The 115,343-nt window shown below is 43.1% G+C and carries 65 protein-coding genes, 2 pseudogenes and 1 riboswitch (2 of these 68 running past the window's edge); of the genes and pseudogenes, 28 read left to right on the top strand and 39 right to left on the bottom strand.

Translation table 11 applies throughout. The features are described 5' to 3' along the window. The 4 genes from HMPREF9447_RS27490 to HMPREF9447_RS21690 form a co-directional block, all read left to right on the top strand. Nucleotides 1–1,976: the 3' portion of a hypothetical protein gene (locus HMPREF9447_RS27490; protein ID WP_009131931.1), read on the top strand. 1,348 nt of this gene lie to the left of the window's left edge; the window shows 1,976 of its 3,324 coding nt (coding positions 1,349–3,324); its start codon lies beyond the left edge, outside the window; its stop codon occupies nucleotides 1,974–1,976. Nucleotides 1,977–2,169: 193 nt separating this feature from the next. Beyond that, nucleotides 2,170–2,967 (top strand): DUF4469 domain-containing protein, encoded by a 798-nt coding sequence (locus HMPREF9447_RS21680; RefSeq protein ID WP_009131932.1) that lies wholly within the window; start codon nucleotides 2,170–2,172, stop codon nucleotides 2,965–2,967. 148 nt (nucleotides 2,968–3,115) lie between these two features. Further along, a complete protein-coding gene (locus HMPREF9447_RS21685; protein ID WP_009131933.1) occupies nucleotides 3,116–5,317 on the top strand; it encodes a hypothetical protein in 2,202 nt (733 codons plus the stop codon). 60 nt (nucleotides 5,318–5,377) lie between these two features. Further along, nucleotides 5,378–7,312: a fimbrial protein gene (locus tag HMPREF9447_RS21690; protein WP_009131934.1), complete on the top strand. Its 1,935-nt coding sequence runs from the start codon at nucleotides 5,378–5,380 to the stop codon at nucleotides 7,310–7,312. Nucleotides 7,313–7,647: 335 nt separating this feature from the next. On the opposite strand, the gene HMPREF9447_RS21695 is transcribed toward HMPREF9447_RS21690, so the two are convergent. From HMPREF9447_RS21695 to HMPREF9447_RS21710, 4 genes are all read right to left on the bottom strand, one after another. Beyond that, the gene (locus HMPREF9447_RS21695) at nucleotides 7,648–8,628 is read right to left on the bottom strand and encodes an IS30 family transposase (protein WP_009128829.1); all 981 of its coding nucleotides are present in this window, start codon (nucleotides 8,626–8,628) and stop codon (nucleotides 7,648–7,650) included. A 94-nt stretch (nucleotides 8,629–8,722) separates the two neighbouring features. Then, nucleotides 8,723–10,318 (bottom strand): zinc-ribbon domain-containing protein, encoded by a 1,596-nt coding sequence (locus HMPREF9447_RS21700; RefSeq protein WP_009131935.1) that lies wholly within the window; start codon nucleotides 10,316–10,318, stop codon nucleotides 8,723–8,725. Beyond that, on the bottom strand, nucleotides 10,281–10,514 hold the full coding sequence (locus HMPREF9447_RS21705; protein ID WP_009131936.1) for a helix-turn-helix domain-containing protein: 234 nt from the start codon (nucleotides 10,512–10,514) through the stop codon (nucleotides 10,281–10,283). Before HMPREF9447_RS21705 ends, HMPREF9447_RS21700 begins: the two co-directional genes overlap by 38 nt. 110 nt (nucleotides 10,515–10,624) lie before the next feature. Next, the gene (locus tag HMPREF9447_RS21710; protein WP_009131937.1) at nucleotides 10,625–11,977 is read right to left on the bottom strand and encodes an MATE family efflux transporter; all 1,353 of its coding nucleotides are present in this window, start codon (nucleotides 11,975–11,977) and stop codon (nucleotides 10,625–10,627) included. Between the two features lie 123 nt (nucleotides 11,978–12,100). Here HMPREF9447_RS21710 and HMPREF9447_RS21715 point away from each other — a divergent pair, with 123 nt between their 5' ends. Both HMPREF9447_RS21715 and HMPREF9447_RS21720 read left to right on the top strand, forming a co-directional pair. Beyond that, complete coding sequence (locus HMPREF9447_RS21715; RefSeq protein ID WP_044138576.1) at nucleotides 12,101–13,252, top strand: GyrI-like domain-containing protein; 1,152 nt, start codon at nucleotides 12,101–12,103, stop codon at nucleotides 13,250–13,252. A 30-nt stretch (nucleotides 13,253–13,282) separates the two neighbouring features. Next, nucleotides 13,283–13,753: a GyrI-like domain-containing protein gene (locus HMPREF9447_RS21720; protein ID WP_009131939.1), complete on the top strand. Its 471-nt coding sequence runs from the start codon at nucleotides 13,283–13,285 to the stop codon at nucleotides 13,751–13,753. 11 nt (nucleotides 13,754–13,764) lie between these two features. On the opposite strand, the gene HMPREF9447_RS21725 is transcribed toward HMPREF9447_RS21720, so the two are convergent. After that, nucleotides 13,765–14,343: a DJ-1/PfpI family protein gene (locus HMPREF9447_RS21725; protein WP_009131940.1), complete on the bottom strand. Its 579-nt coding sequence runs from the start codon at nucleotides 14,341–14,343 to the stop codon at nucleotides 13,765–13,767. A 369-nt stretch (nucleotides 14,344–14,712) separates the two neighbouring features. On the opposite strand from HMPREF9447_RS21725, the gene HMPREF9447_RS21730 reads away from it, so the two are divergent. Then, nucleotides 14,713–14,931, top strand: coding sequence for a hypothetical protein (locus HMPREF9447_RS21730; protein ID WP_009131941.1), 219 nt, complete (start codon nucleotides 14,713–14,715; stop codon nucleotides 14,929–14,931). Nucleotides 14,932–14,937: 6 nt separating this feature from the next. On the opposite strand, the gene HMPREF9447_RS21735 is transcribed toward HMPREF9447_RS21730, so the two are convergent. The 10 genes and pseudogenes from HMPREF9447_RS21735 to HMPREF9447_RS21780 all read right to left on the bottom strand — a co-directional run bounded on the left by HMPREF9447_RS21735 (nucleotide 14,938) and on the right by HMPREF9447_RS21780 (nucleotide 35,911). Further along, entirely contained in the window at nucleotides 14,938–17,301 is a 2,364-nt protein-coding gene (locus HMPREF9447_RS21735) for a glycosyl hydrolase 115 family protein (RefSeq protein ID WP_009131942.1), read from the bottom strand. Between the two features lie 351 nt (nucleotides 17,302–17,652). Further along, complete coding sequence (locus tag HMPREF9447_RS21740) at nucleotides 17,653–20,094, bottom strand: glycoside hydrolase family 2 TIM barrel-domain containing protein (RefSeq protein WP_009131943.1); 2,442 nt, start codon at nucleotides 20,092–20,094, stop codon at nucleotides 17,653–17,655. A gap of 25 nt (nucleotides 20,095–20,119) precedes the next feature. After that, on the bottom strand, nucleotides 20,120–21,421 hold the full coding sequence (locus HMPREF9447_RS29165) for a rhamnogalacturonidase (protein WP_044138579.1): 1,302 nt from the start codon (nucleotides 21,419–21,421) through the stop codon (nucleotides 20,120–20,122). Nucleotides 21,422–21,805: 384 nt separating this feature from the next. Next, nucleotides 21,806–22,924 (bottom strand): annotated as a pseudogene (locus tag HMPREF9447_RS29170) (glycoside hydrolase family 28 protein); the annotation flags it as partial. Nucleotides 22,925–22,974: 50 nt separating this feature from the next. Further along, complete coding sequence (locus HMPREF9447_RS21755) at nucleotides 22,975–25,743, bottom strand: glycoside hydrolase family 2 protein (RefSeq protein WP_009131945.1); 2,769 nt, start codon at nucleotides 25,741–25,743, stop codon at nucleotides 22,975–22,977. A gap of 51 nt (nucleotides 25,744–25,794) precedes the next feature. Continuing rightward, the gene (locus HMPREF9447_RS21760; RefSeq protein ID WP_009131946.1) at nucleotides 25,795–29,094 is read right to left on the bottom strand and encodes a glycosyl hydrolase; all 3,300 of its coding nucleotides are present in this window, start codon (nucleotides 29,092–29,094) and stop codon (nucleotides 25,795–25,797) included. Between the two features lie 180 nt (nucleotides 29,095–29,274). Beyond that, the gene (locus tag HMPREF9447_RS21765; RefSeq protein WP_009131947.1) at nucleotides 29,275–30,759 is read right to left on the bottom strand and encodes a RagB/SusD family nutrient uptake outer membrane protein; all 1,485 of its coding nucleotides are present in this window, start codon (nucleotides 30,757–30,759) and stop codon (nucleotides 29,275–29,277) included. Nucleotides 30,760–30,771: 12 nt separating this feature from the next. Next, the gene (locus tag HMPREF9447_RS21770) at nucleotides 30,772–34,122 is read right to left on the bottom strand and encodes a SusC/RagA family TonB-linked outer membrane protein (protein WP_044138583.1); all 3,351 of its coding nucleotides are present in this window, start codon (nucleotides 34,120–34,122) and stop codon (nucleotides 30,772–30,774) included. A 151-nt stretch (nucleotides 34,123–34,273) separates the two neighbouring features. Then, nucleotides 34,274–35,266, bottom strand: a complete 993-nt coding sequence (locus tag HMPREF9447_RS21775; RefSeq protein ID WP_009131949.1) for a FecR family protein — start codon at nucleotides 35,264–35,266, stop codon at nucleotides 34,274–34,276. 75 nt (nucleotides 35,267–35,341) lie between these two features. After that, entirely contained in the window at nucleotides 35,342–35,911 is a 570-nt protein-coding gene (locus HMPREF9447_RS21780) for an RNA polymerase sigma factor (protein ID WP_009131950.1), read from the bottom strand. Nucleotides 35,912–36,134: 223 nt separating this feature from the next. Here HMPREF9447_RS21780 and HMPREF9447_RS21785 point away from each other — a divergent pair, with 223 nt between their 5' ends. From HMPREF9447_RS21785 to HMPREF9447_RS21800, 4 genes are all read left to right on the top strand, one after another. Continuing rightward, the gene (locus tag HMPREF9447_RS21785) at nucleotides 36,135–37,124 is read left to right on the top strand and encodes a hypothetical protein (RefSeq protein WP_009131951.1); all 990 of its coding nucleotides are present in this window, start codon (nucleotides 36,135–36,137) and stop codon (nucleotides 37,122–37,124) included. Between the two features lie 551 nt (nucleotides 37,125–37,675). Further along, entirely contained in the window at nucleotides 37,676–38,515 is an 840-nt protein-coding gene (locus tag HMPREF9447_RS21790; RefSeq protein ID WP_009131952.1) for an RteC domain-containing protein, read from the top strand. A 112-nt stretch (nucleotides 38,516–38,627) separates the two neighbouring features. Further along, nucleotides 38,628–39,242, top strand: a complete 615-nt coding sequence (locus tag HMPREF9447_RS21795; RefSeq protein ID WP_009131953.1) for a DUF1062 domain-containing protein — start codon at nucleotides 38,628–38,630, stop codon at nucleotides 39,240–39,242. Nucleotides 39,243–39,308: 66 nt separating this feature from the next. After that, nucleotides 39,309–40,244 (top strand): DMT family transporter, encoded by a 936-nt coding sequence (locus HMPREF9447_RS21800; RefSeq protein ID WP_009131954.1) that lies wholly within the window; start codon nucleotides 39,309–39,311, stop codon nucleotides 40,242–40,244. Nucleotides 40,245–40,268: 24 nt separating this feature from the next. On the opposite strand, the gene HMPREF9447_RS21805 is transcribed toward HMPREF9447_RS21800, so the two are convergent. The 17 genes from HMPREF9447_RS21805 to HMPREF9447_RS21885 all read right to left on the bottom strand — a co-directional run bounded on the left by HMPREF9447_RS21805 (nucleotide 40,269) and on the right by HMPREF9447_RS21885 (nucleotide 85,743). Beyond that, nucleotides 40,269–42,629, bottom strand: a complete 2,361-nt coding sequence (locus HMPREF9447_RS21805; RefSeq protein WP_009131955.1) for a glycoside hydrolase family 3 N-terminal domain-containing protein — start codon at nucleotides 42,627–42,629, stop codon at nucleotides 40,269–40,271. Between the two features lie 7 nt (nucleotides 42,630–42,636). Further along, on the bottom strand, nucleotides 42,637–44,898 hold the full coding sequence (locus tag HMPREF9447_RS21810; RefSeq protein ID WP_009131956.1) for a GH92 family glycosyl hydrolase: 2,262 nt from the start codon (nucleotides 44,896–44,898) through the stop codon (nucleotides 42,637–42,639). 32 nt (nucleotides 44,899–44,930) lie between these two features. Beyond that, entirely contained in the window at nucleotides 44,931–48,587 is a 3,657-nt protein-coding gene (locus HMPREF9447_RS21815; RefSeq protein WP_009131957.1) for a heparinase II/III domain-containing protein, read from the bottom strand. Nucleotides 48,588–48,599: 12 nt separating this feature from the next. After that, on the bottom strand, nucleotides 48,600–49,997 hold the full coding sequence (locus HMPREF9447_RS21820; protein ID WP_009131958.1) for a sialate O-acetylesterase: 1,398 nt from the start codon (nucleotides 49,995–49,997) through the stop codon (nucleotides 48,600–48,602). 3 nt (nucleotides 49,998–50,000) lie between these two features. Beyond that, the gene (locus HMPREF9447_RS21825) at nucleotides 50,001–51,293 is read right to left on the bottom strand and encodes a glycoside hydrolase family 71/99-like protein (RefSeq protein ID WP_009131959.1); all 1,293 of its coding nucleotides are present in this window, start codon (nucleotides 51,291–51,293) and stop codon (nucleotides 50,001–50,003) included. A 156-nt stretch (nucleotides 51,294–51,449) separates the two neighbouring features. Further along, nucleotides 51,450–54,350: a glycoside hydrolase family 2 protein gene (locus HMPREF9447_RS21830; RefSeq protein WP_009131960.1), complete on the bottom strand. Its 2,901-nt coding sequence runs from the start codon at nucleotides 54,348–54,350 to the stop codon at nucleotides 51,450–51,452. Nucleotides 54,351–54,515: 165 nt separating this feature from the next. Continuing rightward, entirely contained in the window at nucleotides 54,516–57,341 is a 2,826-nt protein-coding gene (locus tag HMPREF9447_RS21835; protein ID WP_009131961.1) for a glycosyl hydrolase family 28-related protein, read from the bottom strand. Continuing rightward, entirely contained in the window at nucleotides 57,325–60,729 is a 3,405-nt protein-coding gene (locus tag HMPREF9447_RS21840; RefSeq protein ID WP_009131962.1) for a glycoside hydrolase family 2, read from the bottom strand. The genes HMPREF9447_RS21835 and HMPREF9447_RS21840 overlap by 17 nt, the downstream gene beginning before the upstream one ends. A 185-nt stretch (nucleotides 60,730–60,914) precedes the next feature. After that, the gene (gene xyl3A, locus HMPREF9447_RS21845; protein WP_009131963.1) at nucleotides 60,915–63,512 is read right to left on the bottom strand and encodes a xylan 1,4-beta-xylosidase; all 2,598 of its coding nucleotides are present in this window, start codon (nucleotides 63,510–63,512) and stop codon (nucleotides 60,915–60,917) included. Nucleotides 63,513–63,566: 54 nt separating this feature from the next. Continuing rightward, the gene (locus HMPREF9447_RS21850) at nucleotides 63,567–67,256 is read right to left on the bottom strand and encodes a glycoside hydrolase family 2 protein (RefSeq protein WP_009131964.1); all 3,690 of its coding nucleotides are present in this window, start codon (nucleotides 67,254–67,256) and stop codon (nucleotides 63,567–63,569) included. Between the two features lie 485 nt (nucleotides 67,257–67,741). Then, nucleotides 67,742–68,512 carry a DUF3823 domain-containing protein gene (locus HMPREF9447_RS21855; protein ID WP_009131965.1) on the bottom strand — a complete coding sequence of 257 codons (771 nt, stop codon included), beginning with the start codon at nucleotides 68,510–68,512 and terminating at the stop codon, nucleotides 67,742–67,744. Between the two features lie 17 nt (nucleotides 68,513–68,529). Beyond that, nucleotides 68,530–70,659: a RagB/SusD family nutrient uptake outer membrane protein gene (locus HMPREF9447_RS21860; RefSeq protein ID WP_009131966.1), complete on the bottom strand. Its 2,130-nt coding sequence runs from the start codon at nucleotides 70,657–70,659 to the stop codon at nucleotides 68,530–68,532. Nucleotides 70,660–70,695: 36 nt separating this feature from the next. Continuing rightward, a complete protein-coding gene (locus tag HMPREF9447_RS21865) occupies nucleotides 70,696–73,875 on the bottom strand; it encodes a SusC/RagA family TonB-linked outer membrane protein (protein ID WP_009131967.1) in 3,180 nt (1,059 codons plus the stop codon). 393 nt (nucleotides 73,876–74,268) lie between these two features. Continuing rightward, on the bottom strand, nucleotides 74,269–78,318 hold the full coding sequence (locus tag HMPREF9447_RS28940; protein WP_009131968.1) for a hypothetical protein: 4,050 nt from the start codon (nucleotides 78,316–78,318) through the stop codon (nucleotides 74,269–74,271). Beyond that, a complete protein-coding gene (locus HMPREF9447_RS21875; RefSeq protein WP_009131969.1) occupies nucleotides 78,315–81,122 on the bottom strand; it encodes a glycoside hydrolase family 31 protein in 2,808 nt (935 codons plus the stop codon). Before HMPREF9447_RS21875 ends, HMPREF9447_RS28940 begins: the two co-directional genes overlap by 4 nt. A gap of 9 nt (nucleotides 81,123–81,131) precedes the next feature. Beyond that, nucleotides 81,132–83,045 (bottom strand): MGH1-like glycoside hydrolase domain-containing protein, encoded by a 1,914-nt coding sequence (locus HMPREF9447_RS21880; protein ID WP_009131970.1) that lies wholly within the window; start codon nucleotides 83,043–83,045, stop codon nucleotides 81,132–81,134. Between the two features lie 178 nt (nucleotides 83,046–83,223). After that, nucleotides 83,224–85,743 (bottom strand): AfsR/SARP family transcriptional regulator, encoded by a 2,520-nt coding sequence (locus HMPREF9447_RS21885; RefSeq protein WP_009131971.1) that lies wholly within the window; start codon nucleotides 85,741–85,743, stop codon nucleotides 83,224–83,226. Between the two features lie 202 nt (nucleotides 85,744–85,945). On the opposite strand from HMPREF9447_RS21885, the gene HMPREF9447_RS21890 reads away from it, so the two are divergent. Genes HMPREF9447_RS21890 through HMPREF9447_RS21900 form a run of 3 tightly spaced genes read left to right on the top strand, consistent with a single transcriptional unit; the run spans nucleotide 85,946 to nucleotide 90,804 of the window. Further along, a complete protein-coding gene (locus tag HMPREF9447_RS21890; protein ID WP_009131972.1) occupies nucleotides 85,946–87,421 on the top strand; it encodes a sialate O-acetylesterase in 1,476 nt (491 codons plus the stop codon). A 22-nt stretch (nucleotides 87,422–87,443) separates the two neighbouring features. Next, a complete protein-coding gene (locus HMPREF9447_RS21895) occupies nucleotides 87,444–88,739 on the top strand; it encodes an alpha-l-rhamnosidase (protein WP_009131973.1) in 1,296 nt (431 codons plus the stop codon). A gap of 1 nt (nucleotide 88,740) precedes the next feature. Next, nucleotides 88,741–90,804 carry an alginate lyase family protein gene (locus HMPREF9447_RS21900; RefSeq protein WP_009131974.1) on the top strand — a complete coding sequence of 688 codons (2,064 nt, stop codon included), beginning with the start codon at nucleotides 88,741–88,743 and terminating at the stop codon, nucleotides 90,802–90,804. Between the two features lie 117 nt (nucleotides 90,805–90,921). Here the strand turns inward: HMPREF9447_RS21900 and HMPREF9447_RS21905 are convergent, their stop codons facing one another. Next, on the bottom strand, nucleotides 90,922–94,149 hold the full coding sequence (locus HMPREF9447_RS21905; RefSeq protein ID WP_009131975.1) for a glycoside hydrolase family 2 protein: 3,228 nt from the start codon (nucleotides 94,147–94,149) through the stop codon (nucleotides 90,922–90,924). Nucleotides 94,150–94,380: 231 nt separating this feature from the next. Here HMPREF9447_RS21905 and HMPREF9447_RS21910 point away from each other — a divergent pair, with 231 nt between their 5' ends. Next, nucleotides 94,381–95,235 (top strand): 23S rRNA (adenine(2030)-N(6))-methyltransferase RlmJ, encoded by an 855-nt coding sequence (locus HMPREF9447_RS21910; protein ID WP_009131976.1) that lies wholly within the window; start codon nucleotides 94,381–94,383, stop codon nucleotides 95,233–95,235. Between the two features lie 240 nt (nucleotides 95,236–95,475). On the opposite strand, the gene HMPREF9447_RS21915 is transcribed toward HMPREF9447_RS21910, so the two are convergent. Continuing rightward, nucleotides 95,476–95,826: a DUF1622 domain-containing protein gene (locus tag HMPREF9447_RS21915; RefSeq protein WP_009131977.1), complete on the bottom strand. Its 351-nt coding sequence runs from the start codon at nucleotides 95,824–95,826 to the stop codon at nucleotides 95,476–95,478. Between the two features lie 173 nt (nucleotides 95,827–95,999). Between HMPREF9447_RS21915 and HMPREF9447_RS21920 the strand changes: the two genes are divergently transcribed. The 4 genes from HMPREF9447_RS21920 (at nucleotide 96,000) to HMPREF9447_RS21935 (ending at nucleotide 99,697) form a co-directional block, all read left to right on the top strand. Next, nucleotides 96,000–96,608 (top strand): TetR/AcrR family transcriptional regulator, encoded by a 609-nt coding sequence (locus HMPREF9447_RS21920; RefSeq protein ID WP_009131978.1) that lies wholly within the window; start codon nucleotides 96,000–96,002, stop codon nucleotides 96,606–96,608. Nucleotides 96,609–96,706: 98 nt separating this feature from the next. Next, on the top strand, nucleotides 96,707–97,429 hold the full coding sequence (locus HMPREF9447_RS21925) for a hypothetical protein (protein WP_044138528.1): 723 nt from the start codon (nucleotides 96,707–96,709) through the stop codon (nucleotides 97,427–97,429). Further along, nucleotides 97,426–97,950, top strand: coding sequence for a hypothetical protein (locus HMPREF9447_RS21930; RefSeq protein ID WP_009131980.1), 525 nt, complete (start codon nucleotides 97,426–97,428; stop codon nucleotides 97,948–97,950). Before HMPREF9447_RS21925 ends, HMPREF9447_RS21930 begins: the two co-directional genes overlap by 4 nt. A gap of 109 nt (nucleotides 97,951–98,059) precedes the next feature. Next, nucleotides 98,060–99,697 (top strand): rhamnogalacturonan acetylesterase, encoded by a 1,638-nt coding sequence (locus HMPREF9447_RS21935; protein ID WP_009131981.1) that lies wholly within the window; start codon nucleotides 98,060–98,062, stop codon nucleotides 99,695–99,697. Here HMPREF9447_RS21935 and HMPREF9447_RS21940 read toward each other — a convergent pair. Next, nucleotides 99,696–100,631, bottom strand: a pseudogene (locus tag HMPREF9447_RS21940) (glycoside hydrolase family 43 protein); the annotation flags it as partial. The gene HMPREF9447_RS21935 and the pseudogene HMPREF9447_RS21940 overlap by 2 nt on opposite strands. A 175-nt stretch (nucleotides 100,632–100,806) precedes the next feature. On the opposite strand from HMPREF9447_RS21940, the gene HMPREF9447_RS21945 reads away from it, so the two are divergent. The 3 genes from HMPREF9447_RS21945 to HMPREF9447_RS21955 all read left to right on the top strand — a co-directional run bounded on the left by HMPREF9447_RS21945 (nucleotide 100,807) and on the right by HMPREF9447_RS21955 (nucleotide 105,530). Beyond that, the gene (locus HMPREF9447_RS21945) at nucleotides 100,807–101,358 is read left to right on the top strand and encodes an RNA polymerase sigma-70 factor (protein ID WP_009131983.1); all 552 of its coding nucleotides are present in this window, start codon (nucleotides 100,807–100,809) and stop codon (nucleotides 101,356–101,358) included. 371 nt (nucleotides 101,359–101,729) lie between these two features. Next, nucleotides 101,730–102,701, top strand: a complete 972-nt coding sequence (locus HMPREF9447_RS21950) for a FecR family protein (RefSeq protein ID WP_009131984.1) — start codon at nucleotides 101,730–101,732, stop codon at nucleotides 102,699–102,701. Between the two features lie 204 nt (nucleotides 102,702–102,905). After that, nucleotides 102,906–105,530 carry a carboxypeptidase-like regulatory domain-containing protein gene (locus HMPREF9447_RS21955; RefSeq protein ID WP_009131985.1) on the top strand — a complete coding sequence of 875 codons (2,625 nt, stop codon included), beginning with the start codon at nucleotides 102,906–102,908 and terminating at the stop codon, nucleotides 105,528–105,530. Between the two features lie 131 nt (nucleotides 105,531–105,661). Here the strand turns inward: HMPREF9447_RS21955 and HMPREF9447_RS21960 are convergent, their stop codons facing one another. Further along, nucleotides 105,662–106,912 (bottom strand): hypothetical protein, encoded by a 1,251-nt coding sequence (locus HMPREF9447_RS21960; protein WP_009131986.1) that lies wholly within the window; start codon nucleotides 106,910–106,912, stop codon nucleotides 105,662–105,664. Between the two features lie 49 nt (nucleotides 106,913–106,961). After that, nucleotides 106,962–108,614 (bottom strand): GH35 family beta-galactosidase, encoded by a 1,653-nt coding sequence (locus HMPREF9447_RS21965; RefSeq protein ID WP_009131987.1) that lies wholly within the window; start codon nucleotides 108,612–108,614, stop codon nucleotides 106,962–106,964. A gap of 175 nt (nucleotides 108,615–108,789) precedes the next feature. Between HMPREF9447_RS21965 and HMPREF9447_RS21970 the strand changes: the two genes are divergently transcribed. Further along, a complete protein-coding gene (locus HMPREF9447_RS21970; protein WP_009131988.1) occupies nucleotides 108,790–109,038 on the top strand; it encodes a hypothetical protein in 249 nt (82 codons plus the stop codon). Nucleotides 109,039–109,127: 89 nt separating this feature from the next. Here the strand turns inward: HMPREF9447_RS21970 and HMPREF9447_RS21975 are convergent, their stop codons facing one another. Next, a complete protein-coding gene (locus HMPREF9447_RS21975) occupies nucleotides 109,128–110,000 on the bottom strand; it encodes a mechanosensitive ion channel family protein (RefSeq protein WP_009131989.1) in 873 nt (290 codons plus the stop codon). A 141-nt stretch (nucleotides 110,001–110,141) separates the two neighbouring features. Next, a riboswitch (TPP riboswitch) is annotated at nucleotides 110,142–110,237 on the top strand. Between the two features lie 36 nt (nucleotides 110,238–110,273). On the opposite strand from HMPREF9447_RS21975, the gene HMPREF9447_RS21980 reads away from it, so the two are divergent. The 3 genes from HMPREF9447_RS21980 to HMPREF9447_RS21990 are packed head-to-tail and all read left to right on the top strand — an operon-like array spanning nucleotide 110,274 to nucleotide 113,840. After that, entirely contained in the window at nucleotides 110,274–112,568 is a 2,295-nt protein-coding gene (locus tag HMPREF9447_RS21980) for a TonB-dependent receptor (protein WP_009131990.1), read from the top strand. Nucleotides 112,569–112,571: 3 nt separating this feature from the next. Further along, the gene (gene pnuC / locus HMPREF9447_RS21985) at nucleotides 112,572–113,174 is read left to right on the top strand and encodes a nicotinamide riboside transporter PnuC (RefSeq protein WP_009131991.1); all 603 of its coding nucleotides are present in this window, start codon (nucleotides 112,572–112,574) and stop codon (nucleotides 113,172–113,174) included. A 9-nt stretch (nucleotides 113,175–113,183) separates the two neighbouring features. After that, the gene (locus HMPREF9447_RS21990) at nucleotides 113,184–113,840 is read left to right on the top strand and encodes a thiamine diphosphokinase (protein WP_009131992.1); all 657 of its coding nucleotides are present in this window, start codon (nucleotides 113,184–113,186) and stop codon (nucleotides 113,838–113,840) included. A 69-nt stretch (nucleotides 113,841–113,909) separates the two neighbouring features. On the opposite strand, the gene HMPREF9447_RS21995 is transcribed toward HMPREF9447_RS21990, so the two are convergent. Continuing rightward, entirely contained in the window at nucleotides 113,910–114,818 is a 909-nt protein-coding gene (locus HMPREF9447_RS21995; protein ID WP_009131993.1) for a DMT family transporter, read from the bottom strand. A 128-nt stretch (nucleotides 114,819–114,946) separates the two neighbouring features. Here HMPREF9447_RS21995 and HMPREF9447_RS22000 point away from each other — a divergent pair, with 128 nt between their 5' ends. Beyond that, a complete protein-coding gene (locus tag HMPREF9447_RS22000; RefSeq protein WP_009131994.1) occupies nucleotides 114,947–115,138 on the top strand; it encodes a hypothetical protein in 192 nt (63 codons plus the stop codon). Next, nucleotides 115,123–115,343, top strand: partial view of a type II toxin-antitoxin system RelE/ParE family toxin gene (locus HMPREF9447_RS22005; protein ID WP_009131995.1) — the 5' portion only. 91 nt of this gene lie beyond the right edge of the window; the window shows 221 of its 312 coding nt (coding positions 1–221); the start codon lies at nucleotides 115,123–115,125; its stop codon lies off the right edge, out of view. Before HMPREF9447_RS22000 ends, HMPREF9447_RS22005 begins: the two co-directional genes overlap by 16 nt.

Genomic DNA, 115,343 nt, shown 5'->3' on the forward strand with positions numbered 1-115,343 from the left:
GGGTAGAGGCAAAACTAAGCTATTACGGCGGAACTACGGAAACCGAATGGCTGGAATTGGAAGAAATACCCGTCACGGTTACACGTGCAGGCGGCACACAGCAAGTAAAATACAAAGTATCTTTCAAAGAGGACTACATGGGCGACAGCTATCCCCGCGGCATCCTTCGCCTGATAGACAAAGCGGGAAGCGATGAAGAAGTGATATTGATAGATACCACCTTTGGCGTACCTACCGTAGAAACCACAGCCGGTACAATGAACCCGGATGGAATAAACAACTGGGATGCGGCAGTAAATACACTCTATCTGGTACAGGCAACCGGTACTAACGTCTCTACAGGTGCGATAACCGTCAAATCCATAGGTGGCAGCAAGATAGAACTTCCCGCCGGTTCGGGCATCACCGTCAGTCCGGCTTCAAGTACAAACACCACACAGGAATACACTTTCAAGTGGGCAAGTACGGATGCCACCGACCTGACGGAGAAAGAATTGGCCATCGCTCTGAAAAACTACTCGGATGAAACAAAAATCGGGAATGTCAAAGTGAAATTGCTGCCCAACCGAATCAGTAACTTACAGTTAACAAATGCAGGGACAGGTATCAGCCTTTCGGATATAACGGCTACTACTGCCACGCTTACCATGCCTATCATCAAGGACAGGCAATTCACCATCACGATGGATAGTTATGACAAAGCCACCGTCAGTAAATGTCCGGCATGGTTGGAAAACATCACACCGCCGACCACACGTAGTACCCCAGAGAGTAAAACCACAAGTTTTACCTTCAAACTGATAGAGAATGCAGCGAATTTCGATGATACGCAAATCGTGTTTACTAATGCTGGAGGCATAGGTATGACGGTGAATATAGCACAGGTATTCCAAACACCTACAGTTACACTCGTTGGCAATCCATTACCAACAGCCAATACTTACAGTGGGACCAGAATGACTGCCAAACAAGTAAAGAGTGGGGCTACTTCCACGTATCAGATAAAGGTGTATTCGCTGGGAGGGAATGACTTTTACAGTGCTAACAGCAACTTCATATACAGTTTGGCAAGTACTGAAAGCAACTCCACTAAAATTTACCGGGTAGGAATCAGGGCAAACACTTACAGTGCTAACGGAACATTCAACTTCGACATCCGGAATCTTAGAGACGCAAACAAGAAAATTACCCATACCATAGAATATGTGTCTTCACGCCCCACTATGCGCAACAATAGTCCTTCAAATTGTATAGAATATAATGTATCCGGCGATGCATCTGCCAATTTTTATGTAAGGAATGACATTAGTGACTTGTATGGAAAGACTTCACTTTCTTTCTCCATCAATTCTCCGGGTGGATTGAAGACACCTTCTTATTTCAGTGGTAATTTTACGATAACCAATACACATGCTTGGAGCATCTCCGAGCCGTGGGATACATTTCAACTGGCTACTTCCGGAAGAATTAACATGAGCGGCGGAAATGCTGGAAACGTATCAATAGGTAGTTACACTTTCGAATCAAAAGCATCCGCTTATTTTCAAAATCTAACCATAGCGTTCTATAATAGATTGCCTATTGGATACGGAGTGTGGGCAACCAAGATAAATGGAGTGTATTGCGCAAGAGCAGCAACATATATATACTATGAATCTGCCGTTGAAGAGATTGCTAAAATGGGAAATGGTTGGTCAATGCCTGGTTGGCCAAATATACAAGGACTCTTTGGGATTGGCGACTGGTCAGAGAATAGGTCAACAACCAAAACCTATATGTCCTATTTTTCCAGTGCTTTCAGTAAAGGTAAATGTTATACTTCAGATTATTCATATACTTCAGATAATTCAAAAATACTGAGATGCGGTATAGAAATCAGTAACATAAATACGGGAAACAACACCGCCACATATAAGTGGGTATTAATGGATATATACGCGGAAGGTGACTATTACGCGGTTGCTATCCATTATTAAATGGCTTTGTCCCGTTCGTTCGTCCCGGCGGATTTGCAATTCGTACTTTGACATGTTGGAATGATTTTTTTTGTGAAATACCCTCCCCGCTTTTCTCCAAGAAATTCATTCCCTCATGCCCTAATTACCCAATTTATTAACCCGGCAGAACTACGGTTTTACCGACATTACTAATTATAAAAACATAGAGATTATGGCAAACGAAATCAAGTATCAAATCAACGGCCAGTTGGCGGACAACACCGTGACCGTGGACAACAAGGAGGATGTAATCCTCGTCCCCGTCTCCATCGGTAACGCCGATGAAAACCGCATCATTGCCGAACTGAAAGCCGAAGACTCCGGTCTGCGTGAGGAAACCATCCGTCACGTCTTCGACCTGCAGAAGCGTGTCATCAAGCGGTTGCTGATGACCGGAGTGAGTGTGAACACAGGGCTATATTACGCTTCTGTCAGCTTCCGGGGCATCATAGAGAACTCCACCTGGAACCCGGCAAAGAATTCCATCGTGGTGAACTTCAACGTAGGCGCCGACCTGCGGGAAGCCATCAAGCAAACCACGGTGGGCATCATCGGCGAGAAAGGCAGCGCCATGTACATCGGCAGTGTGCAGGACACTTCCACCCGCGCACTGGATGCCTCAGCCACCGCCGGACGTGCTTTCACCCTCACTGGCAGCAAGCTGAAAGTGGTGGGAACAGCCCCGTCGGTAGGTATCCTCCTGACGAGCAGTAAGGGTACGGAAACCAAAGTTACCGAAGACCTCTGGGTGACCAACGATCCCTCGAAACTGACATTCATCATCCCCGCCGATCTGGCCGACGGAACGTATGAACTGCAAGTAACCACACAGTTCAGCGGCAACAGCAAGACGCTGCTGAAAACCCCGCGCAGTGTAATGAAAACCATCTATATCGGCACGGCACCCTCTGGGGGAGGCAGTGGCAGCGGTAGCGGAGAGGGTGGCTTGGAAGAGGACCCGTTAGGATAGGATAGACAATGGTAATCGGCCTGTTGCAACTGACACTTACGGTCTGTTGCGACCGACGTTTACGGTCTGTTGTGACACCCGCAATAGTGCGGCCTGCCGAATACCCTTAAAAATAAGATTATTAACTTTCAAATAAAAGTATAGACAAATGATGAAAAAAAGTAACATGCTTTGGATGCCCGCACTACTGGCCCTGCTTGCAGGATGCAGCCAGAACGAGTTGGGCATTGACGACACTCCCACAGGCGGAGCGCAAGGTAAAGAGATCCGTCTCGTATTTAGTGGCGGAGGAGAGTCGCAGGAATACACCCGCGCCATCGCTTCCGAGAGTGAAAACCAGATTGATAATCTGGATATCTATGTGTTTGCCGCTACCGCCGACGGCGGAGACTACCAGTATCTGGAAAAGTGGACGGCCGCCGCGGATGACAACACCGCAGCCAAAACCTTCAAACTGAGCGGTGCAGGAACCGACCGGAAAGCATCCATCTTCCCTACGGAACTGAAAGGCATCCCCAACCTGAAACTGTATTGCGTGGCAAACAGCACCACACTCTACCAATCTGACGGAACAGCAATCGCTCCCCTGACAGCGGTGACTACCAACGCCGCCACCGGAGCCATCGAGAATCCGGGCACGAAAGCCGTGGATTTCGAAAAGTACTTCACCGCCAAACTACTCCCGACAGGCACCGCACTGGGCACCCCGTTGGTGATGACCGGAAGCGGTACAACAAAGATACTGGGCAACATCGCCACAGTGAACATCGAACTGAAACGCCGCGTGAGCCGCTTCGACATCGACAACGAATCAGCCAAGACGGGACTGATTATCGAAAGCGTCTCTCTGGGCAATGGACGAAACCAATCTACTGTGATGCCGGGCACGCTGGCCGACCTTAGCGTCCCCGATCGCGCCACCAGCCTCATCCAGTACCCCACCGCCGAAGGCAGCTACCTGATGCTGCCCAAAGCCAACCAGGGAGTGACGGAAAGCGCCCTCTATACTTATCCGCTCAAGGATACGGACAAAGCGTTCCTCATCATCAAGGGCAAATACCAGAACCCGATGCAGAAAGACCCCGTTCCGGTGGAGTACCATCTTGACATACAACGGGTGCCTGATGGAGGCGGTGATCCTAAGTTCATGGATGTAGTAGCCAATACCCGCTACACCCTTCACATCAAGGAAGTAATGGAAGCCACCATCACCGCTTTCTTCGAAATCGTGGACTGGACCAGTGGCGGCGGAGTCATCATCAAACCCGATAATGCCGCCCCCGCAGTGACTGTTCTGAATGTGGAAGGAACCGACACGCCCGTCACCACCAAGGAAATCAGCGTGACCGCCGACAATACGGAGAAAACCATCACACTGACCGCCACAGCCAGCGGCAAGGTGCAACCAAGGTTCAGCACCACAACCGGATGGGACATCAGTTGGTTGACGCATAAGGTTGCCGATTATAAGTCGGAAGTGGTGGATGGAGTGACTACCACCACCATGACCTTCAATTACACACTGACTGATGGCACCCCCTATGTCCCCGTCACGCTGACACTTGCCAATGAATCGGCTTCGCAGGATGAATCGGTATATACCAAGCTGACCATCGTGCCGCCCGCCACAGCCCCGGCATTGGACTTTGCCACACCGGATGCGGCTACGGGGAACTTCAACCTGTATGATAAGGCAAACAACAAGCTCACGATGTACAAAACGGGTAAGAGCAGCATCACACTCGGGGCAAGCTGTCCCTTCGGCACGAAGCTGGTATTGTCCAACACGCTTCCCTGGCTGGAAGTATCGAAAGCTGCCACAGGACCTACACCAAGCACATCGGGCACTCCCGCCACGGATGTATCCGTTGCCACTCCGGTAGAGGAGTATTACACGCTCACGCTGAAGGATGTGACGGCAACCAGCGATGCGGACAGCAAGTTCGAGATTATCAGTCTGGGTAATGATACCAAGAAACAGGAACTGACGGTGGAACTGCTTGACCCTGCCATTGCAAAGATTGAGCTGACGGGAACTCCGGGCGGAGCTGCTTATGCCGACAATAAGATTACCGATGTGCCCCGCACCGCCGCAGCCACCGTTGAGGTGGAAGTAACTTCTCCGCAAGGCGTGACGGCCAGTACCTTGTCCTCCTGGTTCACCGTTGCAGAAACCACTGCCTTTACAAGAACTTCCCCGACAGATGCCACCGGCAGCCAGGTATTCACCCTGACCGTGAAAGATGCCGTCACCGACTTCACCGCCGCACCGATTGTGCTGAAAAACAATATCTCGGGCATGGAAGACGTGACAGTGCTGGTAAGTCCGGCCGCACCCGTCGCTCCTTAATTCAGCAATATGAATAACTTGCTAAATATCAGTAAATAACCGATTAATAACAATAAGATCATGATTAAAAACAGAAAACAGTTTTCCGCATGGGTGATAGGCTTGCTTGCCCTCTCACTGGCGGGTTGCAACGAAGCGGAAGTGCTGCCGGCAACCACTCCCGGCGATGACCCGCTGGCCGGTGACCCCACACGCCGCGAAGTCATCCTCGGCTTCCAGAACAAGCTGAACATAAAGACAGCGGGCACCGATACCCGTGTCGCCACCCGTGCCGATGCCCCCATCGCCACCACCGAAGAGAATGAAATCACCTCACTGGACATCTATGTATTCTCCTCGGACAAGGAGGAAGGCCCGTACACCTATCAGGAACGGTTCTGCTACCGTTCGGATGGTTCCACCATCCCCAATGCGACCAAAATCGTACTGACAGTGGAAGGCAACAACGTGGCACTAGCCACCCTTCGCCCCAAGAAAGGCCTGTTCACCAAGTTCTACTGCATTGCCAACCAGCCGAAACTGCTGAAAGCCGGAGCGGAATACACCGTCTTCACCCCGCTGGAACAGAGTTCCCCGGGTGCGGATTACAACGTCGTGACGAAGGCGGGTATACCGACCGAGACGGACTTCCTCACCTTCACCACCCCGTTGCTGGACCCTGCCGAAGCCGCAGATGTATTGCTAACACCCCTGCCTATGGTAGGTTCTTACAGCCCCGCGCTCGACTTGCGGGACATCAGTATGGGTTCACGCACACGCATCAACATGACGCTGTCGCGTATCGTCTCCCGTTTCGATATTATCAATGATGAGAAATTGTCGCATCTCACCATCACCGGTGTATCGATGGGACACGGTCGCAAAGGCGTTACTTTCTTCCCGGTGGTTCCTGTGGAGGATGCAGACCCTACTAAGACGCTCATCACCTATCCCGACCGTGACTTTGACGGCGCCGATGCCAATAAAGGCACGCAGACAGGTGCTTTCTACAGTTATCCCAGCCCGATTGCGGACAAGGGGTATCTGATTATCAAGGGCAAGTATGCGCTGAACATGACGGACGTGCCGCAGGACGTGAGTTATATGGTGGATTTTGAACAGTCGGTAGCGGGTACAGGCGGTTACATCGAGGTGAAGCCCAATCACCGGTACACAGTCCGTATCACGGATGCCGACCCGTTCAAACTGGATGTGAACATCACCGTCTCGGACTGGACGGACGGAGGGGATTTCGAGTATCAGCCGGAAAACGAACTGGTTATCGGGACACTGGCGGCAGAACCGGCAGGAGCAACCGCTATTGAGAATAACAATACGGCTACCGTCTCACCGGATGAAACAAGTTATTTCAGTATCCCTTTCACCAGTAATTCGGAAGCGGAATGCAGCATTGTCTATACAAGTTCTCCGGGCGGAAGTGCCGAGTGGTTGAAGACGGAAATCACGAAGGATGTGGTGACGCGTGCCGGATCGACCGCTTATACTTGCAAGGTGTCAAAAAACACAGAGTATACAGGCAATCTGTTCCCTAAAGCCATCATTGTATTGCGCAGCAAGGCAGGACGTGAGGAGAGCCAGATTGTAGTGAAAGCCGCAGTAGGAGTGCCTACGGTTGTAGCGGCGACAGGTACGCCGTCGGAACCGGCTGGGGTTAATTCCTATGTGGCAGGAAGTGAATCGCCGGATGTGACAACCGGAGTGCTCAGTATGCAGAAACAGGAGAATGCGGGCACTATTTCGTCCATGAAACTTACCGTAACTGCCAAAGGTGGCAGCAAGCTTTCCGGCCTGCCCGCTTGGCTGAAAGCAGACAAAGTAATAGGGCATGAGACTGAAGCCGTGGACTACACCTTTACTCTGGATCAGAATGCAAAGGGATTCCCGACAGGACCATTCCCAGCCAATGCAGCGGCAACCTTTGAAATCCAGAATCTTTCGGATGCGGCTAAGAAGGTGACGGTAACGGTGAATGTGACGGAAGCTGCGGCACCGTAAAGAAAGGACAAGGAACAATGAAAAAGGTCTTTGTTACATAAGAAAAAACTTTTGAAAATAAAGAATCGGGTAGGAAGAGAACGAAGGGGTTTTCTTCCTACTTTGGTTTTAGAGATTTTTCATTGGAAAGTTTACATATGTTTCAAGGAGTATCGGAAAGTATAGTATACTCCCACTCCAATCCTCCAGCATGCTTACGCTTAGGATTATTACCACAGCACAAACAGATTGCCGAGCTGCTTATATTGTATTTTTCAGCAGCTTCCCTAAATGTACTGAATATCTCTCCTGTAGTGATACATCTTATTTTCTTACTTCTTTGTTGTATGGTGGATTCAAGTTATAAATGCAACACCTATGTTTTCGTTTAATTTTTGAGCGAAAACTTCATTGGGCGTTTTAAATCCAAATCTTTTTCGTGGTCTGTTATTTAAAATACTTATTACTCTGTCAATTTGCTTCTGAGTGATGTTTGTAAAATTAGACTTTTTTGGGAAATATTGTCTTATCAATCCATTCAAATTTTCATTTGCTCCTCTTTCCCAGCTGTGGTAGGGCTTAGCGAAAAAGTAGTCTATATCGAGCTTTTCTGCTATCTGCTGATGATTAGCAAACTCTTTTCCATTATCTGAGGTAATGGTGTGTAACAACGGTTTCCAATCTTGTAAGAGTTCAATTGTTTTAGCTTCTATTTCGATTGATTCTTTGGTCTCTACCTTACCCATAAAGAGTAACCCAGTGGCGCGATCATTAATAGTTAGCAATGCCCCTTTATGATCTTTGCCAATTACTAGATCTATCTCTAAATCCCCAACCCGTTTCTTATCCTCGACAATCCTGGGGCGCTTATCTATATCTACCCGATTGGTTATCAATCCTCTGTCATCTTTGCCTAAACCTCTTTTTCGATATTTCTTCCCCTTAGTTCTTAGGTGTTTGTAGAGCTTGCCACCACCTCGTTTATCCTTCCAGATGTATTGATATATCCGCTCATGAGAAACCATTTCTTTACCTTCCAAGGCAGCTCTTCCGACTATCTGTTCAGGACTGAAATCCTGTTTCAAATAGTGTACTACATTGGCTTCAATATGTTCGTTAAATTTACATGGTTTACGTTTGTTCTGATGCCTTTTCATTGTTTTTCGCTGCGCTAAATCGGCTTTATATAAACCACTTCTAGCATCGGCGTTCCTCTTGATTTCTCTTGAAATCACAGATTTGTCCCGACCAACATAATTGGCTATTTCTGTAATTCCTTTTCCTAGACTTTTATAAGCCTCAATTTTGTATCTTTGTTCTAACGTTAAATGTCCCATAAATTTTGTAGTGTAGGAACCACAAAATTAAGGTGATTTTTTACGCCAACCAAGGGATGTCATCCCTTGGTTATTTTAAATGCTGTTGCATTTATTAGTTGAATCTAAGTATTGTATTCTTCATTTTGCAACTTTTACAACTGCTTCCCCGCAATAAGTTCCCTGGATATGCCTGCCAAATCTTACCACATTCACTACATTGTACTAATATTGGTTTATGTCTGCTCACATAGGTTCCTATAATTTTAATTGTAGGTAACAATCGTGTGATTTCCGCAACAAAATCATCATGGCTTCTTCGTGCCTTATTAGAGCACTTCGGACAACCCGTTCTATTCAATTTCGCTAAAAGGTGATACGGTTGGGTAGCCCATATATAACCGCACACTTTACATTTGATTGTTACGCGAGCGTCAATGTTGATATATTCTGTCAGAGGAATAATATTAGGCTGTAGCAGACTTAATTTTTCAATAAATTCATTATGTGTCATTTTTAAAGTACCAGCACATTTAGGACACCCCGTACCTAAACGTAAAGAAGATGGCCGCACATGCCATTCATAATTACAAATCTTACATTGTGCTTTAATTCTAGTATTGGCTCCTGCAAAATCACCAATAATTTCAACTTTATCATTAATATTAGATAGCTCTTCTTTAAACTCCTCCGTACTCATCCTTCTCGAATCAATTTGAGCATTCCTTTTAATCTCATCCCACTCACTTGCATCAAAGTTTGAGTCTAATCCGAACTCAGAAAGAATAGTTCTTGTCATTTCAATCAATTTATCTGTATTTCGACGGGAGGCAAGATCGCACTGTGTCACCAAGCAATTTTCAAAAGGAGCAGTCTTACCATCATAGTGGTCGTATATAGTTATAAGTTTAATACCCTTATCTTTACACAAGAGATGCTTTTCCCAGTCCTTTGTAACCAGCTTCCTATGCCAATGCCACGAACCAGGCTCTACAGCAACTTTCAAATTAGGTACATATATGTCTAATTCAACCCCTATCGCAGTTTTCTCTCTTGATATTACTTTAGGCTTGCCCAAAATATGAGCAAATGAGTGATATATGAACTGCTCTAGAAAGGAGGTACAGGATCTGTGGCAGTTCGGACAGCCACGTTGGTTCAGAACATCATGAGGCGTTATTTCGTATTCATACCCACAGGCATTACAATGAAGCGGCATAAAGGTATGATTGTTTATATACGTTCCGCCTTCCCTGACAACAATATTCGGATCGATTTTATGGAGACGCTCCAAAAACATCTCCATCGTCAAGCGCTGAGACGCTCCTTTATGGGACCGCCCACATTCCGGACATCCCCTACCACTAAGAACATGTGCAGGAGTAATATCACATTCATGCCCACATTTCAAGAATCTGAATTTAGTTTTTTCGAGCGCCTTCACATACCGGCCAATTACGACAACATCATCTCTTTGTGATTTTAAGTCCTTCACAAATTCTGCATGGGATTTCAGTTTGACTCCGGCACACTTGGGACATCCATGTCCGTGCAATAGACTTGCTGCACTCGGAGACCATTCACAACCACATTTATCACATCTTACAGCAATTTTAGAGTTATACCCCTTGTATGTTCCCAAGAGAGTAATTTTAGCGTTCTGTGCTTTCAATTCACGACAGAAGTCTATATGACTTTTTTTCTTTACCATACGACTGAAACATTTCTCCTGACGATTCAAAACGCCTGTAAGAAGCCAAAGAAACTCCTGATTTCGTAGCAAGCATATTTTGCGTCCAGCCTTTTTCCAGTCGCCTCTGCTTTACCCGTTCAGCAACACCCAGCATCAACAAATCGGGCGTTTTGTTTATAAGTGACAATATATCATCATTTACTCCATTTCTCATGCAATAACTACTATTATATGAGCACTTACAAAGTTAATCATAGTTTCAATTATCAAACCAATAAGATGAAAATAATCACTTTAAGAGTGGTTGGGAAGCTTCCTCCTGCCCTATTTCATCTTTCCCAAAATCTTAGGGAACTGCCAAAAGAACAGCAACGTGCAGCAAATTGCAGCCGTAGCATCGGATATTGCCTCAGCCGCATATACTCCGGTCACTCCCATAAAACGGGGCAGTATCAGTGCCAACGGAATCAAAAGAATCGCCTTACGGAGCAAAGCGATAAAAATGGATATCTTGGCTTGTCCCAATGCCACAAACATATTCTGGCAAGCACGTTGCAATCCGAAAATGGTCATACCACCCAGAAAGACAGGCATTGTCCAACGAACCGTCTCTATCAGCCGTTCATCGCTCGTAAAAGCTGATGCAACCGTTGAAGGGAAGAGAATCATAAACAACATCAGAATCAGATTGAAGGAAAACATGGTAAACAGGGCAATACGGAAACAATCCTTCACACGCTGCCTGTCTCCATGCCCATAATTGTAACTCACAATCGGGACAAAGCCTTGCGCAAACCCCGTCAGCGGCACACTGGCAAACTGCATCGAGGTCTGTAAAATAGTCAGTGCACTGACGTAGATATCTCCAAACTCCTTCAAGCTACTATTCAGTACAAAACCTACCAGACTCTCCGTACTTGCCATAATGAACGGAGATACACCAAGAGCCAGCATTGCAGCTACAATTCCCCAATTCAATTTCATATAGCGTCGCTCAAGAGGCAGAGAAGCCTTTCGGGAAAAAAGGAAAGACAATACCCACGCAGCACTGCAAACCTGTGAAATCACCGTAGCCAAAGCCGCACCTTTTACTCCCATATCGAACCAGAAGATAAAGATAGGATCAAGAACGATATTCAATAAAGCTCCGATCAGGACAGAGTACATGGCAATGGCAGGACGCCCTTGGGCATTGATAAAAGAATTCAGTCCGGTGGAAATCTCCACAAAAATGGTTCCCAGCAAATAAATGGAGAGATAATCGACGGCATATCCCAAGGTATGCTCTGAGGCACCTGTAAAGAGGAGGATAGGCTCCATAAAGGTATAGGCTATGGAAGAGGTCAGCAAAGTGAACAGAATCAGCATGACAAAACCGTTCCCCAATATCTTCCCAGCACGCTGGCGGTCACCTTGCCCAAGGGCTATGGCAGCCAGTGGCGCACCACCTCCACCTACAATTGCCGAAAAAGAAGAAATCAGTACGACAAGAGAAATGGTTACCCCCACGCCTGCCAACGCATCGGTTCCGATGCCCGGTATGTGTCCGATATAGATACGGTCGACAATGCTATAAAGCAAATTGACGAATTGTGCTGCTACTGCCGGAAGCGCCATCTTGAAAACCAATGGCAGCATGCGCTCGGTTCCCAGACGTTCTTCATATTTATTGATCATCTTAAAGCCTCTTTCTAAAAACGGGGCAAAGGTACGAGAAATAGCTATCCGATTCTCAAAAGTAAATACTAAAATGACTATATAGGACAACTCTTTATAAGAGAAATGCCCTATTTTTGTGCCATGAGCAAAGCAAAACAGACAGTTGAATATGATATAAACAGGAGGTATTGCCAGAGTTGCGGAATGCCGCTCCGCTTTGATGTAGAAGAATGGCTGGGAACCAATTCCGATAGTTCCCGAAGTGATGAGTATTGCTATTACTGCCTGAAAGATGGAGAATATACGGTCGATGTATCCATGTCGGACATGGTGGATATATGGGTGAAATATACCGATAAATATAATGTTTATGCCAATACGGGCTATTCTCCGGAACAGTTAAGAAGTATTCTGAATAAGCGGCTGTCCACATTGAGCCGATGGAAGCAGAAGCAGGAGACAAGCAACATCCATCACCAAAGAATTCAGGATATGATCGTTCATATCAATAATCATTTATTCGATGTGCTGGATGCAGATACATTGAGTTCCATGAGCGGATTGTCTAAATTCCATTTCAGAAGGGTCTTCCGGACCGTTACAGGAGAAAGTGTCAGCAGCTATATACAGCGTTTACGACTGGAGCACATAGCCTATCTGTTGGTTTCAACAGATTATTCACTCAATCAAATTCTGGAACAGACGAATTATCAGACAAAGTTCAGCATTGCCAAAGCCTTCAAAAATCACTTTGGTGTATCAGCTTCCCAATACAGGGAGAAATATAAGCAACTGCACAGCGAGCAAGATATGAACCTCACGCCTGAAATCAGATTGATTAATCCGATTAAGATATTCTGTATTGAAGTCGGTGAGGATTATAAAGATAAACTCCGGTACAAGCTGATATGGAATAAACTCATGCACTATGCACAAGAGTATAATAAGGGGAAAACAAATTATAAATTTGTCAGCCTGAGCATGGACGATCCTTCCATTACTCCCACTGAAAAATGCCGTTTCTATCTGGGAACAACGATTCAGGATGATGAAAAAACAGGTTCAGAACCCGGAGTTATGGAAATTCCTGCCGATCGTTATGCAATATTCAAGCATACAGGAGATTATTCTCAGCTACATAACTTCTACCGGATGATTTATGGAGAATGGTTTCCCGAAAGCAAATACCGCCCCAAGACAACCTTTAGTTTTGAAATGTACATGAATCACCCGGCCTCAACCCCAAGGACGGAACTGATAACGGACATATACATACCTGTCACAAGAAAATAATAACTTACTAACATTAAAAAACAAAGTACCATGGGAAAAATTTCAGAAATCATGCTGTTGAAACAGCCGGAACATGCAGCTCTTGTAGTTGAAGTGCAAACTGACATGCAGGGAATGCCTAAAGCTATCGGAGAGAATTTCGTAGCAATAGATACCTTATTCAAAGAGCAAAACGAAATTACAACAGATATCCCCTTTGTGGAATATCCTGAATTTGAAAATCTGAATGAGCAGAATATCCGGATGATTATCGGATTGAAATCATCCGAGAAGTTGCAAGGAAAAGGGAATATCAGATCTATCATAGTCCCGGAAAGGAAAATACTCTATTGCCTGCACCGAGGAAATTATAACGAACTGGCAGCCCTGTACAATGAAATGATGGGATGGATAAAAGCAAATGGATACCAGGGTACCGGCACCTCTATCGAGTATTACTATACCGGACCGGATGTGCCCGAAGAAGAACAGGTGACAAGAGTGGAGATGCCGCTAAAATAGAAGCATTATTCTCAGAATCCCATGGCCTCTTTCACTAAAGTCATCTCACGGAAAGAGGTCAGCTTTTCCAGCAAAAGAAGGGCCACGCCATACGAGGTCTGAGGGCAATAGGAAGTTATAATATTATCATCCACCACTATAGGCTCATTAACGATAGTCACTCCAAATTCTTGAAGAACTTTCTGTTTATGCGCACCTCTGAGGTGATAGGTGGTTGCCCTCCTGCCAGTCAGAACTCCACTTTTCCCGACAGGCAAGGCTCCTACACAGACCGTTGCAATCCATTTCTTTTGAGAGTTGAATTGGCGAATCAAATCCAGGAGCTTTTCATTATAAGCTTCTTCATAAAAGCCAAATTCTTCAAAACCACCGGGTATGGCAAGAGCATCATAATCATCCGCAGAAACTTCTTCTATGGTTTTATCTACTAAAACCGAAACATTGAAAGAACCCACAACCTTACTGTTCAAACCACAGATAACGGTTTCTATATCACAGTCAAAGTCGGTCTTCGCCCAACCCATGACGTCAATAAAAGCACTGAACTCGATGGTTTCAAATCCCTTAGCAAGAAATACCAATAATCTCATAATCTTTATAGTTTCAAATTGAACGAATGATTAACGTCGCAAAGATAGGCATTAGTTTCAGAAGCAAGCGGGATATTAGCAAGAATGGACAACCTTATCTGATTATTTGGTGCTACTTTTGCAATTCAAATCATAGGGCATGAATATGTTTATGCATTCCTCCCCTATACCTTTTCACGGTATAGGGGTTCCCTGTTTTTTTAGTTCGTCTCAGCCAGGACTCATTTCGTCATAAGTAGCATGAAGTTCGTCTAATAACTCTTTATAGAAGGATATTTTGATTTACCTTTACTTCCGTAACCGGGCACTTTCAGACAGACTAAGCAGACTAAATTAAACTAAATAATAGAAAAAACATAAATCACCGCCATGCAAGATAGTATTTTAATTTTCCGAACCTCCATCACTAAGGAGCAAGACATAACAAGAATAGGGATACTGTTTACACAATATCCCCAGATTCATAAATGGAATGTAGACTTTGAAGATTGGGAAAAGGTATTAAGGATAGAATGTCGGGGCATCACTCCGGCTGATGTTTCAGATATACTACAGACCATCAATATCCGTGCAATGGAGTTGGAGTAAAACGAATCATTCAGCTTGACTATTATTATTCCATAGCTTTATCTGATCGACAACAACTCCTTCATCCAATGCCGTAATGGTCAATATATGTTTATCCAAACTTTGCAAAGCGTGTCCAGTTATCCGTATAGCCTGATTCCGCAGATTATTTTCTTTCCACTCCTCGCTTCTACCCTCGGTATGGTAATCCACTGTTTGTGCCTGTCCGTCGTCAATGGCTATGGAATATCTGATTTCTTTACCTTCCACAGGGTGATTGGGAGCCAGAGATAGCTCTACCCATACAGAATCAGCATTTTCTGCCTCAAACGTATAGCTAACCTCACTTTTAACCGGCAGACTGATTGCCTTACGTTCATAGCCCAGACCATGAACCAACGGCTTATCTCCTTTATGCGCATCATATTCCGCTCCATTGAAAAGGCAAAGCGGCGTTTGAGTCTGTGCAAACGAAGTAGTAGCTATGGTATGCGGCACACGCTCAAAAACAGGTAGTCTGCGAGGCCGGTAATCCATGATATGCCGCCACTTGCCACCGTTCAGTGAGTTATATTTGTCCGTCAACGATACAATCTCATCGTAAGCTGAATCACTGAGCTCCCAATCCGCTTTCCCATGACGCGCCAACTGTCCATACAGATGTTTCCGATTCATCTCTGCAGCAGCGCGAACGGGATATTCTACAAGTTGGAACCAGGTACCGTATTTCCCGGATGGGATATTTCGGGACATTTCCTGTACTTTATCCGAAATCACCTTATACTCCTGTATGCGCTGACGGATATATTCTTCACTCCACGGAAGGTCGGACACGACCTTATATGCAGGGTCTTTTTCTTCTGTCCGCGTATTCCCCATATACTCGGGCTTACGAATATAGGCCAAGCGGTAGTATTCATTCATAACCGGCAGCAGTTCCTTGGCATTTTCTTCTCCGAACTCACGGCTCAGCCACGTATATAGATGCTTGTCCAGTCCACCGACATTGTTTTCAATAGCTTCAATGTCCCATGCCATATCCAGAAACAGTTCCGTCAGATATTCAGCAGGCTTAATATCCCCCACATTGAGTATCCACATATCTTTTGCACCTTTATCATAGGCAAGCCTCATCTGTGTATACAGTTGAGCAGGATGATTTGTACACAACCATAAATAATCGTGCGGACGGCCCCAATATGAGACATGGTAATAGATGCCGTTCCCTCCTTTGCGAGCACGTTCTGTGGCTGTAGGGAAATGCCGGATATAGCCATAATTATCATCACACCACATCAGGCAGACGTCCTCAGGGACTTCAAGTCCCATATTATAGACATCCAGCACTTCTTTGTAGGGGATAAATACCTGCGATACTTCTTCTACATTCGGGTTGACATATTTCGCAATCATCTCCCGCTGGTCTTTAAGGATATCAATCAAGGCAGCTTTTTGTTCCTGAGTCGTATTTGCTCCCAGCATTTTACTGTCGTGCACACCACGTATGCCAAGTGTATATATATTATCCGAGCCAGACAATTCTTTTACACGCTCTTCCCAGAATTTCAATACATTCCCACGGTTGTTTACATAATCGTAGGTACCGGTGCCGACATGTCTCCACTCGGCATTGGTGTTGCGCACCATAGGTTCACAATGGGAGGTGCCAACAAATATTCCATATTTATCAGCCATTTCTTTGTTACCGGGAGTCATGTAGAAAGCTACTGAACAATCGTGCATGGCAGGCCAGAAGGTATTAGCCCGTAAACGCAGCAGTAACTCAAAAATACGTGCATGGGTATCAGGCCCAATCTGCCCTTTGATGTCAGAAGGCTCATTCGTCAGATAGCTCCACGGCGTCAATCCCCAGTCCTCATCATTGAGAAAGATGCCACGGCGGGCAACAGAAGGATATTTCATGCTATGGAAGCCATCCGCCAACACAATGGTCTTTTTCTTTTCGACAGGCGAATCGGCCCACCACTCCCAGGGAGATACACCGATGAGGCGCGACAGTTCGAGAATTCCATACGCCGTTCCGCGTTTGTCGCTTCCCAGTATATACACCCGTCCGTTCCTGACTTGAATGACGAAACCTTCCTCGTGAGAACGTAAATCCTCAATTGATTTCCGGTCTATCATTTTTTCAGCATCACTGTTATTACCGAGTGTTCCGATGAAGAGTTGTCCATTCTTTTCCCGGACGAGTTTCCCGTCAAATACATGCTGATAATCCTTTGCCAAAATATCCAGTGCCGTCTGAACGACCTGAGTTTCATCAGGGCTTATCGACACTTGCAAGTCCGTCTTACTACGAAAAACAAAATCTGTGGAAGAGCAGCCTGAAATAATCAAGCCGAATAAAAAAACGATTATTAATTTTCTCATATATAATTCATTATTTATGTAAATCAGTAGTTGAATTAGGCTCATGATTGCGCGGTAATGAAGCAAATGACATTTAGTTTGATTTTAATATTTGAAAAAGAATATTATTTTACAAAAAGCAAACACTCAATCCGGGTCGTATATTTAGGGTACCTCAGTCGTATACTTAGGGCATCTCAGTATACGACTGAGGTACCCTAAGTATACGACTGAGATAGCCCCTATTTATATGCGCTCATAATCAAATTGTTACGTTTCGCTACTCAGTCAACAATTAATTCGGACAAATAAACAAAAAACACTTCATTCATTTCGGAGCAGTTTAGAGTTAAAATCAACTACTGATTCGCATTATTTAGTATTTAGATTAATAGCAGACGTCTTTATCCCATCAGAAGCAACTGTCAGCCTCATCTTCCCGGGGTGATAGTCCGAACGGATGATAACCATCGCCCGCCCGTTAAAAAGCGTCGGAGTGAGAGACTGGAAGCTCGCCATATCATTGGGAGAGGCTGTTCCAGAAGCGATAATGCAGGCGCCGTCACCTTCGGATGCAATCTGAATTTTACGCTGAGAATCATAGACGACATTGCCTTTCTTATCAACAAGTTCAATCCATACATACGACAAATCTTGCCCATCTGCCGAGAGGCGGGTTTTATCTGCAGTTACACGCAACCCGGTAGCCTCACCGGCAGTTGCCAACACCGTTGATGCACCTTCCTTATTATCATCTACTTCAACAGCTTTCAATGTTCCCTCTTGATAGGGTACTTCGAACGAGGCTTTGTATTGTTCATTAACGATTTTCTCTTCTACAAGAACATTGTTGAGATACAGCCTTACTTTAGGGGCACGCGTATATACATTCACTTTCAACCGCCTGTTCTCCATTCCGGGAAATGTCCATGAGAGCCGTTCTTCGGGCCAGCCCCAGAAACTCACTTTGCGTATTTTACCTTCGGCAACAGGCACTTCAACAGCCATACTGATTTTCCGTTCATGCCACAGGACATCGCGGTAATAGGACTGCGGCTTCTTAACCCCTAACAAGTCAATATCCCCGCACCAACCATTAAACCAGGGCCAACTCATGAATTGATGAACATTTTCTTCAGGGTCAACTTCAAGGGAGTTCCCTATCCCCGACTCTCCCAGATAATCCATGGCCGTCCAGATGAAATCTCCGATAACATAAGGATGTTTCTCTACCATATCCCAGTTGTGGGAGGCTTCCGTTGCCACACTCTCGCTTCCGAATATAATCCGCTGCGGATACTTCGCATGGTCTTCTTCATAGAATCGCCACATATAGTTATATCCGGCAACGTCCAGATGATGGAAAGCATTATCAAGAGGAAGCATATTCTTCCGGTCCTTATCCCAATGCTTGTTCACGCCGGCGGTGACGGGACGCGTACGGTCGTATTTCAGAATCTCATTTTTCAGGTATCCTGCCGTCTCTCTTCCTTCATCGGTGATGCGTTCACGGATTTCGTTGCCAATGCTCCACATGATTACCGACGGACGATTACGGTCTCTCAGCACCAACGCCCTGATGTCCTTGGCACTCCACTCGTCAAAATACAGATGATAGTCCTGCGGATTTTTCTTCCCACGCCATTGGTCAAACGCTTCATCAATAACCAGCATACCCAAACGATCGCAAGCCGACATGAAACTCTCCGACATCGGATTGTGAGAGCCTCGAACCGCATTGTAGCCGTTCTTCTTCAGTATCTCGACTTTCCGCTCCTCCGCGCGGTCGAAGGCTGCCGAGCCCAGTAATCCGTTGTCATGATGCACACAGCCACCTTTCAATTTCGTCTTAACTCCATTAAGTTCAAAACCATTCTCAACAGAAAATGAGATTGTACGGATACCAAATGGAATGGCCACCTCATCCAAGCGGGTACCGTCTTTCCACAAACTAATTCTGGATGTATATAGGTCGGGGGTTTCCGTCGACCAGAGTCTGGGCTTTTTCACCTGGAGGTGGAAAGGTATTTCAAGGGTATCACGGCTTGCAACCTTTGTACTTTGGGTAGCCTTGGATACGGTTTTTCCTGTAGGCGAAACCAGTTCAATGCGAACCTCAAAATCCGTTGCACTATCATTTCCGTTCACCACAGTAGCAGTCAGTGAAACATCAGCCTGATTATCCGCAATACGGTTTGTGGTTATGAAAGTCCCCCAATCGTCAATGTGCGATGGAGCGGTACGTATCATCCAGACATGCCGGTAGATGCCTGAGCCGGTATACCAGCGGGAGTTTTTACCCTCATTGATAACCCGCACGACAATCACGTTTTCCTGCCCTGCCGGATTGCAATATGGAGTTATATCGAAGCGGAAAGTGGAATAACCATAAACATTACGATGAGCCTTCCGACCGTTCACCCAGATTTCGGACTGGTTGTATATACCTTCGAAATAGAGCTCATGCCGTTTACCGGCATCTTCCGGTGAAATGACAAAGGTTTTACGGTACCATCCTTCGCCTCCAAGCGTTTGTCCCGTTGCTGCCCCTCCGGGACTTTTCTTGCTGAAAGGGCCTATGGTTTCACCGGGAATCTGCTCTTTCAATGGTTCAACACTCCAATCGTGTGGAAGATTTAATAACCGCCACGAGGAATCATCATAAACAGCTTGATGGGCATTTTCCAGATTACCCAGACTAAAACGCCATCCTCGGTCAAATAATTCTTTCCGGTCTGATTCTCCGGCTTGCATAACCTGCATTACACACAGTAATAGCGTTAAATAAATAATTCTCCTTATTGTTTCAAACATGGTATAATTATAAAAGATTTAAGAATCACTCATTAATAATCACATTTTTGGCAGACAAGCCATCAATAATATCCACATCATATTTCCCATTTTTCGCTTTTATGCGCAAATCCTCAAAATGAAAGTTGGACAGCCTATACTGCTCTGATTTCTCTACGACAAAGAATCTATTACATTCCAATTCTATATTGCGCATTGCAATATTATCTGCATAAGACAATGGAACATCCTTCCGGTCTTCCAGATTGAAGAACTGCGTCCAGGGGCGAATCTGAATAAAATTCTTTGCACTGCCCTGAATATCTTCTACTAAAATATATTCATATCTTTGAGGAGTATCCGGGCGCATCTTCAGCCTCAATAAGTTTTCAGCCTTATCAATCTTAGAACGACGCAGAACTATATTGCGATTATGAATCCCCTCACTTCCACAAGTTAGCGCACCATGACAGTAGCCAAAAGTACAATCTTCAATCAAGATATTACTATTCACACCATTATTGGGGTCCCGGTCCGCCCATGGTCCCTTTCCCCCTTTTAAAGCGATGCCATCATCATCTACTGATATATAGCAATTCTTTATCAGGACATTGGTACATACATCAATGTCTACACCGTCCGTGCTGGGAGCATGCACCGGAGAGGTTGGCGAAGTGATATGCAGGTTCAATAGCCTCAACTGTTCACACTTGTAAAAATGGGTGGTCCAGAAAGGTGAGTTTATCAATCGCACTCCTGAAATCTGCACATTCTTACTATTAGATACATAAAGCAGACGAGGACGAAGTTCATCCATATTCGTACACTTAGGATTTACCTCACGACGCAGCCAGAATGATTTCCAGTATCGCATACCGTTGCCATTGATCGTTCCTTTACCGGAAACGGTGAAACCGTCAACCTCATCAGCATTGAGCAAAGCAGCAAAATATTTCAGTGACTGACCTTCCATACGGGTATCCACCACTGCAAAATCACTAATATCATCGCTCCCTTTCAGTGTGGCTTTTTCTTCCAGATATAAATGGGTTTTAGGTTTAAAGAAGAGAGAACCGCTTAAGAATGTCCCCTTAGGGATTATGACTACTCCTCCCCCATTTTTCTCGGCAGAATCGATGACTGCCTGTATCTTCTCAGTTTGCACGATGGTACTGTCATTGACTACTCCATAATCCGTTATGCAGTATTTTTTGCCGAATGCATTTATATCTGCTTCTTTACTTTGATAGAACCAGGCAGGAATAAGTGTACCGTCGGGAAATCTTTCCTGCCGCACATTAGGATATAGCTCTTCAAATAGAACACCTTTTGATTGCTCACCTTCTATATTTGCAATTACTTCCCCTTCCGGAGTGATGAATTTCACTTTTCTGAAAAGAACATCCCTACCGTCCAGAATATTGATTTTATTATCCTGAGAATGGATGGTGATATTACTCAGCGTAAACCCCTCAACATCATTCAACCTGGGAATAATCTGTTTACAATGGACTGTACCATTCTCTATGAGAACATTTCTGAGGGGGACTTCAGGAATGCAAATGGCAGTAATCATCCTGTCAGAAGATTCCACAATGAAATCTCTGACATGAATGTTTCTCACTACCGGAGTCAGGCTGTTAATAGCACGTAGAGGCATTCGGTCAGCCAGTTCACCTACCCATCGTTTGCTGCCCAGAAGTTCCCACTTGAAAGCATCTTTCACATCAATCATGCGGATACGTTCATACAAAACATTCTCGGTGCCACCACCACGGGGACGGCGTGTCTTGAACAGTATGCCTGTCATTGTACCCTTGAAAACACAATCATGAGCATAGATATTCTTTATATTCCCCGCTGTTTCGCTGCCACAGGTTATTCCGCCCGGACCGTTAGTTGCCAGCGAATGACGGATAACGACATTTGCTGTGGGCCGTCCTATATGTACACCTTCTTCTCCTCTGCCGGATTTCAGCGTAAAGCAATCGTCATGCGTATTTAAGGTGCAATATTCAATCAGTACGTTTTTAGATGATTCTATATCTATTCCATCACCACGCGGTATTTCCAATGAGTTGACTGTAATCCCACGTATTATTACATTTTCGCAATAAGTAGGAACCACATTCCAAAGGGCACTACGATTCATGGTAATGCCCTCAATAAACACATTGGTACAGTTGATGGGAGCAATCGTTCTGGGAGGCTGAAAATCCCGTCCTTCCATGCCGTCGAACAGACGTTCGTTTAAGGGCATGGTTGCAGGTACGTCAATTTCTACAACGGCAGCCGTATTGGTACGTTTTCTGACCTCCGAATCCAAAGCCGGCCCCGTTATCGTCCCTTTGCCGGTAACTGCTATATTATTCTCGCCATCGGCATAGATAAAAGCACCTGCTCCAAACAGTTCGATACCCTCGTGACGCGTAAATACAGCCGGAAGATAATCTTCAATGTCCCCGGAGAATTCAATTTCAGCACCCTCGGCAATATGAAGATTCACATTGCTTTTCAGCATAATACGCCCCGACTTCCATCGCCCTGGCGGAACAAGTACCGTTCCTCCCCCTTTTTTATTCACATCTACAATAGCCTGATTAATGATGGAAGTAACAAGAACATTTGATCTTGCTCCTCTCTCGGATATATTAATTGTAATATCAGGAAAAACAGGTCTTTTGAATTGTGGCATATCGAAAGATACTCCCTTGACAGGCTCAATATCATCGGGCATCAAAGCTGCACCAACTTCCCCTATCTCTGGAATATCCTGCTTGCTTTGTGCCCCTATAGACGTCCATGAGAGGCACAACATGATCGGTAATGCAATTATATATTGTTTTATCATTCTCTTCAATATTTTTCCGATTATAGCCCCAGAGTTCTCAATAAGCCCAATCAAGGTTCAAACTTCAAATAAAATTTCCCTTTCAGAGGTTCAGTATGATCAGAACTGATAAAAATGTTCTGCTGGCTTTGCGGTCCAACCTCAGATGCCTTCTTGAATTTAGTTCCCACAGCACTGATAGCATTCAGTATGGATAACTGACCGTCAGGAAAAATGCCGAGTGTATTATCATTGTTTCGCTTTTCCGGTTTTTCCGGCGTAAACAGATGCAAGAATAAGTTTTGCTTTTCTGCTACAATCCTCAAAGTTCCATATGTGGTAAACAAATCAGCAGCATATAAATTTGAATGAAATCCTTTGAACTCCGGATATTCCCACGATTGCCCGGTAACAGTATTATTATATTCCTTTTCCCAAATGCCGAACGTTACTCCTTTCATCCGATTCTTCCATACCCGGTAAGGACCGTTTCCCAGCCATCTGACACCTTTCACACTTTCTTCGGGAAAATCAAAAGTTACCCCTATTTGATCGTAAGATCCTCCTACATCAAATGAATAATCCACTTCAATCCACTCAGCCGGCAGCATACTAATCCTTATCTTATTCCTCAATTGTTTTTCATCTCCTTCTTGTTTAAATAAGAATTCTACCACATTCTTTCCATCACCAGATATCTCTGTCCCCGAAACTTTGAAGTTTCCAACAGTAAACCGCGGGCCGTTTTCGAGTGGCAATGTCTTACCTTTCACCTCTATCTTACTAATTATCCCCTTCTTCTTATCGACTACAAGAGTGGTATGCCCTTTGGTGTAACGAGCCTCTTCGGCAGTCTCCAGAAATTCAGGTTGAGTGCCCTCTTTCTCAACAAGTCTTTCGGCATACCGACTGGCTGATGTTATGGTGCGTGTCCATGTATAAATCTCCTTTCCATCCGGAGCAAATCCCCTCAGATAGAATGCATCATAATGAGAAATATCATCCGGTAATTCAACCTTCAATATACCAGACAATCCAGGTGCCACATCTGGGACGTCCACACTCGTTTTAATCATAGATACTTTCCCTGAGGGATAATCAATCTTAGCCCACTCAGCACTGAAAGAGCACTGATTAAGATTGGTAAAATGATAACGATTCTGAACTTTGATTTTCCCATCAAAAGAAAGAGGCAAGAAATTGGATCCTTCCGGATAAACGGGAGACCAGATTTCTTTAATAGCATAAAAACTACCTTCTTTTTCACGATAAGGACCTACTATACCGTCTGCTCCACGATGCCCGTGAGCATCCATGATTCCTCCTTTATCATTCCGGACTACTCCCTGATCTGCAAAATCCCAAAGAAACCCTCCGGCACTGAGTGGTGTATGAAGCATCAGATTCCAGTAATCGTCGAGTCCTGCACCATGCCCACCATCATAAACCCCGTGCAAGAATTCCGTAGGGAAAAAGACCTTGTTCCCCTGGAAAAAGAAATCAGTACCTACTCCATAAGAATTGTAATGATACGTATTCACATTCTCTTCTTCGAGCCAGGGATGAATAACTAAACGTTTCTGGATGTCGTAACGGGCAAATTCAGGCAACAATTCAAAGTTGAATCCTCCTTCATTACCATTAGCCCACATCACAATACAAGGGTGGTTCACATCACGTGTAATCAGCTCCTTAACCAGCTTTTTGCCCACCGGAGTTTCGTACGGAGGATACTGCCAGGCGGTTAATTCATCAATCACATACAAACCGAGAGAATCACATACTTCAAGGAAATGTTTGTCCGGTGGATAATGTGACATACGTACGGCATTCATATTCATTTCTTTAATCAACAGGGCATCGTTCAGGCTGATAGTACGGTTGCTGGCTCTGCCCGAAGTTGGCCAATGCGTATGCCGGTTGACACCTTTAAAACGTATTTTCGTACCATTCACATAAAAGCCATCCCCCGGACGCAGTTCGACTGTTCTGAAACCAAACTTCTCAGTAATGCTATGTTGTTCCTCATTATCTTTTAGCAAAGTAACCTTCACCTCATATCTGTTTGGAAATTCCGACGACCAAAGAGCAGGATTGGAATAAGCAGCTGTTAATCGCAGGGAATCTGTCTTCCCGATGTTCTGACGAATGGGGGGACCATACAATTTCCCATCCAATGTTTTTACCTGAGCAATAATCTCACCCTTTGAAACCGTTTTATCCAGAAAAACATCCATTGTGAACTTTCCATCACATTTAGCATCAATAGCAATACGTTTAATATGATTTTGAGGCAATGCTTCAAGCCACACCGGACGGAATATTCCTCCGAACACCCAGAAATCAGCCTTACGTTCGGCTTTTTCCACAGTTGCATTAGCAGAAGATTTGTGTACTGTTACCTCCAGTAAGTTTTCTTTTCCATATCTCAGTAATTTGCCGACATCGTAGCGAAAACGATAGAACGCTCCCTGATGTACCGGTCCGGCACTGCGCCCGTTTATCCTCACCTCGGTGTCAGTCATGGAGCCCTCAAAAACAATATTCACTTTCTTATTTTTCCATCCGGCTGGAACAGCAAAATTATAACGGTATTTTCCACTTTCATTAACTCGTTTTGTGTCATGTCCATAATTGAAGTGCCCGAATCCATGAAACTCCCAATTCGAAGGCACAGGTATCTGTGTCCATTTGCCACTGTTTTGTCCGGCAGTACAATAAAAATCCCACATAACAGCATCATCTGTACCCTTACCTGAAAGATAAAGAGATTCGGTAGATTGAGCTGACAGCAATATGCTGAATAACGCCATCAGAATAGTACATAGTATATTTTTCATAAGGTAAATAAGTTTTGTTTTATCGAATAAGTTCAGAATATATTAAAAGAATCACTCTACAGTAAGTATCTTCACCGGCCCCCAAAGTCCGGATTTCTGTAATGGAGAATCAGCCTTCCAATGATTATTATCAGTCTTTACAATTCTCTCTTCCGGAGCCAAACGGTGGTCACCTATCAAACGGTTCATCCAGGTGTTCACAACTTCTACTTCAAGTTTGTTTTTCCCTTTCCTCAATTTTCCGGTCACCTCAAGCTGATAAGGCGATGTCCATACGCCACCTACATATTCGCCGTTGACTTTCACTTTTGCCATAGCGCTCAGATCACCCAAATCAAGATAAAGTTTTTGGTTCTTAGGAACTTTGCCTAGAGTTAGGATTGTGCTATAAACAGCCGTTCCCGAATAGTAGCGGATGCGTTCATCATCACACTCAGTCCAGTCTTTCAACTCATGAAATATGACCGGTTCAGATGGTCCCCGTTTAATGGAATCATGCTCAAAAGTCACCATCCAGGGAGCAATTTCAACACTGAGATTCTTTTTAAGTGGAAAATTGCTTAATCCCTTCTTGTTCGAAGGCAGTCCTTCGGTGCGGAATACAATAAACATACTGCCATCTACCTCCAAGTGCAAGGGTATCCCGGTTATTTCGCCATTTTGATGAAATACAGGTAATGGGCGCGTGGTACCTGTCACAGCATCCCACAGTTCAGGTTGCATCCCTTTTATTCTGAAATCAGCGATGAAAGAAACAGGCTTATCGCTGATATTAGTCAAGAAATAAATATCCTTATCGCCTAACGAACGATGAAGATAACGAACCGACGGATTGTCAACCAGGCAATCGGGAGCAATCTCTATAATCCTGAAGACCTCTTCGAGAGATAAATCTTTCATTACCATCCCCTTTCCATACCTATGATATTTGGTAGAGGCGTCGCCCCACATTCTGCCTGCAGCTTCTTGCACTATGCGGTCGGCATCGGGATAATTCTGCAAACTGGGTGAACGATTGGGGCGCTGCCCCAACACGATGGCACCATCAGCAACCAGTTGTTCTATCTTAGCCAAAACTTCGGGACGCATCGTATCCTGAGGGGGGAGTACAAGTAGACGATAAGTAGTTCCATGAGGCAACACCAGCCTACCGTCCCTAACATACATATCACGCAAGATAACCTCCGAATTAATATAATCATAACTATATCCCTGCGGTATTTCCGGTTGCCGGATACCCGTCATTTTAGGCGTATCTTCACCAATATAGTAAGCAACGTCAGCTACATTCAGCCCCTGCTGCAACATATAATTACATCGCTTAAGATACTGTATAAACAAATCGACATGGCTAAACCAGGTATTCTTGCGATTGAATTCTGTTCCGAACCAAGCATCAACACCGGGATAGACATCCTCATAGGCCTGCTGAATGTATACATGAAGCAATGTACTGTTGATTCCTTCCGCAAAATAATAGTCGGCATACCTCTTCAAGCGCTTCGGATAGGAGCTGAAAGATTTGTTATTATCCCACGAACCGCTGGTAAAAGATTCGGCCCATACATGTTTCTTTCCATAAATATGAGCGGCAGAAGCAGCCCCACGGTTTTCATATCGACTGTTTCTTATCGGTTCATCCCAAAACTCACCACTGACTTCGTCGGCTTGTCCGCCATATTGCAGGAATTCGCCCGGAAAGCCGGAATGCCCATAGTTTTCTATCCAAGTTACCATGCCATGTTTATGGCTCGCTTCTGTTAATCCTCCCACATAATCATAAGCCACCTTATCTGCTACAAAGCGACGAACATCCCACAAGAAACGGTCGGAGACATCCGGATTCCCAATAATATGCCCTTTAAAAACAGGCAAGAAAGGGGTTGCATCATAGCCATAACGCTGTTTGAACTCATTCAGAAAACCATCTGTAAAATTTTGTCCACCTCGTTCGTAACTATCTACCACCACTACTTTCAGTGTTTTACGATCTTCTTCCGGTACCCGCCTCAACACCTCGCCAATAAACGCATCAAAATGACTTTGTATGTGTTCTTTATTTAACTTATCGGCTTCAAGCCCTTCAGCTTCAAAAGAAACCGGACCGTTTCTGACATCAATCACTCTCATACCTGTCCGCATAATAATCCATTCTCCTTCAGGCACATTCCAGTTCAAGATGCCATCAGCTGACATGAAACTTGAAATATCAATCACTTGCCGGGCCTGAGGGACATCTACCGATGCACTATAAGCAGGTTGTGGTTGCCATAAAGTTGACTTCCAAAGCGGATTTCCTCCCCATATCTTTGCCAGTTTCTTTTCTGTTAAATTTTTGAGAACAGGAGTAGAACCCAGTACAATGCGACTCATCCGGCTGTCTTCTTTTCCTATTTTATTGAATATAAGCCTAAAAAATTTACTTTTCAACTCTCCTAATGAATGAGCATAAGGAGCATAAGGTTCGAAGCCTGCACTTGCCGGATTCTCCACGCTATCCCTGCGTTCTATATTGAATTTATGCACGGTTTTGTATTCACCACCATCCTTTACCTGCACTTCTACTTTCAGATTCATATACTCAAACGGATAGAGTGTCAAACTACGCGCAGTAATAGTATCGGGCAGTTCAATATACAATGATCCTTCTCCTCCTGCTAAAATATATTTTGCCTTATCTTGATTAAAAGAGGAAGCCACTTGCAAATCGCCTGACGAAGTAATAATTGCTCCCGGCATTTCCAGAAGATTTTGCTCATAATCAGGTGCAACCGGGAAAGCCAGAACTTTCACATCTTGAAAAAGAGTATCAGGTTGTGTTAATTGCCGGGATAACTTCAGAGGTCCTTTCACCCGAAGTTCCGAAGCATCCAGATAACGCATAGCTTGTTCCGGCTTAATCCAGGGACCTCCCGACTGGCTCCATCCCGGGCAATTAAAGAGCCCGGTTTCTATATCTAACTCTGAAGCTGTTTTAAGGGCAGTATGAAGTATTTCCCACCACTCATCCGAGTTCCATTTGACATTCCCGAACCATTGTCCGGTAAGATCCCTTGACCAACTGGTACGGTTACGAATATTACTGCCGATGAATACCCGATTTATCCCTGCCGCCTTCATGGCATGCAGATCTTTAATCACTCCTTCTTGAGAAATGTGGTCATTGACCCAATACCAGTAAACAGCAGTACGGACGCTGTCCGAAGGGAAAAGAAACCCCTTTTGCAACAAATCAGATTCATGGTCAACAAAGGGTTTCTTTCGATCGAAATTAGCGGCCTGCATAACTTGTATCGCATTCCAAAGTATAAGTATGAGACAACCAAATTTCCAAATGGTATTATTATTCATGGTATAGTTTTAAATTTGAAAGACCGAGCAGATTGTTTGCCCGCAAAATTAAGCAATAGAATAAAAGCAGCCCTGTAGATTTGTACAAAGTAATGTATAAGCGTACAAGGCCTCATTGCATCAATCATAAATTGGAAGTAAAGAGATGCGGAGACGCACATTGCGCATCTCCGCAATCATCTATTTTTCATACCCCGGATTCTGTGTCAAATTAGGGTTCTCATTCATTGCACTTTGAGGTATCGGGAATAACACATGATAATCTTCTGCATTGAATCCCTTTTCCCGTACTTTTTCGATGAACTTACCAAAGCGGATAAGGTCCGGGCGACGATGCCCTTCACAATAAAGTTCGCGCCCTCTTTCATCCAGCAGAAAATCTCTCAAGGTTTCCTTTGTATAATCTTCCTGTTTAATCAGCGATGCATTTGCACGATTCCGAACTAAATTGATAAGATCAATACATTCTTTTGTTGGTCCATTGATTTCATTTAATATTTCCGCACGAGATAAGAGAACATCAGCATAACGGAAGACAATAAAATCATTTCCTTGCATAGCACCTTTTTGTTCCGGGTCTTCCGAATATTTCATTGGAGCCGCCCCAGTAGCCTTGGGATGATCAACTACACGAAAATCAACCATATTACCGTCTGTATCAGTGTAATACCGTACAATAGTTTCCAGACGTGAGTCATTCTGCTCGTATTTATCATAAAACGCCCAAGGCATTTTAAGTCCTCCCGAAATATTGATTTGTCCTCCAACCTGCGATTTATATGTAGGTGTTGCCGGCATTACAGAAGAGAAATAGGTCCAGGCATAAGCGTCAGTAGATGTGATTCGCTGTATCGCGAAAATCCGCTCAACATTGCTCGTACCTTCATTATTAATATCAAAAACTGATTTATAAGGTTGCATCAAATCATAGACTCCAAGGTCCATTATTTTCTTTGAAATATCCGCAGCATTCTGCCATTGCTTATCATTCATATAAATCTTCATAAGTAATGTCAATGCCGCCCCTTGCGAGAGCCTGCCCAGATTTTCCTGTGATTGTACAATATCAAGCAATTCATAAGATTCAAGGATTTCTTTTGTCATAAAAGAGACATATTCTTCATTAGACGGTCTTTTAGGTTTCCACTCCTTATATACATCATTAGCGATATCAGGGTCCGTAACAATAGGTACTGCCCCTACCATACTATATAGATAATTAGCATACAGCACACGCAGTACCCGTAATTCCGCTATATATTTGTTTTTCTTAGTATCTTCAACAGTAGAGTGTTGAAAGGCATCTATCACACGTGTAGCCTTGGTTATTCCTTTCTGATATTGTTCATAACATGACTTACCAGCCATATCATTAGGTGTCCAAAGAAAACGTTCTGTTTGCTGCCAAGGATTTCCCCAACTCGTATTCAGTTCATCTGTTGTAAGTGTATTTAATGTCCAACCAGCATTATTCAGCCACTGCATAATAAAGCTATTTCCCAAAGTATTATATACTCCTATGGTTGCTGCATGCAAATCAGCCTCACTCTTAGGAAAATTCTCAGAATTAATTTTGTTATAGTTCTCATAATCCAGATCAAAACATCCGGTAAACAAACATCCGGATATCAATATAGAAATAAAATTTAAAAATGTCTTTTTCATGATTTACATAGTTTAAAAGGAGAGTTCAACACCAAAAGAATATGTTCTCTGATTAGGATAGGCAGTATAGCCATCTGTTTCAGGGTCCGAGCCTGAGTAATTAGTGATTACAAACAGATTCTGCGCATCAAAATATAAACGGGCATGTTTAAAAACACCTCTGAACATCTTAGCCGGCAAAGTATAGCCCAACGTTATATTTTTAAGACGGATGAAATCAGCCTTTTCAATCCAAAAGTCTGTACTTGTCTCATACTTATTATACAAGCCCGACGGATATTTCCCATTAGGGTTTGCTGAGGACCACCTGCCAAATGAGTCCGTTGTCACATTATCACTGAAACGGAATCTATCTGCACTAAGAAAATCCCTGCGCGTCTCGTTATTCAACTGTCTACCTATCTCTCCATAGAAAAACAAACTTAAATCAAAATTCTTATATCTGAACGTATTGCCCAATCCGAAACTGAGGTCGGGAACACTACTTCGGATTATTGTTTTATCCGCATCGTCAATCACCCCGTCAGCCTCGCCGGAAAGCTGTTTTTTCCCATCTTTATCAAGTATGAAGTTTCCACTTTCATCCTTCAACCAACCATTTATGTCTTTGACCTTTATGCTTCCCGGAGGTGCGTCCTTCATGTGAGGAACAACTTCCCCTTCTTTGATTAACCCATCACTCAGATAACCATATGTGATATGAAGCGGGTCCTTTTCAGTCTGATATATAGATAAAATAGTAAATGGATTTCTCTCTTTCCAGCTATCTTTATACTTGAAAAGATTTAAATCGGTTGTCCATGTCAAGTCTTTGTTACGGATATTGACACTATTCAACTGGACTTCAAATCCCTTACTTTCCGTCTTACCCAAGTTATCAGCCACACTACTTACCGGATAATAACTTCCCACGGTACGCCAACTTAGCAAATCGGAGATTGTTTTCTGATAATATTCAAAAGTTCCTGTCAGTCGATTATTAAACAGCCCCCAGTCCAATCCAATATTAAACTCAGTTGTTGTTTCCCATTTGAGACGGGGATTAGGTAATTGACTTTCAGAAACACCTGACATCAAGGTATTCCCCAACACATAATTAGCACCGGTGGCATAAAAAGCATATGCATTACCTCCAATTTCCGCATTTCCCGTTTGCCCCAGACTTAAGCGAAATTTCAGATTAGATATCAGTTTCTGTTTCTTCATAAAATTTTCTTCACTGATTCTCCATGCAAAAGCTCCTGATGGAAAATATCCGAATTTATTATCCGAACCAAATTTATCACTACCATCGGCACGTATCGTAAAAGTGAACAAATATTTATCTGCTATATCATAGTTTACACGACCAAAATAAGACAAGTACTTTGTAATAGTCTTATCACTTTCAACAGATTTGGTCAAATCCCCTCCGGCTTGTAGATTGTTCACACCAAATATATCTGTTATAAAGCCTGAGTTTCCACCATATAACTTTTCAGTCGTGAACTTTTGATAAGCATATCCTCCCATCACTTTAAATTGATGGTTATTGAATATTGTTTTTGAATATGTCAGAGTAGCATCAAGCAAGTAATCATTTTTACGTAATTCTGTAATACCAGCTTTACCATTTGCAATCATACCTGTCAGAGTGGTTCTCGGATAATAGGAAGTAGACTTAGCAAACGAAGAGTTCATTCCCCAACTCATGCGGAAATCCAGATTTTTAGCAAGGTTTACATTCCAAAAGTTATTAATCAGAGTCCGGAATGTATTATTCTTATTCTCAACTTCTCTCCAAGATACAGGATTAGGAATACCAGAATGATCAGGATTAATTGTATAATTACCCTCTTCATCATAGATAGAGAGATATTGCGGATACATCATTGCATGTTTAATTATTCCGCCATCAGCATTTACCGAAGTAGGCTGGACTGTATTATCCTGAGTGGTTTGACTACCGGATATAGATACACCCGTAGTCAGCCATTTCGCAAGGTCAAGTTCAAAATTCAAACGTCCCATATATTTCTCCATACCACTATTTATAACAATACCTTTTTGACCGAAATGACTCAAAGAGAAAAGATAGCGTATATTTTCAGCACCTCCGTTGATAGAAACGCTTTCCTCATTAATTAGTCCGGTACGGGTAATTTCATCAAACCAGTCAGTGACGTTTGCAGCATTTGCTATTTGCCCATCTGTAAATCCGACTTTAGGACTTGAGGTTACAGAAGAAGGATCAACATTCCCATAAGGAGCTATTTTATTGTCATAAAGCCATTCTTCCCGAAAAAAAGCATTAGCCATAGTCATGTAATCACGTGCTGATACCATATCATATGGATTGGACACAGTCTGGGCTGAGACATTGGCTTTAAAGTTAACATTCATAGTACCGGTTTTACCTTTTTTGGTATTGATAAGTATTACGCCATTAGCTGCGCGGGCACCATAAATTGCAGTAGCACTCGCATCTTTCAAAACTTCTACAGACTCAATATCTCCAGGATTTATTGTATTAATATCTCCGCCCGGGAATCCATCAATGACATATAAAGGTGTGTTTCCCGCTTCTATAGATGCCGACCCACGAATTACCATATCATAACCACCACCCGGCGCTGCTGACGTTTGCCGGATAGATAGGCCAGGGACACGTCCGACAAGTAAATTGGAGACAGAAGTAGTCGCTACTTGGGGAATGTCATTCATCTTCACAGAAGATAAGGCTCCGGTTAGATTCGACTTCTTAACTGAACCATACCCCACAACCACCACTTCTTCCAGTGTTTGCAAATCATCCTGCAAACGGATGGAAAATGAATTTTTCCCTTTAACTGATATATCCTGGGAAATAAATCCAATATAGGAAATCTGGAGAGTGGCATCATCAGGAGTCTCGATTTCAAATTCTCCATTCAAATCTGTGATGACACCGTTTGTGCTTCCTTTTATCAGGACACTTGCTCCAATAACCGGCTCACTACTCATATCTGTAACTACTCCTTTTACTTTCTTTTGCCGGGTGTTTGCACTGGCTTTTGTTTTTATGGCGATTGTATTCCCCGTTTGCACATATTCCAGATTACGGGTAGGCAACAAATTATCCAATAACGTTTTAACAGGCTCATTGGTTACTTCTAAAGTTATATGCTTATAGGGTTCTATAACCTCATCAATATAGGAAAAACGGATGTCTGACTTTTTCTCGATTTCTTTCAGCAATTCTTTAAGTGTTACGTCTTTAACTGATAAGGTTACATTTGACTTCTGGGCCGAAAGTGTACTCGGAAGAAATAAAAAAAAGATTGCCGATAATAGGAATATACGGCACAATGTATTATCTTTACACAAGATATTAATTGATTTCATGTTATTATACATAGTTTAAATTGGTTAATTCATTTATAAAGACTGTTTCTCGACTGTCTGTAAGGTGAATGACCTTCTAGGCCGAAGAATATTGCCCATTCTTCGGCTTTTCTATATTTCAGGATGTATTCATAGTACTTTCTTTAGAGGGTTAATAATTCAATTTAAGATTAATCACATTTCCTATTTTATTGTATTCAAAATCATAATGTTGCTGCAGGTTAAGCAAAACTGCATTTACATCGTCTTCATGAAAGGTGCCGGTGAATAAATCCTTCGGATAATTGCCCTCCGTATTTATAGTCACCCCATAATATATTTCCAGTTGCTTGATGACTTCTTCAAATGTTTTGGAGCGGAACATCATATCACCTCTTTTCCAGGCTGTATCTTCCCACACATCAGTAGTGCTTATGTTCCAGGCACCTGTGAGTTTATTGTAGCGTATCTTCTGATTGGGTTTGAGGATTTCTTTTCTGGGAGTGGGCATCTTCAAGGTTACTTCCACTTTACCCTCTACCAGTGTCGTTTCAAACCAGTCGTCATGAGTGGTGGCGTAGAAGTTGAATACGGTTCCCAGTACTTTTACCGAAATTGCAGGATTATCTACTATAAATGGCTTCTTCTCATCACGTGCTACGTCAAAATAAGCTTCTCCGGAGAATTGTACCTTTCTTTCTTGCTGTCCGAAAGAAGCCGGATAAGATAACGCTGATTGTGCATTCAGATATACTTTCGTACCATCGGGCAATGTGACCATAGCCTTCTCACCCTTCCCTACCTGAACAAGATACTCAGAATCCAATGTTTTCTGCATTTCTCCCCGGTCTATATACAGATAAGCTGAAAGCCCGGTCATCAGGCATATAAATACGGCTGCTACACTTCGCCAAATCGTCCGATTGATATTGTAACGCGGTTTTGGCAGGAACGTTTTTCTGAGATTCCGGAAAATTTGTTCACGTACACCTTTAGGGGCTTCACCCGGAGATTCATACGCCTCCCACAACTGAGACAGAATTTCATCTATCTCCTTGCTATCAATCCGGCACATTAATTCCTTCAAAGCTACAGCTTCGTCGGGAGTTAACCGGTTATTCAGATATTTCCTTAACAGTGGTTCTATGATATTATTCTGATTCATGGCTCGTAAGTTTATAGGAGATACGATCAGAAAACAAAAACCTAATCGTCAATTTACATGTTCTAAAACATATAATTAAAAGAATATGGAAAGCAGGAAGGAAAAACGAGACATTTTTTCCCGAATGGTTTTCATGGCTTGTGATAGATGATTGTAAACGGCTTGTTCTGAAATATTGAGTTGCTGCGCCACATCAGCGGCAGTCAATCCCTGCTCTTTACAGAGTTCGAAAACTTCTGCTTGCCTGGGTGGCAACTCAGTCTTTACTCTGCAAAGCGTCTTTTTAAAGGTATCAAAGTCTAGTTCTTCCTCTTCAGTAACTGCAAGTTTCTCATCGGAGATATGAATCAAATAATCCTCAAACAGAGGAGTATGGAACTTCTTTTTTATTTCATCTAAAATTAAGTTATGGGCAATACGGTATAGCCAAGATTTAAATGATTTATCCAAATCGATATTGTGCCTGTTTATCCACACTTTAATAAAAGTATCCTGCACTATTTCTGCCGTAGTATCATGCGAGCGGGTTAAAGAAAATACGAATCCATATAAAAGATCGAAGTACCCTTCATACAATTTAGTAAAAGCATGATAAGATCCTTCCTTTAGCTGAAGCAATAATGTGTTTCTCACGTCAGTGTCCATATATTCTTTAGATTTACGACACAAACATAGCTATTTTCTCAGAGAAATCACAATAAGCCGACTTAATTATGGCAATTAGGTTTGTCTCTTATTCACCCTATTTCGTCATAAGAAACAGGAAGGTTGGTCTACAAACTCCCGATGATAAACTAATTCTGCTTACCTTCGTTGCCGGAATTAAAAGAGTGAAATAAAAAGATTAATAACGAAGAAAAACAAAAAGATGAAGAAAATTCTAGTATTAATACTATGTGCATTGGCTTATAGTACATTATCCGCCCAAACAGACGAGAACAAGAAGTCGGCCTTTCAGTTGAGCTTTGTGCCACCTCTGAGCACCAACGGAATGTATGCGTCTCAGTATACTAATCAAGTTTCCCTCAATTTATTGATAGGTGTTTCCCAAAATGAGGAATTACTCACCTGGGGAGGACTCTCGAACATTATTCTCAATAATGCAAAAGGGCTTCAATGGGCAGGACTGTCAAATTATGTAGGAAATGACGGACAAGGATTGCAAGTTGCAGGGTTAGTCAATATAAATAAGAACAGCTTTAGCGGTTTCCAACTGGGAGGATTGGCAAATACTGCATCGGAGATGAAAGGCTTCCAGTTCTCAGGGCTGACTAATATTGCAAAAGATGTGACGGGTGTTCAATTTGCAGGATTGGTCAATATTGCAAAGAACGTAAGAGGGGTTCAGTTCTCAGGGTTGGTGAATATAGCTGAGAATAGTGATTGCCCTATCGGACTGATCAACATCATTAAGAATGGTGAGATGGGAGTTGCTGTTACTTATGATGCCATAGGAAGCACGGTGGCATCATTCCGCTCGGGTGGTAAATATACTTATGGTATAATAGGTGTGGGCTATAATCATAAAACCATCAATAACTCATTGGTAACTGAAGGCGGATTTGGTGCACACATTCCTGTTACTCCCTGGTTCAGAATCAATAATGAGCTTAAATTCTCGGCTATTGGCAATGATTCGGACGAGCCTGTATTGAATGGAGGCTATTCGCTGATTCCGGCCTTCAGAATCGGAAAACACATTGAGTTATTTGCGGGAGTAGGTATCAACTATATGGAGACAAAGGATATCAATAACCATAAAATATTCCCTAATCATTCATTATGGAAGAAGGAGGGTTCTACAAGATTACAACAATTATATATAGGATACCAATTTGGGGTACAATATATATTCTGATAGGTCACAGCACTTTATGAGTGAGCACATAACACTCCGTAACTGAGCATCCAACACTCCGGGACTGAATACCCAAAACACCCGGATGTTTTCACCCAAAACATGGGGATGTTTTACCCTATAACACCCGGATGTTTTGGGGTAAAACATCCGGGTGTTTTCAGCGATAAGATGGAGATGTTTTGACCTTTCAGTCCGGGACTGATAAATGCTCAGTCCTATAGTGAAATACACTATATCCGTTAACTAAGTCCGCTCAGGAACTTTCTCCCCAACACGATACCTATTATAAAGAAAAACACTATATTTGCATCCGAATTCTAAAAGCAACGATTTTGGGCACAATTCTTAAATTTGTTATCGCTTAATATTAGCCTCACAAACCACAGGCTAATTTCTTTCGTTTGAGTATTTCTATTCAGACAGGTTTTTCATTTTATCATTTTTAGTATTAACTACATTGTCTTTTCAAGACAATTGTAATTCGCTATTCAAACTCCGGGTTTGGTTTCACCAAGACCGACCGAAAGTTATGAATGCGCTGAATACGGATGGAAAATTTCGTAAAGAAGATTAAGCAAAATATAGAACTGGAAATCTCAAGAATTGAGCAGCTGCCCATTGATGCCCTCGATAAGATCAAGCAGATAGTGGACTTTATACAAGCCTCACTCACTCTGCTAAAAAAAACTGTCGCAGACCATCCATTTGCAAATTCCCAGGAAGAGATTCTTTTCTTTAAAGTCTGGAAGCCACAAATATCCGGACTATTGATATTTTATGTCCGCCTCTATCAGATTGAGAAGAACCGAACAGGAAAATCACCATCGATTCAATGTAAATATCTGAAAGCGGAATATGAAAGTCTGAAGAAAGCCTTATCAGACAATAGCTTTTACCCCTATTATCAGTCCGGTAAAACCGATTCAGATGAACTGTACTTCATAAGAGAGCATTATGATATTCTTTCTGATACCTGCCACTTTTCATTGGACAGGGACACTACTTTTTCTACGTTACACGATTCGAGTGTCGCAGAGATTTTAGCCAATCGTCGCCTGACGCAGTATCTATCGGATGAAATAGATTCATTATCTGACGAACTGCACCTCAGATTCACTTCAATCATCGAAAGCAACCTGCTGCAATGGACGGACAGTAAAGTGGCCTTGGTAGAGTTCATCTATGCCCTCTATGCCGGTAAATGTTTTAATAACGGCGCTACCAATCTGAAAGATATAGCATTCTGCTGCGAAACCCTGTTTAATATCGAAATAGGTGATTTCTACCGGATATTCCTTGAAATCAGAAACAGGAAAAAGAACCGTACCCAGTTTCTTGATAAACTGAAAGAGAAAATAACCCGAATGATGGATGAACTGGACAGGTAAACCAGGAAAATCTGATGCCGTCTTGTGACATCTTGTGAATTCCGCCAATCGCTAATATCCAACTTTGCAGAAAAAACATTTAACCCGCAAAGAAAGAAGGAATATTAGCTTTATGGAAACTACATTTACATGGGAAATAAAGGTGAAGAACTGCCCTTTATTAATTAAGAAGTGCAGTCATTGTGACAGTGACCGCTTTTATTGCAGTGATAAGTTCAGAATGAATGCCCAGAAAAAGAACATTGATGTGTGGCTGATTTACAGGTGTGTGAAGTGTGATAATACTTGTAACCTCACATTAGTATCACGAAGCAAACCAGACTTAATAGACAAATCATTATTCCACAGCTTCTCGGTAAACGACAAGGAGGCAGCCTGGCAGTACGCCTTTTCTGCCGAACTTGAAAGGAAAAACAATATGAAGTTAGATTACGGCAGTGTTGAATATGAAGTAATAAGCAGCATTTCACCGGAAGATATACAAAATCTATCTGATGAGGTTATCAGCATCCGGATCAAATGCGATTTTGACTTTAATCTTAAGTTATCTTCATTAGTCAGAAGGTGTTTATCACTTTCGGCTAACCAAGTGAAGCGTCTCTTTGAGCAGAATGCCATCAGTACCTCAGCCAACCAACCACTGCAAAAGCAAAAAGTGAGAAACAGAGATGTTATTCTGATAGACAGAGAGCAATTTACGAAGTCATTAAAAGAAATTGCAAGATAATAACAGCACTTTCATAAAAGAAGACCTACCTTTGCAGCCCAAAAGAAAAGATCAATATCAACGCTTATGAATGCAAAAGTAAAAGGCTATATATTGGGAGCCGTTGCCGCTGCCACTTACGGAATGAATCCCCTCTTTACCCTCCCCCTTTACAAGGAAGGTATGGACCCGGATTCAGTCCTCTTTTTCAGATATTTGTTTGCCATCCCAATATTGGGTATTATGCTCAAAGCCCGGGGGAGAAGCTTCAAACTGAAACAGAAAGAAGTGTTGCCGCTCATTATACTGGGCTGGTTGGTTGCCATTTCTTCCCTGACTTTGTTTCAGAGTTATAATTATATGGAAGCCGGCATTGCGTCCACTATACTGTTTGTCTATCCTATTCTGGTAGCGCTGATTATGGCATTTGTCTTTAAGGAGAAGATAACGCTACAGACGGTTTTATGTATCTTCCTGGCGTTAAGCGGCATCGGGCTGCTCTACAAAGGTGGTGACGGTAGTACTCTTAGTTTGGTTGGTGTCAGTCTGGTTATGGCTTCGGCCCTCTCCTACGCCATTTATATTGTAGGCGTGAACCGCCCGATGCTGAAAGATGTGGCAACTCTGAAAGTGACTTTCTACGTATTGCTTTTCGGATTATCCCTCTTTTTGGTGCGTGTAGATTTCGGACAAAGCCTGCATATTGTTGATAAGTGGTATTTGTGGGGGAATCTGATAGCATTGGCAGTCTTCCCGACGGCTATATCATTTCTCTGTACCACACAGGCCATTCAGTATATAGGTTCTACCCCGACAGCTATTCTTGGGGCTTTGGAGCCTGTTACGGCTGTTTTCTTCGGAGTGACAATCTTCGGGGAAGCTCTGACTGTCCGATTAAGTTTCGGAATATTGCTGATTATCCTGGCTGTGACGTTCATTATAGCTGGAAGTAATATCACTACTCAGTTAGTGCGGTTCAGAAAACTCTTCCCAAGATTACCAATAAAAAAGAGGGGACACTAAGTCCCCTCATAATATGTTTATGAACTATTTTACTTCAAACTTGTCCTGTAACCGGATATCCTGTGAGGAACTTCCCACCATTACGGCAAATGTCCCCGGCTCTACTACAAAATGATTATCCTTATTCCACAAGCCTAACTCTTGGGGAGTAAGCACGAAATTAACAGTTTTTTCTTCTCCCGGTTCCAGATGAACACGTTCGAAACCACGTAAAACCTTCACATAAGTAGTCACAGAACTCATCTCATCATGCAGATAAAGCTGAACGACTTCATCACCGGCCACCTTACCGGTATTCTTCACTTTACAACTCAGTTTCACAGAACCTTGTACGCCTATCACCGGATTTTCTATCTTCAAATCACTATAGGCAAAAGTGGTATAACTCAGACCATATCCGAAAGGATAAAGAGTCCCCGTCACGCGAACGAAACCTTTAGAGTCAGAGCCCGGTTTAAAAGGAAAAGCGAAAGGTATCTGTCCCACCGAACGGGGGAAAGTCACTGCCAGTTTGCCTCCCGGATTATAATCACCGAAAAGAACTTTCGCTACTGCATCACCCATAAATTCTCCGGGAAACCAGGCATGTACGATGCCCGGAATATAATGTTCAGCCCAATTGATAGTGGCGGCACGTCCATCCACCAACAGCAGGACAACAGGCTTTCCGGTGGCATACACAGCCTGCAACAGTTTCTCCTGACGTCCGCACAGGTCCAGATTGGTACGGGAATACTCTTCACGCACTGTTTTCTCGTTTCCTCCCAGCACCATGATAGCTACATCCGATTCTTTAGCCAAGGCAACCGCCTCATCTATCATAGCCTGTTCATCCTTATCTAAAGGTACATCATAGAGTTCGCTTTCCGGAAAGTACTTATCAATAATGTCGGCTCCCTTTGCATAGCGAACGTCCGCATCGGGCAAATAATCCTTAATACCCTGATATACTGTTTTTATCGGAGCATTGGCAGGGCCATAACGGCAAATCAGGTTGTCAACTTCAGCAGCATTCGGACCAATCACCGCCACCTTTTTAGTACTCTTGGAGAGTGGCAGGATATTATTCTCATTCTTCAATAAGACAATGGACTCTAACGCAGCCCTCATGGATACCGCCTGATGTTCCTTGCTATGTACCACCTTTTCCGGTTTCTTTGCATCACCCTTATAAGGATTATCAAACAGACCCATCATGAATTTTACCCGCAACACATCCGCTACACGACTATCAATAGTTTGTTCCGATACTTTGCCCTCGCTGATAGCCTGGCGAAGCGGACGAATGAAATTCTCGGGCAGAGTAAAATTAGTACGTACATTCAGCCCGGCGTTTATCACCTGGGCAGCTCCATCCACAGCATTGGCAGCTACGTTATGCTTGGAATAGAGAAACTCCACCGCTTCACTATCCGAAACCACATACCCTTTAAATCCCCACTCATGGCGAAGTATCTCTGTCAGGAAATGATAACTGCCCGTAATCGGTTCGCCGTCATAATCATTATAAGAACTCATAACTCCCAATGCCCCGGCTTCACAAAAAGCCTTGCGGAAGGGTTCTATATAAAGAGTCCTCATCTCACGAGGAGCTACGTGCGGATCGGTACGGGTACCAGCATCACGTCCTCCAACAGGAATACTATATACGGCAAAATGCTTGGGAGTGGAAACAAGTCCTTCTGCCTGAAGCCCTTTGATCATCCGCTTTCCAAGTTCTCCCACCAGAAAAGGGTCTTCGCCGTAACACTCCACTACGCGTCCCCAACGGGGATCTTGTGCAATATCCAGAATAGGGGAATAGATGTTGGTATAGCCCAGCGCTTTCGCCTCTTCGGCCGTAACCTTGGCTATTTCACTGATCAGTTCCTTATTCCAGGTAGCACCCTGTCCGCACTGTGCCGGAAACATGGTAGCCCGGTCATGGCAAAGCCCACGAATACCTTCATTGGTAAAGTCAACAGGTATCCCAAGGCGGGTTTGTTCTACAAACCAGCGTTGGATGGCCTGTCGGTTCTCTACACTATTCACATAAGGATAGGACAAAGAAGAACCGAATTTCCCCAAGCCATTGGCCTGCTCGTCTATGTTCGCTATACCGTCTTTCCAGATTTCATTTTTCCATTGTTCTGTGGGCAGGGAGTCTTTCAGTACACGACCTGAGCCATACAACGTAGCCATCTGGCAAGTCTTTTCCTCCATTGTCATCTGCGACAACAAGTCTTTGACTCTTGCTTCCAAAGGTGCCGATGGGTCTTCATAGACATCCATCACCCCGTTTTTATTAAAATCAATCCAGCCTTTCTTATATATACCGGGGGGATTCCCCGCATACATGCCGGCACAAAGCGATACAGCAATACACAAAGCGATTCTTCTTTTCATAGCATTTCTATTTTTCCATTTCTAATACAAGTTCACCACCTTCCATCAGGTCAAAATGAGAAAATCTTGGTTCTCTCAATTCTTCACCGTTCAGTTTCATGGAGCGAATATACTTATTTTCTACGCTATTATTCTTAGTACGGATCACAAAATCTTTTCCGTTACTCAAATGAATGGTTACCTTATCAAACAAAGGACGGCCAATTTCATAGACCGGACGGCCCGGGCAGAATGAATAGAACCCCATAGAACTGAGTGCATACCAAGCCGACATTTGTCCCACGTCTTCATTTCCGGAGAGTCCGTTAGGATCGTTATGATAAAGCGTACGAAGAATATGATCTACCAAAGCCTGTGTCTTGCGAGGTGCACCGGCATAATTATAAAGATAAGGAATATGATGGCTCGGTTCGTTACCATGTGCATATTGCCCGATCATCCCCGTCACATCGGCAGCCGCATTCGGATCACCGGTCAGTTCGGAACTTGTGGTAAACAACGTATCCAGGTGTGCTTCAAACTCTTCTTTGCCACCCACCAATTCCATTAATCCATCCACGTCCTGTGGCACAAACCATGCCCATTGCCAAGCATTACCTTCCACATAGTTACTGGGGCGTTGCACGGACGAAGGGTCAAAAGGAGTAATCCAGTTTCCATCACTCAATTTGCCACGCATCAGCTTCGTTTCCGGATCAAAATAATACTGATAATTCTTTGACAACTTCATGTATTTATCATACATGTCTTTACGGTTATATTCCTTCATCATCTGTGCAATCAGCCAGTCATTATAGGCAAACTCCAAACCCTGCGAAACGGAACCGCCCACTTTATCACAAGGAATATAGCCTAACTCATTTTTATATTTAATGGCAGGCGACATCAATCTTCCATAAAGTATCTGACGATCCATCATAGGTGTAATGCCGGTAGTGTCATATACCGAAGAACGTATACAGGCTTCCAATGCTTTCTTCACATCAAAATCACATTGTTTCTTCATCATGGCGTCTGCAATAACAGAAACAGCATGATAACCGATCATCGTTCCGGTTTCATTGGAAGCCAACTCCCACTTAGGCAGAATACCTGACTCATCATATTTGCGAAGCAACGAACGGATAAATGCCTGGTTCTGTTCCGGCGTCACAATGGTGTAAAGCGGATGAGCTGCACGGAAGGTATCCCACAAAGAAAACACCGTATAATTGGTATAAGAAGTATCTTGCTTTATCTCATGCCCCATGGTACGATAACGACCGTCTACATCCGATGCCAGACTCGGCTGTATGAATGCATGATACAAGGAAGTATAGAAAACAGTACGGTTGTCATTGTCCGGAGTTTCAATATCAATCTTACCTAAGGCTTCATTCCAGGCAGTATTCGCCTGCTGCGCAACCTTCTCAAAATTCCAATCCGGAATTTCTGCTTCCATGTTCCGCTTCGCACCTTCTTCATCCACACTCGAAATGCCGACTTTAGCCAACACACGTCCATCCGCAGCAAGATCCCTGAAAGTCATCACAGCTTTTGCCGTATTGACGGTGACGGAGGTACTATCCGGCTGGTATTCGATTCCTGAATACAACTTATAGTCAAAGGGCTTTGAAAATACGGCATAGAAATACACATAATGATGTTTAGCCCAGCCTTTCGTATACTTCATTCCGGCTATAGTAGAGTCGTTCACAACACGGATTTGAGTAACAGGGTGCTGATGTCCGTGAATGGTGGGTTCCATATCAAGAATCAGGCGGGCATCACTTGCCTTGGGATAGGTATACCGATGCAGTCCGGCACGCAAAGTAGCTGTCAGTTCCACATTGATAGAATCATCCTGCAACAAAACCTGATAATATCCCGGACGGGCACTTTCTTGTTCATGCGAGAAACGGGAACGATAACCTTCGTCCGGATTTTCTGCTGTTCCGGCAATCAGAGGTTTCTCTCCTACTACCGGCATAAAAAGTATATCGCCATAATCCCCGATACCGGTTCCGCTAAGATGGGTATGACTGAACCCCATGATGGAAGTGTCGTCATAATAATAGCCTGAACAGGCATCCCAGCCAAAGAGACGGGTATCCGGACTTAACTGTACCATTCCATGAGGTAAAGTAGCACCGGGAAAAGTATGTCCATGTCCTCCTGTTCCTATAAATACATTTACGCTATCGGTATATTCTTTCGGAAGTTCCTTTTCTGCACAAGAAAACAATCCGATCCCCGTAGCCAGTAACAGCATGCAGAGTTTGTTCTTCATAAAATTATAAGTTTATATTTTATACGATTCTATTAGTGTATAAGATTCCAGTCAGCCTCTACCTTCATCGTTTTACCTTTTGTACGGATAATCAACGGATAGCAAGGCTTTACCGCTACATCTCCCGCTCCCGGTCCGTCTTTTACGGTCGGGTTTGCGGGTATTCCCGAGGCTTCCCCCAGCACCACTTCCATCACTTCTCCTTCAGAGACATTCAAGCGGACAGTAGCCGACGGGGTCCGACAAGTGAATCCCGGTTGATAAGGATAAGAATAAGTATTATGAATCCGTTCATGCACTTCACTGCCCGTGAGTGTTGTTGCCACCGGCTGCCCCTCTAAAACAGGTTTTTCATTGAAAAGAATCACATACTCATACAGATGAGAAGAATCGGAAGTACAAGTATATACATCTTGCAACTGAGTTCCTTTCAAATCCAGACTACGCTTCATATCAACTCCCGGATAAGCAGTAACCGTTTCAGCTTCGGCATATCCGCCATCAGGGCGGGGTGTGAATTTCAACAGTTTGCCCACACTTCTCTTCTGATCTTTTGCATCCACCGTCACCGTATTATGCGACAGACTGCGTTTATACCATTTCAAGTAATCAGGAACTCCATAACCGGAAGTTCCAAAGTCGGAAACCAGCTCATTCTTGCCATCATGAATCGTGATGGAAAGCTTGTCAGGATGTCCATGCCCGATGCCTTCGCCACCGAATTTCAGAACCACTGTGCGTGCATCACTGCGCAACAGACAGAATCCTGATGCGTCAAATGAGTAACTTTGCTGAATCATTTTTTCATCTGATGCATTTATAGTCTGATTGTTCAACAGAGCCTCCGGATCAAGGCGCTTCTTCTGTGCATAGGTCAGTTCCAACACCCGTTTCAGCAGCGGGTCATTATAACGGGCGTCAGCAATCTCATACAATGCCGACTGAGAAAGCAGATTAGCGCCATACCATCCGTCGCTATGTGCCGGAAAAGACAAATCGGGATAAGTACCCTTCACCGGTTCAACAAACATGTCGTGCAAGTCCCTGTCGAAAAGCTTGATTCCGCGGCACTTCACCGCATTAGCCGTGAACAACAGGGCTTCCAACGGATAATAATGATAGTGCGGAGAACCTTCATTAATCCAGCCGTCACTGTTCTTATGCTTCTTCATCAGGAAATGGTAGCCATATATATTTTTATTGATTGCCACATCGATTATGGAATCGTTCTCCAACGCAACACCCAAAGCAACCAAACCGCTATTGTGCCACATTTGCCAATTGGCACCTGCCGGACGATGGAGCAACAGCTTTGCCGCCGGTTTCAGATAACCATTCTCTATCGCCTTGATGTCTGCTGCGGACAAAGTAGGCTTTATCACGGTATAGGTCATAGCCACTTTTGTTGCCCAACTCGACTCATCCAAGCTCTGTGCAAAAGCCTTTCCACTGTGTTTATCCGTAGCTTCTCTGGCGGAATTGTGCTCAAACCAACCATCATATTTGCTGGCATAATCCAGCAACATAGTGCGGATATAATCGGCATACACTTGTTTGTCCGTCGCCAAATAAAGGTACATGCACTGATAAAGATACTCCTTGTTCCGTGTGTGCACTTCATGAATCCATGCCCAGTCATAACGGTTGTTTCCTATCCACTCTTTGTCACAAGCCGAACAATAATGTGCCAGGGGCCTATCCCAACGGAAAGTAAACAGTAAGTTATGTACCGGACAGAAGTAATCGTGGAAATGTCCGCTTTCTTCTTTCGGCACTTCCATAGGATGTTTTCGTCTTTCCTTTATCTTCTGTTCCAGGTCGGCTATAATCTTCTTTCCCCAACGGGTTTTGGCCGATGCACGGATAGCCGCCACATCTTCCTCTGAGAAGAAGTAGAAACCTTCTGCATTTTTCTTTGCCAGGACTGACCAGTCACCGGAATAATAAGCCTGATTCAACAAACGAAGTTTCGCCTCATCTCCCTGCCGGATAAACAGGTTCTCCAAATCCTTGTATAAATAGAATTGCAACCAGTAGCCACGGTTATACTTTTCGCGAGTAGTGGAGGCTTGCATCCATTTAGCATACCAAAGGGGCTCTATTCCATACTGACGCGCCACTTGCACCGCCTGATTCGCCTTTTTCCAGATACCCTCCGACATCCGTTTGCCTAACGCTACATAATCATTATAGGTAAATTTTGAAATATCAATCACCTCACAGGTGTCGTCAATACCCAGTTCCTTGAAATCTATCACAGTCTCCATCTGCATGTCACCATCCAGATCATACTCTATACGGTCGAAGAAACCATTGTTGTCACGGTCACTATAAAGCACAGTAGCAAAGTGCTTCGGGTCGCGGAAGTCCATCCACATACGATCCCATCCCTGAAAATATTCGGCATTCTGGTCAATACGCCAAACACCGGTTTCCGCTCCATAAAGATGCAGACGTCCGTCGAAACGGCTGATATAGAGCTGGGCATTTCCGGAATTGTCCATATCCCACTCACCCCGGTCACCGGCGGCATCACTCTGTTTGTTGTTGTCGATACCACCCTTATTCCATCCTACTTTAAACGGATCTTTAGGATCATAGAACTCTACACGTTCCCAACGGCTGCAATCGTCATCTTCATCATATACAAAGTTTATACGATTCCATTTGCCACGCTGGAAGATGAGTTCCTGTGCACTGTCATGGTCCGGATAAATCAGTTCCGTCAACTGGCGATAGCGGGGGTCCATAAAGAACCGGTCTGCCTCCGGCAAGCCACGCAGATTTTTAACAGGATGAACCTGATCCATATAATCGAATCCTTCTCCCTGGAAACCAATCGTGAAATCAAAGTCGAATTCATTTCCGGTAGTGTTATCATTATCCAGATCGACTGCCAATGAAACCCAGTCCACCCGTCCTTCCAACTGGCGGTTTACATAACTATTGGAAGGTGCATTCGGATCATGAATCTTGGGCGAGTCCACCATACGGATAGCCATTTCCGTCAGATGGTCTCCATCCGGATCATAGAACAGGAAAGGGTTCTCCCAGTTCAAACGCAAATCCTTCATATCATACGTGGAAGTATGTATCTTCATGAAAGCCGTACGGCCGCTGTAATCCTCATAGAAATCGGACAAGCCACTGCGATCCCAGCACTGAAGGGTAAAATTATTCCAATTGATATAATTGAAGACATTGTCATGATCCAGATCGAGCATAATCATATAATGCCCGTTGGGCCATACCTCTCCCGTACGTTCTTTCGGATACTCTACAACAATCTGCATATCCGCTTTCCCGTCTCCATCCGTATTCACCCAGTCGATAATCAAGTCGCCCTGACCTCCATAAATGCCATCCTTGTTGCGGTCAATCAACAGGCAATCATTCACCATATCACCTTCCAGATCCCCTTCTTTCATATTGCCATCATCATCCAGCCACAAGATGGGTATATCGTTGTGGGTGACAGACTTAATAGCATCCGGTTTCCCGTCTCCATTCAGGTCCAGATACTCCGGTTTATAACCGGGTGGCGGAGGTGGCAAGCGTAAGGGCGTCAGTTGGGTACGCAGATTCCAATAACTCTTCTTTGTCTCTTGTGCCCAGCTTTTCCCGGCTACTCCTACCAAAAGGAGCAGCACGGCACAAGCTATTTTAAATAAATCGTTTTTGTTTTTCATGATATTCTCTTATTACCAGTTATCTGTTCTGAATGAAGATGCCGGAAGGCCGGACATATTATAAAGGCAACCTTTTACATAATCCTTAAAAGCATAACGCACCGCGACAGGATGTTCCACCTCCGGGCTTGACACAACAACCGTTTGTGCATCTTTACCAAAACGTGCATTGGCCGGATGGAATACTCTATCCTCACCGGCTACTTCAAAGCCATTCAATGGCTGCCGATAAGTAGTCAATCCTTTACCCATTTCATCAAACGACAGGATAATCTTGTTACCCTCCGTCTGCATAGATTTATACAACGGTCCTGTTACCGGAAAGCCCTTCTTATCATAAGTACGTCCCAAGACCAGATAAGCAAACCGATTGCCCACCGTTTCTTTCTCCATAGGGTGTATAGTGCGGTCATCGCCAACATCAGTCAGCACAATCATACCCGAAGAAGGAATAAGATGAAGGCATTTCACTTGCGCTTCACGCAGGTAAGCCGAATTCTTGCCTTTCCCCTCTCCTTTATTATAATTGAACGGAGCAATCTGGGCATAGTAGAAGGGAAATTCCCCTATTCCCCATTGTTGACGCCAGTCGCTCACCAATGAGGGAAACAACTGCGTATATAAATCAGGTGCATCCACATTTGCTTCCCCCTGATACCATAAACATCCCCGAATGCCATATCCGATCACAGGACTCAACATTCCATTATAGAGAATAGAAGCATTATGCACATCCGGCAAGTCTTTGTAAGGCGCTACACCTTCTTTACTCATCCAGGCCTCCACCCGTGAGCCTCCATAACTGGCATGAATAATGCCCACGGGAATGCCCAACACCTGATTCAGTTTACGTGCGAAAAAGTATCCCGCAGCCGAAAACCCGGGAACTGTCTCCGATGAGGCTTCCTGCCACTCACCTTCACAATCAGTCAGCGGTTCGGACGTCATTTTACTTCCTACTGTAAACATACGTATATCAGGATTTCCGGAAGTAACAATCGCATCCAACGACCCAATCACCGGATCACTATAACGCCCGCCTACACGCATATCCATATTAGACTGACCTGAACAGAGCCAGACCTCACCAATCAATACATCATTAATTCGTACTGTCTCGCCATCATTCATCTCAATATGGTAGGGACCACCATACACCGGTGTTTCTACTTTTACTTTCCAGCTACCCGATTCATCAGTCGTTACTGTATATTTTTTGTTATTCCACGAAGTCTTTACAGTAACTTTCTGCAGTTTTCTGTCACTGTTTCCCCAAATGGCAACTGAACTTTGTTGCTGCAACACCATCCCATCCGAAAAAAAGGACGGTAATGTTATTCGTGCCTGTACCCCGCCCGCCCAAAGCAAGAAAGATACAAACAGGACTATTATAAAGCAGGATCGTTTCATAAGTTATTCTCTTACGGGCATCTTAAACGTCAGTGGAATCTCTTTCCTGAGCATGCGGGCAGCCTCACCTGTCAACCACAGATAATGGTCGGAAGGCTGTCCGTCCATATCAATAAACTTAGCCACATCACTAACCGGATGGTCTCCCGTACATTTAAAGATGGCGGTTCCCTCATCCACTTCATCAAACATGGCCACATAAATCATCTCGGCACCTGCCAACATTGCAGTAGAAAGTTGCTGCCAATAGAAACGTCCTCCCTGACGCGGAATACTGCCAACAGGCTTCACGTCATCCGGGAATTCCAGTTTGCTAAGATTGTGCCAACTGAATCCGGGAGTTACGGCAGGAACATAATCTACGCCATTCTCCTTACACCAACGGATATCTTCAATCACCAAGTCACGGAAGCGGTCCATGTCGTTATGCAACAAAGGAGAAAAACGCTGAACAGTCCATGGCAGAACTATATCCGCTTTCTTAATCACTGTATGCAGATAGGGATCATTGATACAATCAGCCTCCAGATTACGCCAGAAAGTAGGAACACCCAACATCACCGTGCAACCACCATAAACAGGATCATTCTGCAAGAAGTCAATCAAACGGTCTAAACCGATATTCCTGATATTATAAGGGCGGTCGGGAAAACCGACTCCCCATATAGCCACCACAGGCTTTCCATTATGATGCAGATAAGTCTTTTTTCCAGCCTGATTAGTTACCTTCTGATTGTCTACCAGTCTTTTCCAGTCTTCTATAATCAGAGAGCAATCTTCACCTGACTTTTTCAACCCGGACAAATCATACATGACAGCTATTGCACGGTCATACTTTGAAGCAGCTTCCAAGGCATTCGCTAAAATACGGTTAGGTACCGAGCTTTGCTGGTCTCCGCGGGTATAGCTAAAAAAACGTTGCACGAATACTCCATCCACTCCATACTCCTTCATCCACTTGAAGTGCAGGTCGACAGTAGACTTGTCCGCTGAACTGAATACACGTGCCTTTCTTCCATCGGCATGCTTGAAAGACGTCTCATAGGTCTTTTCATATTCACTGACATCAGGCCATGCATCAATAGTGCAATGTTTCTCGTCAAATTGCTTTCCGGTCCCATAATGACCATAGCCTTGATTGGTTCCATCCTGCGGGCCGCGAAACCAACCTTGGTATCCTGCCATAATCAATCCTTTGTAACTTGGATAAGAAGTTTCCTGAGAGTGTTTGGGACCGGCATAAGCCAACAGACTTATACCAAGTATACCCAATGTAACGAATAACTTATTCCTCATAATGTATTATCTTTATATCTGTTATTAAAAACTTGCTACCTATTCCACTTAATAATCTTTGCTGCAAAAGTAAAATCCACAGATTAAGCATTCAGCTATATTGCGCTTATCTGGCAATTAATTTTCAATTAAAATGAAACATTAATCGCCTTTTTATCAATCTGTAGGACCATCCATCAGCAAATCATGCTCTTTTCTCTTCACACTTTGATGTTGAAGATCGGTTCTATCCACATCAATAGCCATTACCCTAAACAAGTTTTTCCAGAAGGTACTTGTTTCTTTTGTCCATAAATGATAGTCGATAACTGAAAGAACCAGATTCACATTTCCCAAAGGATAAGTAACCAGAGCTACTCCTTCCGGTTTATTCAAGGTTTTGTATAAAACAACCTGTGCACATTTCCAATGCTCGGCCACATTATTGAACAAGTTCCAGTCAGTACGTGAAGCACTGAATATAGCTTCTCCTTTTTCTATCAGATTTCCTGTTAAACCATGTTTCAGGATATAGCGGTCACCATCCATCTCACTGAAATACAAGTCTGGGAGTTCAAAATGGCTTCCCCAGGATGTATTCTTATCTACTTCTAAAGCAGAAGCCCGACGGTCGGTCAGTGTCACTTCTTCAGGCAGCCAGTCACAAAAAGCCTCAGTCAGCCTATTGCCGGAGCTAAGGGCAAGTAACATTCCCCCTTTCTTCTGCCACTTCTTCAAAATAGCCTGAACTTTTTGCAGGTCTTCCACAGTTACTGTTTCAGCATCAATAATCCATAGATTAGCCTTTTGCGACTTATCAGTCAAGGTGATTCCTGCTTTTGTTATGAAGTCGGCTAATTCAGGTTGGGGTGTCCCCACCAGATAAGCCGCTCTATACACTGGTTGAGGTAGTTCAGGTTTCAGCGGATGCTTCACTTCATTATAAGGAGTCCATGCTTCTCCTTTCAATGCCACTTTCAAAGCATTGAACATAGGCAACGCCTTGTATAAAGGGAGTTGAGGGTCTAAACCCGGATTGAAAGTAGTGACGTAAGGTGGTATACGTTCATACTGATAGCCCGGTTTTCCTTCTTCATAAGGTTTCCCTGCAAAAATGCCATCGGTAAGGTTCGGTAAGCGATTGAAATCATGATAACCTAAATTCATATGTTCCAATCCGAACCAGCAAACTTCCGATGGAGAATAATATGACAGATAAGGGAGCGCCATTTGTCTGGCATTCTGATAAACATCTATTGCCAATGCTTCACTACGGCCTTCATAAGACAGAAAAGCTTTTTCACCTACAAAAGGATATAATTGAATAGGACGCCCGTAATAAGTAGCCCCCGACTCCCCCACAACAAGAGGTTTATCCAAGTTGCGTGGTAAGTCTTCCAACTTGAGCCCATGCGCAAAGTGCTTACTCCATACCGGCAGGCGTCCATCCATGTCACGGTCGCCATCCAATGTAATAAAGTCACGAGTAGGATCAAACTTCCTGGCACTCAAAGTCAAATCTACCAGTTTTTCATCCCAGACAGCAGCCACTTCTTTCTCCGGTTTATTTAATAAAGCAATGGCAAAAGTTTCATTTCCTGCACTCCATCCTATCACAGAAGGATGATTACGATCACGGAGAATCAATCTCTCCAGATGTTCGTGCGAACGCTGCCAGGTTAAATCTTCTTCAAAGTTCAACCGGATAGAGCTGCCGAACAAAGCTGTTTCATCCAGCACCATCAACCCCATTTCATCAGCCAGGTCATAGTACACTCGCGGCCAAGGTTGTGCATGCGGGCGGACTGCATTTCCACCAAAATCTTTTATCATCTGATACCACGCATATGCAAAACGCCGGGAACAGATGTAAGCGCTAAACGGATGCTGAATATCTCCGAAGCATTGTATCTTCTTACCGTTCAGTTGAAATTCATCACCGACTATCTTAAACTGCCGCCAGCCAAAACGGGTGGCCTTGCAGTCATATGTTTGCCTCTTATCATTTACATTCAGTAGTAAGGTATATAAATCGGGAGTATCAGGAGTCCAATATTTCAATGCATCATTCACCTGGTGGCGAATTGTAACCGTTTGACTCTCTCCTGCCCGAAGGGTTATTGATTCGGAAGGTATCGTAAGGGCGGTTTCCCCCAGGCTCCAACTGATTTCAGGAGCAGTCAATACATCTTTACCGGCATGGTTGATCCATTCCTTCACTACTCCACCTAAAGTAATCTTTTTGTTCTTTGAAGTAAGGTTAGTCATTGCTACTTCCAGCACCAACTCATTCTTGTCGACCCAAGGCTGCACAAACACATCTGTGATCCTCACCTCCGGCACTCCAAGCAGGTACACATCTTGCCAGATACCAATCAGATCATCTGTATTGGACCCCGTAGGATAAGTGGCCCCCATCTTCTTGTATACAGGATGCGACTTATCAAACAATTTGGTGTGGCGAACACCCACCAACAATTCATTCTCTGCATCACGGTTAATATAGTCGGAAATATCCATGTCGAAAGGAAGATGAGAGTCTAAATTATGACCCACTTCCCGACCATTAACTAAAACAATGCAATCTCCGGCAACGGCTTCAAAATGAAGTAAAACACGTTTCTGTGCCCATTCTTCCGGGATACGGAAGCTCTTCCGCAACCATCCCATGCGGGTATGTTTCCAATGTTCCGGATAACTTGGGAAATAAACAGAGCCCGGAGCATACGGGTTTTGTGTGCCAGCACCCACATTGCTGCCTCTCCCCCAATCATTCACGTTGATGGCAGAAGGTATTTTTATCTTTACCTTTTCCCATTTACCCGGTTGTGGTGCTGACAGTTCCGGGGCAATTCCCGAGCCGCTTTTCCAGGAAGAAGGAACAGGAATACATTGCAGTTCCCAGAGCCCATTCAGGCAGACTTCATCACGAAAAGGTTTCTCTTGTGCAGTGACCAGTCCCTCAGCCGGTGAAAAATCACGTGGAAACACTACTGTCTGAGATTTAAGACCAGTTATCCCCCAAAAAGAGAGAACAATTTCCAACAAACAGTATTTAGAGAAAATACTATTATTCATAACTGTTATGTTTTAAAAATTAATGATGCCAAAATAAGCCTCAAGTATTTAAAATACTGAGGCTTTCACTTTTTATTAGATAATGTGAATCAGTCGTTGAATTCAATTCATTATTGAGCGGTTATGAATCTTCCTGTACTAAAACGAATTAACCCTACCAACACACTACTTCTTGTCAGAACCATAAATCAGTCCCTCTCCCGATTTATTAAACCGCAATCCGGAGATATAGTAGTTATTAGTGAGTTCTATTGATTTACCCTGTCCCCCCAGTCTTGCATACCCGCCATTTCCGGCGGTCGGTTCTGCTATTTTCTGAGCGAAATAAGAAGTGTAAACATGCGCTTTACCACCTCTGACATCTATACCCTGTGTACCGGAACGTGTGAAATTGGCCTGTTGGAATGACACAATACCATTGTTTATAATCGCCCCGAAAACAGGACTTCCCCAGAATGCACTATTGTACAAGATAAGTTTGGCATCAGGATGAACCTTACTGGTATTAACTTCATTTCCCATGAGAACATACGATCTTACCGGCTCATTGGGAATCTTAGTATTAACCAACTCTGAATTAACTGCAACGATCTTAGTATTCTTATCCGCATCTTCTACAAACAAAGAATAGGTGCATCCGTCAGAGCCATGTCCTATAACGGTCATCTTTCCCGGATACTTACCGGTTATTGCATCTTTCAGGAAATGTATTCCATATACCGAACCATAAACGAAATTGTTGAAAATAGTCTGGTTCTTGACATCCGCAAACTTAAGCGCACTGCAATTAGATTGTACAAACCGCATCATAAATACCTCCGGATAACCCTGTCCTCCTTCCGGAAGTCTCGACCCATAGTGAGGATTAAACTGCATATTGCGGATGAATCCACCTTCGGCTCCACCGCCAACCCAGATACCTGCCCTTAAAGGCACACCACCCAGATAATCAACATAGTGACCACTGGTGTCATATGAAGCCAGATCTATACCTTTGTCGCCTACTGCTATGGTTACATTGATAATATATACCTTGGGGCCTTGTCCCTGTATCAAAAACGGAGTCTTTCGTGGGTTTGACACACTGTAGCCATCAGAAGCAATATTGAGCTGTGCCAACGTAATGCCCCTGATGCCGGCACCCGCTTCAAGTTGTATAAGTGAAGCACCTTTTTCCCCGGCAGCTCCACCATCATAGTTGGTAAATATAGCAGTACCACCACTTTGCGTGTGATGTTGCACATCCCATGAGCCCCTCAATTCAACTCCCGAAGGAACTTTGATAGGATTGTCCACCAAATATCTTCCAGCAGGCAAGTAGAGCGTACCGCCACCAGCAGCTTTCACCGCATCAAGTGCAGATTGTAGTTCAGCCGATACATCTTTCACAGGACGGTTATTATTAAAGCCCGTTGCTCTTGCCAGATCTGCTTTCAATACTTTATCCGATGCCGGTCTCGGGTGCACATCTATATTTGTTTTTACGTTTTTAGGTATGGGTTCAAAAAAGTACTTCTTCCCCGTAATCACTTCTACTTTAGCCGAAGTGCTGTGATTATCAACTTTCAAATTGCATTTATAGCCCGAATTAACCGACTTCAGCGTATGCATATCTGCACCGAGATATACATGGCCGGCATTCTTCTTGAAATCGCATTGAGACAACAATGCATTACCACTATTCATCTTGAGGGCATAATCCCTGTATTCACTAAACGTACAGCTTTCAAACGACACGACTCCATCGCTGCCATCACTTACAACAGGTCCGTTGAAATCCACCCCATTGAATTGTACCGAAGTGCTGAAATCTTTGTAAAAATATACGGCATTGCCATCTTCGGGCGCTCCGAATGAAGAATTGGATATAAGTATGCCATACGGATTGACATCTTCCACATACAATCCATTCCCGCAATTATCTACATGTACCTCATACAACTGAGCGTTCGGGGCATCGGCAAAGCCGGGTTCACGTCCAATCCATACGCCTGTCTTGTAACCTGATACATGCAGATAAGAAACATATTCCCAGTCTGAACGGTGCATCTGGTATCCCGTGCCGTTCGCTTTTGTATAGGCTGTTACGTCAGCCAGAGAAGGTGCTCCCGGAAGACCGGATTTAGCCCAATACTCAGGACTTATCCTGACATTCTCAATACGCCCGATATCGGTACATACGTGCACTTCGATACCTTTGTTTAGGGCTGTGATATAACTATCCAGCACATAGTGCAACTCACTCGGTGCAGAATTAAAGCCGTTGTAAGAGTTGACGAGAGTGACATGCTCTATCGTTGCACAGTCTCCCTGGGTTTGGAACAATGTCCACGGATAGGGTTTCACATCATTGATGTCCTGCTCAGGATACCAGATGGAAAGATTAGTAACTCCGGTGCCCGCATTCATCTCGATGAATCTGTCAGCTATGCTTGTATAGGTCGTGCGAAGTGCATTGTCCGCCTGTCCGTCGTTCCACCAGCTTTCAACACTTCCGTCATAATTCGGTGCATCTTTGCCGACACGTACTTCAAGAATGGTTCCGAGAACTTTTCCGTTATTGACCTCCGGATTAGCCCAATCGCCACGGAGTTGTACTCCGGGATGGAGGCGCAAAACGTATTCAAAGTGGAAATCTTTCTTGCTTTCCGAACGGCCCTGACGAACTCTGACATTCTTTGTACCAAGTTGTGTACTACGGAATTCATAATTTCCGGCAGGTATATACACTACCCCGCCGCCGCTTTTATAAGCAGCGTCAATAGCCGCCTGGAAAGCAGCCCTGTTGTCAAATCCCGGTTCGGCTTTAGCACCGAAGGCAGGGTCGGTCACAACAAAGTCGGATATCGCCCAGTCCTTTGTCGGATAAGTGGTTTTGATACTCTGCTGGAGTACTTGCTGTTTCTGTGCTTGTGCACAGGCAATGTTCATAGGAAGCAACGCCAGCAGTATCAGTATAGTCGCCGCCCCTAACTTAGAAGATGTTTTCATGAAAAGAGTATTTGATATAGTTACACAATATTTTCTTAGCCACTTCTGCAGGTCCCGACGGGTCATCCAAGTTGTCTGCAATATCCAATGAAGAGAAAATAATCTTTCCTTTTCCACAAGGAATGATTCCTACGGCTGTGCCTAACTCAAACGGAGTGCTCCGATAGGAACCAACTACCAATTCTTCTCCTTGCATACGGAAGCCAAACCTCTGGTCACCATTCTTCACTACCGACTGGTAAGGCCAGTTCAAGGCAACGTTCACCGGAAGCCCTGCAAACAAAGGATGCTCTTTCACAAAATGAATCCCGCCAATCCAGTTCTTTCCAACATTATAATAACCGTTATATACAGTATTCGTATATTCTGCCACAGCCTTCATCCAGGTTTCGGTAGAGCCAAGCAAAATCAAAGTGGTGCCATCATTCTTCACCCGCTCGAATAACTTTTGCGGAGCAATGGCGGCTGCACTCGGCCGGGACCATTTCAATTGTATCTGACCGGACTGATGAGTCTGACGATACACCACCCTCACCCTTACCGGCTTTCCGGCCTCCATAACCACAGGTCTGTCCTGCTTCATAGGAGAAGCATTATAATACTCATCAATCAGCTGTCTGTCATCAACGTACATACGCACGCCACGATTGGTTTCAACACCCAGCAAATACTGTCCGGACTCAGGCGGATATATATCACCTTCCCATATTACCGAGAAAGGCTGATTGGCAGGAACAGATTCATCAGGCTGCGCACCGTCTACAAAAGTCCGGTTAAGCTCCGCATCCGGCTTAATAGAAGCTACAATATTCATATCAGGCTCACTATACCAGGTGGCCTTCAATGTGGAATTTCCATTCTTATCCTTGAAAAAGTCTGAAGGTATGACAACAGGTTCATCTAACGATGAACGGTTCACAACAAGCCAGTCCAATTTGCCGGTTTCGGAAGTAAAGGCCGGAAGTTCTTTTCCGGTAGTCTCCTTATAGAAAGCGGCCACTTTATCATTCTCACTTCCATAATAAGCTCCATTGCCAGCCAGGTCATTTGCCTGCCAGCCTACAGCTACTACTTCATCGTGCCCCTGGGCGCATATCTGCTGATTATCAGCTTTTATATCAGCCAGTATGCGGTAAGTTCCTTCTTTACCATTTACGGGAACCTCCACATTCTCCAGCAAAAGCTGCCCAAACGTTTCACCACCTTCGATGCTGACTGTTTCATTCCGGGTATAAACCACTTTTCCATCGGGAGCAATCACTTTTATCTCCAGAGTATGATCGCCTTTCAGATTCTTCTCATTCACGATATAGAAATCTACGATTGCACTGCCCGGAAGTTTTACAACCTGATTGCGCGAAGCAACAGCTACATACAGCGGTTGGTTATAGTACGCCAATATAGAAGCATCCCCTTTGGGATTGCGGTAGATGTCTACAATGCCGGAATGATTGTCATAAGGCATCGCTTCCCAGCCATTCACCATGTAGGCATCACCCAGATTCTGCATTCTCATGCCCTCAATACGCCTGCCCTGATGTTCGAATGACACATTAGCCATAGAACGTGTCAGATCATCAAGAGTGCCGAAGTGAGAGGCAAGCCCTTTCTTCTGAAAATAATCAGTGAAAGCCTTATACTGGCTTTTCCAGAAAAGACCATCCCAGCCGGTTTCACCGGTACGTTCTACTTCATCATTTATCAACTGAATACGGGGAGGAGTAGATATTGCTCCTTCTTCACCTCGCAAAAAGACTTCCGTGCGGTTATCGGTATACATGATATTATCCTTCGGTCCTTTATAGTAATTTTCCACCCAAGTCTCCGGCCCTCCGGCACGATGATTATCGTGCCATCCCTTCCGGTATAACGTCGTGTCAAACGGCAACATGTGTGCTTTGGAATCCTCTTCTTTGTCTTCACTGCCTGCCCAACCGGACGTAAACGTCATAATTCTGCTGGGGTCTACAGCATGTGCCTCACGCATATCATTCATACGCTTAGCAACAAGCTCCTTATCCTGTGACAACCGACCGCCAAATTCATTAATCAGATTAAAGATTACGAGGCTCGGATGACTACGGTCACGGCGAACCATACGTTTCAGTTTCTCATTCACAATTGTACGGATAAACGGATCATGGTTGGCAGAATGGAATGAACCCGGTTCTTCATAATAGAGTAATCCCAACTCATCCGCTTTTTCAAGAACCACCGGACTGCCTATGCAGCGATGAAAATTCAACATGTTCAAGCCTAACTTTTTAGCCGTAAGAATCTGCTTTTCGGCCATTGCACTCGTTGCTATCAATCCCGTAACCGGGAAGTATCCCCAACTGATTGCGCTTCTCAGCATCACACGGCGACCATTCAGACGCAGTACTGCATCCTTCCCCACGCCATCTACGGTAAACCAGCGGAAACCGAAGTTCTTCTGGTCCTGATCGAGTATCTTTTTACCCTTCTTTATCTGAATATTGCAGGTATACAACTCCGGAGTAGAGAGGTCCCATAGTTTGGCATCAGGAACATTTACAGGTATTGTCACCTCATGATTTCCCGAAGGAAAAGAAACTTTTTTCAGTATTTGCCGGAACACAGCTTTATCAGGATTAGCTTTTTCGCTCACTGTAAGTTCAATATCCTGCTTCACATCAGCAGGCGTTTCGTTAGTGAAAGAAACAATAGCATTCACTTTTGTCAACTCAGGAGTATTCTGCATATAAATATCAGAAATGAACACAGGGTTCACACTCTCTAACCTAACCCTACCGATAATTCCACTGAAACTTCTTGCAGGAGGAATATTATACTCTCCCCATTTCAGTATATCAAAATCCTGCCAGTGGAAATTACCTCCGGGATTGGTGACACGTACTGCCAGTAATTGTTCTGTCCCCGGCTTGGCCTCATCGGTAATGTCTACCTGAAAAGGAGTTTCACCAATCAGGTCGTAAGCCATGAGTTTACCGTCAAGATAAACTTCTGCACGCATTCTAACTGATTCAAAGTAAATTATAAAGCGTTTATTCTTCTGGTCAGCAGGAATCTTAATCTTACGATACCACCAACTGACTCCCCGGAAATCTTCCGGACGGGGATTATCAGAAACGGTGAGATATTCTTCCACCGTACCCGGTACTTCGACAGAAACTGCATCAGGATTATTACTCAAAACCTGCCAGCCACCTGTGGGACGATTCACAGGCAGCAAAGACAAGTCAGTTATCTCGTGCGGAAGGTAAAGGCGATCGTTCTGCCAGCTCGCTTCTTTATCGAGCCATAGCGACCAGCCTCCTCCTGTCAACGGGAGGGTATATCTTCCTTCTCCGGCATTAACAGAAAGGACAAAAAGGAAAAAGAACATAAAAAGAAAATACTTCTTCATAAATATCAGTGTTAAAGGTTCAATCTATTACGAATCGTGCGGGATAAGTGATAAAACTACCTATAAGTAGTTACCCGATTACCTATAGGTAGTTTGCCAACTACTACGTAGTAGTCAGTAGATTACCTACAGGTAGTTAAGGATTGTTCAAATAGCGTTTAAATATCATTGCAAAATGCAGAGTTTCATTTCTTCAACGTAACTGTTAGTCTCTGTAGTGCTTTCTCATCCGAAGTTCCGCCATAGAGCAGTTCATACTTACCGGGAAGAACCTCCATGCGGTTTGTAGCCGGATTAAACCATTCAAATGTTGAGACGGGCAATTCAAACAGAACATCTTCCGCCTGACCAGCTTCCAGAGAAATTCTGCGGAAAGCTCTCAATGTTTTAATCGGTCCCTCCTTATCGCCAGGATTACGCAGATAGACTTGCACAACTTCATCTCCCGACAGTTTACCGATGTTCTTCAATGGTATGGTTAAAGTCAACCCCTCACCTGCCCGAAGTATTTTCTTATCCGCCTTAGCCTTACCATAGTCAAAAGTGGTATAGCTCAATCCATGTCCAAAAGGAAACAGAGGTCTTCCCTTGAAATAGCGGTATGTACGGTTGCTCATATCGTAGTCCTCAAAATCGGGTAGATCACTGCTCGATGCATAGAAAGTAAGCGGCAAGCGTCCGGCAGGATTATAATCACCAAACAGGACATCTGCAACGGCTGTTCCTCCCTGCTGACCGGGATACCATGCTTCAATAATCGCATCCAGGTTTTCTGCTTCCCAAGGTAATGCCAGCGTACTGCCGGAACATAAGACAAAAACAACCGGTTTACCTGTTTTTTTCAAAGCTTTCAGCATCTCTTCCTGCACCTGAGGCAGATCGATATTGGTGCGGTCACCTTTTCTAAATCCGGGAAGGTCCACCGGCATTTCCTCACCTTCCAGTGAAGAAGAAAGTCCGCCAACAAAGATAATCACGTCAGCTTCAGCCGCTTTATCGGCCATTTCCTTATAATTTATTTCTTTCTTAATACCTATATCAAATTTCAATGAAGCTTCTCCGCCAGCCTGAAAATACTCTAATACAACCTTATAGGCTTTGCCCTTCACTGCATTCAGATTATACATTTTCTCTCTTGTAGCTCCATTATGCCACTCAGAGTAAACCTCTTCCCCATCAATGAACAGTCGGGAACCATCATCCGCAGAAATAATGAAAGAGACTTCGCCGGATTCCTTCGGGGTATATACCGACTCAAAACGCGCCGAGAAATCGTGCAGATTTACTCCCGGCATAAATACGGTGTTACCCCCATTACCAAAATTCAGCGGCTCACTAAAATGGCCGACAGCCACCGCTTCACCTTCCAGTTCCTTATTATTCCAGAAGGTTGCCTTAAAGCCTTTCTTCCCATCATACGAGCAACAATCAAAGTAGCTAAAAACAGTCTGTGTATTTACAAAATCACAACCTTTCTCATAGTATACAGCTCCTTCGGGAAGTTTATTTCTAATGCCTTCAAGAATAGTAACAGACTTAGTAGGGAAACCGTTATAGTTTGCCCAGAGCATCACAGAATCATTGGCATTAGGACCCAGCACGGCAACTTTACGAACAGATTTACTCAACGGCAAGATATTATTCTTGTTAGTCAGTAATACCATACTCTTACGTGCCATCTCCAAAGCCTTGGCTACATGTTCTTTTGACTCTACAACCGAATATGGTATTTCAGACCACGAAACAAGTGTATTATCATCAAACATGCCCAACTGGAAACGAGCGCGCAATAAACGGAAAACCGATTCATTGATTTTGTCTTCTGATATCAGTCCTTTCCGTACCGCTTCATTTAAAGAAGAATAACTGCCGCCACATTCCAGGTCTGTCCCTGAAACAACAGCGTCAGCCGAAGCTGCAGCAGCCGTAGGGTGGGTTTCATGATGATTAGGATAGTAGAAATCTCCGATAGCTCCACAATCTGAAACCACAATATCATCATATCCCCAGTCCTCGCGCAGGATACGGATCAACAATTGCTTGTTAGAGCAACACGGTTCTCCTTCATAGCGGTTATAGGCACACATCACCTCTTTTACTTTCCCTTCCGTCACCAAAGTTTTAAAAGCGGGCAGGTAGGTTTCCCATAAATCACGCTGGGAAATATTCTTGGCATCAAAGCTATGCCTGTTCCATTCCGGACCACTGTGCACGGCATAGTGCTTGGCGCAAGCATGTGTCTTGTCATATTTTCCGGTGCCATCCCCCTGCAAGCCTTTCACTACGGCCAATCCCATCAGAGATGTCAAATACGGGTCTTCACCATAAGTTTCCATGCCCCGTCCCCAACGCGGATCACGGTATATATTAATATTCGGAGTCCAAAACGTCAATCCCTTGTAACCATCCCGCTCACCCTTACGTTGAAAATCATGGTATTTGGCACGGGCTTCATCCGATACGATGCTGAAGGTTTCATGAACAGCCTGATTATCAAAAGTGGCAGCAAGCCCTATCGCCTGAGGAAAAACAGTTGCTTTTCCGGCGCGTGCCACTCCGTGTAATGCTTCATTCCACCAGTTATATGCCGGTATTCCGAGGCGTTCAATGGCTGGCGAACCATTTTTCATCTGGCTGATTTTTTCTTCCAGAGTCATACGCTTCAACAAGTCCCACGCCCGTTCGGAAGGTGTCAAATCCGGGTTTTTGTAGGGTTCATTTTGTGCTGTAGCCACCAGGGCTACAGCACAGAAACAAAAGGATATCAGAATTTTCTTGACCATAGTATTTTGATTGTATCAGTAAAATCAGAATCGTATCAAACTATTCGTTGCTTGCTATTTCAATAATTCATTTATCATGTTCACTAACAGCTTTCCAGCTATCGGGTCGGTATCAGCCTTCTCCGTACACATGGTAGAAACTGTAGCCAATCCCTTTCCATCCTTTATCTGCAATAAGGTTAAACCTCGCATCGAATCGATTTTACGAATACGATCTTCCGGCTTTCCACCGTCGATATAAGCATGAATCTTCATCTGCCCTGCCAATTCTATCAGGTTTTCATTCCGGTTTACTTTCAGGGTAGCATTGCAAGCCAAAGGAATTTCTCTCTTATTATTATTGAAATAACGCAGTTCCAATACATCAATACCATCAAACACCGGTGCATCATTGCGTTCCATATTCACGATATCACCCTCTGTCGGGATAATCCAACTCGTGATATGTTCAGGATAAATAGTCTTCGCAACTTCTTTACTATTCAGTAAAAGCAACTTCCCTCCCTTTGACTGATAAGAGCGAAGCATTTCTCTTTCTTCGTTCGTACACTCGGTCAATCCGGAAATAATGCAAAGATTAGCTTTCAGTTTCGGATTCATCATTTCTTTTATAGTAGAAACCGCCTGATAGTTTATATGAAGGAAATCAAATTTGTTTTTCATGCCATCTTTATCCAGAAGAAGCACTTTTTTACCTTCTACTACTTGATTGATGTTCCAGTCTTTACGGGCCAACAGCAGATTATATTCATTTTCCGATACCGGTAAGCCATTCTCAGTCAACTTCAATACCAATTTAGCTTTCACCTTGTCGGCCGGCAAGTTAACCGGTAATTGGATATTCGGTTCAATATAGTAGCGTCCATAATGCTTCACAGCCGGGAGTTCCTCACTACCCCAAACCAGTTTCTTTCCGGTTTCATCCTGTACTTCCCAACGCAACAAAGTAGGTTTCAGGGCTGTACCATCCTCGCGGTCATTCACTACATAAATACGTGTCGGCAGTTTATCTCCACCATAAAGATTACGTCCCCATAACTCAGCACTTACCAACACAGGTTGCAAAGCACGCTTCAAGGCGTAATACGTAGGATATGGCTCAATATTCTGATAATCATAAACCTGACGGAACCAAGTGAGTAGGGCAAAATGCATGATACCTGATGCCTGATCGTTGGAACGGCGGAGCGCTTCAGCCAATTCTCCGGTTATAAACGCCTGCACGTTAAGGAATGATTTAGGATCTGAGAAGTCATAACATTCATAGCCTATCAGAGATTGAGGGTTCTGATGAATCAACTGATAAGAACGGGTCGGATGTCCGGTTTCATTATTCGGGTATCCGGTTGACATCTCCTGGCTGATAAGCGGACGTTCGGGCATCTTAAACCTCTGCTGGAATTCTCCGTTGAAGAACCGAAAGAGTGAGAAATTATACCAGTTATAATAAGCATGCATATCATCGATGTCGCCATCATCTATGCTATTCATAAAGTCAGCACCATACTTTTCCTTTTTGCCCTTTGCCTGATAGTTGGAGTCGAAGCAAATGGGGCGTGTAGGATCAATGCGACGCATTTCTTTTACCACATCCGAAATCACACGGTATTTCTCCTTAGCACGTTCCAGGTCATTATCATTATCATAGAACTTCATTTCATTATTCACCGTCCAGAAAAGCAGTGAAGGATGGTTACGATACTTTTTCAGCAAGGTGAGGAATTCTTCCTTCCACATCTCAATCAGTTTTGCATCAGGAAGCGGGGTGGAATGAATCATCAGCCAGGGCCAGGTACCTTCAAAGCTAACGCCAATACCATTTTTATCAGCAGCTCCCATCCAAAGTTTATTCCACGGAGTGGTGTGAGTACGGGTGACATCTATGTTGCCGGCCTTCATCAGTTGCATGAAAGTATTAGCCAGATTCAAGTCGTTCGGAGCAAGGGCAAACGGAATGTGATTGCCACCACGCAGCCAGTAGCGATTACCGTTCAAGAAGAACACCCCTTCCTTCACTTCAAAAGTACGGAAGCCGGAAGTCTCTGACAGACAGTCTAATTCAACACCTTTGGCAGTAACCAGCCTAAAGCGGAAATCGTATAGATTAGGATGATGAGGTGTCCAGAGACGAGGTTTAAGTCCATTCACACTGTAAGTGAACATCTTTTCTTCATCAGCATTCAGTACCAGTTTTTGCAAAGAAAGACTGCTGTAAAGCACAGAGCCGGTCTCTTTGTCCACAATGTCAGTATAAAGATCAAACTGATTCTTCTTACCGCCATGATTCTTCACCGTCAGGTCAAAAGTAGCTCCCTCCAAAGTAGGTTTGATAAAGACATCTTCCACCTTCACCGGGTTGGTGATAGTAAGTTTTACCGGCTGCCAGATACCTGCAGGCTCATCACCATAAAATCCATGTGCTATATCTTTCAAGATGTTGTTCTTCACAGCTACCTTTCCGTCTTCTTTTTCACTTTCGCGAACAGAAGAATAGAAGAAATCAATAGCTGCACTACCGTTTTCAGAAGCACTTCCATCCGCCTTACGGGTCACTTTCACTACTACCAGATTTTTGCCGGGTTTCAGTAACTTGCTTCCATCAACCTGTATTTCACCATACATGCCGATATGCGAACCTGCCAGCTCTCCATTAATATAAATCTCTGCTACCTTTGAAACAGCATCAAAAGTCAGAGTCATATTTTTGCCTTCAACGCCAGCCGGTAGCTCTATCCACTGACGATACCAGGCAGCGTTCGTTTTTCTATAATCAAATGTATAACCCTCGCAACGATCGGTTTCCTGCTGGTAATAGGTATCCGAAACACCTTTTGGCTGAGGCCCTGTAGGTGAAGGCATGGTTTCTCCATGTAACCAGATACGAATCGGGTTCCAGAAATTAGGCACAGACATTACATGCCAATTCCTATCGTCCGTAGCCGTGGATACCGCTTTTTCCTTATCGTCCAGCTGATATCCGGGCATAAAGAGCCAATTACCATCCAGTGAAATATCCGTGCGTCCTTCCTCCAGTCTATTCATTTTCACAGACGCATAATTTGCTCTTTCAAGCTGGCGCTTGCTTTCTTTCTCTTGTGGTGTTGCCACCTTACGATATTCTGCAACTTTCACATTTTTCAATGCATCTTCTTCCAACGGAGTAACAACGAGGTCGTCAAACTCAGTTTCAATCCAACCGCCTCCCAAAGTCACAGGACCGGAAGGTGCCAAGTTGCTGTTTTTATCTGTGATATCCATCCGCGGTTCCTTCTCATCATTCAAGAAAACGCGAATACGGCTACCACAGACTTCTACCTTTAACTGATACCATTGACCCGGTACCGGATGAAATCCTAACGGACGAACGCCCATAAATTCATCCGTACCCATATATCCCATGCGCATCAGGTATAAATCATCTTGCAATCCTCCTTTTATACCGACTACATAACGATCAAAACGATTATTGGCACGAAATCCTGCCCAGATTTGAACTTGTTCCGCTTCTTGGGGAGCGCGCGCTTTAAAGGACATAGTATAGTTCTTCCACTCAGGATCACCGAAACAAGCATAAGAACCTTTTGAACGGAACACCCCGTCTGCAATGCTGCATTCACCCCGTCCCACTGTTTTCAGTATTTCTCCCTGATCGGAGAAATTATTTTTCCATTCAGATTGCGCATATCCGGATGATGAAATCAAAAGACATGCGGCAGTCCAAAAGGCTGTATAGAAATTCTTCATGATATTACAATATAATATTATTTTCTGCAAATGTAGCTTCGACTCATTAACAGAAAGTGAAATAAATAATTAATTAGACATTAAAAAGCAATTAATCGTAGCTGGTACCATTACAAATCATCAAATAAACTTTTAAATTATGTTATGTTGCCATGATAATCTGCTTCGGTATAAAGTGCAAATTCCCTAATCAGATTTGCAACCGCCAAATAGAACAAAATGAACTGCTTCGTATCAGGTATATACCCTCCTCGTACCTGCTTCGTATCTGCTTCGCTATTTTCATATCCGTATAGAAGCGAAGAAAGTACGAACTGGATATATCACAAAAGAGCTTCTGACCAAAAGTTATATTGAAATTCGGGTCAAAAAAGAAGGAGAGCACTTATTCGAAAACAAATACCCTCCTTACTTACCTACCTACTTATTTAGTCAATTCAATTTGATATCTGGGAAATCCAGCATCTCCTCCGGAATATAAAATTCTAAGGTACATGTATCTTTTCAATTGTTGTAAAGTTCTCGGCTCCCATGCCTGGATAGTTTGTTTCCGGCTTTCCTGTAGCAGTCTGACAATTCATTGATACACGAACCCAGTAATCAATGCCTGTATATTTCAACGGTATATCCGTACGGTATGTAATCTCCTGCCCTTCCATATCATTGGTTATCGTCTTCTTTGTTTGGAACAGCTGTCCGTCAAAAGCAGAAGCATTCACCGAACGGGAAATACGCAAATAAGATTCACGCAAATCAGGCATTTCATACCCAGCCTTTTGGTTTCTCTTGAAACGAACAGAACATTCCAAATAATTGTCCGGTGTAATTGTAGGCTTTTTCACCCACTCGATAGTAAGGTATGGAGTCACTGTAAAGTCTCTGGTAGTAGTACCGGATATCTTTACCAATTCACCTGCATCGTCACCATCCTGCAACTCATCATCATAGGGATAGAAGTTTCCGGCATAAGGAAGCATTCGGTATTCGCCTGCAAACCACTTGGTGTTACGGTATGTACCATCTTGCTGTACCTTCAGTGTTTGGTTACCGACGAATGCATTTTCTTTTCCGGCAGCCCAACTAATCTCTCGCATCCGAATATATCCGGATCCATGATTTACCTGCAATGGTTGCCCATTATGATCGTACAAAGTCCCTTGAATCGTAGCATCAGGTGCGTCATAATTATCTAATTCGCAAGATGTAGCCATCATGCCACACAAAACGAAAAATATACATTTATTAAAGAGTTTCATATTATTGCATTTTAAAGTTATTGATTTCTATTCTTTTGCAACAAAGGATTGTTCTTCAACTCGTCGGTCGGAATTCCTTCATAGTACCTATTCACTGCACCGAAATTAACTCGACCGCTTCCTTCTTCACAAGATTTAGCATCGTAAATATACTTACCGTCAGGAATACCATTTCCATCTACTGTAGCACCTTTAGCGAACATGAACGAATAAAGTCCTCTACGACGATACTGACGAATCTGTGTATCAAATGTGAACCAACGAAGCAAATCCCAATAAATTTTACTTTCGAAAGCCAACTCCTTATATCTTTCTACACGGACAATCTGTAAGCCTCTAGTGGGAGCTTCTACAAATCCACCTTGCCCTTTAGGACCAGGATTGGACCAATTGGTAAAAGCAGCTTCAGTAGAAAGTTCACTCGGACTGCTCAACAATTTAGCTCCGGCACGATCACGTAAATCATTGATGCAATTGTAAGCATCTTCCAGCATATCTGTACCTCCATAAGATGCCACCCCATTTTGAGCTAATTCAACAGCAGCTTCTGCACGATTAAGTAATACCTCGGCATATCTCATTTCAATCCAGGGCTGAGTAGAAGTTTGATGTACAGTTGATGCCTTGTCCACAGTAATATCCAAGTTTTTACGACCGAAGAAACCTGTAATCGTATTAGTACCGGTATTTCCATTAATCTTTGGTCCATCCAATCCATTCTTGAATATCTTTACGCCATCTGAACGGAGGTATGGATCCTGTTGATCCGCTGATCCTTGGCGAGACCAATCAAGGAATGTACGTTCACGGAAAGGATTTTTATCATAAACTTCCTTGTTCCACATTGAAGAAGAGTTAAGATTACTTTCAGCAGCTCCATCGTCAACAGTAAATTTCTTAAATTTAGCCACAGCCGGGTCGTATTCTTCTTTTATAATACCGGCACGCAAATCCAACTTCATACCACCTTTATAGAGTCTTCCGGGTATCAGAAGATTAGCCCTTAGCCGTGGTTCCACACCATCCCACAACTGTTGGCAGTTATCATATACCAAGTAGTTACCTTCCTCATCAAAAGCACTGAAATGACCATTATCATCTAGTGGGAGACCATCAAATAACTCTACCCAATCAAGAGTCGGATTAAAGCGGTCACCACCTTCAGATGCCATACGAGGCGGACACATCATAGAATTATAAGAGTGAACACTCATATTAAAGTCAAACTTACGCAACCAGATAGATTCTTTATTAGAATCAGACTTTTCCCATACTTCTGCATAGTTGGCTTCTTTATCAGCATTGCCTCTATGAAGTTCATATTTCCCGCCAGTTTCCACTAACTTAGCAGCATCCCAAGCTTGTTGGAAATAACCATTTGCTCTTTCTTTGGGAATACCTTGAAGCAATACTCCATCCACTTCCCAATCTTGGAATTTTTCTGATCCGTAACGAGCTGTTGTACCGGCATGTAATGCTACACGACTCTTCAAAGTGGCCGCAACATACTTATTAGCACGACCGGCTTCGCTAGTTTCAGGAAGATCAGCAATAGCTTCATCCAAATCCTTCAATATAAAATCATACGTATCAGCATGACTTTCACGTGCTACCCACAACGTTGATTCATCATTAGGATCTAAAGATTGCGGTTCGAATATTTTCGGCAATCCACCGTAGCGTTTAGCCAATTGAAAGTAAACATAAGCTCTGACAAACTTAGCTTCGGCAATCCAAGATTTAGATTGATTTGCTAATTCCGGATAGTTGGGTAAGCTTGTAATCAATGTATTTGCCTGACGAATTACTTTAAATCCGCCTCCCCAATAGCCACTTCGATGATATGTCATACCGGTATTATTGCGGTTAACCATTTCACCGGTAGAGTTCCAGAAAGTCCAAACGCTTAAACCGTTACCAACATAATATCCACCCCCAATTTCCGTACCGTTACTATTCGTATCATAATGGTAATCTTCCATAGGCAAGTGGTTATACATACCTGCCATGTAAGCTTTAATACCTTTTTCATTATATATATCCTCGGCCGTAACAATGGACGTAGGTGTAATATCCAAATCAACACAAGAGGTAAACAACCTGAGCGAAAGCAGTGATGCAACTGCCATCCAATGTATCTTTTTCATTTTTTTTATCTTTAGCATATTTATAATCCAGTACTATTAGAATGTGATGGTTCCACCGAAGTTGTAAGTTCTACTCAACGGATAAAGATAACCATATGTTTCAGAAGGCTTTTCAGGGTCAAGTCCTTTTACACCTGTAATAGTAAATACGTTATAAGCATTCACGAATACACGCAAATTCTTAATTCCGATTCTGTCAAGCACTTGGTTCTTGGGAACGGTAACACCAAGTTCTACACTTTTCAGACGCAGATATGCTCCATTTTGTAAGTTGAACTCAGAAGTTTCCTCTGCTCTAGTTTTACCATATGGGTACCAACCGGAAACCCATTTATTAGTAGGATCATACGGATCTTTCTTCGCATCAACTGGATGCCATCTGTCATACAACAGGTCAAGAGCATTTCCATCCCAAGAAAGCGGGTTCAATAACTGTTCACCATAACCAATATAAGACATAGCTGCACCTTGGAACAATAAGTTAAAGTCAATCCATTTCCACTGACCACCCAATGTCAAACTGAAGTTCATAAGCGGATAGTTACGGGCATCGTTAAGGTTGGTACCGGGAAGTCCTCCGTTATTGTCACTATTCGTAGTTGTAGCAATCGGATGTTTATCCTGGTCATCGATGACACCGTCACCATTCCAGTCTTCATAAATCGGGTCACCAGGAAGTGAACCTGCATTAGCATAAATAGAATTAGCTATTTCATCATATGATTGATATTGGCCGTTAGAGCCTTTTCCAAACCAAATATCTTTGTAACGGTTGATATAATTATTACGCCAATAATCATAAGAATTAGAACGCTCAGGCATTACTTTTTTCGTCCACATACTACGAGTCATCTGTACAGAAAGACTTGCATTGTATCTGAACTGGTTAATCTGGTTATTATGACGCAAAACAACTTCAAAACCCTTAGTACGATCCGAGTTCATGTTAGCTTGAGAAATACCAGAACCAAATGTAGCCGGCACAATAACACTCGGAGTAGCCAACAGACCATCACGGTCACGCTGGAAGAAGTCTACAGAGAAGCCAAACAGGCCACCCCAAAAGTCTGCATCAATACCAAGGTTTATCATAGTAGATGTATACCAAGTCAAATCCAGATTCGGCGCATTTCTAAATCCAAGCGCATTGGTAAATGTATTACCGAATACATATCCTCTCGGAAGATTTTGTCTGTTATGATATGACTGGGGATAATCATACCCTTCGATAAACTGGAACTGAGAAGCACCATCATCTCCAAGCTTTCCCCAAGAGCCTCTTATCTTCAAGTTAGAAACGAAAGGAAGATTATCTTTCATAAATGCTTCTTCAGAAATACGGTAAGCCAACAGCACACTTGGGAAGAATCCCCATTGCTTGCCTTTAGGGAATTTAGACGAGCCATCATAACGGAAAGAGAATTCACCTATATACTTTCCTGCATAATCATAATTGAATCGACCAACCAAAGCCCTGGAAGCATTCTCTGACAAGCCACTTCCTGTTCCTTCCTGATTTTCAGTATTACCTGCAAACAGATAAGGAATGGGAATTTCGAAATAGCGTTTCGCACTAAAGTCATATCCTTGGTTATATCCCTCTTCATAAAGCATCATAGCACCAACATGATGTTTATCAGCAAATGTATTGTCATAATTTAATTGTACATTCCACAATGTAGAATAAGATGTACTAAATACACGTTTCAACTCAGTTTTACTATTTCGAGTAGCAGCTACATCATATTGCTCTGTAACGGCATTATAACGGTACTCGTTATACTCTTGCTTATAATTTGCATTATCGTTATAAGTTTTATCATAGCTGAACATACCTTTGGCTGTCAATCCCTTGACCCATGGAACTGTATATTCTAACTGCATATTAGACTGGAAGATATTCTTCTTGTCTTTTACATATCCAGCTAAATCAGGACGGATAACAGCAGCCGGGTTAAATTCCACATCCGGATGATAGTAGTAAGGATCAGTATTATTAGCATATACCGGATCTGTAGGACGTGAGCGCCAAAGCATCTTGAAGACCTCCCAACTAGACATATTTTGCCGGTTAGTTTCGTCCATAATCATATTCAACTTAACGCCTGCCTTCAAATTCTTTGTAATTTGAGCATTCAAGTTAGAACGCAAATTGTAACGGTGGTAATTAGCAGAATTAGTGCGGAAGAAACTACCTTGATCGTTATAACCAAAATTAACATAATAATCTACCTTCTCACTACCTCCACTGACAGATATATTATGTTGCTGTTGAGGAGCAGTCTTCTTCATAACTGCATCATACCAGTCTGTATCAGCCATTTCACCATTCGCCAGTTGCTCAAAATACGAATCATCGTACGTTAAAACAGGGTTAGAAGTACTACGCATAGTAGTCTCATTATACAGAATAGCACGGTCGCGTGAGCGAAGAGGACGCAATATTTCAGCCGGTGTTTGAATACCATAATAAGCTGAATACTCAATCTTAGCTTTTCCCTTTTCTCCTTTTTTAGTAGTAATCAGCACTACACCATTAGCTGCACGCACACCATAAATAGCAGCCGATGCATCTTTCAATACAGAAATACTCTCCACATCATTCGGGTCCATACGCGGCATATCCCCACGTGGCACACCGTCAACAATTAACAAAGGTGCACCCAAACCACGAATATCAAACTGATTGGTAAACTGTCCTGGCTCAGATGTTTTTTGTATATTTCGAACACCCGGCAATTTACCTGTCAACATATTCTGAATATTGTTACTTTTGGTAGAGATAATTTCGTCATTATCCACAGCAGATACAGCACCCGTTATAGTAGCTTTCTTTTGTGTTCCATATCCTACCACTACTACCTCATCCAACTGGTTTGAGTCTTCCTGCAGAACAATCTTATAAGAAGTTTTATTATCCAACTTCATTTTTTTAGTTATATAACCAATATAGGAGATTTCCAACGTTGCTCCTGCAGGAACTTTAAGATTAAAGTTACCGTCAACATCGGTAATAGTACCCAGTGCTTTATTACCAACGACCGTGACATTAGCACCAATAATTGCTTCACCTAATTCATCAACAATCTGCCCGGATATACTTCGGGAAGTTTGTGCACGCATCGGAGTAAGCACCATCAAGAACATCATTAGCATATACCAAGAAGCGTATTTGCTAACTCTCACAAAATTAGATTTGTTTTTCATGTGTTTCATACATCTCACTTTTAAAATTGTTTTTCATAAAATAACGTATCCTTTAAATTAATAAGTAGGAAGGATGTGTCTTTGGTTAACTTGTATTTTTCATATGCATTTCTTTTAAAGTTATGTATTCTTTTAATTTCCTTGTCTTTTTTAAATTGTTATCCTAAATACAATCTTGTATTTTATTCTTAAAAAAGAACTTATTATCGAACCTATTATTATCGTTTTGATACGACAAAATTATATACCAAAGATTAAAAATTGAGTGATATCACGCTTATCTGGTGCTTAATTTTGAATTAAATTAAAAGATTAATCGCTTCTTTACCAACATATAGAATGATCTAGAACAAATAAGAACTTTTTTTTCGTTCTATGTTGACCATATGGCTATCAGAGCGATTATTCTGTAGGAGATTGATGAATCACTAATGTCTTTTTTTCATGAGGTATCGGATAAGCAGTAATCCAAACTTCAGGAGATAAAGAGAGGTTCTTTTCATCATAAGCTAGCAGAAACACCTCTATATCTTTATTTTTAAAATTTTCATCTAACTCAAAAAAATAAGTATAATTGGAGTCAGATTGTACAGTCGTATTTTCCCATGGGTTAGCCGGATAAGAAGTTGCCCTGGAGGATGCTCCTATATATTGACCATCTACTTTTAATGTGACATATGCCCCCTCTACGCCATGCTTCCCGTTTACAGCTACACAAAGGTAGCTATCAGGAGCAATCTCGTCCAACCGAAACATAGCTTTCCAAGTACCAGCACATCTCATTACAGAGGTATCAGCAAAAAGATTATTGGCTCTAAAGTTATCAGGCTCTATCTTTTTTCCAGCAGCATATACTTCCACTTCGGCTATTGCATCAGGAAAAGGTTTCATTTTAAGATACCTCATATGCTCCCCTACTTTTAGACTCATTGTTGCACCAGCCCAAAAGGATACAGGCCTCCAACCCTTCAGATCGGATGAAATATAAGCAACATTGCCTTCATCAACCAACAAAGGTTGCAATTCATACTCGTTATTTACTTTTATAAGAATACTATCTACCAATAGACTTTCTCCAAGATCCAAACGAAAACAACCACCCTTTATTCGAATATCACCTTTTCTTTTTGATGGCCAAAATCCTGTCTTCATATTGCCATCAAATAAATATTTATCCCAAACACCACGATTAACAAAGGCAGACTGATTAAAAAAAGCGTTACGAGCCGCCTCTACCTGTTTAATCTTTGTTGCTCCCGAACGATATAGAGAACGAACTTCCATTGCATTATTATCTGCAGCAAACACCGTAGCCTCATATAAGGTATTTACATCATAAGGTACAGATACAGGAGATAAATCGACAATTTTCCGATGATAAGATTTTGAGTATTTACCACCTTCAAAATTTATATTCATCGTTTTAGAATTACTCAATTTCTTTGTAACATCCTGCCCATCCATTTCTATCTTTTCAACACTGGATAAATTATTTAATTTGATGTGCGCTTGCGTTCCTGCAAATCCCAATAAATTTATTTCAATCGGTTTCCCCGCTACATCTTTTATTATTTCAAAATCAATCCCTTCTACTCCAATACCATCCAGACTTTCATCTGCAGAAGCATAAAACAACATTGACCTGAACGGTAATACGGTAACTTCAACAGATTCTCCATAGTTGTAAATACCTAATATCTTTTCAACAGGATGATATAACCGGCACTTAACATGTTTACATTCTTCCAGACCGATCTCATGATTTAACACAATATTGACTTTCTGAGGTTCCCAAGTCAAATTCCTCAATGTTATCAACCTCGTTTTATTATCTCCCCTCGAAACAGCATACTTCCCATAGGCTGGAGGTAGTTCTACACCATCTACCAATAAACCTGAAAAATTTCGATGTAGATTAAAAATTCTCGCCAATTTGGGAAACTCCCTATCTGATAATAGCCAAGGATTGCCATATATTTGAGGAGAAAGTAACAAAGACCTATTAAATGCCTGTAAAACAAGTTCATCTTCCCAATAATCCAAACAGGAAGAAAGGCAAACCCCATGGTCCTCTGTTAATCTTTTCAAATCAGGTACAATACCTCTTCCCAATGCTCCTACTCTATTGTGAGGAGCTGCACATGTATTGAATGAATTTACATCAATATAGCTCTCTTTGCCCTCCCACAAAAAAGTTGTTGCACATTGTTCCGCCTTTTTCAACCCTAAACGATGATTCAAAAGAATTAAGTCTGGAGAATATTTCCTACACTCTCCAATCATATCCACAAAAAGATCTTCTTTCTCTTCTCTCAATGGACCACAAACTGCATCAAATTTAAAAAGAGCCCAATCATAATTACGGCAGAGTGATACTAACATCTCTTTTCTTTCCTCTGCACTCTCCGGAGTATCCCCAAAACCATCTGGTCCTCCCCAAAGCCCTAAACGTACTCCATTCTGTTTAGTCTTTAGATAAGTAGAATCCAACCCTTTAGGGAATTTATTCTTAAACCGTTGGGAGTTTATACTCCCATAAATATTTTTACCATCAATCAACCCTGCATCAAAAGCATATATATCCAACCGCATCCCATATTCCTGACGAAGCCATTCAAAAAAATCCAAATTGGCCAATGTCTGTGATTCTGTAGTTCCTTCATTAGTGTTGTTTATCCAAGAAAAATATTCTGCCTTTGACAAGCTTCTTTCAGTAATATCAGATTCTGAACCATGTTCCTTCAATATCTTCAAGACCTTATCTCTGTATTTTAATGCGGTTTTTGCATCATTCAACCAATTATATTGACCGATAGGATATGCATTCGCCAATAAATTCATATCCTCCGAAACTTGTTCTATCTTTTTCAGAGATAAAAAAATACGTTTCTTCAAACCTTCAGGATGAAACTGCTTGGCTCTGACATATATTCTGGAACCATAATAGGCCGTACATACAGCTTCATGCAAACATGCAGTCAAATAAGTACGATAAAATAGTTGGTATAAATCATTATATGTCGCAGATTCTAATAATGGTTTTACTTTTTCTATTTCAGATACTGCTTCAGAAGCAAGTTTAACTCCATACTGTTTTTCTGTTATAATATAATTATAATATACACTATCCAGTTTTTCATCAGATTCTATCCATTGGTTATCAAATACTGACTTCACTTCAATAGCTAATGGAGATGATAACGATTTAAAGTGTACAGGAGCAATATGATTTATAATATCTTTCCAATAATGAAATGTTCTATTTATGTTATGTTCAACATGAACCATAGGCGGATCAATCCACCTTCCAGACACATGCCTGCTATATCCCCATTTATTATTTTCATAATTTAGAGAGGAATGATCTGTTAGATTTGTTCCTAAGGTATAAAAAACAGATGTAACTATATCATATGCACTTTGAAATGCTTTTCTAATGGGTAATAAAGCATCCTCACCATACCTTGACGTAATAAATTCATTATAAATTTGCATTGGAGATACAGTTTGTTCTTCTGTCATCCGCTTCAATGCATACAACTGAATTTCATTAGCAGTTCCTAATATGCTGGTGTCCCCATAACGATCCGTCCTTGCAACATATCCGGTAACATTGGGACAGTTAATATAACTACCCCATCTTTTCATTGTATATTCAGGCCATGTGTTAGCAACAACACCTTGCCCACTGTATTCATTACCAGAATCAAACTCTACAATTGTAGGTCTATTCATCTTTCTGATATAGGAGTTATCCGGATGCGTCAGAAAGAAATCATGAGGGGTTTCTTTCATCATTAAAATGACCTTATCACTCTTTATATGCTCTATACATCCAACAGTACTCTTATACTCTTCTTCCGAATAAGCAAAAGTACGAATATAGAGTTTCTTTCCTCTTTCACCAATAACGACATCGGAAATAGCATTTACAACAGCTGCCAGTTTTTCCTCAGGGGTTTTCATATTCATTGAGTACTGCTTTTCCGCATAAGCTCCAGTTTCAATAAATGTTAGCACAAGTCCATCTGCTTCAGGAGCCCTGTTGAGCATCCGGCGATAGTCATCTTTAAACCATTCCCAGAATTTAGGATTATCCAGATTTATTGTACCATTAGGCCCTGTTCTAAAACACGATGGATAATAATCCAGAGAATATAAGCTATGATCCCAAAGCAACACTTCATCAATACCTTCTAAATGTGCAAGACGAATGAGTTTATTAACCTGTTCACATACTTTTTCTTCTTTAATGGCCTTTAAATCATGGATGATCTCATGGGACAACTGAAGCTGATTGATATTATACTCTTTTGCTGTTTTTATTGTCCGGATAGCACGTTCCATATTGTCAGACAGAATAATCCATCCCCTAACACTTCCATCTGCAAAAAGATTTGCAAAGAAAGATAAGAAAAAGAAACTAACTATTATAAATCTCCTGAGACTCATTTCAATATAACTTTTATTTCTTTACCACTATATTTTATCCTCTTTATCACATCTTTACCTTTGAGTTTAATAATAAGGTCCCTGTCCTTTACTGCATAGTCGCCAGTGCGTTTTCCAACTATAAATTCCTTTGTACGATCATTCCACTTAAACGGAATAGTACTATAATTGCCATTTTTATATTTCAATGTCTCACCATCATCTTCATATAAATCGAAGCTTGCATTTTCCCCACCAAAGACATGAATTTCAAGCGGAACATCAACATTAATATTTTTCTCAACAGAAGTATAATAGGGGATGATAGAACCAGACTTCACAAACAAAGGCATTTTATCCAGAGGTGCGTCTGCTGTGATTGTAGTCCCTCCTTGGTAGATTGCACCAGTCCAGAAATCTACCCAAGTATATCCTTGTGGCAAATATACAGAACGGGAAGTTGCTCCTGCCTCCAAAACGGGGCAAACCAAGAGAGCAGGTCCATACATAAACTGATCTTTACAGTCTAATACATTTTGATCATAAGCAAAATCAAAAGCCAGTAAGCGCATTGGCGTATAATGCTCGTGAGTAACTTTACCTGATAGAGTATAAATATAAGGCAAAAGCCGATATCGTAATTTTATAAGATCAGTACAGATACGTTGTACCTCTGGACCGTATGCCCATAACTCATTCGGTGCTTTCGTATCTCCCGGATAACGACGCCCATGGCAGCGAAAAACGGGACAGAATGTTCCATACTGAAACCAACGTACAAACAATTCCTGATAATCTTTTTTAGACGGGTCTCCTCCTGAATAACCACCAATGTCTGTAGTCCAGTAGGGAATTCCCGTTGCTGTAAAGTTTAATCCTGCTGCTACTTGCGTTTGTAATTCGGCAAATGTCGTTGGAATATCACCAGACCAGACAGCTGTTCCCCACTTTTGTTGGGAAGCCCATGCACAGCGGGTCAACAAATAAGGGCGGATATCGGGACGAGCTTTGGTTATTCCTTCATAAAAATGGGATGCATGAACCAAAGGATATACATTTCGTACTTTCTGGGCTGATCCGGCATAAGTATTAAGTGGTAAGTATGAGGCTACATGGTCAGGTTCCGGTCCATCCAAAAACCAACCATCAATATTCAAGTCCACTAAAGAAGATACCTTATCCCAATACATCTTGGCTGCATCTGGATTAAAAGTATCATATATATAGCCGTCAATAGCTTTTGCTCCTTCCAATATATACCCTTTTTGTGACATTTCATTATAATTAGGGATACCTGGTTTGAAGCAGGGCCACATTGTCAGAACTACCTTCATGTCATAAACGTTATGAAGACTATCCAACATTGAAGGAACATCAGGGAATAAAGTTTCATCAAACCTATGTGAACCTGTTCCGTACTTACCCCAATAATGATAATCTATAAAGATAGTACTTGCAGGAATATCCTCTTCCTTCATTCTCTTGGCTACATCCATCACTTCTTTTTGAGTAGCATAACGATTACGGCTTTGGTGATAACCTAAAGCCCAATCGGGCAACATCGGAGCCACTCCCGTCAAAGAACGATATGCAGCCACTAAATCATCCATTTTATCACCAACAAAAAGATAATAGTTAACGATCTTACCGTAATCAGAAGCCAAACTCATACCGGTACTATTGTCTGTATAAATAGTCCGGGAAGGATTATCCCAAAACAATCCCCAACGGCCAGTAGAATAAATAACCGGTACCGCAGCTTGCGTATTAAACTGAACCAGTTCCCGCTTGGCATTCCGCAAGTTCATCAAGTTATCTCTAAACTGGCCCAAACCATATAAAGCTTCTTCATCCCGCAACTGGAACTTACAATATGCATTGACAGAATCTCCACATATATTCATTCTCGCTTTTTCAGGGAACTCTTTCAATAAGATTTTCCCAGACTCATCAAGCAGACTGATATAGCCTTTATTCTTATTTACAGTAACAACTAAACGGGAAGAACGCAATACAATATTTTCCTGAGTATCTTCCACTTTAAACTCTGCCACTTTTGCCTGTTGCGTTACGGCAAAACTCTTATATTCTTTTATTTCATTCTCAGAGCCGAACATCACATGTACACTTCCTATATTATAGGGTTGCAAATACAAAGTTCCGCCCGAAGTCTGAATCCATAAAGCCTGCTGTTTCTTTTCCCAAGAAAGAACAGTTTGTGGTTGTCCTTCCTTAGCCACGACTTGTAAGACATTAGGATGTACTACATCATGGTAATTCTCACCCAAAGAGACATCGCTAAAAATCCCTTTACTCCGTTTTTCTGCTATGATTCTAATACGATCAAAATCAAATTTACCTGATAAAGTATACTCAGCATTTTCCAAATCAGGCACAGAAGCTGCGGTAGGACTATAAAAAACATATGCCTTATCAGCCTCTTCAGAAAAATCGATACGCACTACAACCAACTGCGGCTCCTGCGTCTGTTTGACTTCAACAAATATTTTTTCACTATTACCTTTCTCAAATGAAAAGCCCAAACGCGAGTTTCCTTTTTCTTTCAACGCCAGAAAACTACACCAAACTGTTCCATTCACATCGTTCAATTGCACATCTCTATACATACTCACCTTTTTAGAAGAGGCATCTAAATGCCAACACATTTCAGGCGCAGCAACAGATGCTATCTTCAGACTTCCTTTTTCTTGCTTTACAGAGGTCATATCCCCTTTCCAGGAATCCTTTAATACAGGCTGTTTTTGAGCATATACAATAGAAACTGAACAAAATAAGATACTGAGAATCAAAATTATATTTTTCATAATCGACTATTATTTACAACATTTACTTACAACTCCATTCTCCATAAGAGAGATATACCCCAATAAAGCGCCCCAATGGTAGAACTTATCACTTCGCACAACATCATCACCTTCACCAGTGAGAGCATTATAATTCTCAAAGACATATCCATGCGATAACCAGGATTTCAATAATAATTTTTGAGATTTTTCGGCAAAGGCATGTCTCACTTCCGGAAATTCATAATTATTCAATCCCAGGTACACCAAAAAATTCAATGGTGCCCAAATGCGTCCCCGCCAATACTCATTATCTTTAAATGCAGGATCATTTTTAGGAACAGAAGGTATTATATATTCCCCCCAGAATTCATCAGTATCCAGTAAATGCTCTTTTATCATCCTTTCCGCTTGACTCTGTGTAGGCACTTTTGCCAGCAATGGATAAAAACAAGTGGGTGAAGTACGATAATTAAATTTCAGATCTCTGGTAGAACGATTATAGTAAAATCCAGTCTTATCATCCCATAATCCTGCCAAATTGTTACGATAATATTCCGCACGTTTTCTAAGTTCGGTTACATCTTTTTTATAGCCAAGTTCTTCCGCTATTAAAGCCAGATAATCACAATCCATAATATATAAAGAAGACATACCTACATCATGCTGTTCCAGCAAATGTTTTTGCTTATTAAAAGGCACTCCATCATACATTGGCGAATTATCCAATCCTGATTCCAAAACAGCACCATAATGACAATCCGTATCAAACTCAGACCTGAAATAAGTAACCTTTTCATAAGGATTACTACCTAAGCACAATAACCCTCTATCCTCTCTATTCTGGCTCCACCAGCGATTCCAGGTTAGTAATTCTTTATACAATAACTCCAAGAACCATTTTTCCTGATATTGCTTATATATTGTCCAGACAGCCAAAGAACCAACAGGTGGCTGAGAACGATCTCTTGATTTAAAATTATTGCTATAAAAACAGTTGGGTACAAATCCACGCTCTGTTATTGCTTTAGTTATCTCTACAGCATTTGCATAAGCCAATTCTTTATTACCAACAGCGAGCATCATCGATGCAAAGTAAGTATCCCAGCAGAACAGTGTGAAACCACCAAAATCTTCACTGGCAAACCATTCGGAACTCCAAATCCGGCTTACAGGAGTAATCACTCTCCTAATACCAGGATCATATATATTATCCCAAGCCAAAACACTTTGCATGGCATTATAACAATCATAATTTGCACCAAACTGTTTCTGATTAGAATTAATAAAATCCCGGGCACGATTATTAATAAAAGCAATTGCATCATCTAATCCCATATTTTCTCCGCAACAGATAGCAACCGGAGTATCTAAAGACAGAATAAACTCCCTTCCTTTTTTTTCCAGAAGTTCACCCTCTATATAAGTTTTTATTTCAACAACTTTATCACGTGATGCCAATGTAAATCCTAAACTATCCACGCTAAGTGTATTGCCCCGTTTCCAAAGACTTTCAGGGATAACCACCAATCGTCCTCCTTTCTTCGTCTCAGTCAGTGGTCTGATTAGAATTATATTTTTAAGCCCCATAGCAGCACTTTCTACCTGTAACTTATATCCTCTCCAATCTATGGTCATTTTGGTATAAGCTCCATCAAATGAATGAGGTCCCGGCTGCAATAACGGTGCCTCTTTAGCTCTATCTCCGATTCTGAATTTCCTCACGCGACTCCCATCTGTATCCATCATATTCAGGTCGACAGCAAAGCCATAAGGAAGAAATACATGAGTCAACACACTACGAGTATCCCAAGTGTTCCAACCGGAAGCCAATCGTTTTTGCAAACTCTCATATAATTCTTCAGGAGTGTTACCTGAAATGACCTTAATAGGATAGATAAACAGCCCTACTAAAAACAATCCGATCAATAAGTGCTTTTTCATTGTTTAAAGACTAAATTAGACATCAGTTAAACTTCTCATATGGAAGGTTTCAGGAATACTTCCACGAATGCAAAATAAAAGCCTTAGTCTTAAAAAACAGAGCCATCCTTTATTAATTGGACATTAAAAAAGCGCTTAATTGTTATGATTAAGCGCTTTTTCTTACTTTAAGAAATTATCATCGATATAAATTGCATAAGGGGACCTTATATTCCTCTCCTAATGAATCTTTATACTCTTTGCAAAAACGGTCATATACACTCTTTGCAATACCTTTTTTACCTTGTATAAAAAGAATAGAACATTTGGCTGCCAAAGCTTCTTCATTCAGAGGATCATGCAAGAACAGGATATCAGCAATACGTAATACCGTATCATAATTATTGCGTTGTACATCCAACAAATTCCTCAGCAAATCAATAGAAAGGCTGGAATAAGAATCTTTAAACTCATCTAACCAATCAACAATAGTATTTGACAGCAACGGACCATACAACAAAATCTCCAATATCTGATTTAGGAGTTGGTCATCTCCATGTTCACCGTTTTCCTTGAATTGACGAATACAATTTAATGCCATACAATAGTCACAGAAAACTTTCTCACCCCACCGGATACACAAAAATCCCGTATCACTGACAACTTCCACATCACCTACTTTTTCTAGCAATACACGCAACTTACGCAAAGTCACATTACGATTATTACGAGCAGATTCCTCTTCTTTGTCCGACCACAGAATATCTGTAGCTTTCTTAGTCAAAATGCCTTGCTTATTCTTCTCAGTATAAAGGACCAGTAATATAAGCAAGCTTTTCAATCGTGGTGTAAAAGCTCCTGTTATATCATTGCCATCTTTATCACGAACATTAAATGTACCCAACAAAGAAATAGCCGAGCGACTACGATCAAAATACTTTTCTTCCACTGCAATCTCCTCCGTGGCTTCATTAACAACGAGTGCCTCCGTTTGAGCATTATTTATTTTTATATCTTCAAAATCCATTCTCTTTCTGCTATACTTTATCCGGTAGAAAAGAAAAACCGTTCCTCCCAGCAATAGTATGCCACATAACCACCATAGCCACACTGGAGCAGAATGTTTATCTACAACCTGCGCAATTTCATTATCATTCAACAATGGAGTATTAATAGAATAGATAGACACATCGTGTGTGCGGTCACTCAATATTTTATCCATAACCAAATATAGCTTATGATGAGCAGGCGATGAATAAAAACTAAAATCGCAATCCTGATAAACTAAATCATTATGAATAGGTTTCGATATCTCCACCCAAGCAGAATCATTCATAAAAACCTTCCAAAGACTTCCTCCGCCTTTCATACTAACAGCATAAAAAGAACTGTCCGAAGGTTCAAAGTACATAGAAGACGCCATCAACAATACATCCGTAGCCTGTCTTTTCTTCCATACGCTACGAGACTTTCCCGTTTTCAAGTTAATGGCACACAACTCGTAATAAAAATGGGCATTAAATTCCTGCTTTCCCTGCTTATTTCCACGCCCACCAAAAATATACAATTCGTCGCCTACTATAGCAGCTGCAGATGAGTAACGAGGAGAAATAACAGGGGTATATGCAACTTCTTCAACCTGTTTCATACCCGCTTTCAACCGATATAGATTATTCCTATATTGGTAGAACCCATATCCTCCCCAAAAATAATAAGAAGAATCTGATGGATTAAACGTACGTGCATGGTTGTAGTAACGAGGCTCATCCAAATGTCTTTCATTCAGACTCCATTTCCCTTCGTCAACAGACAAAGCTGAAACCAATTTCTCGTGTAAAGAATAAGACAATAACCGATTGGTTAGTGTATCATAAACCATGTGGTCTGTATATTCCATAGCCGGATACCCCTCTACAATGGAAACTTCGTTCTGGTTACCAGAAATACCATTTAATATTTCTATTTTGTTTTGTCGCACAAGATAAAACAAGGCATCACGGGCATTAAAAGCAATATCCAAGCGGTCTGAGGTTTTCTCTGCATATATTTTCCGCCATTCAATATGATTATCGATCAGCCATGAAGGATAAGATGCTAATGCCACAGCTCCTTCAATTTCGTCAAGACAAACATCAGCATTATGCTTCCACAACTTCCAATATCTTATCAGTTCTCCATCACGGGTGATCTTTATATCCCTAATATCCATAGGAACTACATCTGCAGAGAAATATGGAGATTTTCCAAACAAGACCGTAATGTCTTTGGTACCACGCAAAGGCACTACCATCGTAGTATCCTTACTGTCATATTTCAAATCAATTTGATTCTCTTTTATATTAAGGTGTAAAGACACAGGAATCCATTTGCCTTTTTCAATATTGGTATTAATAGCAAACATTCCCTCATTAAAAACGAGAGCAGGAAAATTCCTGTTATTATCACCTGCAGCAAAAACAAAATGAAGAAATTGATTTTCATTTGTACATAAATGGAGGATAGCCCCGAAGTCGGGCTCATTGCGAACCCACATTTGAAAATCTATAATAAACTCATTCTCCACATGAAAAGGAGAGTTCTCATTAAGAGACAAAGAGGTGCGTTCATTGCCTGGCACAGAATGAGATTTGAAATGAAGGCCATAATCTATAGAAGCCAACACCTTCAAATTTCCCAATGAGAAGAAACACAATATCCAAATTAGCAATTTACTTTTCATAGTATCTCGTTAAAGAACACTCTGCAAAGGTATAAAAAAATCCCCCATAACAAATAAAGGACACAAAAATTTGGAATCTGAATTCAATTAAACCGATATTATGCGCAAATTAATAACAAATTAATCAGAGAAGTAATATCCCTGATATACTTTTGCTGCAAAGGACAAAAGACTTGTTCTATTATCAAATTAAAACAGTATTATGAAAAAACTTTTTCTTAGTCGCATGAAAGTAAAATCGTTGATTACTTTTTTACTATTGGTACATTTCTTATCTATCTCTACATTGGTAGAAGCCAAAGTACAACTACCCTCTGTACTCAGTAGCAACATGGTATTGCAGCAACAAACAGATGTAAAACTATGGGGAAAAGCCAAAGAAAATTCGTCTGTTACCATAAAAACATCATGGGATAACAAAACGTATAAAACGACTGCAGACAAGCAAGGAAAATGGTTATTAAGTGTCTCCACACCAACAGCCGGAGGCCCCTATGAAATTACATTCAGCGATGGAGAGGCTCTAACATTGAAAAATATATTAATAGGTGAAGTCTGGTTCTGCTCCGGACAATCGAATATGGAAATGCCCATGAGTGGTTTCGACCGCCAACCCACTCAGGGCACAAACGATATCATAACCAAAGCGAAAGCCTCTACCCCAATTCGCATCTACAACACCGATTCTAAAGATGGAAGATGGGTACGGCAATATAGCAAAACGCCACAGGAAGATTGTAAAGGTGAGTGGTTAGAGAATACTCCAGTCAACGTATCCCACACAAGTGCAGCAGCTTACTTTTTCGCCCGATATATTCAGGAAGTTTTAGAAGTACCGGTTGGTATTATTGTATCTTCTCTTGGAGGGTCAAAAGTAGAAGCATGGATGAGTCGGGAAGCCATAAGCCCATTTAAAAGTATTGATTTAGCCATACTCGACAATGATGAACCTGTAAAAAATATCACAGCTACCCCATGTGTACTCTACAATGGGAAAATAGCTCCTTTCACTAATTTCACCATTAAAGGCTTCCTTTGGTATCAAGGCGAAAGTAATCGTGACAATGCTGATTTATACCAAAGTCTGATGCCTGCTTTTGTCAAAGACTTACGCAGCAAATGGAATATAGGAGAATTTCCTTTTTACTTTGTAGAGATTGCTCCCTTCAATTATGAAGGTGCCGATGGCACCTCAGCCGCCCGCATGCGTGAAGTCCAACAACAAAATATGAAGGATATCTCTAACAGCGGAATGGTCACCACTCTGGATATAGGTCATCCGGTCTTCATCCACCCGACAGATAAAGAAACGGTAGGTAATCGTCTGGCTCTTTGGGCACTTGCCCAAACCTATGGACGAAAAGGATTCGGTTACGCCACTCCTATTTATAAATCCATGGAAATATCAGGTAACAAAATATACATCAATGTGGACAACGCACAACGTGGACTTTGTCCCATGTGGACCCCGCTCGAAGGATTTGAAATTGCCGGTGAAGATAAAGTTTTCTACCCGGCCCATGCTGAAATAGAAACCAAGACTACCCGTCTTGCCGTATCATGCGATAAAGTACAGCATCCGGTAGCCGTCCGATATGCTTATAAAAACTACGTCAAAGCAAGCGTATTCAACATCTATGGTATCCCCGTAGCTCCCTTCAGAACGGACAATTGGTAAATATCAAACTCTCAAAAAGATCATGAATAGACACATTTTTCTTTTTTTCCTAATTCTCTTGACAGCTTCCGCACTTCAGGCGCAACAGTCCCGACTTGTGAAAGTAGGAGAAGGATATAGCCAGACATCAGTCAACACGACCGTCTTCAGAAATAATTCACTTGTGACACAAGGCGATGAGCAATACATTTGTTATTATGATGCAGATGGTTATCTGATATTGGGTAAGCGTAAGCTAAATGTTGACAAATGGACACTACAACGTACACAATATAAAGGGAATGTAAAGGACGCCCATAATGGTATCAGTATGATGCTGGATGGGGACGGTTATTTACATTTGTCATTCGACCATCACGGACACAAGCTAAACTATTGCCGCAGCACAGCTCCACACACACTGGAACTTGGAGATAAAGAACCAATGACCGGTGTAGATGAAGGAAACGTAACTTATCCGGAATTTTATTCACTAAATGGAGGTGATCTGTTATTTGTTTACCGTTCCGGTTCTTCCGGCCGGGGGAATCTGGTAATGAACCGTTACTCTGTAAAAGAAAAAAAGTGGGATAGAGTACAAGATATCCTGATAGACGGTGAGAATGAACGGAACGCTTACTGGCAACTCTATGTAGATAAGCAAGGTACTATCCATGTATCTTGGGTATGGCGTGAAACAGGACAGGTGGAAACAAATCACGATCTCTGTTATGCCCGTTCTTATGATAATGGTGTGACATGGTATAGGGCGAATGGACAGAAATACGATTTACCAATCTGTTATAAGAATGCAGAATATGCCTGCCTCATTCCTCAAAATTCAGAATTAATAAACCAGACCAGTATGAGCGCCGACGCAAACGGTAACCCATACATTGCCACTTACTGGCGTGATCCGGATAGTAAAGTTCCGCAATATCGTGTTGTATGGCATGACGGGAAGATATGGCACACTTGTCAGGTTTCAAACCGTCATACGCCTTTCTCCCTAAAAGGTGCCGGTACCAAAATGATTCCTATTGCCCGCCCACGTATTGTAGTAGAAGATGGTGAAATCTTTTATATCTTCCGTGATGCAGAACGGGAAAGCCGAGTATCTATGGCACATACAACAGCGATAGAAAGCGGGAAGTGGACCTATACTGACCTGACAGATTTTTCGGTAGATGCTTGGGAGCCATCGCATGATACAGAATTATGGAAACAGAAACGACTTCTCCATCTTTTTGTGCAACATACAAGACAGGGGGATGGAGAGAAAACTGTTGAGTTTACCCCTCAACCAGTATATGTATTAGAAGTGAATAACAAGAAATAACATGAGAAAAAGAATATTCTTATTAATATGCATAATGTGTACCTTAGTACACAGCATAGCAGCCCAACCAGAAAAGAACTCCAATCCTGGGTTTCTAACCAAGGCTTTCGTGCATCCGGGCATGGCACAAAGCAAACAGGACCTTGACTACATGCGCGAAATGGTAGTAAAAGGTATACAACCCTGGAAAACCGCTTTTGATAATTTAAAGAAAAATACCTCTTTAGATTTTATCCCCAAACCATTTGCTGAAATATCAGTAGGTCCCTATGGAGCAAACAGTATAGGCGGACGTGAGTTTTCCGAGAGTGCAGAAACAGCCTATAACCATGCATTAATGTGGTATATAACCAAAGACAAAGCCTATGCGCGTAAAGCCATTGAAATCTTGAATGCGTGGAGCTATGTTCTCCGGGGATTCGATGCAAACAATGCCAAGCTGAATGTAGGTCTATTCGGATATTACTATCTCAATGCTGCTGAAATTCTGAAACATACCGATTCCGGCTGGGCATCCAAAGACCTGCAACAATTCACACAAATGGTCCTTACAGTCCTTTATCCCACTATCAAAGACTTCTTCACCGAAGCTAATGGTAACTGGGATGCATCCATGATTAGTACCATCATGTGTATCGGTGTTTTTACTGATAATCACGAAAATTTCAACCGGGCAGTAGAAAGATTCTACTGGGGGGAAGGCAATTCCGGCATCACCCGCTATCTCTATCCGGGCGGACAATGCCAAGAAACTACCCGGGACTGGGGACATGTACAATTAGGTATAGGTGAATTTGCCAAAGCTGCACAAACCGCCGACACGCAAGGATTAGATTTTTATAGTGTAGCTGATGACAGACTGGCACAGGGCTTCGAATATACAGCACGTTTCATGTTAGGAGAACATATTGACTTGTTCGGAGTCTTTACAGATAGAGATAACGACAAATTCAGGGATATCTACGAATCCATATACCAGCATTACAAGGATACAAAAGGACTATTACTGCCATACACCGAAAAAGCAATAAAACAACACACACGTCCGAAGTCATCAGTAGGTTTTCTGACAGCTGCCAAAGCTCCAGTTTCCAACGCTCCGGCAAAAACATCTCTTTATACAGGTTTCGATAAATTTCTGAAACCGACAGTAATCGGAGCATTAAAAGGCAAATCAAAAATGCTTCCTGCCAACAGTATCTTTGTAAAACCGGGAGAATCTATACAAAAAGCCATAGACTCCAATCAAAAGAGCGGTAAATGGATCATTTTGGAAGCAGGAGTACATACGCTGGAGACTCCTCTAAAGATATATAGTGGTACTCTTCTTGCCGGTCAGGGGCGCGAAACCATTATCTTTCCGGCGCCACAAATAGGAACTGCAATCATTAATGGAGAAGAAATTCTCGCTGATGTTACTATCCGCGACCTTCTGATAGAAGGAGCCACTAAAGTAATCGAAAATGCCGATCCCAATCACGACCGTCGTAGCCGCTCATACATGAACGCTCCCAGCCGGGAAGGCATCATTTTCAAATCAAAAGAGAAAGACGGCATACAGAACATTACATTTGAAAATATTACCGTACAGAATTTCACCAAAAACGGTGTAGCCATAGTTGGTGGAAAGAATATTCGCATTAACCAATGTGATTTCAGTGATAATGGTGCCAGCGTAGTGCCAGGTGCCGGTTTCCATCACAATCTTCATTTGTCATACATCACAAATTGTGACATAATAAGTAGTCGTTTCGATACCTCCCCCTACGGAAACGGCATAAATGCTACTTTCTGTCAGAATGTGAAAGTTATCAACTCAGAAATGGCTCGTAACGGACTCTCAGGCATACGATGTGCAGAAAGTAGCCGGATAACCATCAACAACAGTCTTGCTGAAGGTAACAACGAGCACGGAATATTCATTGAGAAGCAAATGAACCCATGTAAAGACATTACAATCCATCAGAACACCGTACAAAATAACAGATATTGCGGTATTGATGCCCAAACAGCCATCCAACTAAATAACAAAGATAACAGAAGCCTTCATAACGGTAGAGAATAGTGAATAAAAACAATCCAGTGTCATGCCAACGCATGCACTGGATTGTAGCACTGAACTTATCGAAAAAGAACCTATTTAAAACTATCTTTTATCCTCAATCTATTTACCTGCCATTTTCTATTTTGCTTCGGGATTTACAAACAACACTTTCAACGAAGGGAGGAATTCATTTCTATTATCACATCTGAAGTTGCCACTGAATTCATTCTTATCTCTTTCTCCGATTTTGATGCTTACTTTATTCCAACCTTGTAACAAAGGCAATTCTTTATAAGTAGCCTCGTGTCTGTTTTGTCCGGCAGCAGCATATGTCTTATCATTAATGGCAAGCTGGCATTCTTTGGCTTTCACTACCAAAGTCAGCTTAGGCATATTAGGCTCAATCAATAAGTCATCCAATGGGCGGGGACTAAACACATAGATATCCAATGCCCATCCATCAGCCGTTTTCACTAACTTATCTTTTACAGCAGCCGGGAATACCAGTTGATTATCACGCAAGAAGAATACTTCATTTGATTTTACTTCAATCTCCCGGCAGTCAATTCCAGCATTCTTCAATATCATTCCCAATGTATTATATCCCTTTTCTGAATTAGTAAATTCCTTCAATGTACTGATATAGAAGCAGGAAGCACTATTCTGATATTTCACAAATACGGGAGTAGCGGCTGTACATTCATACTCACTTCGTACCGTACCGGCAGTCTTAATTTCTTCCGGACGCTTATTCCAAGCTCTCCAATCGGTCTTACAAGCATTCAGCAATACATCTCCTTCTTCCACTAAAGCACCCTTCAAAGAATATTCCGAAGCATCTGCCCGCTGAAGTTCACAGAAATAGAAATCAGAGTTATTCAATCCACGAATCCATGACTTCTGAACCGGCAGGTAAGAAGAACGTTTCAGGTTATCCAGTGCCACCGGAAGAGGCAGTATCTCATTATATGCATTTACAGTTTCAGGAGTCAAGCCCCATATCCACACGTCAGCACCTTTGGCAATATTAGCCAGCATACTCTTCTTTTCAGCAGCAGCCAAAGTGTAAGTACCGTCTACAATATAAATCATCCGTGCAGGAGCAGTCACTTTAGTAGCAAACTTCACACCCTGTGCATCCATTATGCCCTTTAACTTACTATCCTCTCCTCCTATGAAAATAACTTCCTTATATTTTTCAGCAGGAGCCGCCTCAGGAGCTTCATATTGCTTTTTGTCAACCTCAGCATAAGCCGACCAAGCCGGATGTCCCGGTGCATTAGCCGCACGCATGGCATCATACATAGGCCACGGATCGTACAAAGGCAGGTTAGGATCATATCCCGGGTTGAACGTAGTGCAATAAGGCCCTACACGTTCCGGCTGTACGCCCGGTACACCTTCTTTGTATTCTGTGAAGAAAATACCATCTTGGTTGATATCCGGTTCCGTAGTTAAGTCTCTCTTACCCAGCGGCAGAGGTTTCAGAGAATACCATGCCATATTGAAGACCGTACTGTAAGAAGCATTCATAGAACGCTGGTTGGCAAGCAGATGATAACATTCGTTTGCCAGTCCTTCCATACGGCCCAGTTGAGATTCATAAGCTCTTTCACCATTATATTTGGCTACTTGCTCCGGCGTACCGTAGTAAGCCATACTATGTTCGCCGATACCCCAGGGCTTGCCGATTTCCACCCAATGCTTCATTGAGCCCATATCACCATAGTGACCTACCGTAACCGGCAATATACCGTCTCCGTCATCCTCACCATCAGCAGAAATCCAGGGACGCGTAGGGTCGTTGGCACGAACAATATCCCTCCAATCTTCCCAAGCCTTTTTCTGAAGAGGCATCAATTCCGGTCTGTTATATACATGTAGTATTACAGGCTTATTTTCATTACTGATACTCCAACCAAATACAGAAGCATGGTTGCGGTCTCTGAGCACAAAGCGTCTCAGATGTTCTTTGGATGCTTCCCAGAAAAGGTCAGAGTCCAGTTTCGGGCCACCATCACTTGCCCAGTTGGCAGTTTCATTCAATACACAGATACCCATTTCGTCAGCTACATCCAGATAAAAACGGGGATAGATTTGTGCATGAGGACGAACTGCATTTCCATTCATACCCTTTATGGCAGTAAACCAAGCCCATGCATATCTACGCGTCATCTGCGGAATTCCCATGAAGTGCCAGGAGTCACCTCTCAACTGATAAGGTTTGCCGTTCAGATATTGCGTAGTACCTTGCAAAGTCCATTCACGCCATCCGAAACGCTCATATTTGACGTCCAGAGTTTGTTTCTTTGCCTGCAATGAAAGCAATACGGCATAAAGATTAGGTTGTTCGGGTGTCCAGAAGTTCAATTCACCGGATACCGGAACCTGCAACACCACCTTTGTTGAAGCATTGGCAGGGACAGCCACTTTCACGGGAGCCACTTTCAGCGCTTCCTGTCCCAGTTCCCAGGCAGGCACCGGAGCAGAGTTCACGTCTGTTCCCGCTAAATTCAGCCATTCATTAATATTACCCTGAATCTGCAAGTCAGCTTTCTTCTCCGTATTATTCTGTACGGTTACTTCCAGTTCGAGCATATTCTTCGAAACAAGCGGTTTCACGTATACATCTTCCACGTGTACTTTGGGCAAAGCCAGCATATATACATCCTGCCAGATACCCACAATGTGATAACCCCACATGGAACCTGCGGGAATAATGCGGCGACCGATAGTAGAATTGTTCTCAAATAGCGACTGGCTACGAACCCCCACCCATACTTCGGCAGTTTCACCGGCAGCCACCTTATCCGTAATGTCTACGCTAAACGGAAGGAAGATATCAAAATTCTCACCTACTTTCTCTTTATTCACATATACTTCCGTATATCCGGATACAGCTTCAAAATAAAGTTTTATCTGTTGTCCGTCCCAATCAGTAGGAACGGTTATCTTCTTCTTCATCCATGCCATTTTCACTTGTTCCCATTCTTTCGGATAAGATGGATAGTTACGATGGTCGGGACCTTCCAGGTCTCTGTTAGCAAAAGAGTTGATATTCCATGGAGAAGGAATCTTGATGCGCGTTTTGCTCCATGCATTTTCTTGTGGAAGCGGCAATTCCGGTGCAACACCTTTACCTTGCACATACTCCTGCGGCAAAGCCACAGGTTGGAAATCCCAGAACCCATTCAGGCAAATCTCTTTCCTATACTCTTTTTCGGTCTTGTTCACAAGGCCCTCACTTGGTGCAAATGCGAAATCATACACCAATTTCCCGTCGCTTGACGCACTCTGCCCCACTACCTTTCCGGGTAGTGTAAATAAGGCCGACAGCAAGCATACTAAAATTGCATTTCGTTTCATTAAGAATACTATTTATTTGGTATTAGACATATTTATGTTCTGTCTGCAAAGTAAACGGCAGGGCATTAAAAAGGTAGTCGAAACAGAATTAATATAGACTTAAAAACACATTAATCATTCATATTTCAGGTTATTTACACGATAAGATGTTTTTTTCTTTGAATTTCGTACCTTTGTCCTATGTACTAACAACCATGAGCGCGGACAAATTTAATATAAATCTTCAAGCATATGGCAACTTACACGCATTTCGGAAAGCAAGCAGATGTATTCAAACATTTGATATTTTGTGAGGTTCTTCAAAACGAAAAACCTTCAGTCTATGTGGAGACAAATTCAGCCTCCGCCATTTACCGGATGGAACATACACCGGAACAACAATACGGTATTTATCACTTTCTGGACAATGCAGATAGAGAAGAAGTACTAAAGAATTCCACTTATTATAAAATGGAATGCCCGGAGATTGCTAAGGAGAATTATTTAGGTTCCCCTGCTTTAGCCATGAACATATTAGGAGAACAAACCCGGCAATATCAATTCTTTGATATAGAAAAGGAGGCTTTAGAAAACGTGAGTCGCTATGCTGATAGAATGAAGCTAAATACTGCTGTCCAGACCTGCAATTCGGATTCACTGACAGGAGTAATGGAACTCTTACCCTCGCTCCCTGCATCTTCTTTTATCCACATCGACCCTTATGAGATTGATAAAAAAGGAACGTCCGGAACGACGTATCTCGATATATTAGTAAAAGCTACACAAGCAGGCATGAGATGCCTGTTGTGGTATGGTTTTATGACCGGAGATGACAAAACTCATCTAAATCAATATATCGCCGACAAACTGAAAGAAGCAGGTATCCATGAATACACTTGCGTGGAACTGACAATGAATTCAATCAGGAAAGATACAATAATCTGCAATCCGGGCATAGTAGGTAGTGGCATTTTAGCTACGAACTTGTCACAGAAATCAAATACATTGATTCTTGATTATAGCAAAAAATTAGTCAATCTCTACCAACATGCCGAATATAAAAGTTATGATGGAAGTTTATATAGAGAAGTATTGCGGGAAGTCTAAACATAGTAGCAAAAAAAAAGGCTATCTATCCCAGACAGCCAATCTTTGTTAACCTTAAATCTAATACTATGAAAAACACATTGCAAAGATACGGACTTTAGGGATATCTCCAAATTTTCAGGGTCAAACGGAGAGTTTTATAACATGGTTTAATAGAATTAAGGAAGTCGTTAACTACCCGACATTCTAATGTTAACAATTAACATAACGCAGGCTACATATTTAAGAAATGCATCAGCCTCATTCATCTTTCTCACTTTCTACCTCCAACTCCTTAATTTCTTTATTCAGGAAGACAGAGAGAATCGTTCTCAAAACAACTATCCCTCCTAAAATACCCAATTCGTTCAGAGTAGGTTCCAATACAGTCTTTAGTATATCCGATGCTATGAGGAATTCAAGTCCCAACAATAAATAAGTCCCGAAGGTAGCACGCAACCTCCGGATATTGGTCGTTGAATATTTGCCTGTAAATCTCTTGAATTCATTGCTAAGAAAGGATATGATGCTGATTAGTGCTCCGTAGGTGACAATGAGAAGACTTGTCACACTAATTATCGTTGCCAGTGTATTTAAGAAGGTAGTAAGCATGTCTATTGTCTTTTTATTGATATAACATTACGGTTCACTTAAATGTTTAAACTTCTAACAGTCTTCCCCTTCAAAAGAATAAAAACATCCGATCAGCAAATTTATTTCCTGTTTTACTTGTATGTTTCCAACCGGTAACATATCTTTGTTCCCGATTAGTAACATACAATTATATGGCAGCAAAGAACATCACTTCGGAAAGGGACAGAGAAACAACAGAAAGGCGTATACTGGACACCATCGGCCAAATGATAAGTGAAAACGGATTTGAGAAAATAGGAATCAATGCCGTTGCCACCCAGTCCGGTGTATCCAAGATATTGATATACCGCTATTTTGGTTCGGTAGAAGGGCTTATGGCTACCTATATCCGCCAGCATGATTTCTGGATTAACTTTCCGCAAGAACTTCCGGAACGCGACAAACTGCCGGAATACTTGAAGCAGATGTTCCGAAGCCAGATAGAACAACTACGCAGCAACCCTACTCTGCGAAGGCTGCACCGCTGGGAACTCTCTTCCGACAATGAAATAATCGTGAGGCTGAGGGAGCAACGCGAAAACGCCGGCATGCAGCGTATAAAAAGAATCAGCGAACTGACAGGCTATCCATTAAAAGAACTCGAAGTGCTGGCCTCCGTCCTAACAGCATCCATCACCTACCTTGTGATGCTGGAAGAATTCTGCCCGGTTTACAACGGAATCCCTCTGAACAATAACTCAGGATGGGAACAAATCACCCAAGGAATAGACTCTCTTATCGATAAGGTTTTCCAAGTGTAATGCATAAAAGGCAGATATAAGTATCCGGATCACTTATGCCCGCAATGTTCCCACTTGGTAACAAACTCATTTTATAGTAACAATCAAATGAATTAAAGATGAAGAAAATGATTATGACATGGATTTGTTTATCACTTTTCTCTTTCTGTTCCTGTCAGAAAGAGCTGATTGAATATGAAGCAGGAGATGTAAAAGTATGCATCGAAGAAGGTGAAGAATGGCCGCACGACTTCCCGCTATTTCTGGGAATCAAGAAAAAGAATCCGCCCCAGATTGCCATCTGGATGGAAGATATGAAAGGGAATTACTTGTCTACCATCTATGCCAGCCACAAAATTGCAACCCAGTCCTGGCAAAGTTCAGGAGGCAACAGAAGAAAAGAGGCCCTGCCCCACTGGTGCCATGCACGGGGCATACAGTATAAGGACGGACTTTACCTGCCAACCAAAGAGGAGCCGCTCACGGATGGAATATCCGGAGCAACTCCCCGTGGTAGTTTCGACGTAAAATTACATCCATCCGATAAACTGAAACAGTTCAGGATTAAAGTGGAAATCAACCATTCGACGGATTTCAACGACTACTATACCAAGGCGAGCAAAGAGGGCGAACCGGGTTATTCGGGTGGTAAAGAGGGGAGCGGACAACCGGCGGTGGTTTATTCTGCAGATGTGGACTTATCCTCCGGTCAGAAAGCATTTGAAGCCGTTCTGCTCGGGCATAGCAGTCCCGACGGTAGTTCCGGTGACTTGGAAACCGATACCTCCGCACTGACTACTGCTCTCCATATTGTAAAACGCATAACTGTAAATGTACAATGAAAAAGATTATCTTTATACTCCTGTTATTTCTGACAAATCCCATTGTGAAGGGCCAGATTACAGACCGTTTCACCTACATGACCACCATCGGAACGGGAATTTCTATGGATACCCCTTCTACCACTCCATTCGCCTGGCAAGTGGCAGGACACTACAAGCTATCAGAACGCTTCTCTGCGGGCATCGGCACCGGATTATCTTTCTATGAGAAAGCGCTGATCCCCCTCTTCGCCGACGCCAGATTTCAACTGACTAAACCAAGAAGATTTGTCCCCTATCTGCAATGCGGCATCGGATATGCTTTCGCTCCCGATGAAGATGCCAATGGTGGTTTCTTCTTTCATCCATCCGTAGGTGTACAGTATAAAATGCGTGGTAAAACGACGCTTCTGTTAAGCATAGGATATGAAATCCAAAACCTGGAACGGTTGAAAAAGTATGAGAACAGCCACTATGCGGCAGAATTCCGGGAGAAGCTCCACCACAACTCAATTTCAATAAAATTAGGGGTTATGCTTTAGAAAAGTCCTCCCTATGGGACAAAAAGACATCAATATGAATAATATTCCATTCGGAGAAAGTAAGATTTCGCCTACTTTTGCACAAAACATAGCATAAAGTAATAAAAAAATGAATAGACACACATTTTGCAGCTACTTGATTTTGGGAGTTGCATTCGCATTCTGTCTGCCGATGCAAGCCCAAAACAAGGTGGCTGCACCCATGAAGGACGTCAACCAGGTAATTGACAATACACTGGATAGTTTGAACAAAGCACGGACAGCACGTCCGATAGCCGGTTCCAGCCGCAAAGGCAATAATCCGGTTTTGTTTTTAGTAGGAAACTCCACCATGCGCACCGGCACCTTGGGCAACGGCAACAATGGTCAATGGGGCTGGGGGTATTACGCCGGAGACCACTTTGACCAGAACCGGATAACGGTAGAAAACCACGCACTGGGCGGAACAAGCAGCCGCACGTTCTACAAGCATCTATGGCCGGATGTCATCAAAGGAGTGCGCCCGGGCGACTGGGTGATTATCGAATTGGGACACAACGACAATGGTCCTTACGATAGCGGACGTGCACGCGCCTCCATTCCCGGAATTGGCAAAGACAGCCTGAACGTAACCATTCAGGAAACCGGAGTAAAAGAAACGGTATATAGCTATGGCGAGTACATGCGCCGTTTTGTGCAGGAAGTGAAAGCGAAAGGCGCCCACCCCATCCTGTTCTCACTGACGCCCCGCAATGCCTGGGAAGATAAAGACAGCACGATCGTGACGCGTGTCAACAAGACATTCGGGCTGTGGGCAAAGCAAATAGCCGAAGAACAACAAGTGCCCTTTATCGACTTGAACGACATCACCGCCCGTAAGTTCGAGAAATTCGGCAAAGAGAAGGTGAAATATATGTTCTATCTGGACCGCATCCATACCAGTGCTTTCGGCGCTAAAGTGAACGCAGCTTCTGCCGCCGAAGGTATTCGGGAGTGCGCAGGTCTGGAGCTGGCAAACTATCTGAAACCAGTAGAGAAAGACACGCTCACCGGTGCCAGCCGGAAAGAAGGTTGTCCGGTAGTGTTCACCATCGGAGACAGCACGGTGAAGAATAAAGATGATGATAAAGACGGCATGTGGGGCTGGGGTAGCGTGATAGCCGGCGAGTTCAACCTGAAAAAGGTGACTGTTGAGAATCATGCCATGGCAGGACGCAGTGCACGTACATTCCTGGACGAAGGCCGTTGGAACAAGGTTTATGATGCCCTGCAACCCGGTGATTTCGTACTTATCCAGTTTGGCCATAATGACGGAGGAGACATCAACGTAGGCAAAGCGCGCGGCGAGCTGCACGGTTCGGGAAACGAAAGCAAGGTTTTCCTGATGGAAAAAACAGGAAAATATCAGGTGATTTACAGCTTTGGCTGGTATCTGCGCAAGTTTATTATGGATGCACAGGAAAAGGGGGCCATCCCCATCGTACTGAGTCACACACCCCGCAACAAGTGGAAAGATGGGGAAATTGAACGCAATACGAACAGTTATGGCAAGTGGACGCGTGAGGCGGCAGAAATGACCGGTGCCTACTTCATTGATTTGAATAAACTATCGGCTGATAAACTACAGAAGATGGGGCCCAAGAAGACACCCGCTTTCTACAACACCGACCACACGCACACCTCACTAAAGGGTGCACGCATGAATGCCCGGAGTATTGCAGAAGGGATAAAGGCTACTGATTGCCCGTTGAAGAAGTACTTGAAGTAAGCAAGGCCTCCACCACTGAGGCATCTACTTTGAAAGCCGTTCCATGACGTGTTCCCTTCGGGAAAGAAACCCGGTCGGACACGTCTTCCCACGTCTTTCCATTATCCAATGAGCGGACCGCCCCGTAACGATGGTCGCGATATTTATCGAAGTAAACGTAAAGCGCATCACCCACATAGAGCGGGGCAGGGCCTTCCGCCCAGTAATCACCGGTTATGGGAGCAGATACTTCAACCGGAAATCCATCCCTGATATTCCTTGTACGCGTAATCCGCAGGTTCTTTTCCGGCGGATTGGAGTTTTCATTCTTCACTACCATAATCAACTCGCCGCTCTTGGGCACCTTCACAATAGCGGCGTCGATGACGCTGAAATCAGGATTGAAGAACATCTTGGTTTCGGAAAAAGTACGGAAATCTTTTGTTGTTACATAGTACATGCGATGGTTCAAACCCTTTTCGCTCTCACTGGTAGCCACTTCTTTGTGGCGGCCGGGGATGGTGGTGGCCCAGAAGATATAATAAGTTTGCGACGGTTCATCGTAGAAAAGTTCGGGTGCCCAGCAATTATGCGCGGTAGGTTCGTGCATCATGACGGGAATGGCTTGTTGCTCGCTCCAGTGAACCAAGTCGCGGGAGGAGGCATAGCCGATGATGCGGTCCGTCCAACTGGAAGTCCACACCATGTGGAAGGTTCCGTCGGGCGACTGGCAGATGCTGGGGTCGCGCATCAGTTTGTCTTTCCCCACTGCGGGAGTCAGGAAAGAGCGTCCCTCGTTCAGTGGCGTCCAGGTCAGGCCGTCATAACTATAGGCCAGATGCAGGCCGTCTTCACTGTTACCGATAAAGTAAGAAAAAAGATAAGCGGGTTTTCCGGCAAAGGCGGTCAATGCCAGGCAAAGGGTCAGCACCAGGCAGGTTATTCTTCTTTTCATGGGTTCATCAAGATTAAAAAGTTTACTTTGCAAATATACCATATCTCCGGGACATACCCAAGCCCCGGAGAAATGCTAAAATAGAAAGGACATGGTTAATTATTTGAAAAGGAGGACTTCATAAAATAAATAATCACTTCTTTTGTTCCCACCAAGAACAAAAACAGCCCCCTACATGAGTAATAAGATTGATATGAAAACGCTTGAAGCCTTGCAACAGGGATGTCACAAGGCATTTGAGATTGTTTTTCTGGCTTATTACGGAAAAGTAAAGGCGTTTATATACGGATACGTCAAGTCCGAACCGGATGCCGAGGAGTTGGCAGAAGATTTATTTGTAAATCTTTGGGTGAAACACCGGGATATAGACAATGCCAAATCGTTCGATGCTTTTCTGCATACGATGGCAAGGAATTCGGCAATCAACTTTTTGAAGCATAAATATGTGCAGGAGGCTTATCTGAGCACAATTCAGGGGCAGGAATACGGTTCTACTTCCGAGGAGGATATGATAGCGAAAGAGTTGGGGTTGCTGATTGACAAGACGGTGGAAAACATGCCGGAGCAACGACGGAAGATTTATGTATTGAGCCGGAACGAGGGATTGAGCAATGAAGAAATAGCCGAACGGCTACACACTACCAAAAGAAATGTAGAAAGCCAGTTGAGCCTTGCCTTGAAAGAGATACGGAAAACAATCTCATGTTTCTTCGTAGTATTTTTATAAAATCCTGACAGTATTCCATTCGAGAACGGATGCAAGTAGGACATTGATGGGGTATGTCCGGAACAGAGACGGGCTTAGTGTAGAAGTGAGTATAGAATCAATGCCGATGATGGGTACAATCAATGCCAATGATTCCTACCATCAATGCCAATGATGGGTATCATCAATGCCAATGATGATAGGCATCAATGGCATTGATGATAGGCTCAGTCCTAATGACAGTATAGATGACAGTCAGACATTGTATAGCTGAGTTCATTACCATGTACTTATGAACAAAACCTTCATGAATAACCTCTCTTGAGAAAAATATCAGTTTTCTTATTGAGCTTTCCCCATCTCAACTGTATATATACCAAAAGGCAGTAAAAATGGAAGCAAACTCTATTGTTAGAATCATACGAAAATATTTGTCGGGACGTTTCTCGCCCGAAACTGAGGAAAAGGTTCAGAGATGGATTATCAAAGACAAGTACCCGGAGGAAAAAGAGAAAGCCTCACTCGCCTATTGGAACGAAGTAGAAGCGAAATCCGATACGGACACTTACCTTGCCTTGGAACGGGTGAATAAAAGAATCGGTCATCAAAAGATGCGCCCCCTCCCCTTGCATCAAAAAATCGGCCGCATCGCAGCCGTACTCATTCCACTATTCATCCTAGCAGGAGGCTATCTTTACCATACTTCCACCCGGAATAATCTGATTGAGATTTCAGCAGCATACGGTGAAAAGAAACACCTCCTCCTGCCCGACAGCTCCGAAATATGGCTGAATGCCGGAACCGTTATCAAATATCCCAAACGGTTTTCTGACTCCCAACGCACCGTGCACCTCAACGGCGAAGCCTACTTCTCCGTCAAAAAAGATGCCGCCCACCCGTTCATTGTAAATACTCCGCAGCTCTCCGTCAAGGTATTGGGAACCAAATTCAACGTAAAGGCTTATGCGGACGATAATTCAGTGACTACCACCCTGATAAGCGGCAAGGTAGAAGTCACCTCCCCCGCCCAGACCTCCCGGATATTGAAACCCAACGAACAACTGACCTATGACAAGCGCACCTCCGACATCAGCATTACGGAAATCCCCGCCAATGACACCGATAGCTGGATCACCGGAAAGCTAATATTCACCCATGCACCTTTCACCGAAATCATCCGGACACTGGAAAGGCGGTACAACGTAACGTTCACCACCTCCGTCAATATCCCCGCCTCCAAACGCTACACCGTCAGGTTCCTGAAAAACGAGAATCTGGACGAGATATTAACCGTACTGAAAGAAATGATTGGCTTCCGCTACCGGCAGGAGGGCAACGAAATAGAATTAAGTAATAACCCGTAAAACCCAGCAGCCTATGGAAGAAAAAAGGAACCGGATTGTAGCTTGAGACCATCAACCCGGTTCTGAGATGTTAATCCTTTTTTACTTTTAAACTAACAATAAAGTATTAACCCTACAAAGATAATGCAAATTGAGTGCAGAACTTTCATGCTTGCATGAAAAAGTTATGCCGAAATGCAGCTTATCTTATAAAAATGTACAATAATGAATCGAATAAGCATTAATAAGCAAATAAATAAAAACATTATTTTCCTGCTCTTCACCCTTCTCTCCCTTACCGCTACAGCGCAGGATGAAGGGAAAAGAATCACCATACAGAATAAAAATAGTTCGCTGAAAGAAGCCTTTGTCCAGATAGAACTACAAACCGGCTACAGCGTGGCTTATGAACTATCCGCCTTAGACGTAAAAAAACAACTCTCCCTTTCCTTCAAAAACCTGAGCATAGACAAAGCATTATCCCAAATCCTGAAAGGCACCCGCTATACTTACAAAATAACCGGCTACCACATCATCATCACCTCCCCGGACAAGCAACAACCGTCCGCCAAAGAAAAGACACAAAAACTAACTCAAACCATAAGAGGCATCGTTATCGACTCCAAAACCAACATGCCGATAGAATTTGTCACCGTAAGAATCACAGGCAGCGGTTCGCTGGGCGCCACCACCGATAGTTTAGGCAGATTCCGGATAGACCACGTCCCGGTGGGGCGCTGCAACCTGCAAGCATCTTTTGTGGGCTACAACGCAAGCATCCTCAACGAAATCCCCGTGACTTCCTCCAAAGAAGTGTACCTCGAAATCCCTCTCGACGAAAATGTTCACTCATTGGACGAAGTCGTCATACACCCCGAAGTCCGGAAAGACAAGCCCCTGAACACCATGGCCATCACCGGCGGACGCATGATTAGCATGGAAGAAGCCGGCAGGTTTGCCAACGGCTTCGACGACCCCGCCCGACTGACCACCGCATTTGCAGGCGTGGCAGGCAGCGTCGGGACAAACGCGATAGCCATCAGAGGAAATTCCCCCCAGTTCACGCAGTGGAGGCTGGAAGGTGTCGAAATACCCAATCCCACCCACTTTGCCGACGTCTCCGGTCTGGGCGGCGGCTTCCTGTCCGCCCTGAGCACACAGGTCGTGGGCAACTCCGATTTCTACAACGGCGCTTTCCCTGCCGAATACAGCAATGCCTTATCAGGCGTTTTCGACATGCACATCCGCAACGGAAACAATCAGAAGTATGAGCATACCTTCCAGTTGGGAATTATGGGTATCGACCTTGCATCCGAAGGTCCCCTCAGCAAGAAGCAAGGCAGTTCCTACATCTTCAATTACCGTTTCTCCACCACTTCCTTGGCTACCGGAAACGATATAAACATGAAATACCAGGATCTTGCCTTCAAACTGAACTTCCCGACAAAGAGAGCCGGCACCTTCTCTTTATGGGGAATTGGCCTGATAGACCGCAACAAGCCCGAAGCCGAGGAACGGGAGAAATGGGAAACACAAGCCGACCGCCAGTCGGGCGAAATCAACCTGGACAAAGCCGCCGCAGGTGTAACTCACAAATACCTCATCAATGCAGACACTTATATCCGTTCGTCACTCGCCGCCACCTATTCACAAGACCACACGATAGCCAATCAGCAGACAGAAGATGACCGGATAGTCCCCGTAGGAGACATCCGGAATTCCAAATGGGACGTTGTCTTCAACTCTTATCTGAATAAGAAATTCAGTCCCAACCATGTGAACAGGACGGGTATCACCCTCACAGGGCTGAAATATGACCTGGACTATAAAGTCAGCCCCTACTTCGGACTGGACATCCCCATGGAACAAATCTCAAAAGGTAACGGAGAAAGCGCCGTACTCTCGGCATACAGCAGTTCCGTCATCAACTTAAGCAACCGCCTCACCGCCAGTCTGGGCCTCACCGCCCAATACTTCACCCTCAACAAGAACTGGTCTGTAGAGCCCCGGGCAGCCATCAAGTGGTCTTTCCTTCCGAAGCACTCCCTGGCAGCAGCCTACGGTCTGCACAGCCGCCGGGAGAAACTGGATTATTACTTCGTGGAACGCACCGTCAACGGCAAAACCGAATCCAACAAATATCTGGATTTTGCCAAAGCCCATCACTTCGGACTTACGTATGACTGGAACATCAACCCGTACATGCACCTGAAGATAGAGCCCTATTATCAATATCTGTTCCGCATCCCCGTCGAAGAGAATTCTTCCTTTTCCATCATCAACCACCAGGACTTCTATCTGGAAAGGATACTCAAGAACAAAGGAGTGGGCAAGAATTATGGTATCGACATCACCCTGGAACAATACATGAAAGACGGCTTCTATTATATGATAACAGCTTCCCTGTTCAAATCCCGCTATAAAGGCGGAGACAACATCTGGCGCAATACGCGACTGGACAAAAACTACCTGCTGAACGTCCTTGCCGGAAAAGAATGGATGGTGGGCCGGCTGAAACAAAATGTACTCAGCCTCAACGGACGCATCTACTTCCAGGGAGGCGACCGCTACACCCCGGTGGACAGGAAGCAAAGCATGATAGAACATGACATTGTATTCGACGAAACGAAGGCATACAGCGAAAAGTTCTCCCCGACTATCAACGGCGATATTTCCTTCAGCTACCGGATTAATAAGAAAAAGGTATCGCACGAGTTTGCCATCAAACTGCTGAATGTGGGCATGCGCACCGGAATGCATTTCTATGAATATAATGAGAAAACTAATAAAATCAAAAAGGTTGACGGCACAGGTTTAATCCCCAATATAAGCTATAAAATCTATTTTTAAAAGACACAAGGAAAACAACCAACAGTTCATTTCAATTCCCTCATAAACAAAAAAAGCGATTGTGACAAAAGTTTCTTTAACTTATGCACAACCGCTTTTACTTAAAACATCAATATATAATATAGTTTTTTTTACCTAAAAACACCCATCATCCAATAATAATTCTCTATCAGCTTATTGAATATCTTTTCCGCAGCTCCTACCTCTATCAGCCCCGGACCGTTATCCGCTCCAAATCCACCATAAGCCGCCGAACGGATATCAGGCAGGTACACCGGCCACTTCCCATTATTCCAAGTATATCCGAAAAGGAAAGGAATAACGTTATTGGGCTGCATCTCACGCTTCCAGTCTATCTGGAATTTAATGAAAGGTTCTCCGGGAACAGCAGCAATGGCAATGCGGTCGTTTATGGATATGACTGAGAAATAGACATTATACTTCAGGGATTTATCATGTCTACCGGTGAAGTGCAGAGAGTCAGTCTTTACCTTAATATCCGCTACATCATATGGGTTCGGGTAGATTTCCCTGGCAAGCTTAACCGTTTCAATAGAAAGCAATTTTCCCATACGGTCGATCAAATCATAATTGGAGGGACGCGGATCGTCTGGTCCCGTACGTCCACCGTCTTTAAACAATGGGGCCTGATTGCCGCCACCGCCTTGAACAAACAAACAATAGACCTGATTATTAAAAGCTTCTTCCGTATATTTCGTAGCATAACCTACATAATCGGCAGAAATTTCAAAGTTATTCCAGGCTACGTCCGGATGACAGGCATAATTCATGAGAATTACTTTGGGATTTCCTTTCGTATCTTCCAGTTTTATCACTCCTACGGAATTATCAACCGGTCCGTGCGGGATACGTTCCGGATTTACAGCCCGGTAATGATCGTCTCCCAACCAGGATTCGCGGGCACGCCCGTCTTCCCGCAGGATAAGGCGGTTGAAGCTCAGTTGGGGGAAAGTACGGTAACCGGCTGAAATACGCGCCTCAAACATAGATGTAGAGGCTTCTTTCAGCGCATTGGTGATTTGTGCTTCAAGCCATTCCTTCGGCCCTGCCTGTGAGGAGTGTGTATGTTGGGGGCAGAAATACACTTCCTGTAATTTAAATTGCTTTTTCAGTTTCTCTGCCAACGGAATGTTGGTATATCCACCTAAATCCAAAGCTACAAATGCAATACGCGAATCTCCCGCCTCAAGAATAAGGGATCTCGCATACAGCGAATCGTGCACCGGATAACGAGGATTGGGTGGAGTTATGTTCACTTTGCTGGTACCGGCCATTAACTTTTCCGCAGCGCCAGCATTCGCAGCAGAAAAAAAACTCATCAGTACACACAGTACTGTTAACCAAAAGTTTTGTGTTCTCATTTGAAATCTATTTAATTGATAATATGTACATTTCTCATTAATAAAGATGTCATGGCTCCACCGGAATAAGCTTGACTATTACGGTAGTAATAAGGTCCGGAGTCTTCTCCTCATTAGTATAGACAGGCGGCATCTTCACGCCTCCCACACCCTGCATAGCTTCGTCACCTCCCAGATATCTCAGGGTTTTCCATTCACCGTTCACAAAACGTCCTTCCCTGATAGTGCCGTAGCTAATACCGGGACGCTTCTTGTTTTTTGAACTGAAAGAGATATTCACACTATAACCGGAAACCAGAAATTCATCTTCCGACAGTCTGATAACCAAGCCATATCCTTCATAAGGTTCTGCTGTATGATAATTAACATGCATTTCATAATCACCAAAGTCTATCCTGTCACTGGTATTCCCTTCCTGCATGAAACCTCTCATCCGGCCTGTTCCCTGTTCTTTTGCGATGAGCGGCAGCAGATTTCCCAGGACTTCATACGCAGCTTTCAGCGGATGCTTCTCATTATATACGCTATAATTGTCTATCGCAAAAGGTGAAAAACACATCGCATCAAATTCAGCCAGGGTATAGAACGCTTTGGCAGGCCCGCTCCATTTCTCACCCCGGAACAGAGCAACGGCCTCGGGCACAAATACCGGATTATCATTCCGGTCATACTCCTTCAGTTTCGAAATATAGTCTTCATTGTAATTATCCACGGCAAGGACATCTATCGCAGGGGCTGCCAACTGATAGATATCGAGCATCCGGGCATTCGGTCCTCCACTGGGATACTTTCCTGGTATGGGGTCTTTCGGATAAATGGTCCAAGCATTCACAAACATCGGTATCGGATAAGCCTCTTTTCCGGCAGAGGCGACTTGTTGAATATGACGGGCATAATGCCACCCCATAAACATTTCATCAGCCAGATTATGGCTTTCATTGCCGAACAACTCCTGCCAGCTTCCTTGTGTTTTCTTTCCATTGACTTTCCACTGTCCGATTATCTCCGGTAGTATTTTCTTCTCATTCTTCGAGATATACTTCACAAGTTCTTCCGGAACATCCTTCCTAAAAAGTTCTTCTGCCTTGAGCGAACGGTCTCTGCTATCTCCCAGCAAGCCTACCTCATTCTCCACCTGTACCATCAGCACAGTTTGTTCCGCACTGTCTATCTGCCTGATATGGCTCATCAATGCACTGAAAGCTTTTGATTCGATATCAGTCAGTGCCTGTGTAAAGTTGGATAAATACGGAAGATTTCCACCATCCTGGCCTCTCATCCGGGGAAAGCGTTTCGTGTCTTTCATCACCCAATAGGGGGCATAGCCTGACGATCCATTCTTCCAACTTCCAAACCAAAGAAAGACAAGTTTCAGGTCATATTTTCTCGCCTCATTGATAAGTCCGTCCACAACAGTAAAATCATATTTGCCTTCTTCGGGTTCCAGTTGTTCCCAAGTTACTGCAAGAAGAACCGTATTCAGATTGAGATTCTTCAGATTCCGCCACTTCGGAGCCATGCTTTCAAGTGTAGATGCACTCGAGTTCATCAGTTCTCCGGCCAGCATAACATAAGGTTTGTTATCCAGCACCAATTGCTTTACTCCACTCTTGTTTTTTACTATCTTCGGCAAGTCACGCGCCGACAGACCCAAGCCTGCTGACAGCAGGCATAACAGAAAAATACTAATTACTTTTTTCACGGTATTATTACTCTAAAGTTTAACGTTCACGCTATTTTTCGGCAATAATACACGCGGATACTTAAAAAAGCGATTAATTCTATATTAACTTAGGAAATGATTTATTATTTTTAATGCATGAACTAACCATTCACAGCAAATGTTATATCAATAAGAACTTTAAAACACAACTATCATGGAAAAGTATCTGATTCATAGTAACGAATTGCATTTCATTAATAAGGAACGCATTCACCAGGCGGTAGAGAAAATGGTAGAGTCACTGGACATGGCGGCAGGTTCCACCCGAGGCTTTGACTTGTACACTGTAGTAGAAAGCTACTTCACTGATCTTGAGAAACGAAGGGAAATCAACCATTTACTACATATCGAAAAGAATGAATGTGAAGAAATAGAAGAAGAACTCGGAGTATATGAGATGTAAAGAAAATAACAATATTCATAGTAAGTAATAACAATAAATGAAGAGGAGCATCACAGTAAGTGCAATGCTCCTCTTCATTTATATGACGATCAGCCCTTCGCCTGATGTACCGTCAGTTGTGGGAAAGGGAAGCCGATGCCCTCCTTATTAAATACGGAGTAAATGTTTTTGTTCATATCGAAATAAACTCCCCAGTAGTCCTCACTCTTCACCCAGGCACGGATGATGACATTCACACTGCTTGCATCGAGTGCATGAAGGGCAACGAAAGGTGCAGGGTCACCAAGTATCCGTTTATCTTCAGCAATAATGCGGCGGGTGGTTTCTTCTACTTTATCAAAGTTTTCGCCATACTCTACGCCAATCACCCACTCTACACGGCGGGTATTTTCACGACTGTAGTTGGTCACCGTGCCACTGCTCAATGCACCGTTCGGGATATAAATCACTTTATTGTCACCGGTAAGCAGAATAGTATGGAAAATTTGGATTTCGCGTACTGTACCTGTCACACCCTGGCTTTCAATCAGGTCACCTACTTTATAGGGACGAAGCAATAAGACGATTAGCCCGCCTGCAAAGTTCTGTAAGTTTCCGGACAATGCCATACCGATAGCCACACCGGCGGATGCCAGCAAGGCGGCAAACGACGTTGTTTCTACTCCTAACTTACCGATAACGGCGATAATCAACAGGATAGTCAGCAGAATATTCACCAGACTCTTCACAAAACTCTGGATACTGGCATCCACGTGACGTTTTGCCAGCACTCTGGCCAACATTTTATTAAGGAAGGAAATCAGGAAACGTCCGACAATGAAAACCAATACGGCGCCAATGATATGACCGCCTGCGTTCACTCCCCAATCTATCAGTTGTTGAAGGAAGATTTGTAATTTACTGAAACCGTCTTCCACTACAGTTTCGGCGGCAGGAGCCGCTGCTTGCAAAAATAATAACATAATAGTGTTCGTTTGATGTTAATAAATACATTTTCCCTGCAAGGCTATCAGACACTTGCAGGGTTACAAAATTAACAAATATCTCCGATTATCGTTCACTCCATTTGCTGGTTTCAATGAAAACGGCTACTTTTGCCATCGATTTCAACTAAGGGGTGCCCTAATACGACGGGCTGAGATCACACCCACTGACCTGATCCGGGTAATGCCGGCGGAGGGAAAAAGAAGAAAAGTTCCCCTTTTCTGTATTAATCTTTAATAGTTAAAATTGTAATGAGAAAACATGCAATGGCGGCCTGCCTGTTGACGGCAACGCTGAGTGTCTGTGCGCAGACGCATGAGAAGGACAGCTTGCGGGTGATAAGCCTGCAGGAAGTAGAAATTATCTCCACCCGTGCCACGGGAACTACTCCGGTGGCATTTACCAATGTAAGTAAAGAGCAACTTAAGAAGCAGAACTTCGGGCAAGACATTCCCTATCTGTTGTCGTTCACACCGTCTGTACTAACAACGAGTGATGCGGGTGCAGGTATCGGCTACACTAGTATCCGGGTGCGTGGAACAGATGCTACACGCATCAACGTAACCACCAACGGCATACCGATGAACGATGCGGAAAGCCATTCCATATTTTGGGTAAATACTCCCGACCTTGCCTCTTCACTTCAGGACTTGCAAATTCAACGCGGTGCAGGAACTTCCACAAATGGAGCAGGAGCATTCGGAGCCAGTATCAATATGAAGACACAAGGCATTCTGCCTACACCGTATGCAGAGTTCTCAGGCTCTTACGGATCATTCAACACTCATAAGGAAACGGTAAAAGTAGGCACTGGTCTCATCAATGGGCGATGGGGATTCGATGCACGTTTGTCTAATATCCACAGTGACGGCTACCGCGACCGTGCCAGCGCCGACCTGAAGTCCTATTTTGTGCAAGGCGGATATTACGGCGACAAGACCACCATCAAATTCATCACCTTCGGCGGAAAAGAAGAAACATATCATGCCTGGGATGGTCTGAAGAAGAAAGTACTGGAAGATGATCGTACATACAATCCCAACGGCGCCATAGAAGATGCCCAAGGAAATGTAATCGGGTTCTATGACAACCAGATAGATTACTACCGCCAGACGCATTACCAATTATTACTGAACCAGATATTGTCTTCTTCGTGGAAACTGAACATAGCACTGCACTACACTGACGGTTACGGTTACTATGAGGAATACAAAAATCGGCGTACACTGGTGGAGTATGGGTTGACACCATTTGAAACAAACGGCACCACCATAGAGAAATCGGACCTTGTACGCCGCAAACTGGTGGACAGTGGTTTCGGCGGTGGTATATTCTCTTTTGATTATAAAGGAAACAAGTTAGATGCCTCCATCGGTGGCGGACTGAATTATTATAAGAATACCCATAACGGCAAAGTGGTATGGGTGAAGAATTATCTGGGTGAACTTGCCCCTGATCATGAATATTACCGCAACATCGGACGGAAAACAGATGGTAATATCTACGCAAAGGTAAATTATGAGCTACTGGATGGAGTTAGTTTATATGCCGATATGCAATATCGTTATCTGCGCTACAAGATAAACGGCAATAACGACAAGTGGGATTGGACAGCCGACCCGGCACACTTGCAACCGCTGAATATTGACGAAGATTTCAGCTTCTTCAATCCTAAAGCCGGTATCTTCTGGAAAATTAATCCCTATAACAATCTTTATGCCTCCTTCAGCGTGGCAAACAAAGAACCTACACGTAACAACTATACGGACAACCTGTTTGCCGCACAACCCAAATCAGAACGGATGTTCGACTATGAACTGGGCTATACCTTCCGCAAAGGTTGGTTCAATGCAGGCGTCAACCTGTACTATATGGATTATAAGAATCAATTGGTGCTGAATGGACAATTGAACGAAATCGGAGAACCCGTAGCAGAAAACGTGAAGGACAGTTATCGCATGGGCATCGAGTTGATGGCAGGCGCCCGCATCACCAACTGGCTACGATGGGATGTCAATGCAACCTGGAGCCGCAACCGCATCAAGAATTACACCGAATATCTGAGTGATGTGAATGAGGACGGGGAAAATATATATAGCGAAAGTTGGGGCATCTCGCAGACCACCCGCTATATCGGCACTACTCCCATCTCTTTCTCACCGGACTTCATGGCAAACAGCCTCATCTCTTTAGATTATAAAGGTTTTAATGCATCTTTGCAGACACAATACGTCAGCAAGCAATATTTAAACAATGCCCATCAGGAAGACTGTACATTGGACGCTTACTGTGTAAGTAACCTGAACCTCGGATACACTTTCAAACTGAAAGGGCTGAAATCTGTTAATGTAGGTGTGACGGTCTATAACCTATTTGACGAAACCTACGAAAGCAACGGTTATGCATCAGGAAGTGCAGTGTACGAAGGTCACGGTAAGAATCAGATAAAGAATAAAGATAGTAAGTTTCTCCACACCTCCAATTATGCAGCCTACTATCCCAATGCAGGTATTAACGCGCTGGCACATATTACGCTGAGCTTTTAGTATATGGAGCAAACTCTTGAAATAATAGGAACAATCGTCGGGCTTGTCTACCTTTGGCTGGAATACCGGGCGAGTATCTATCTTTGGATAGCGGGTATCATCATGCCCGCTATCTACATCTTCGTCTATTACGATGCCGGGCTATATGCCGACTTCGGAATAAACATCTACTATCTCGGTGCGGCAGTGTATGGCTGGATGATGTGGAAATACGGCAGCTTTGTCAGGAGGAAACTACATCTCCGCACGGAAGAAGAACAGGAACTCCCCATCACCCGTATGCCCTTGCGTTATTATCTTCCTCTCGGTATTGTATTTGTCGTTACCTTCATCGGCATTGCCTGGATACTAATAGAATTTACCAACAGCAATGTTCCCTGGCTGGATTCATTCACCACCGCCCTCAGCATCGTCGGTATGTGGATGCTGGCACGTAAATATGTGGAACAATGGTGGGCATGGATTGTAGTAGACGTCGTCAGTGCCGGACTATATGTTTATAAAGGACTTGATTTTACTGCCGGACTATATGCCCTTTATACAATAATCGCTATCTTTGGCTACTTCAAATGGAAGAAAATGATGGAAGAAGTGATTAATGATTAATGATTAGTGATGAAAGAAGATATTGATAAGAAATCGGTAGACCTCTGTGCCCTCTATGGTGAACCGGAAGCAGTAATCCTTGCAAATGGCGATTACCCCACCCATCCCATCCCTTCGCAAATATTAGCGAACGCTCCCTATGTGGTTTGTTGTGATGGTGGTGCGGATACTTATATAGCACAAGGTCATGTACCGAACATAATTATCGGTGACGGCGACTCATTAAGCGAAGAAAACCGCCGGAAATATAGTCACATCCTTCATCATATTTCCGACCAGGAAACAAACGACCAGACGAAAGCCGTCAATTTCCTCATGGAGCAGGGAAAGAAAAATATCGTCATCGTCGGAGCCACCGGCAAACGGGAAGATCATACATTAGGGAATATCAGCCTTCTTATCGACTATATGCGTGCCGGAGCCAACGTCCGCACATTTACGGACTACTGCGTTTTTATCCCTTGCCGCCACACACATACTTTTTCCAGCCAACCGGGAAAGCAAGTCTCCATCATCAACTTCGGTGCCCACGGTCTGCGTGGCGAAGGTCTGGTCTATCCTCTCAGTGACTTCACCAACTGGTGGCAAGGCACATTGAACGAATGTACGGGAACGGAATTCACTGTTCATGCAGAAGGAGAATACTTGGTAGTGATAAACTATTAGTGATTGGTGATTAGTGGGCTGCGTTATTATGCCGCATGGCACTAATCACTAATCATTAACCCCTAATCACTATCTTCTCCTCTCCGCTACCTCCACAAAGTACACACTCAAGCATATCATCCCGATAGCCACTCCCTGTTCCCAGGTGAAACGGTCTTGTCCGGCAATATAAGAAACAACACTGGTCACAATCAATATCAGATAGCCATACATAGCTACTACGGTTGTTTTCAGATATTTCAGTCCGATAGGCATCAACCAGTAGCTGAGATATGTAGGAAAAATGAGGATGAAGGTCAATATCAGCCACGGCATCCAGTGCCACATGCCATGAGTAGCGTCGGTGAACAACGGCGCGTCCCATCCGAAGATAGTAGATATCACCAGACCGGACAGCGCCGCGCCCCCAAACACATATTTCATTACGGTCACCAAACCAATCTCTTCCAGCAACTTCTTACTCAGTATCAGGTAAATGGCAAAGAAAACCGAACTGAGCAGGCACAGCATATTGCCCGTCAATGCATCGTGTGCCAAGTCATTGCTCCCCTGCGTCAATATACAGAGCAGTGCACCGCCAAAGCCGAGGGAGATGCCAATGATTTTCATCAGCGTAGCCCGCTCGTGCAGGAAGAAAACAGAGATAAGAAACACCCAAATAGGTTGCAGAGAATTGAAGATGGCACTGCTGACAGGTGTCGTCTTACTGATTCCCAGCAGATAGCAGAACATAAAACCATACATGCCGAATGCTCCCAAGCAAAGTAACCCGATACGCTGCCGCCGTGTGATAGGCGCTTCTTTCACAAACCAGCCTGTCACCCAGAACGCCACGGCAGCAAAAGTACAACGCACCGTGACGCCCGTCAATGCGCCCATCCACACGGGCAGCAGGTATTTCAGGGCATTCATATTCAATCCCGCCAATATACGCGAGCCTACTAAGCTTAGGTTAGCCTCCAGTTTCTTATCTTTCATTCGGATATCGCAATTTTGGTTTCAAGGACAGAGAACGCAGAGAGAAGAAAAATGTTCAGACCGCATGGATATTCCAAAACTATTCGTATCTTTAGGATGTTCTATGAAAAACTAAGGAGGATAACCCTATGACAAACAACAAAGAAAAAGTGACACCGCGTACTCAAACGCCGGATGAACCCCAGAGCAAGGAACAAGTGCTCGTATTCTCGCATCAATTGCGCCGGGATATTGAAACAGCCTGCCGCCAGTTGGATAATCGTGAAGGACAGAACAACTTAACAATAAACAAGGAGGTAACAGAATGGCTAAGCAAGTAATATGGTCGCTCGTCGCCAAGAAACAGTTGAAGGAAGCATTCCAGATACTAAAACTAAAGAATGGGAATAATGAGGTTGGTGAAGTGCTCTATGTACAATTACAGAACATATTACACCGCATCAGCATGAATCCGTTCATCGGACAAACGACAGAAGTAGAAAATATACGCTACATCATTCCTCACCCGGGATATACACTTTTCTA

Source organism: Bacteroides oleiciplenus YIT 12058 (assembly GCF_000315485.1).
GTDB lineage: Bacteria > Bacteroidota > Bacteroidia > Bacteroidales > Bacteroidaceae > Bacteroides > Bacteroides oleiciplenus.

Excerpts from the sequence above, each read along its gene's own strand:
- HMPREF9447_RS21945 (WP_009131983.1), top strand. The coding sequence starts at position 100,807 with ATGAGTAATAAGATTGATATGAAAACGCTTGAAGCCTTGCAACAGGGA.
- HMPREF9447_RS21760 (WP_009131946.1), bottom strand. The coding sequence starts at position 29,094 with ATGAATAATAATACCATTTGGAAATTTGGTTGTCTCATACTTATACTT.
- HMPREF9447_RS21980 (WP_009131990.1), top strand. The coding sequence starts at position 110,274 with ATGAGAAAACATGCAATGGCGGCCTGCCTGTTGACGGCAACGCTGAGT.
- HMPREF9447_RS21935 (WP_009131981.1), top strand. The coding sequence starts at position 98,060 with ATGAATAGACACACATTTTGCAGCTACTTGATTTTGGGAGTTGCATTC.
- HMPREF9447_RS21950 (WP_009131984.1), top strand. The coding sequence starts at position 101,730 with ATGGAAGCAAACTCTATTGTTAGAATCATACGAAAATATTTGTCGGGA.
- HMPREF9447_RS21930 (WP_009131980.1), top strand. The coding sequence starts at position 97,426 with ATGAAAAAGATTATCTTTATACTCCTGTTATTTCTGACAAATCCCATT.
- HMPREF9447_RS21880 (WP_009131970.1), bottom strand. The coding sequence starts at position 83,045 with ATGAAAAAGCACTTATTGATCGGATTGTTTTTAGTAGGGCTGTTTATC.
- HMPREF9447_RS21780 (WP_009131950.1), bottom strand. The coding sequence starts at position 35,911 with ATGGACACTGACGTGAGAAACACATTATTGCTTCAGCTAAAGGAAGGA.
- HMPREF9447_RS21910 (WP_009131976.1), top strand. The coding sequence starts at position 94,381 with ATGGCAACTTACACGCATTTCGGAAAGCAAGCAGATGTATTCAAACAT.
- HMPREF9447_RS21820 (WP_009131958.1), bottom strand. The coding sequence starts at position 49,997 with ATGAAACGATCCTGCTTTATAATAGTCCTGTTTGTATCTTTCTTGCTT.
- HMPREF9447_RS21680 (WP_009131932.1), top strand. The coding sequence starts at position 2,170 with ATGGCAAACGAAATCAAGTATCAAATCAACGGCCAGTTGGCGGACAAC.
- HMPREF9447_RS21785 (WP_009131951.1), top strand. The coding sequence starts at position 36,135 with ATGAAGAAAATTCTAGTATTAATACTATGTGCATTGGCTTATAGTACA.
- HMPREF9447_RS21990 (WP_009131992.1), top strand. The coding sequence starts at position 113,184 with ATGAAAGAAGATATTGATAAGAAATCGGTAGACCTCTGTGCCCTCTAT.
- HMPREF9447_RS21825 (WP_009131959.1), bottom strand. The coding sequence starts at position 51,293 with ATGAGGAATAAGTTATTCGTTACATTGGGTATACTTGGTATAAGTCTG.
- HMPREF9447_RS21905 (WP_009131975.1), bottom strand. The coding sequence starts at position 94,149 with ATGAAACGAAATGCAATTTTAGTATGCTTGCTGTCGGCCTTATTTACA.
- HMPREF9447_RS21995 (WP_009131993.1), bottom strand. The coding sequence starts at position 114,818 with ATGAAAGATAAGAAACTGGAGGCTAACCTAAGCTTAGTAGGCTCGCGT.
- HMPREF9447_RS21920 (WP_009131978.1), top strand. The coding sequence starts at position 96,000 with ATGGCAGCAAAGAACATCACTTCGGAAAGGGACAGAGAAACAACAGAA.
- HMPREF9447_RS21855 (WP_009131965.1), bottom strand. The coding sequence starts at position 68,512 with ATGAAACTCTTTAATAAATGTATATTTTTCGTTTTGTGTGGCATGATG.
- HMPREF9447_RS21975 (WP_009131989.1), bottom strand. The coding sequence starts at position 110,000 with ATGTTATTATTTTTGCAAGCAGCGGCTCCTGCCGCCGAAACTGTAGTG.
- HMPREF9447_RS21805 (WP_009131955.1), bottom strand. The coding sequence starts at position 42,629 with ATGAAAAGAAGAATCGCTTTGTGTATTGCTGTATCGCTTTGTGCCGGC.
- HMPREF9447_RS22000 (WP_009131994.1), top strand. The coding sequence starts at position 114,947 with ATGACAAACAACAAAGAAAAAGTGACACCGCGTACTCAAACGCCGGAT.
- HMPREF9447_RS21895 (WP_009131973.1), top strand. The coding sequence starts at position 87,444 with ATGAATAGACACATTTTTCTTTTTTTCCTAATTCTCTTGACAGCTTCC.
- HMPREF9447_RS21755 (WP_009131945.1), bottom strand. The coding sequence starts at position 25,743 with ATGAAAAATATACTATGTACTATTCTGATGGCGTTATTCAGCATATTG.
- HMPREF9447_RS21695 (WP_009128829.1), bottom strand. The coding sequence starts at position 8,628 with ATGGGACATTTAACGTTAGAACAAAGATACAAAATTGAGGCTTATAAA.
- HMPREF9447_RS21925 (WP_044138528.1), top strand. The coding sequence starts at position 96,707 with ATGAAGAAAATGATTATGACATGGATTTGTTTATCACTTTTCTCTTTC.
- HMPREF9447_RS21815 (WP_009131957.1), bottom strand. The coding sequence starts at position 48,587 with ATGAAAAACAAAAACGATTTATTTAAAATAGCTTGTGCCGTGCTGCTC.
- HMPREF9447_RS21685 (WP_009131933.1), top strand. The coding sequence starts at position 3,116 with ATGATGAAAAAAAGTAACATGCTTTGGATGCCCGCACTACTGGCCCTG.
- HMPREF9447_RS21790 (WP_009131952.1), top strand. The coding sequence starts at position 37,676 with ATGGAAAATTTCGTAAAGAAGATTAAGCAAAATATAGAACTGGAAATC.
- HMPREF9447_RS21800 (WP_009131954.1), top strand. The coding sequence starts at position 39,309 with ATGAATGCAAAAGTAAAAGGCTATATATTGGGAGCCGTTGCCGCTGCC.
- HMPREF9447_RS21775 (WP_009131949.1), bottom strand. The coding sequence starts at position 35,266 with ATGAATCAGAATAATATCATAGAACCACTGTTAAGGAAATATCTGAAT.
- HMPREF9447_RS21850 (WP_009131964.1), bottom strand. The coding sequence starts at position 67,256 with ATGAAGAATTTCTATACAGCCTTTTGGACTGCCGCATGTCTTTTGATT.
- HMPREF9447_RS21710 (WP_009131937.1), bottom strand. The coding sequence starts at position 11,977 with ATGATCAATAAATATGAAGAACGTCTGGGAACCGAGCGCATGCTGCCA.
- HMPREF9447_RS21765 (WP_009131947.1), bottom strand. The coding sequence starts at position 30,759 with ATGAAAAAGACATTTTTAAATTTTATTTCTATATTGATATCCGGATGT.
- HMPREF9447_RS21885 (WP_009131971.1), bottom strand. The coding sequence starts at position 85,743 with ATGAAAAGTAAATTGCTAATTTGGATATTGTGTTTCTTCTCATTGGGA.
- HMPREF9447_RS21735 (WP_009131942.1), bottom strand. The coding sequence starts at position 17,301 with ATGAGAAAATTAATAATCGTTTTTTTATTCGGCTTGATTATTTCAGGC.
- pnuC (WP_009131991.1), top strand. The coding sequence starts at position 112,572 with ATGGAGCAAACTCTTGAAATAATAGGAACAATCGTCGGGCTTGTCTAC.
- HMPREF9447_RS21970 (WP_009131988.1), top strand. The coding sequence starts at position 108,790 with ATGGAAAAGTATCTGATTCATAGTAACGAATTGCATTTCATTAATAAG.
- HMPREF9447_RS21860 (WP_009131966.1), bottom strand. The coding sequence starts at position 70,659 with ATGAAAAAGATACATTGGATGGCAGTTGCATCACTGCTTTCGCTCAGG.
- HMPREF9447_RS21960 (WP_009131986.1), bottom strand. The coding sequence starts at position 106,912 with ATGAGAACACAAAACTTTTGGTTAACAGTACTGTGTGTACTGATGAGT.
- HMPREF9447_RS21865 (WP_009131967.1), bottom strand. The coding sequence starts at position 73,875 with ATGAAACACATGAAAAACAAATCTAATTTTGTGAGAGTTAGCAAATAC.
- HMPREF9447_RS21690 (WP_009131934.1), top strand. The coding sequence starts at position 5,378 with ATGATTAAAAACAGAAAACAGTTTTCCGCATGGGTGATAGGCTTGCTT.
- HMPREF9447_RS21795 (WP_009131953.1), top strand. The coding sequence starts at position 38,628 with ATGGAAACTACATTTACATGGGAAATAAAGGTGAAGAACTGCCCTTTA.
- HMPREF9447_RS21730 (WP_009131941.1), top strand. The coding sequence starts at position 14,713 with ATGCAAGATAGTATTTTAATTTTCCGAACCTCCATCACTAAGGAGCAA.
- HMPREF9447_RS21890 (WP_009131972.1), top strand. The coding sequence starts at position 85,946 with ATGAAAAAACTTTTTCTTAGTCGCATGAAAGTAAAATCGTTGATTACT.
- xyl3A (WP_009131963.1), bottom strand. The coding sequence starts at position 63,512 with ATGGTCAAGAAAATTCTGATATCCTTTTGTTTCTGTGCTGTAGCCCTG.
- HMPREF9447_RS21720 (WP_009131939.1), top strand. The coding sequence starts at position 13,283 with ATGGGAAAAATTTCAGAAATCATGCTGTTGAAACAGCCGGAACATGCA.
- HMPREF9447_RS21700 (WP_009131935.1), bottom strand. The coding sequence starts at position 10,318 with ATGGTAAAGAAAAAAAGTCATATAGACTTCTGTCGTGAATTGAAAGCA.
- HMPREF9447_RS21900 (WP_009131974.1), top strand. The coding sequence starts at position 88,741 with ATGAGAAAAAGAATATTCTTATTAATATGCATAATGTGTACCTTAGTA.
- HMPREF9447_RS21810 (WP_009131956.1), bottom strand. The coding sequence starts at position 44,898 with ATGAAGAACAAACTCTGCATGCTGTTACTGGCTACGGGGATCGGATTG.
- HMPREF9447_RS21875 (WP_009131969.1), bottom strand. The coding sequence starts at position 81,122 with ATGAAAAATATAATTTTGATTCTCAGTATCTTATTTTGTTCAGTTTCT.
- HMPREF9447_RS21915 (WP_009131977.1), bottom strand. The coding sequence starts at position 95,826 with ATGCTTACTACCTTCTTAAATACACTGGCAACGATAATTAGTGTGACA.
- HMPREF9447_RS28940 (WP_009131968.1), bottom strand. The coding sequence starts at position 78,318 with ATGAGTCTCAGGAGATTTATAATAGTTAGTTTCTTTTTCTTATCTTTC.
- HMPREF9447_RS21705 (WP_009131936.1), bottom strand. The coding sequence starts at position 10,514 with ATGAGAAATGGAGTAAATGATGATATATTGTCACTTATAAACAAAACG.
- HMPREF9447_RS21840 (WP_009131962.1), bottom strand. The coding sequence starts at position 60,729 with ATGAAGAAGTATTTTCTTTTTATGTTCTTTTTCCTTTTTGTCCTTTCT.
- HMPREF9447_RS21955 (WP_009131985.1), top strand. The coding sequence starts at position 102,906 with ATGAATCGAATAAGCATTAATAAGCAAATAAATAAAAACATTATTTTC.
- HMPREF9447_RS21770 (WP_044138583.1), bottom strand. The coding sequence starts at position 34,122 with ATGAAATCAATTAATATCTTGTGTAAAGATAATACATTGTGCCGTATA.
- HMPREF9447_RS21830 (WP_009131960.1), bottom strand. The coding sequence starts at position 54,350 with ATGAATAATAGTATTTTCTCTAAATACTGTTTGTTGGAAATTGTTCTC.
- HMPREF9447_RS21715 (WP_044138576.1), top strand. The coding sequence starts at position 12,101 with ATGAGCAAAGCAAAACAGACAGTTGAATATGATATAAACAGGAGGTAT.
- HMPREF9447_RS21740 (WP_009131943.1), bottom strand. The coding sequence starts at position 20,094 with ATGTTTGAAACAATAAGGAGAATTATTTATTTAACGCTATTACTGTGT.
- HMPREF9447_RS21835 (WP_009131961.1), bottom strand. The coding sequence starts at position 57,341 with ATGAAAACATCTTCTAAGTTAGGGGCGGCGACTATACTGATACTGCTG.
- HMPREF9447_RS21725 (WP_009131940.1), bottom strand. The coding sequence starts at position 14,343 with ATGAGATTATTGGTATTTCTTGCTAAGGGATTTGAAACCATCGAGTTC.